General features: G+C 64.5%; 109 protein-coding genes, 1 tRNA gene and 1 pseudogene (2 of these 111 cut by a window edge). 42 read left to right on the forward strand and 69 right to left on the reverse strand.

Going from position 1 to position 112908, the window contains the following annotated elements:
* Nucleotides 1–963 (reverse strand): IS3 family transposase gene (locus KVP70_RS16295; protein ID WP_416053865.1). Its coding sequence is split into 2 segments (ribosomal slippage): nt 1–535 and nt 538–963, totalling 1476 coding nucleotides; it reaches 515 nt to the left of the window's first position; the frame shifts between segments, so codons are not numbered across the junction.
* A 93-nt stretch (nt 964–1056) separates the two neighbouring features.
* On the opposite strand from KVP70_RS16295, the gene KVP70_RS16305 reads away from it, so the two are divergent.
* On the forward strand, nt 1057–1749 hold the full coding sequence (locus KVP70_RS16305) for an IS6 family transposase (protein ID WP_217943270.1): 693 nt from the start codon (nt 1057–1059) through the stop codon (nt 1747–1749).
* 197 nt (nt 1750–1946) lie between these two features.
* Here KVP70_RS16305 and KVP70_RS16310 read toward each other — a convergent pair whose 3' ends face one another.
* Nucleotides 1947–2759: a LysR substrate-binding domain-containing protein gene (locus KVP70_RS16310; RefSeq protein WP_416053866.1), complete on the reverse strand. Its 813-nt coding sequence runs from the start codon at nt 2757–2759 to the stop codon at nt 1947–1949.
* A gap of 106 nt (nt 2760–2865) precedes the next feature.
* Between KVP70_RS16310 and KVP70_RS16315 the strand changes: the two are divergent.
* Nucleotides 2866–3060 (forward strand): annotated as a pseudogene (locus tag KVP70_RS16315) (transposase domain-containing protein); the annotation flags it as partial.
* Here KVP70_RS16315 and KVP70_RS16320 read toward each other — a convergent pair.
* Complete coding sequence (locus tag KVP70_RS16320) at nt 3047–3334, reverse strand: helix-turn-helix domain-containing protein (protein ID WP_217943272.1); 288 nt, start codon at nt 3332–3334, stop codon at nt 3047–3049. The pseudogene KVP70_RS16315 and the gene KVP70_RS16320 overlap by 14 nt on opposite strands.
* Before the next feature lie 94 nt (nt 3335–3428).
* On the reverse strand, nt 3429–4514 hold the full coding sequence (locus tag KVP70_RS16325) for an IS630 family transposase (protein ID WP_217943273.1): 1086 nt from the start codon (nt 4512–4514) through the stop codon (nt 3429–3431).
* A 124-nt stretch (nt 4515–4638) separates the two neighbouring features.
* On the opposite strand from KVP70_RS16325, the gene KVP70_RS16330 reads away from it, so the two are divergent.
* Together KVP70_RS16330 and KVP70_RS16335 are read left to right on the forward strand one after the other, a co-directional pair.
* The gene (locus KVP70_RS16330; RefSeq protein WP_416053867.1) at nt 4639–5118 is read left to right on the forward strand and encodes a Tn3 family transposase; all 480 of its coding nucleotides are present in this window, start codon (nt 4639–4641) and stop codon (nt 5116–5118) included.
* Nucleotides 5119–5163: 45 nt separating this feature from the next.
* Entirely contained in the window at nt 5164–5487 is a 324-nt protein-coding gene (locus tag KVP70_RS16335; protein WP_217943274.1) for a hypothetical protein, read from the forward strand.
* 406 nt (nt 5488–5893) lie between these two features.
* On the opposite strand, the gene KVP70_RS35405 is transcribed toward KVP70_RS16335, so the two are convergent.
* From KVP70_RS35405 to KVP70_RS16355, 5 genes are all read right to left on the reverse strand, one after another.
* Nucleotides 5894–5956, reverse strand: a complete 63-nt coding sequence (locus KVP70_RS35405) for a hypothetical protein (RefSeq protein ID WP_369698891.1) — start codon at nt 5954–5956, stop codon at nt 5894–5896.
* Nucleotides 5943–6254, reverse strand: a complete 312-nt coding sequence (locus KVP70_RS16340) for a transglycosylase domain-containing protein (protein ID WP_217943275.1) — start codon at nt 6252–6254, stop codon at nt 5943–5945. Before KVP70_RS16340 ends, KVP70_RS35405 begins: the two co-directional genes overlap by 14 nt.
* 6 nt (nt 6255–6260) lie before the next feature.
* Nucleotides 6261–6524, reverse strand: a complete 264-nt coding sequence (locus tag KVP70_RS16345; RefSeq protein ID WP_217943276.1) for a hypothetical protein — start codon at nt 6522–6524, stop codon at nt 6261–6263.
* A gap of 116 nt (nt 6525–6640) precedes the next feature.
* The gene (locus tag KVP70_RS16350; RefSeq protein ID WP_217943277.1) at nt 6641–7498 is read right to left on the reverse strand and encodes a DUF535 family protein; all 858 of its coding nucleotides are present in this window, start codon (nt 7496–7498) and stop codon (nt 6641–6643) included.
* A 245-nt stretch (nt 7499–7743) separates the two neighbouring features.
* A complete protein-coding gene (locus KVP70_RS16355) occupies nt 7744–8268 on the reverse strand; it encodes a hypothetical protein (RefSeq protein WP_217943278.1) in 525 nt (174 codons plus the stop codon).
* 121 nt (nt 8269–8389) lie between these two features.
* Between KVP70_RS16355 and KVP70_RS16360 the strand changes: the two genes are divergently transcribed.
* Entirely contained in the window at nt 8390–8977 is a 588-nt protein-coding gene (locus KVP70_RS16360) for a hypothetical protein (RefSeq protein ID WP_217943279.1), read from the forward strand.
* Complete coding sequence (locus tag KVP70_RS16365) at nt 8974–9321, forward strand: hypothetical protein (RefSeq protein ID WP_217943280.1); 348 nt, start codon at nt 8974–8976, stop codon at nt 9319–9321. The genes KVP70_RS16360 and KVP70_RS16365 overlap by 4 nt, the downstream gene beginning before the upstream one ends.
* Before the next feature lie 76 nt (nt 9322–9397).
* On the opposite strand, the gene KVP70_RS16370 is transcribed toward KVP70_RS16365, so the two are convergent.
* Nucleotides 9398–10780 carry a tyrosine-type recombinase/integrase gene (locus KVP70_RS16370; protein ID WP_217943281.1) on the reverse strand — a complete coding sequence of 461 codons (1383 nt, stop codon included), beginning with the start codon at nt 10778–10780 and terminating at the stop codon, nt 9398–9400.
* Nucleotides 10781–10943: 163 nt separating this feature from the next.
* Nucleotides 10944–11028 (reverse strand) — tRNA-Leu (locus tag KVP70_RS16375).
* Nucleotides 11029–11134: 106 nt separating this feature from the next.
* Here KVP70_RS16375 and KVP70_RS16380 point away from each other — a divergent pair.
* The gene (locus KVP70_RS16380) at nt 11135–12787 is read left to right on the forward strand and encodes a mechanosensitive ion channel family protein (RefSeq protein WP_217943282.1); all 1653 of its coding nucleotides are present in this window, start codon (nt 11135–11137) and stop codon (nt 12785–12787) included.
* On the opposite strand, the gene KVP70_RS16385 is transcribed toward KVP70_RS16380, so the two are convergent.
* Together KVP70_RS16385 and KVP70_RS16390 are read right to left on the reverse strand one after the other, a co-directional pair.
* Nucleotides 12756–13511, reverse strand: coding sequence for a hypothetical protein (locus tag KVP70_RS16385; RefSeq protein WP_217943283.1), 756 nt, complete (start codon nt 13509–13511; stop codon nt 12756–12758). The genes KVP70_RS16380 and KVP70_RS16385 overlap by 32 nt on opposite strands.
* Nucleotides 13512–13595: 84 nt before the next feature.
* Nucleotides 13596–14855, reverse strand: coding sequence for a voltage-gated chloride channel family protein (locus KVP70_RS16390; protein ID WP_217943284.1), 1260 nt, complete (start codon nt 14853–14855; stop codon nt 13596–13598).
* Between the two features lie 86 nt (nt 14856–14941).
* Here KVP70_RS16390 and KVP70_RS16395 point away from each other — a divergent pair, with 86 nt between their 5' ends.
* Nucleotides 14942–15364, forward strand: coding sequence for a hypothetical protein (locus tag KVP70_RS16395; RefSeq protein ID WP_217943285.1), 423 nt, complete (start codon nt 14942–14944; stop codon nt 15362–15364).
* Between the two features lie 8 nt (nt 15365–15372).
* On the opposite strand, the gene KVP70_RS16400 is transcribed toward KVP70_RS16395, so the two are convergent.
* A complete protein-coding gene (locus tag KVP70_RS16400; RefSeq protein WP_020706326.1) occupies nt 15373–15612 on the reverse strand; it encodes a hypothetical protein in 240 nt (79 codons plus the stop codon).
* A 79-nt stretch (nt 15613–15691) separates the two neighbouring features.
* On the reverse strand, nt 15692–17131 hold the full coding sequence (locus tag KVP70_RS16405; RefSeq protein ID WP_217943286.1) for a M20/M25/M40 family metallo-hydrolase: 1440 nt from the start codon (nt 17129–17131) through the stop codon (nt 15692–15694).
* A gap of 137 nt (nt 17132–17268) precedes the next feature.
* On the opposite strand from KVP70_RS16405, the gene KVP70_RS16410 reads away from it, so the two are divergent.
* The 8 genes from KVP70_RS16410 to KVP70_RS16445 all read left to right on the forward strand — a co-directional run bounded on the left by KVP70_RS16410 (nt 17269) and on the right by KVP70_RS16445 (nt 26772).
* A complete protein-coding gene (locus KVP70_RS16410; RefSeq protein WP_217943287.1) occupies nt 17269–17799 on the forward strand; it encodes a GNAT family N-acetyltransferase in 531 nt (176 codons plus the stop codon).
* Between the two features lie 152 nt (nt 17800–17951).
* Nucleotides 17952–18365, forward strand: a complete 414-nt coding sequence (locus KVP70_RS16415) for a glycine zipper 2TM domain-containing protein (protein WP_416053868.1) — start codon at nt 17952–17954, stop codon at nt 18363–18365.
* 89 nt (nt 18366–18454) lie between these two features.
* Nucleotides 18455–19492, forward strand: a complete 1038-nt coding sequence (locus tag KVP70_RS16420; RefSeq protein WP_217943289.1) for a serine/threonine-protein kinase — start codon at nt 18455–18457, stop codon at nt 19490–19492.
* Nucleotides 19492–21921, forward strand: a complete 2430-nt coding sequence (locus KVP70_RS16425) for an FtsW/RodA/SpoVE family cell cycle protein (protein WP_229224864.1) — start codon at nt 19492–19494, stop codon at nt 21919–21921. Before KVP70_RS16420 ends, KVP70_RS16425 begins: the two co-directional genes overlap by 1 nt.
* A gap of 3 nt (nt 21922–21924) precedes the next feature.
* Nucleotides 21925–23496: a hypothetical protein gene (locus KVP70_RS16430; protein WP_217943290.1), complete on the forward strand. Its 1572-nt coding sequence runs from the start codon at nt 21925–21927 to the stop codon at nt 23494–23496.
* Between the two features lie 17 nt (nt 23497–23513).
* Entirely contained in the window at nt 23514–24023 is a 510-nt protein-coding gene (locus KVP70_RS16435; protein WP_217943291.1) for an SH3 domain-containing protein, read from the forward strand.
* A gap of 89 nt (nt 24024–24112) precedes the next feature.
* Complete coding sequence (locus tag KVP70_RS16440; RefSeq protein WP_217943292.1) at nt 24113–25123, forward strand: PP2C family protein-serine/threonine phosphatase; 1011 nt, start codon at nt 24113–24115, stop codon at nt 25121–25123.
* Between the two features lie 116 nt (nt 25124–25239).
* Nucleotides 25240–26772, forward strand: a complete 1533-nt coding sequence (locus tag KVP70_RS16445; protein ID WP_229224865.1) for an FHA domain-containing protein — start codon at nt 25240–25242, stop codon at nt 26770–26772.
* A 10-nt stretch (nt 26773–26782) separates the two neighbouring features.
* Here the strand turns inward: KVP70_RS16445 and KVP70_RS16450 are convergent, their stop codons facing one another.
* The 3 genes from KVP70_RS16450 to KVP70_RS16460 form a co-directional block, all read right to left on the reverse strand.
* Nucleotides 26783–27661 carry a pirin family protein gene (locus tag KVP70_RS16450; RefSeq protein WP_217943293.1) on the reverse strand — a complete coding sequence of 293 codons (879 nt, stop codon included), beginning with the start codon at nt 27659–27661 and terminating at the stop codon, nt 26783–26785.
* Nucleotides 27662–27665: 4 nt separating this feature from the next.
* Nucleotides 27666–28064: an OsmC family protein gene (locus KVP70_RS16455; RefSeq protein WP_217943294.1), complete on the reverse strand. Its 399-nt coding sequence runs from the start codon at nt 28062–28064 to the stop codon at nt 27666–27668.
* Between the two features lie 76 nt (nt 28065–28140).
* Nucleotides 28141–28428 carry a DUF1330 domain-containing protein gene (locus KVP70_RS16460; protein ID WP_217943295.1) on the reverse strand — a complete coding sequence of 96 codons (288 nt, stop codon included), beginning with the start codon at nt 28426–28428 and terminating at the stop codon, nt 28141–28143.
* A 100-nt stretch (nt 28429–28528) separates the two neighbouring features.
* On the opposite strand from KVP70_RS16460, the gene KVP70_RS16465 reads away from it, so the two are divergent.
* Nucleotides 28529–29413, forward strand: coding sequence for a LysR substrate-binding domain-containing protein (locus tag KVP70_RS16465; protein WP_217943296.1), 885 nt, complete (start codon nt 28529–28531; stop codon nt 29411–29413).
* On the opposite strand, the gene KVP70_RS16470 is transcribed toward KVP70_RS16465, so the two are convergent.
* The 8 genes from KVP70_RS16470 to KVP70_RS16505 all read right to left on the reverse strand — a co-directional run bounded on the left by KVP70_RS16470 (nt 29414) and on the right by KVP70_RS16505 (nt 42126).
* Nucleotides 29414–29758: a zinc ribbon domain-containing protein YjdM gene (locus KVP70_RS16470; RefSeq protein ID WP_217943297.1), complete on the reverse strand. Its 345-nt coding sequence runs from the start codon at nt 29756–29758 to the stop codon at nt 29414–29416.
* 54 nt (nt 29759–29812) lie between these two features.
* Entirely contained in the window at nt 29813–32122 is a 2310-nt protein-coding gene (locus KVP70_RS16475; protein ID WP_217943298.1) for an SUMF1/EgtB/PvdO family nonheme iron enzyme, read from the reverse strand.
* Between the two features lie 33 nt (nt 32123–32155).
* Nucleotides 32156–34417, reverse strand: coding sequence for a hypothetical protein (locus KVP70_RS16480; protein ID WP_217943299.1), 2262 nt, complete (start codon nt 34415–34417; stop codon nt 32156–32158).
* A gap of 100 nt (nt 34418–34517) precedes the next feature.
* A complete protein-coding gene (locus KVP70_RS16485) occupies nt 34518–35639 on the reverse strand; it encodes a hypothetical protein (RefSeq protein WP_217943300.1) in 1122 nt (373 codons plus the stop codon).
* 7 nt (nt 35640–35646) lie between these two features.
* Nucleotides 35647–36726, reverse strand: a complete 1080-nt coding sequence (locus KVP70_RS16490) for a hypothetical protein (protein ID WP_217943301.1) — start codon at nt 36724–36726, stop codon at nt 35647–35649.
* Nucleotides 36727–36729: 3 nt separating this feature from the next.
* The gene (locus KVP70_RS16495) at nt 36730–37317 is read right to left on the reverse strand and encodes a hypothetical protein (RefSeq protein WP_307730280.1); all 588 of its coding nucleotides are present in this window, start codon (nt 37315–37317) and stop codon (nt 36730–36732) included.
* An 11-nt stretch (nt 37318–37328) separates the two neighbouring features.
* Nucleotides 37329–38657 carry a hypothetical protein gene (locus tag KVP70_RS16500; protein WP_217943303.1) on the reverse strand — a complete coding sequence of 443 codons (1329 nt, stop codon included), beginning with the start codon at nt 38655–38657 and terminating at the stop codon, nt 37329–37331.
* A 100-nt stretch (nt 38658–38757) separates the two neighbouring features.
* Entirely contained in the window at nt 38758–42126 is a 3369-nt protein-coding gene (locus KVP70_RS16505; RefSeq protein ID WP_217943304.1) for a penicillin-binding transpeptidase domain-containing protein, read from the reverse strand.
* Nucleotides 42127–42339: 213 nt separating this feature from the next.
* On the opposite strand from KVP70_RS16505, the gene KVP70_RS16510 reads away from it, so the two are divergent.
* The 3 genes from KVP70_RS16510 to KVP70_RS16525 all read left to right on the forward strand — a co-directional run bounded on the left by KVP70_RS16510 (nt 42340) and on the right by KVP70_RS16525 (nt 44296).
* Nucleotides 42340–42597 carry a hypothetical protein gene (locus KVP70_RS16510; RefSeq protein WP_217943305.1) on the forward strand — a complete coding sequence of 86 codons (258 nt, stop codon included), beginning with the start codon at nt 42340–42342 and terminating at the stop codon, nt 42595–42597.
* A gap of 251 nt (nt 42598–42848) precedes the next feature.
* Entirely contained in the window at nt 42849–43598 is a 750-nt protein-coding gene (locus KVP70_RS35665) for a thrombospondin type 3 repeat-containing protein (protein WP_416053869.1), read from the forward strand.
* On the forward strand, nt 43598–44296 hold the full coding sequence (locus tag KVP70_RS16525) for a ribonuclease HI family protein (protein WP_217943306.1): 699 nt from the start codon (nt 43598–43600) through the stop codon (nt 44294–44296). Before KVP70_RS35665 ends, KVP70_RS16525 begins: the two co-directional genes overlap by 1 nt.
* On the opposite strand, the gene KVP70_RS16530 is transcribed toward KVP70_RS16525, so the two are convergent.
* From KVP70_RS16530 to KVP70_RS16540, 3 genes are all read right to left on the reverse strand, one after another.
* The gene (locus tag KVP70_RS16530; protein ID WP_217943307.1) at nt 44293–45924 is read right to left on the reverse strand and encodes a methyl-accepting chemotaxis protein; all 1632 of its coding nucleotides are present in this window, start codon (nt 45922–45924) and stop codon (nt 44293–44295) included. The two genes, KVP70_RS16525 and KVP70_RS16530, sit on opposite strands and share 4 nt — an antisense overlap.
* The gene (locus KVP70_RS16535; RefSeq protein WP_217943308.1) at nt 45924–46418 is read right to left on the reverse strand and encodes a chemotaxis protein CheW; all 495 of its coding nucleotides are present in this window, start codon (nt 46416–46418) and stop codon (nt 45924–45926) included. Before KVP70_RS16535 ends, KVP70_RS16530 begins: the two co-directional genes overlap by 1 nt.
* A gap of 94 nt (nt 46419–46512) precedes the next feature.
* Complete coding sequence (locus KVP70_RS16540; RefSeq protein ID WP_217943309.1) at nt 46513–46824, reverse strand: hypothetical protein; 312 nt, start codon at nt 46822–46824, stop codon at nt 46513–46515.
* A 157-nt stretch (nt 46825–46981) separates the two neighbouring features.
* Between KVP70_RS16540 and KVP70_RS16545 the strand changes: the two genes are divergently transcribed.
* From KVP70_RS16545 to KVP70_RS16555, 3 genes are read left to right on the forward strand one after another with little or no spacing between them, the layout of a single operon-like run.
* The gene (locus KVP70_RS16545) at nt 46982–47641 is read left to right on the forward strand and encodes an HD domain-containing protein (RefSeq protein ID WP_217943310.1); all 660 of its coding nucleotides are present in this window, start codon (nt 46982–46984) and stop codon (nt 47639–47641) included.
* Nucleotides 47642–47671: 30 nt separating this feature from the next.
* On the forward strand, nt 47672–48931 hold the full coding sequence (locus KVP70_RS16550; protein ID WP_217943311.1) for a TCR/Tet family MFS transporter: 1260 nt from the start codon (nt 47672–47674) through the stop codon (nt 48929–48931).
* Nucleotides 48928–49731 carry a substrate-binding periplasmic protein gene (locus KVP70_RS16555; RefSeq protein WP_217943312.1) on the forward strand — a complete coding sequence of 268 codons (804 nt, stop codon included), beginning with the start codon at nt 48928–48930 and terminating at the stop codon, nt 49729–49731. The genes KVP70_RS16550 and KVP70_RS16555 overlap by 4 nt, the downstream gene beginning before the upstream one ends.
* A gap of 24 nt (nt 49732–49755) precedes the next feature.
* Here KVP70_RS16555 and KVP70_RS16560 read toward each other — a convergent pair whose 3' ends face one another.
* Both KVP70_RS16560 and KVP70_RS16565 read right to left on the reverse strand, forming a co-directional pair.
* Complete coding sequence (locus KVP70_RS16560) at nt 49756–51669, reverse strand: CocE/NonD family hydrolase (protein WP_217943313.1); 1914 nt, start codon at nt 51667–51669, stop codon at nt 49756–49758.
* 56 nt (nt 51670–51725) lie between these two features.
* On the reverse strand, nt 51726–51965 hold the full coding sequence (locus tag KVP70_RS16565) for a CCDC90 family protein (RefSeq protein WP_217943314.1): 240 nt from the start codon (nt 51963–51965) through the stop codon (nt 51726–51728).
* Nucleotides 51966–52242: 277 nt separating this feature from the next.
* Here KVP70_RS16565 and trpS point away from each other — a divergent pair, with 277 nt between their 5' ends.
* From trpS to KVP70_RS16580, 3 genes are read left to right on the forward strand one after another with little or no spacing between them, the layout of a single operon-like run.
* Nucleotides 52243–53295 (forward strand): tryptophan--tRNA ligase, encoded by a 1053-nt coding sequence (trpS, locus tag KVP70_RS16570; RefSeq protein ID WP_217943315.1) that lies wholly within the window; start codon nt 52243–52245, stop codon nt 53293–53295.
* Between the two features lie 5 nt (nt 53296–53300).
* On the forward strand, nt 53301–53609 hold the full coding sequence (locus KVP70_RS16575) for a DUF1294 domain-containing protein (protein WP_217943316.1): 309 nt from the start codon (nt 53301–53303) through the stop codon (nt 53607–53609).
* Between the two features lie 11 nt (nt 53610–53620).
* Nucleotides 53621–54580, forward strand: coding sequence for a DMT family transporter (locus tag KVP70_RS16580; RefSeq protein WP_217943317.1), 960 nt, complete (start codon nt 53621–53623; stop codon nt 54578–54580).
* Nucleotides 54581–54589: 9 nt separating this feature from the next.
* Here KVP70_RS16580 and KVP70_RS16585 read toward each other — a convergent pair whose 3' ends face one another.
* The 9 genes from KVP70_RS16585 to KVP70_RS16625 form a co-directional block, all read right to left on the reverse strand.
* Nucleotides 54590–55219 carry an FMN-binding negative transcriptional regulator gene (locus KVP70_RS16585; RefSeq protein WP_217943318.1) on the reverse strand — a complete coding sequence of 210 codons (630 nt, stop codon included), beginning with the start codon at nt 55217–55219 and terminating at the stop codon, nt 54590–54592.
* Nucleotides 55220–55311: 92 nt separating this feature from the next.
* Nucleotides 55312–55926 (reverse strand): LON peptidase substrate-binding domain-containing protein, encoded by a 615-nt coding sequence (locus KVP70_RS16590; protein WP_217943319.1) that lies wholly within the window; start codon nt 55924–55926, stop codon nt 55312–55314.
* A gap of 65 nt (nt 55927–55991) precedes the next feature.
* Nucleotides 55992–57269: a metal-dependent hydrolase family protein gene (locus tag KVP70_RS16595; protein WP_217943320.1), complete on the reverse strand. Its 1278-nt coding sequence runs from the start codon at nt 57267–57269 to the stop codon at nt 55992–55994.
* A gap of 93 nt (nt 57270–57362) precedes the next feature.
* Nucleotides 57363–57653: an H-NS histone family protein gene (locus KVP70_RS16600; protein ID WP_008447725.1), complete on the reverse strand. Its 291-nt coding sequence runs from the start codon at nt 57651–57653 to the stop codon at nt 57363–57365.
* Between the two features lie 180 nt (nt 57654–57833).
* Nucleotides 57834–59003: a PepSY-associated TM helix domain-containing protein gene (locus tag KVP70_RS16605; protein WP_217943321.1), complete on the reverse strand. Its 1170-nt coding sequence runs from the start codon at nt 59001–59003 to the stop codon at nt 57834–57836.
* Nucleotides 59004–59078: 75 nt separating this feature from the next.
* Nucleotides 59079–59993 carry a LysR family transcriptional regulator gene (locus KVP70_RS16610; protein ID WP_217943322.1) on the reverse strand — a complete coding sequence of 305 codons (915 nt, stop codon included), beginning with the start codon at nt 59991–59993 and terminating at the stop codon, nt 59079–59081.
* A complete protein-coding gene (locus KVP70_RS16615; protein ID WP_217943323.1) occupies nt 59990–62329 on the reverse strand; it encodes an adenylate/guanylate cyclase domain-containing protein in 2340 nt (779 codons plus the stop codon). Before KVP70_RS16615 ends, KVP70_RS16610 begins: the two co-directional genes overlap by 4 nt.
* Complete coding sequence (locus KVP70_RS16620) at nt 62326–62646, reverse strand: hypothetical protein (RefSeq protein WP_217943324.1); 321 nt, start codon at nt 62644–62646, stop codon at nt 62326–62328. The genes KVP70_RS16615 and KVP70_RS16620 overlap by 4 nt, the downstream gene beginning before the upstream one ends.
* An 80-nt stretch (nt 62647–62726) precedes the next feature.
* Nucleotides 62727–64961 carry a TonB-dependent receptor plug domain-containing protein gene (locus KVP70_RS16625; RefSeq protein WP_217943325.1) on the reverse strand — a complete coding sequence of 745 codons (2235 nt, stop codon included), beginning with the start codon at nt 64959–64961 and terminating at the stop codon, nt 62727–62729.
* Nucleotides 64962–65116: 155 nt separating this feature from the next.
* Here KVP70_RS16625 and asd point away from each other — a divergent pair, with 155 nt between their 5' ends.
* A complete protein-coding gene (gene asd / locus KVP70_RS16630) occupies nt 65117–65965 on the forward strand; it encodes an archaetidylserine decarboxylase (RefSeq protein ID WP_217943464.1) in 849 nt (282 codons plus the stop codon).
* Nucleotides 65966–65968: 3 nt separating this feature from the next.
* On the opposite strand, the gene KVP70_RS16635 is transcribed toward asd, so the two are convergent.
* The gene (locus tag KVP70_RS16635; protein ID WP_217943326.1) at nt 65969–66880 is read right to left on the reverse strand and encodes a LysR family transcriptional regulator; all 912 of its coding nucleotides are present in this window, start codon (nt 66878–66880) and stop codon (nt 65969–65971) included.
* Between the two features lie 123 nt (nt 66881–67003).
* Between KVP70_RS16635 and KVP70_RS16640 the strand changes: the two genes are divergently transcribed.
* The 3 genes from KVP70_RS16640 (at nt 67004) to KVP70_RS16650 (ending at nt 69044) form a co-directional block, all read left to right on the forward strand.
* Nucleotides 67004–67603 (forward strand): FMN-dependent NADH-azoreductase, encoded by a 600-nt coding sequence (locus KVP70_RS16640; protein WP_217943327.1) that lies wholly within the window; start codon nt 67004–67006, stop codon nt 67601–67603.
* 28 nt (nt 67604–67631) lie between these two features.
* On the forward strand, nt 67632–68501 hold the full coding sequence (locus tag KVP70_RS16645; RefSeq protein WP_217943328.1) for a pirin family protein: 870 nt from the start codon (nt 67632–67634) through the stop codon (nt 68499–68501).
* Between the two features lie 78 nt (nt 68502–68579).
* Nucleotides 68580–69044: a hypothetical protein gene (locus KVP70_RS16650; protein ID WP_217943329.1), complete on the forward strand. Its 465-nt coding sequence runs from the start codon at nt 68580–68582 to the stop codon at nt 69042–69044.
* A 415-nt stretch (nt 69045–69459) separates the two neighbouring features.
* Here KVP70_RS16650 and KVP70_RS16655 read toward each other — a convergent pair whose 3' ends face one another.
* The 5 genes from KVP70_RS16655 to KVP70_RS16675 form a co-directional block, all read right to left on the reverse strand.
* On the reverse strand, nt 69460–70215 hold the full coding sequence (locus KVP70_RS16655) for a hypothetical protein (protein ID WP_217943330.1): 756 nt from the start codon (nt 70213–70215) through the stop codon (nt 69460–69462).
* A 191-nt stretch (nt 70216–70406) separates the two neighbouring features.
* Complete coding sequence (locus KVP70_RS16660; protein WP_217943331.1) at nt 70407–72410, reverse strand: LpxL/LpxP family acyltransferase; 2004 nt, start codon at nt 72408–72410, stop codon at nt 70407–70409.
* Nucleotides 72411–73008: 598 nt separating this feature from the next.
* Nucleotides 73009–74166, reverse strand: coding sequence for an acyltransferase family protein (locus tag KVP70_RS16665; protein WP_217943332.1), 1158 nt, complete (start codon nt 74164–74166; stop codon nt 73009–73011).
* A gap of 17 nt (nt 74167–74183) precedes the next feature.
* Complete coding sequence (locus KVP70_RS16670) at nt 74184–74474, reverse strand: hypothetical protein (RefSeq protein WP_217943333.1); 291 nt, start codon at nt 74472–74474, stop codon at nt 74184–74186.
* A complete protein-coding gene (locus KVP70_RS16675) occupies nt 74474–75112 on the reverse strand; it encodes a DUF1906 domain-containing protein (RefSeq protein WP_217943334.1) in 639 nt (212 codons plus the stop codon). The genes KVP70_RS16670 and KVP70_RS16675 overlap by 1 nt, the downstream gene beginning before the upstream one ends.
* Before the next feature lie 171 nt (nt 75113–75283).
* On the opposite strand from KVP70_RS16675, the gene KVP70_RS16680 reads away from it, so the two are divergent.
* From KVP70_RS16680 to KVP70_RS16690, 3 genes are all read left to right on the forward strand, one after another.
* A complete protein-coding gene (locus KVP70_RS16680; RefSeq protein WP_217943335.1) occupies nt 75284–78562 on the forward strand; it encodes an nSTAND1 domain-containing NTPase in 3279 nt (1092 codons plus the stop codon).
* Nucleotides 78559–78927: a DP-EP family protein gene (locus KVP70_RS16685; RefSeq protein WP_217943336.1), complete on the forward strand. Its 369-nt coding sequence runs from the start codon at nt 78559–78561 to the stop codon at nt 78925–78927. The genes KVP70_RS16680 and KVP70_RS16685 overlap by 4 nt, the downstream gene beginning before the upstream one ends.
* A 76-nt stretch (nt 78928–79003) precedes the next feature.
* A complete protein-coding gene (locus tag KVP70_RS16690; protein ID WP_217943337.1) occupies nt 79004–79963 on the forward strand; it encodes a M14 family metallopeptidase in 960 nt (319 codons plus the stop codon).
* On the opposite strand, the gene sugE is transcribed toward KVP70_RS16690, so the two are convergent.
* Nucleotides 79964–80281, reverse strand: coding sequence for a quaternary ammonium compound efflux SMR transporter SugE (sugE, locus tag KVP70_RS16695; RefSeq protein ID WP_217943338.1), 318 nt, complete (start codon nt 80279–80281; stop codon nt 79964–79966).
* A 115-nt stretch (nt 80282–80396) separates the two neighbouring features.
* Between sugE and KVP70_RS16700 the strand changes: the two genes are divergently transcribed.
* Nucleotides 80397–80756, forward strand: coding sequence for a DUF1304 domain-containing protein (locus tag KVP70_RS16700; RefSeq protein WP_020706272.1), 360 nt, complete (start codon nt 80397–80399; stop codon nt 80754–80756).
* Here KVP70_RS16700 and KVP70_RS16705 read toward each other — a convergent pair.
* Entirely contained in the window at nt 80753–81799 is a 1047-nt protein-coding gene (locus KVP70_RS16705; protein ID WP_217943339.1) for a hypothetical protein, read from the reverse strand. The two genes, KVP70_RS16700 and KVP70_RS16705, sit on opposite strands and share 4 nt — an antisense overlap.
* Nucleotides 81800–81927: 128 nt before the next feature.
* On the opposite strand from KVP70_RS16705, the gene KVP70_RS16710 reads away from it, so the two are divergent.
* Nucleotides 81928–82224: an ArsR/SmtB family transcription factor gene (locus KVP70_RS16710; protein ID WP_217943340.1), complete on the forward strand. Its 297-nt coding sequence runs from the start codon at nt 81928–81930 to the stop codon at nt 82222–82224.
* 10 nt (nt 82225–82234) lie between these two features.
* Nucleotides 82235–83290, forward strand: a complete 1056-nt coding sequence (locus tag KVP70_RS16715) for an alkene reductase (RefSeq protein WP_217943341.1) — start codon at nt 82235–82237, stop codon at nt 83288–83290.
* A 96-nt stretch (nt 83291–83386) separates the two neighbouring features.
* On the opposite strand, the gene KVP70_RS16720 is transcribed toward KVP70_RS16715, so the two are convergent.
* The 7 genes from KVP70_RS16720 to KVP70_RS16750 all read right to left on the reverse strand — a co-directional run bounded on the left by KVP70_RS16720 (nt 83387) and on the right by KVP70_RS16750 (nt 90466).
* A complete protein-coding gene (locus tag KVP70_RS16720) occupies nt 83387–84340 on the reverse strand; it encodes an MBL fold metallo-hydrolase (protein WP_217943342.1) in 954 nt (317 codons plus the stop codon).
* A gap of 69 nt (nt 84341–84409) precedes the next feature.
* Nucleotides 84410–85456, reverse strand: coding sequence for an acetate kinase (locus tag KVP70_RS16725; protein WP_217943343.1), 1047 nt, complete (start codon nt 85454–85456; stop codon nt 84410–84412).
* Nucleotides 85457–85477: 21 nt separating this feature from the next.
* Entirely contained in the window at nt 85478–85969 is a 492-nt protein-coding gene (locus KVP70_RS16730; RefSeq protein WP_217943344.1) for a hypothetical protein, read from the reverse strand.
* Between the two features lie 12 nt (nt 85970–85981).
* On the reverse strand, nt 85982–86659 hold the full coding sequence (locus KVP70_RS16735) for a C39 family peptidase (RefSeq protein ID WP_217943345.1): 678 nt from the start codon (nt 86657–86659) through the stop codon (nt 85982–85984).
* The gene (locus tag KVP70_RS16740) at nt 86656–87054 is read right to left on the reverse strand and encodes a hypothetical protein (protein WP_217943346.1); all 399 of its coding nucleotides are present in this window, start codon (nt 87052–87054) and stop codon (nt 86656–86658) included. Before KVP70_RS16740 ends, KVP70_RS16735 begins: the two co-directional genes overlap by 4 nt.
* Before the next feature lie 64 nt (nt 87055–87118).
* Complete coding sequence (locus tag KVP70_RS16745) at nt 87119–88843, reverse strand: hypothetical protein (protein WP_217943347.1); 1725 nt, start codon at nt 88841–88843, stop codon at nt 87119–87121.
* A 249-nt stretch (nt 88844–89092) separates the two neighbouring features.
* Nucleotides 89093–90466 carry a sigma-54 dependent transcriptional regulator gene (locus KVP70_RS16750; RefSeq protein WP_217943348.1) on the reverse strand — a complete coding sequence of 458 codons (1374 nt, stop codon included), beginning with the start codon at nt 90464–90466 and terminating at the stop codon, nt 89093–89095.
* A gap of 172 nt (nt 90467–90638) precedes the next feature.
* On the opposite strand from KVP70_RS16750, the gene KVP70_RS16755 reads away from it, so the two are divergent.
* Nucleotides 90639–91259 carry a 1-acyl-sn-glycerol-3-phosphate acyltransferase gene (locus KVP70_RS16755; RefSeq protein ID WP_217943349.1) on the forward strand — a complete coding sequence of 207 codons (621 nt, stop codon included), beginning with the start codon at nt 90639–90641 and terminating at the stop codon, nt 91257–91259.
* A 2-nt stretch (nt 91260–91261) separates the two neighbouring features.
* Here KVP70_RS16755 and KVP70_RS16760 read toward each other — a convergent pair whose 3' ends face one another.
* The 8 genes from KVP70_RS16760 to KVP70_RS16795 are packed head-to-tail and all read right to left on the reverse strand — an operon-like array spanning nt 91262 to nt 96881.
* Nucleotides 91262–91819 carry a HupE/UreJ family protein gene (locus KVP70_RS16760; protein ID WP_217943350.1) on the reverse strand — a complete coding sequence of 186 codons (558 nt, stop codon included), beginning with the start codon at nt 91817–91819 and terminating at the stop codon, nt 91262–91264.
* Nucleotides 91816–92460, reverse strand: a complete 645-nt coding sequence (ureG, locus tag KVP70_RS16765; RefSeq protein ID WP_229224868.1) for an urease accessory protein UreG — start codon at nt 92458–92460, stop codon at nt 91816–91818. The genes KVP70_RS16760 and ureG overlap by 4 nt, the downstream gene beginning before the upstream one ends.
* Before the next feature lie 13 nt (nt 92461–92473).
* A complete protein-coding gene (locus KVP70_RS16770; RefSeq protein ID WP_217943466.1) occupies nt 92474–93154 on the reverse strand; it encodes an urease accessory protein UreF in 681 nt (226 codons plus the stop codon).
* Nucleotides 93154–93654, reverse strand: a complete 501-nt coding sequence (gene ureE, locus KVP70_RS16775; protein WP_217943351.1) for an urease accessory protein UreE — start codon at nt 93652–93654, stop codon at nt 93154–93156. The genes KVP70_RS16770 and ureE overlap by 1 nt, the downstream gene beginning before the upstream one ends.
* Nucleotides 93655–93660: 6 nt before the next feature.
* Nucleotides 93661–95361, reverse strand: a complete 1701-nt coding sequence (gene ureC / locus KVP70_RS16780) for an urease subunit alpha (RefSeq protein WP_217943352.1) — start codon at nt 95359–95361, stop codon at nt 93661–93663.
* 1 nt (nt 95362) lies between these two features.
* Nucleotides 95363–95689 (reverse strand): urease subunit beta, encoded by a 327-nt coding sequence (locus KVP70_RS16785; RefSeq protein WP_217943353.1) that lies wholly within the window; start codon nt 95687–95689, stop codon nt 95363–95365.
* Between the two features lie 11 nt (nt 95690–95700).
* On the reverse strand, nt 95701–96003 hold the full coding sequence (locus tag KVP70_RS16790; RefSeq protein ID WP_117010090.1) for an urease subunit gamma: 303 nt from the start codon (nt 96001–96003) through the stop codon (nt 95701–95703).
* Nucleotides 96004–96023: 20 nt separating this feature from the next.
* On the reverse strand, nt 96024–96881 hold the full coding sequence (locus tag KVP70_RS16795; protein ID WP_217943354.1) for an urease accessory protein UreD: 858 nt from the start codon (nt 96879–96881) through the stop codon (nt 96024–96026).
* 137 nt (nt 96882–97018) lie between these two features.
* On the opposite strand from KVP70_RS16795, the gene KVP70_RS16800 reads away from it, so the two are divergent.
* Together KVP70_RS16800 and KVP70_RS16805 are read left to right on the forward strand one after the other, a co-directional pair.
* Nucleotides 97019–97249, forward strand: a complete 231-nt coding sequence (locus KVP70_RS16800) for a hypothetical protein (protein ID WP_229224869.1) — start codon at nt 97019–97021, stop codon at nt 97247–97249.
* Between the two features lie 102 nt (nt 97250–97351).
* Nucleotides 97352–98248 (forward strand): NAD-dependent epimerase/dehydratase family protein, encoded by an 897-nt coding sequence (locus KVP70_RS16805; protein ID WP_217943355.1) that lies wholly within the window; start codon nt 97352–97354, stop codon nt 98246–98248.
* Nucleotides 98249–98251: 3 nt separating this feature from the next.
* Here the strand turns inward: KVP70_RS16805 and KVP70_RS16810 are convergent, their stop codons facing one another.
* Nucleotides 98252–99625, reverse strand: a complete 1374-nt coding sequence (locus KVP70_RS16810) for a DUF945 family protein (protein WP_217943356.1) — start codon at nt 99623–99625, stop codon at nt 98252–98254.
* A gap of 326 nt (nt 99626–99951) precedes the next feature.
* Between KVP70_RS16810 and KVP70_RS16815 the strand changes: the two genes are divergently transcribed.
* The gene (locus KVP70_RS16815; RefSeq protein WP_217943357.1) at nt 99952–101274 is read left to right on the forward strand and encodes a reverse transcriptase family protein; all 1323 of its coding nucleotides are present in this window, start codon (nt 99952–99954) and stop codon (nt 101272–101274) included.
* Between the two features lie 2 nt (nt 101275–101276).
* Here KVP70_RS16815 and KVP70_RS16820 read toward each other — a convergent pair whose 3' ends face one another.
* From KVP70_RS16820 to KVP70_RS16835, 4 genes are all read right to left on the reverse strand, one after another.
* Nucleotides 101277–103064, reverse strand: coding sequence for a DUF885 domain-containing protein (locus KVP70_RS16820; protein ID WP_217943358.1), 1788 nt, complete (start codon nt 103062–103064; stop codon nt 101277–101279).
* A 22-nt stretch (nt 103065–103086) separates the two neighbouring features.
* Nucleotides 103087–105291, reverse strand: coding sequence for a two-component system response regulator (locus tag KVP70_RS16825; RefSeq protein WP_217943359.1), 2205 nt, complete (start codon nt 105289–105291; stop codon nt 103087–103089).
* A 56-nt stretch (nt 105292–105347) separates the two neighbouring features.
* The gene (locus KVP70_RS16830; protein WP_262311765.1) at nt 105348–107882 is read right to left on the reverse strand and encodes an ATP-binding protein; all 2535 of its coding nucleotides are present in this window, start codon (nt 107880–107882) and stop codon (nt 105348–105350) included.
* 184 nt (nt 107883–108066) lie between these two features.
* Entirely contained in the window at nt 108067–109713 is a 1647-nt protein-coding gene (locus KVP70_RS16835) for a SulP family inorganic anion transporter (protein ID WP_217943361.1), read from the reverse strand.
* Nucleotides 109714–109996: 283 nt separating this feature from the next.
* Between KVP70_RS16835 and KVP70_RS16840 the strand changes: the two genes are divergently transcribed.
* Nucleotides 109997–111292: a porin gene (locus KVP70_RS16840; protein WP_229224870.1), complete on the forward strand. Its 1296-nt coding sequence runs from the start codon at nt 109997–109999 to the stop codon at nt 111290–111292.
* Between the two features lie 29 nt (nt 111293–111321).
* Here the strand turns inward: KVP70_RS16840 and KVP70_RS16845 are convergent, their stop codons facing one another.
* Nucleotides 111322–111894, reverse strand: a complete 573-nt coding sequence (locus KVP70_RS16845) for a TetR/AcrR family transcriptional regulator (RefSeq protein WP_217943362.1) — start codon at nt 111892–111894, stop codon at nt 111322–111324.
* A gap of 90 nt (nt 111895–111984) precedes the next feature.
* On the opposite strand from KVP70_RS16845, the gene KVP70_RS16850 reads away from it, so the two are divergent.
* A protein-coding gene (locus KVP70_RS16850) for a thiolase family protein (protein ID WP_217943363.1) crosses the window boundary here: on the forward strand, nt 111985–112908 show its 5' portion. 225 nt of this gene lie beyond the right edge of the window; 924 of the gene's 1149 nt are visible here — the first part of the coding sequence; its start codon is at nt 111985–111987; its stop codon lies off the right edge, out of view.

The raw sequence follows: 112908 nt of genomic DNA on the forward strand, positions 1-112908 counted from the left end.
CCACCATCCAGCCGACGACGTAGCGGCTAAAGATATCGAGGATGACATACAGATGAAAACAGGTTCCTCTGACCGGCCCCTTCAACTTCGTGATGTCCCAGCTCCAGACTTGATTGGGCACCACGGCCAGCAGTTCGGGTTTGGCGTACTCAGGATGGCGCAACTGGTTGCGGCGCTCACGCACTGCGGCACAGCTTTGCAGCAGGCGGTACATGGTTCGCACCGATGCCACGTAACGCCCCTCATCGAGCAACTGGGCGTGAATGGCCGCCGGCGCGCCGTTGGCGAAGCGCGGGCTGTTGAGCACGTCGAGCACGACGCGGCGCTCCAGTTCCGACAACGCCAGCGGCGGACGCCTGACCGGTGCACCGCAGGTCGGAACCGGCAACAGACAGACTTGGCGCGCGGCGCGGTCGCGATACAGGGCGCTGCGCGGCAGGCGCAAGGCCTGGCAGGCGGCAACCACTCCGACTTGGTCGGCCAAGCTGTTGGCGGCGCTGATCACTTCGGCTCGCTCGGTGTGTCGCTGGTGCTCAGGCCCAGCAGAGTGGAAAGTTTTTTTTGGACGTCGATGATCAGATCGGCCTTGATCAACTTGGCGCGCAGGCGTTCGACTTCTTTTTCCAGTTCCAGAACCCGGCGATCCTGGGCTGCGGCGGGATCGGCTTTCGGTCCGCGCTTGCGCTCCAGCGCGCCGGCTTCGCCGCCGAGCTGACGCTGTTTGCGCCAAGTCGCCAGATGCGACGAATAGATGCCTTCACGACGCAGTAAAGCACCGATCTCGCCGGGTGCCACGCAAGCGTCGGCGGCCGCCAGAATGCGCAATTTCTCAGCCTTGGAAAAGGCACGCCGCTTGGCGGTGGGGACAACCTCGGGATTGGGACGTTGCGCTGCGGAGGGCAGCGCGTCGATGACGTCCTGGGGAGCTGCTGAAGTACTAATTTGATGCTTTCGGTTGTGCATGTTGGGGACCTACCGCTGTACTTTAAATTAATCGGGTAGGTGTCTCAAGTTATATTGGCACAGGGGGGACGCCCGAACACTGGACGAATCGACATGCTCAATTTCAAAGGGATGCGTTTCCCGATCGATGTGATCCTGGTCTGCATTCGCTGGTACGTGGCTTACCCACTGAGCTACCGGCACCTGGAAGAGATCATGGAGAAGCGCGGCGTGTCGGTCGACCATTCGTCGATCAACCGGTGGGCGATTCGCTTCTTGCCGCTGATTGAGAAATTGTCCCGCAAGCACAAACGCCCGGTCGGCGGTAGCTGGCGCATGGACGAAACCTACATCAAGGTCAAAGGCGTCTGGAAATATCTTTACCGTGCCGTCGACAAGCAGGGAAAGACCATCGATTTTCTTCTGACCGCCAAGCGGGACATGGCCGCCGCGAAACGCTTCTTCGACAAGGCCATGCGCGAGAACGGTGTTCCCAACAAGGTCGCCATGGACAAGAGCTGCGCCAACAAGGCGGCCATCGATGCGGTCAACGCCGACCGGGACGTGCCGATCGTGGTGCGCCAAGTCAAATACCTCAACAACATCGTCGAGCAGGACCACCGCGCCATCAAGCGGGTGACCAGGCCAATGCTCAACTTCAAATCGTTCCGCGGCGCCGGCTGCGTGCTCGCCGGCGTCGAGCTCATGCACATGATCCGCAAGGGCCAGTTCACGATCGATGGTGCCGATGCGACGTCGTTCGCCGACCAATTTTATGCGCTGGCAGCACAGGTCCGTCCAGTTTGAGGCACCCCAGTTCCTTTCTTGGAAAATTCCGGCTTCGGATCACCAACGCGACACAACCAATGGCATTACATTTCCTTACCGGGACCGCTGCCCCGCTGCGAAGACATCCAGTACCGCTGCCACGCGGGTCACAGCACCGGCCCGGGAAAGCTTACAAAACTTAACAAAAAACATCGAGATCATCATTCACTACCAGCCTACGCCGTGCTTGGGCCAAACGCGGCAACGGCGAACTCGATAAAACTGCGCAGCTTGGGCGTCATCTGCCGGTCCGGCGCATACAGCAGGTGCAGCGGGCGGCTCGGTGGGTGATATTTGGGCAGTACCCTGACCAGCCGCCCCGCAGCGATTTCCGGCTCGACCAACTCGGCCGGTTGCAACAGAACGCCCATGCCGGACCGCGCCGCAATCAGCAACGCCTCACCGTTGTCGATCATCAGCCGCCCGGTCACCGGTACTGTCAACAGCCCACCTGGCCCGTCGAATGTCCAGTGGGTGCGGAGTTCAGTATACGAAAAGCTCAGGCATTCATGGTGCGCCAGATCCATCGGTGTATGGATCGGCGGATTGGCCCGGAGATAAGCAGGCGCGGCGCACAGGACCAGCCGGTACGGTGCGAGGCGGCGTGCAATCACGCCGCTATCGGACAACTCACCGACCCGGAATATCACATCCACGCCTGCCGTCAACGCATCGACGTAACGGTTCGCCAACGAGACCTCTACCTGCACCTCCTGATAGACCGCCATGTATTCGGCCAGGCGGGGCATCAACGCGTGGATGCCGAAGCTGACCGGGGCGTTGATCCGCAAACGGCCGCTGGGTTTGGCCTGGCTTTCCGCCGCCAATGCCTCTGCGGACTCTACCTCAGCCAGTATGATCTTTACCTTCTCATAATATCCGGCCCCGATCTCGGTCAGGTGCTGCCGGCGGGTAGTACGGTTCAGCAGCCGCACCCCCAGATGTTGCTCCAGCATCTGTACATGCTTGCCGACGAGCTGTAGCGACATGCGGAATGTTTCGGCGGCGGCGGAAAAAGACCCCAACTCCACCGCCGGGCGAGTTCGCATAAAACTGCCGTTTGCATTATTCTTGTTATGTGCAGCTGTACATAACAAGAAGAACTGGCTGTTCACCGGTTCGGAGCGGGCCGGCCGCCGCGCCGCCGCTATTCAGAGCCTGTTCGCCACCGCCAAGCTGAACGGACTCGATCCGCTGCGCTGGCTGTCCAGCGTACTGGAACGTCTCCCGACGTGCCCCAACAGTCAACTCGATACGCTGCTGCCATTTCCCAACTCTATCCCGCGCTGAACAGGCTGTACAGGTGGGCGCGCTGGATGCTTACCGGCAGATCACGCTCGATGCCCGACAGGCGTAACGCAGCATAGCGTGCGCGCCATCGCGTTGGCTGGCTGCGATCCACGCCAAGTTCCGCTGCGATGTCCTTATTCGCCATTGCGTCGACAGCCAACAGCACGATACGTGCGCGAAGGGCCAATCTGACGCTCGTCAGGCCTGAACGGACCAGCGCTTCAAGCGCCGCTCGCTCTTCCGTGGTTAAAATAATTTCAGTAGCGATGCACATGCATATCCTCCTGTTCGATACAAAAGGATAGCGCCTTACTCGTGGGTTTACAATATGCGGACTCAAGAATGCAACACTACACTAGTGTAGTGCGTCAAACGGATTGAAGCTTATTAAGCTTGGCACGCGCGCGCGTGACTTTGGCCCAAATGTCGGTCGCTTTCGCGGTCCATATATACGGTTTCGGTGCCATATTATGCTTTGCAATGAACTGTCCAATCGAGTCGGTCAGGTCTGGGACTGACTTGAACGTCGCGCGTCGCAACTGCGTCTCCGACAGATCCCGGAAGAACCGTTCGACCATATTGAGCCAGGACGCACTGGTCGGCGTGAAGTGCATGTGGAAGCGCGGATGCTTTGCCAGCCACGCTTTCACATTGGGGTGCTTGTGGGTTGCGTAGTTGTCAGCAATCAGATGGATCTCCTTGCCCTTAGGAGTACTACGATCAATTTGTCGCAGGAAGCGCAACCATTCCTGATGGCGATGCTTGGTTTGGCACTGACCGATGACACTGCCGTCGAGTGTACTCATCGCCGCGAACAAGGTCGTCACGCCGTTGCGTTTATAGTCATGGGTCATCGTTTGGCAACGCCCCTTCTTGAGCGGCAATCCCGGCTGCGTACGGTCCAGTGCCTGAATCTGGGACTTCTCGTCACAGCAAAAAACTAAAGCGCTTTCCGGCGGGTTCAGATACAGCCCAACAATGTCCTCAAGCTTCTCCGTGAAGTGCTTGTCGTTCGACACCTTGAACGTCGATACCCGATGCGGCTTGAGGCCATGGGTGTGCCAAATGCGCCGAATGCTCGCTTCGCTGATGCCCACCGCAGCTGCCATTGTTCGGGTGCTCCAGTGCGTTGCATTGGCCGGCGTTTGCTGGGTTGTCATTTTCACGATCGCCTTGACCTTGCGCTCGGAAATCTGCGGCTTGCGTCCTGGCCGCGTTCCATCCTGTTCAATTCCCGAAAGGCCATCTTCGATGTAGCGACCACGCCAACGTGCCACAGTCGCGCGCAAGACGCCCAACTCGGCGCTAATCTCCTTGTCCGTCGCGCCATCTGCAGCGCGTAGAATCATCTTCGACCGTTCGGCCACCCGAACCGGGGTCGTTCTTCCAGACGCTCGCGTTTCCAGCTCCCCGCGCTGCGCTTCGGTCAACTCAACTTTCATCGCTACCCGCATGATTTTTCCCTCCTTGCGACAGAATACACGCGGATATATTATAAGTCTTGTTATTTGTGACGCACTACACTAGCATCGTCGATCAAACACGGCACCGTGACGGCCTCCCTTATGCTGCGTAAGCTTGGCAGCTATCCGCGCCAGAACGGCCTCGCGATCGCGCTGCGCGAGCCCCCGCATCGAGCGGTCGCTCTTCATCCTCGACTGGCTGCAACACGTGGAACTACGTCGACGCAGCCAGGCTGGACTAACAGCTTCTTTCACGTTAAACAAAGGGGAGGCGCGCAATGCGCTGGCCAGGGCGGTCTTCATCCACCGGCTCGGCGAAATCCGGGACCGTAGCTTTGAGCAGCAACGCTACCGTGCCAGTGGTCTGAACCTGGTGACGGCCGCCATCGTACTATGGAATACCGTCTATCTGGAGCGGGCTACGCAGGCCTTCGCTTGCGCACATCTGGCAAGCTGCTCGATAAAAGCCTGTTGCCATTCCTGTCGCCGTTGGCGATGGGAACACATCAACCTGACCGGCGACTACGTCTGGCGGCAAAATCGGAAACTTGACGACGGACAGATGCGTCCGTTACGTGATCCTAAAAATGACTGAAAGCCCTTAGCGCCCGATTTTTTCCAAATTCTGTGTGCTTCCCTAGTGTTGCGCGAGAAATCGAAGCCGCCGGCGACGGCGAGGATCTCGCCGCTCCGCGCGTCCAGCGAAATCAGTGCGTGCGCCCGCGACCGCCGGCAACTGGCCCAACATCCAGCGCCGCTGCCCGGCTTGGGCGACCCGCACCACGGAACCGGGCACGATGGCGCGCTGGCCACCTGGCAACCTGGCAACCTGGCCCAACTGGTGGCGATGCGCGAGTCAATCTGCCCGATGCGTATCGTGACGCCGTCGCGCAGCGCCGCGTCGATTTGCCGGGGGCCGACCGCGCTGACGACGGCGGCTCGCCATTCGCCGCTGTCCGAATAGGGCGCGAGCAGCGTGCTGGCCCGCGCCGGCAGGCCGTCCGCGGCAGCGCCAGCGTCGCCTCCGGCCCGCGGTAGCCGTGCCGGCCCTGCGCGGCCAACAGACCGTTGCGCAGCGACTGATGGGCCGCCCGTTGCAACACCATGCGTAGCGTGGTGGTCACGTCCAGTCCAGCGGTATACGCCGTGTCGGGATAACCGAGCAACACCAACTGGCGCGCCGCCTCGACGGCGTAGGCGGCCTCGCGCACGCCGGGCGGCTGCGCAGCACCAGTCGCTCTGCGGCGGCCTGTGTATAGACCGGCCGCGTGATGTAGCCCAGCGCCAGCATGCGCTGAAAAATATACTGCTGGCGCTGGCGCGCGCGCGGCGGGTTGCTCACCGGGGTTGTAGGCCGAGGGCGCTTTGGGCTAGCCGGCCAGCATCGCCGCCTCGGCCACGCTGAGCTGCGTCAACGGCTTATCGAAGTAGATCCCGGCCGCGGCCGCGAAACCATACGCGCTCTCCCCCCAGATATACCTGGTTCATGTACAGCTCCAGCAGCTTATCCTTGCTGTAGCGCTGTTCCAGCTTGTACGACAAGAGAATCCCGGTGAGCTTGCGCCGCCAGGTCTTATCGCGCTTCAAGTAAAAGCCGCGCGCGACCTGCATCGTGATCGTGCTGGCCCCTTGGCCGTGGTTGCCGCCGACGACATCGCTCAGCGCGGCGCGCAGCAGGCCGGGCAAGTCGACCAGACCGTGCTGGTAGAAACGGCTGTCCTTGATGGACAACAAGGCCTACCACACCGCCAGCGGCACCAATTCCCGACGCTCGGCATCGTACTCGCCCAGCAATACACCGTCAGCGGAAAAGATGCCCAGAGGCTGCGCCGGACGATAGTGTGCCAGACTATCGACGGCGGGCAGACCGAGCCAGGTCTGCTGAACCCAGTATGCCAGCGCCAGCGCCGCCGCTAGGCCCAGACCCAAGGTCAGGCCCAGTCCGAATTTGAGGGTGCGGACCAGCCGCGATCTGCGCTGGTTCCGCGCTTGCCGTGTCATGTTCGTGGTTCCGTATTACCCAGGCATCGAGACGAACAGATAAATGATGAAATCGTTGCCCATGCCCGAAGCTGGGCGTCGGTACGAGGCAGCGCCGCCCGCCTTCTCAGACCAGCTTAGCTCAGGACCGGAACCGCCCCGGGAAGGATGGCGCTAATGACGCTGGCGGCAATACCGGCCAGCAGTTCGTGGCGTTTGCGCGTCTCCGAGCGCTTCTTTGAAGCGATCTGCTCCATGATAGGCGGCAACAGCGGCTCGCAGGCGAGCATATAGTCGCCGTCGTCGCGCGCTTGCGCGCCCATTTCCTGCCAAAAGGCGTCATAGTCAGCATGCACACGGCCTTGGCGGATTTGCTTGGGCACGACGCGGTTCTCGTTTCCAACAAGCAGCATCTGGGTACAACCAGAGGAATGGCCGAGTTGTTGCACCAAGCGCAGCAGCAGGTTTTTCGGGCGCAGACCATGCAGGTCACGCGTGGCTTCTCGCGCCAACGCCAGGCCGGCGCCGCTTTTTGCGCCCTGCAGGCAGCCAATGCCGATACTGGCTTGACGGTCCTCAAACAGGAAGGAGAATGCCACTGACTGTATCAGCGCCGATCCACAGCGTAGTTGCAGTACCAGCTCGCCCTCGCGCTCCATCGGCACGATGGCGCGCAGATCGACGTGGTAACGGACGCCGGACTTGCCGTTGAACCCGGCCAGCCCCACCGGACCCAGCGTAGCCCGTGCCACGGTGCCCGCCAAGCCGTGCGTTACCACGAAACGGTAATGCTCCGCCAAGGCGGTCAAGCCTTGGCGGCGGCTCAGGCGCATGCTCAGGTAGGGACGGTAGATCTTGTGCAGCAGACGCGGCTGCAGGTGCGCCAGCTCGCGTAGCGCGCCATGCGAATTGAGCAGGGCCAGCCAGCTGCGCGTGAGCAACGGATGAGCCAGCGCCCGCGCGTGCAGCTTGACGGCCGCCCAAGCTCTGGACAACTGCGGTTTCCGCTCTAGTCCAGCGCGGAGAGTAATAGTTTTCATCATATATGGTGGGTCATAAGGATCATGCGGAAGGCAACCGTGGCCGTCACTGTGGGGCCATGTCGGCCGCATCGCTGGCGCCCGGCGCTGAAATAGGACCAAGTAACTGCCTGGTCGCGCGCGGGTCGCGGGTCGCGCAAGACCGACCGGTGCCGGCATTCCCTGCCGGTTTGCCGATCGCCAGCTTTCCCGAGCGCCCCTTATTTACGCTGTACAATAAATTTCTGGCCCGCCTCCGCGTTGGCCATCATCTTCTCGTCGATAACTTTCAATTCCCGCTGCAAAGACTGGAACAAAGACGCCGATTCCTCGCCCTGCCTTGGCGCCATATCGCAGGCCTGGCGCAGGTGGGATTGGATCTCCTTCAGCGCCTCCATGCGAACCACAATGTCCCGCAAGCTGCCCGTTTGCGGAATCGCCGCAGCCCCAGGCGGTAACGGACGTTGCGTGCTAGCCGCTACGCCGGCAGGCCCGGCGTCCCGTTGCACGCCCAGCTTTTGCGCCAGCCCCGACGGCTTGAACGGCACTGGTGGCGCAACGGGACGCGGTGTCTTTTGCTGCGCAATCAATTTCCCGCCCGCGTCATGGTTGGCGACCATCTGCTGGTCAATGGCTTGCACCAGCCGCTCCAAAGACCGAAAAACAGGCGCGAATTCCTTGCCCGAGTGTCGCGCCACATCGCTGGCTTTCTGCACAGGGCTGCGGATCCCCGTCAGGCGCTCCATGCTATCGACAATTTTCCGCAGGTGTTCCGTTGGCGCGGTCGATGCGGCCCTCGGTGGCCGGGCCGGCACGGCGGGCGGTGACGACCGTTGCGTGCTTGCCGCTACGCCACCACGAGCGACTTTGTATAAGACTGCACTGGCTATTCGGGCCCATCTTGAGATGAACGAAGCTACTGCCATCGCCAACGGTCGTCTGCAAACAGCCCAAACTGGCTGGGAGCAGGAACGTGGCGAATTAGAGGTGTTCCGCGACCAGCTCGCAGCCGCCTTCGACACCCAAGCCGGCGAACTGGCGGCGGCCTACCAAGCCAGCAGCGCATTGCGCACAGAAATCGATGCACAAAAGGAGCAGCTTGCTGCGCTGGCACAGCGCGTCAACGACGCCGAAACTAGCGCCGCCAACGCTGGTGCGGCGCTGGCGCATGCCCAGACACAATTTCGGGAACTGCACGAATCGCTGCGACTGGCTCAGTTGGCACAACAGCAGTTGGCGCAGCAGCTGCAAGACCAGCATACCGCTGCCACAGAAGCGGCCGAACGCAACCTTGGCGAACAAACTCGGTACGCAGAACAGTTGGGCCAGGCACGGCAAGAGGCGGCAGGACTGCGCGCCCAGTTGGCCACTACCCTTCCCTCCCCAAACGGCCTCCTGACTTCCGAAGCCGATGCAAAACGCGATCCAGGCCCACGAAAGGCAACCCGGCCATGAACGCATACTTCCTACATCTGGCGTCCCCCGGGAGCGATGGCGCCGCCGCTGTCATTGCCGGCGACAATGACGCACTGCTACGCTTGCGCGCAGCCATCGATACCGCGCTGTCCGGCGGTGCTGGCGCGGCGCAGTTCTATTCATCGGATGGCGAGAGCTACGGCATGGTGCTGATGCGCGAGCCGGACATGGGGAATGCTTGCACGACCTATAGAAATGAGGAAGCGCCACAACGTTCGTTGCGCGAGACCCATCAGCTAGACCAACTGGAAAATTTCGCGCTGGCCCTGCGCTTGTTGCGACATAGCGGTCCCGTTGAAGGCAATCCCGTCCCTCAGCCATAAATGGCATGGCAGGAAAAGCAGCGCCATCGTTTGACGTTGCCGCAGGAAAGCAGTAGATTGCCTATTTCCAGAGACTTCATAGCATGCTATCTACTGAGACACTTGCCCTTGGCAGTATCGTCATTGCCGTGACCGCAGTCGCCATAACCGTGTGGCAAGCGGTGATCGCACGCAAGCACAGCCGCCTGAGTGTTCGTCCACATCTGATCTGGAATATCGATCGGAATTCGACGGGGGTGGCGCCAGCCTGGTGCTCAGCATCCTCAATTGCGGCCTTGGCCCGGCCATCATTCGCGATCGCTTCATTCGCATCGCTGGACAACGCTCCAACCTGCAACCCGTTGATCTGCTTCGCCAGTTGATCACCTCCGGCATCTACGGCTTGGATGTGCCCCCCCCCTGCTGAGGGGACATGGACTGCCCGGCGTCGACAGTGCGATACTACCGGGCACGACACACCTGATCGCCACGTTTGAATTACGAGGTATGACCGAATCGTCTCTGCAGACTCGTCACTCTTTGCACGAGCACAGCGCAAAGCCGGATTTCGCCGCTGCGCAGTATAACGCCAGTAGCCGGACAGGGGGTCGTGGAATTTCAGATCTTCGATCTGGCATCGCTCCTTCGCCTTACGGAACAAGGCGTCCAGGCGCGCAGCGCTGATGCCGAACAGCATGTCACCTGGGGGCATCAACGCGATCAGATCCAGCGCACGGCTGGACAAAGGCACGTCACGCTTGGTGCCGTTTTTAGTGCGCGGAAGATGGGCCACACGCCCCTTGATGTCGCTCCGCTTCAAGCCGCATATCTCGCCGGCGCGCATAGCCGTCTCGATCGCGAACAAAAACGCCACCGCGACGGCGCCGCTCTTTGTGCTCACCGGAGCTTCGTCGAATCCCAGTGCCACACACAAACGATCTATTTCGTCTTGGCTGATACGCCGATCACGTGGCGCCGAGCCTTTGGGTCTGCGTACGTCAGTGGTCGGACTTTTTGCGATCCACTTCCACTCACGGCGCGCAGTCGTGAACACGTGCGACAGGAGATTGAGTTCCCGGATGACGGAGGCGCCGAGGACCTTGTCTTCGAAGTTCGCAGCGGCCGTGCCGCGGAGTCGAAGATCACGCCACTGGCCAAGGATATCTGAAGACACGTCAGCCAAACGCAAACTACCGAGACGTCGGCCGGCGACTACATGATCCGCGATGGCCGCAAGCCGATGCCGCTCCATGCGATGTCCGCGCTTATGCACTGACACCTCGCGCAGGTAGCGGTTGAAGGCGTCGTCCAATGTTTTTGATTCCCCAGGCCCTGCATTCACACCACTTCGAATCTCGGTCTCGCGCGCAGCGGCCCATGCCACCGCTTCGGCTTTGGTCGAAAACGTCTTGGTGTCCCGCGTGCCCCGCACCGCTACCGAAGCATGCCAGCCCTTACCGGATTTGCTGTAGCTGGCCATAGCTGCTGAGTTGTGTAAAACGTGTGTAAATTTTGTGTAAAGCGTAGCAGAAAACAGAGGTCTTAAGCGCCCGTTTGTGTGATTTCCCACAAACAAAAAACGCCATAAACCCCTGATTTACAAGGCTTTATGGCGTTTTATGATCTTTATCAAAAAAGTGGACTGGTGCTCCGAGCCGGAATCGAACCGGCACGCCTTGCGGCGGGAGATTTTAAGTCTCCAGTGTCTACCAATTTCACCATCGGAGCGAAACAGCCCGCAATTATGCCACGAACCCGGCATAACTGCCATACCGGCAACTGTCAAATCCGATAACATGGCATCATTGCCAATATCTACGTCCCAAGGATAGCCATGACCGTTTTACGCCGCCTGCTTGTTGCGATGCTGTTGATGATGCTCCACTGCTTCGCAACCGCTGCCGACACCTTCCCCGCCCCCCAATCCGGCGCGCCATCAGCCCCGCCAGCCCCAGCCAAACTGGTCTTCGCCAACCGCACCATCTTCGTGTTCCGCTCCGTGCTGACCGGCTACCCGCCGGAGGAACGCGCCGAGGGCGCGCGCAAGCGCCTGGACGCCGCGCTCGCCCGCAATGGCGCGCAGCAGCCAGGCATCCGCCCGATCACCGAAGGCACGCAAGTGATGCTGGACGGCGCCCTGCTGTTCCTGGTCACGCCCGCCGACATCAACCCGCTGGCTGGTGACACCACCGACAGCGTCGCCAACGAAAGCGCGGCAACCCTCGGCAAGGCCCTGCTGGAACGCCGCGAGCAAGCCAGCCCGCGCTACCTGCTCATCGCAGCGGCCCTGTGCGCAGCTGCCACGCTTGCATACGCCCTGATTCTGCACGGCCTGCGCCAGATGCACCGCTGGGTGGGCAAACGCTCGACCCAGGCCATCAGCCGCCGCCTCGGCCAAGTCAAACTCAAGAACGTACGCATCCTCGACGCCGAACACTACGTAGCCTTCATGCGCCAGCTGGTCAACCTGTTGATCTGGGGCCTGCGCCTGATGGCGACCTATCTGTGGCTGGCCTTCGTGATGGGCAAAATCCCCTACTCGCGCAGCTGGGGCGAACGCCTGCAAGACTATCTGATCGACGTCGCCACCAGCGTCGCCCAGGGCATCATCGAAGCACTGCCTGGCCTGGTGCTGGTGGCCGTCATCGCCGCCATCGCGCGGCTGGTGATGCTGACCGCCGCCTCGGTATTCCAGCGAGTGGAATCCGGCGAGTTGCAAATCGCCTGGCTCGATCGCGACACCGCCACGCCCACGCGCCGCATCCTGAACGTGGTGATCTGGTTGTTCGCGCTGGCGATGGCCTACCCGTACCTGCCCGGCGCGCACACTGCGGCGTTCCAGGGCGTGTCGGTGCTGGTGGGTTTGATGGTGTCGATCGGCGCCTCCAGCATCGTCGGCCAAGGCGCCAGCGGCTTGATCCTGATGTACGCGCGCTCGCTGCGCAAAGGCGAATACGTGCGCATCGGCGAGTCGGAAGGCACGGTGGTCGAATTGGGCATGTTCGAAACGCGCTTGCGCACCGGCCTGGGTGAGGAGATCACCATGCCCAACGCCTGGGTGCTGTCCAACACCACCAAGAACTACTCGCGCGCGCACGCCGGCACCGGCTTTGTGCTCGACACCACCGTCACCATCGGCTACGACACGCCGTGGCGCCAGGTGCACGCGATGCTGGAGCTGGCGGCCGCCAGGATCGAGGACATCGCCGCCACGCCCAAGCCCTACGTGATGCAGATCGGGCTGTCGGATTTTTATCCGGAGTACCGGCTGGTGGCTTACGCGACAGTGGAAACGCCGCGCCGCCGCGCCGAGGTCCTGAACCAGCTGCACCAGCAAATCATCGACGTCTTCAATGAATACGGCGTGGCGATCACATCGCCGCACTTCACCCAGGAGCCGGCCACACCGCACGTGATCCCTAAAGAGAACTGGCATCCGGCGCCGGCCGTCGCGCCTATCGACCTGGCGCGGGACCAGCAGCAGTAGGCGTCACCGCAAGCGGCTTGTCGAGCTGATAGTAGGCGGCCACGCGCTGCTTGGACTCGATCCAGGCCTGGTCCCATTTTGCGCGGTCCAGCTCCGGCAGCCGCTTACATTGACTGTGGTCTTGCAGGCAAAGCATGCGCTCCAGGCCATAGTAGGCTGGCCAATGGCGATCGTAATTTTGCGTCTCGCGGAATCTGTCAGCCGCAGCGAACGCGCGAGCCAGTGCCTGACGGGCCTCGGCCGGATGTTCCTCCAGATATTTGACCGCGCGTGCGCTGCCCTTCGGCCCGGCCACAGCCAACGGCAACTTGAAGAACCCCTCGTTGTTGACGATCTCCGCGCGGCCCGATTCGGACGCATAGCGCAACACGTCGTACCAACCCATCACTTGTTCGGCCACGATAACCAGAAAGGTCTTTTCCACGTCCTGCAATGGCAGGTATGCGACGCCCAGTATCTCCAGCGTCTCCATCGGCGTGTATCGGAAAGGAGCGCTTTCATAGTCACTCAGGATTTTGTCGAGTGCGGGCGGCGCAGCCGGATCGCTGCGCGTAAAGCCCTGCACCACCGCGTTGAATTTGCGCCGCCGCACTTGCCAAGCCGGCGGTTCGCTGGTTGACAACACCAGCGATTGCGGCGCCGGCCCCGGTGGCGTCGGCGTGATCGCGGGAACATCTGCCTGGGCCTGCGCCGTCCATGCCACCGCGACCATCAGGCATGCCATTACTCTCTTCATCTGCCGCCCCCAAAAAGCGGCAACTATACCCTGCGACAGGTGCCTCAAAATGCGCGGTTTCTCACACAGGATCTAGGCCGGCGGCTCGCGGTCGCGCGCCACCGGCGGCAGGCGGTGCTTGAGAGTGCCGACCTTCTGCGCGCGGTAGATGCCGGTATGGCCGGAGAACAGATACGCCACCACGCACGCCAGCGCCGCGTAAGGCCCGATCTGCGGACCGAATAATTCGATCGCCATGATGGTCGACGCCAGCGGCGTGTTGGCCGCGCCGGCGAACACCGCGACGAAGCCTATCCCTGCCAGCATGGCGAACGGCAGATGCAGCAGTGGCGCCAGCGTATTGCCCAGCGTCGCGCCGATGAAGAACAGCGGCGTCACCTCCCCGCCCTTGAAGCCGCTGCCCAGCGAGGCCACGGTGAACGCGAACTTGCCAAAAAAATCCCAGGGCGCCAGCGGCTGCTGGAACGCTTCGACCATCACCGGAATACCGAGGCCGATATAGCGCGTGCCGACCACCCACACCGCCAGCGCCACCAACGCGCCGCCGATCAGTGGACGCAACGGCGCATACGCCACATGGCGCTTCATGAAGGTCGAAGCGGCGTGCGTGGACTTGGCGAACAACATGCCGGTCAAGCCGAACACGATGCCGGCAACCAGCACGGCGGCCATGCTCCAGAAGCCGATCGCCACGACGCCACTCATCGCGTAGTGAGTGTGATGCACGCCCCAGGCCATGCCCACTTGGTCGGCGACGATGGCCGCCACCATGCAGGGGAAGATGGCGTCGTAGCGCAGGCGGCCGATGGCCAGCACTTCCAGTCCGAAGATGGCGCCGGCCAGCGGCGTCCCGAACACGGACGCGAAACCGGCGCTGATGCCGGCCATGAGCAGGATGCGCCGCTCGGCGTGACGCAGGCGGAACACGTGGGTGAGCTGGTCGGCCAGCGTCCCGCCCATCTGCACGGCCGTGCCTTCGCGGCCGACCGAGGCGCCGAACAAGTGCGAGATCACGGTGCCGATCAACACCAGCGGCGCCATGCGCAGCGGTACGACTTTCTTGGGATCGTGAATTTCGTCGATCAGCAGGTTGTTGCCTGCTTCGACGCTGCTGCCCAGTTTAAGGTACACCCAGCCGACCGCGAAGCCGGCCAGCGGCAGCAGCCAAATGATCCAGGCGTGCGCTTCGCGCCAGGCGGTGGCATGGTCCAGCGCGAACAGGAAGAAGGCGGAGGCGGTCCCGCTGAGCAGCGCGATCAGGCCCGCGATGAAGGTCCATTTGCCGATATATGGCAACAGGGCGATTTGTTCTGGGTAGCGGCGTGATTTCATCTGACTTGCATACTAGCAAATTCATCAGATGGCGGCAATCAGGCTAATGCGGTGAACCAAATCCAAACCCAATAGGTCTAACAAAGATGGAAGAGCGCATCGCAAAACTTGAGGCCATATCCGACAGCACCGTTGCGACGGTCGCTGCGCTGAGGACTGACATGAACGATCGATTCAAGCTTGTCGATGCACAATTAGCCGAGCTGCGCCGGCAAAAAGTCGAGACCGAAATCATCCTGGGCCGACTCGATGCCCAAGCAATTCAACTCGCCGATCTTCGACAGTACATAGAACACCGTTTTGCCGTTAGCCGGGAAGAAACGAATCTGCGCTTCAATCAAGTCGAATTGCGTCTCAAAGACCTGGAGAGACAAATGGATGAGCAAGCCTACCAGCTCAAAGAATTCCGGTCGGAATTCCGCTACATCACTCGCTGGATCATGGGCACCCAATTCACCGTCGTCTTATTCCTGCTGGGGCTGGCCGCAAAGATGTTTTACCCGTCCTGAACGCCGCCTCAGGCCAGCCTGACCAGCGGATTGGCGATGATGTTGTCGATCTGGCGGATCGCCTCATCGCAGGCGGCGGCGATGGCTTCGTCTTCGGTGTCGCGCATGAACTGCATGGTGGCGCCCTCGAACACCTCCACCCCATCGGCGCCGGCGCGCGCGATGTCGCAGCTGGCGGTCCAGCGGCGGTCGGTGGTTGGCAACGCGGTCGGCACGATCTCCCAGCCCTTGTAATGCATCTTGTCCATGACGCTCTCCTCGATAAGCAAACAGACTATCACGAAGCGCCAGGCGCGCCGCGCACGGATGCGCTGCGCGCCTGCCTCATCAGTCCTCGCTGTCCTGGTGCGCGGTGCGGCCGATCGGCTGCTCCATATTCGCCAGGAACCAGCTCAGCGAGGTCATCACCGCCACATGGCGCTTCAATTCCAGCGGGCTGACCTTGTCCAGCGTGTCGGCCGGCGTGTGGTGGTAGTTGAAGTAGGCCGACGAATCGACCATCGGCTCGAACACCGGCACGCCGGCGCGCTCCATCGGGCTGGTATCGGCCGCGCCGGCGATGTCGTGGCGTTCGAACTGGCCGGCGCCGATCGGCGCCAGCGCATCCTTCAGCGGCGCGAAGTACTTCACCATCGGCGGCGTCACGCTGCCGATAAAGCCGAACGGACGGCCACCGCCGCTGTCCGACTCGATGGCGGCGAAGTGCTTATCCAGCTTGTCCTTGTTCGCATCGAAGTAAGCCTTGCCGCCACGGGTGCCGTTTTCCTCGTTCATCCACGCGATCACGCGGATGGTGCGGCGCGGATGCAGGTTCAGCTTCTTCAGCGTCTCGATCACGCCCATGGCGCCGGCCACGCCGGTGCCATCGTCGTGGGCGCCGGTGCCCAGGTCCCAGGAATCGAGGTGGCCGGAGACGATCACCACTTCATCGGCCTTGTCGCTGCCCGGCCAGTCGGCGATGACGTTGAAGCTGTCGGCGTCCGGCAGGTTTTGCGGGGTCAGCGTCAGGTGCATCTTGACCGGGCCACGCGCCAGCAGGCGGTCCAGCAGCAGCACGTCCTCGGTGGTGATGGCGGCGGCGGGAATGCGCGCGCCGTCGACCAGGCCGGTCACGCCGGTGTGCGGAATGCGGAAGTTGGCGCCGCCGACCGAGCGCACCAGCGCCGCCGCCGCACCCAGTTCCGCCGCCATCTTGGGACCGACGTAGCGGAAGCCCGCGCCCGGACCATAAGCCGCGCCAGCGTGGCCGCGATCGGCCAGCTCCTGGTCGAACGGTACGTCCACCAGCACGATGCTGCCCTTCACCTGGGCCGCCTTGGCTTTCAACTCATCCAGGCTGCGCACCACCAGCACCGGCGCGGTCAGGCCGGCGGCGGGCGTGGCGCCGGAACCGCCCAGCGCCGTCAGCACAATCTTCTGCGTGATACCGGCCGGACGGCCGTTGTAGTCGACCAGTTCCGCCGTCTCCGCGCCGCGCACCCAGTGCGGCACCTTGACCGGTTGCAGCGTCACCTTGGCGCCCAGCTTGCGCATGGCGGCCGCCACCTGCTCCACCGCCGCTGCAGCACCCGCGGAACCGGACAGGCGCGGCCCGACCAGATCGGTCAGGTCGGCCAGGCGCTCGTAGGCCCAGTCGCTCTTCATCGCGCTGTCGCGGATCTGGGCCAGGGTGGCCGGATCGTTGGCTGGAGCGGCGATGGCGCCAACGCTCAACAAGCAGCTGGCAAGGACGGTCAGGGACAACGGGGACTTGAAGACGGATTTCATGCTTTTCCTATGGACGTTGGATGGTGAGTTGCAAGAACGATCTAAACGATAACCTATCGTGGAGATCTTGTCATCAATGTTGATTTGTTATGGCCATTGCACTACCATGAACCTTCAACCATGCGAAGAAAGCGTCTATGCTCAAGGGTTCACTCTGCACCGTGCGCCACCTGCTGACCGCCGACCTGAACACCTTCATCGCGCTGGTCAACGACCTGCCGTCGCGCGGCGACCACTTCTCCGCCCACTTCAAGTCGCCGGAGACGATGCGCAAGGAGTTCATGCAGAACGGTTTCGTCAGCGACGACAGCGAGCTGTTTGTCATCGAGGACAGCCTGCACCACATCGTCGGCGTCATCACGCACTTCAAAAGCCGCACGCCGATCACGCGCGAAATTGGCTACCGCCTGTTCGACCCCAAGCTGGCCGGACGCGGTTACGTGACCGAAGCATGCCGCATGCTGGTCGATTACCTGTTCAAGGTCCACCAGTACCACCGGCTCGAGCTGCTGACGGCGCCGGAGAACGTGGCCTCGATCCGCGTGGCGCAAAAATGCGGCTTCAGTGCTGAAGGCACGCTGCGCCAGAGCTTTTTCATCAATGGCCGCTACCAGGATGTGCAGGTTTTCAGCCTGCTGCGCCCCGAATGGGAGGCGCTCCGGGGATAAATGTAACAAGCCATTACCGGAGTGGCCGGTTTGTAAGCATGTGTATAAGACGTGGTGTATTCGCTCTCAGGCTATATAGTGGAGTCACTGGCCAACGTATCATTCCGATCCGGGCCACGGCAAGGGGAAATACCATGTTGAGCAAAAAATTTATGGGTGTAGCGTTACTGGCCGCAGCAGCAGTATCGTCGTCGGCCTACGCAGGCGACCGTGATTTCAACACGGTAGCCGGTGCTGTGGTAGGCGCCGCCATCGGCCACAACGCCGGTGGCCGCGATGGCGCCATCGTCGGCGGCCTGGTTGGCGCGGCAGTGGGCAACAGCATCAACACCGGTGACCGCTACTACGATCGCGGCCGCGGTGACCGCTACGTGGAGACCCGTGTGTACACGCAGCCCGCCCCGGTCTACTACGAGCCGGCCCCGATCTACTATGAACCGGCGCCACGCTACTACGCCCCGCCGCCGCGCGTGGTGTACGTTGAACCGGCCCGTCCTTACTACCGCGAGTATCGCGAAGAGCGCTGGGAACATCACCACCATCATCGCGATCGCTGGGACCGTTAAACTCCCAGGCATCATCGAGGCCCTTCGGGGCCTTTTTTTTTCGTCTTCCCCCCGCTAGCCGAGCGTAACGGCGCGGGCCGAGGGAAATCATGACGACAACAGACGCAATCATCGCTTTGGAACTGGGCCACTACCGGCTGCGCGAGCAGATCGGCGGATCGGCCTACGGCATCATCTGGCGCGCCAGCGGGCCGCCGGCCACGCGCGATGTCGCCATCAAATTGATCAACCGCGAGCAGATGGCGCGCGCCCTGCCCGCCCAGCGCGACCGCTGGATCGCCAGCGCAAACAACGAAATCGGCTTCCTGCAATCGCTGGAGCCATGGGACGAACGCCACATCGTGCGGCTGCTCGACAGCGGCTGGCACGAAGGCTTGCCGGTGCTGGCGCTGGAGCTGATGGCGACAGACCTGGGCAAGCACATGATCGCGCTGAAGGGTCGTGGCGAGGCGGTCCCGCTGCCACGGATACTCAGTTGGATAGGCCAGATCAATCAGGCACTGGCCAAGGTGCACCAATACGGTTGGCGCTACCTGGACCTGAAGCCGGCCAACGTGCTGCTGGATCGGGACCTGGGCACCGTCAAGCTGGCCGATTTCGGCACCAACCGCCAGTTGGGCAGTCTGCAAGTTCACTCGTATGCCGGCACCGCCAATTGGCAGGCGCCGGAACAGTTCTTCCCGGCCGACGGCGGCGGCTACGCCACCGGCCCGCGCAGCGACTACTTCTCGCTGGGCGCGATGTTCTACTTCCTGGTCACCGGCGGCCTGCCGCTGCGCTTTTGCAGCGATTGCGGACAGGCCTACCGCGAGCACCACACCGCCGGCGCCGACCTGCTGCGCAGCTTGAATGGCGGCGCGATTCCGGCCGCGCTGCACGGCGAGGAAGAGGCGCGCTTCGCCACGGCGATTCCCGCGCCGATGCGCGACACGGCACTGGAGCTGCTACGCACGCTGCTCCATCTCGATCCGGCGCAACGTCCGCGCCACGCGATCCAGATCAGCCGCATGCTGCACGCGATCCAGGGTGTCAAGCCACAGCGCGGAATGTTCGATCCCGCAGACCCCGTCCACAGCATGAATCGGCCAACCGCCGACAACCACTGGCACCACATTCAGGGGGCATAATGACTATCTCGCTGCGCCGGTCCTTCACCGCGCCCCGCGCCTCCTTCGCACGACCAAGCATCGGCGACCTGGGCGCCGTGATCGCGCGCGCAGCCGCCAGGAATACCGGCTTGGCCCTCACGCTGGCGATGTTGACCGTCTTGTGCGGCTTGCAGGCGCTGGCCTTGTTGCGCGCACCAGCCGCATGGCTGCCAAGCGCCATCACAGTCAAACTGGCGCCGGGCGAAACGATCACGCTGGGCCAGCACGAATTGGCGGCGCCGCAGTCGGACCGCAACCACCTGTCCCTGCGCCGCGATGCGCAGGACGGCTGGACGCTGCGCAATCTGAGCGCGACGCGTCAAGTGATACTGCTGCGCGACGGCAGCGAACAGCGCATGGGCAGCATCACGCTGCTGGCCGGCCAGCGCTTTCAGATCGACGGCGCGCTGTTCGATGTGCGCGGCGCAGATTCCGGCAGCATCACCTTCGCCCGCGATGGTCACGAATGGCGCTACGACGGCGCGGTGTTGTATCGCGACGGTCATCAGCAAGCCAATTGCCCCGAGTCGCACCTGGCCTCCAGGCTGCTGTCGCTGTGGAATCGCGCCATGCCTGGCCTGCTGACAATTTCGCGTCCGCTGTCCTTCGGCGGCAATCTGTATTGCGACAATCGTCTGGGACTGGCTCAAGTGACTCCCGGCGCGGCGCAAATCGCGCGCGGCAACGGCGGGCTCCAGCTCTCGGCCGGCAACCCTGATGGCGACCGCGCGGCGGTGCTGGTCCACAGCGCAGGCTTGCAGACCGATTTGCGCAAACAGGAAGCATCGCTGGAAGGCGTGAAGGCGATGGTGGTCGGCCATACGCGCTTCCAGCTGAACGCTGACGGCGACCAACTCACGCTGTACCCCAGCCGCCACGTCACCCTGTTCAACGCGCCGGACCTGAAACTGCCGGATCACGTCACCTGGCAATGGCAGCAACGCGCGCTGTGGGATGGCGGCCAGTCAAAGGCCATCTGGGCCGTGCTGGCAGTCTGCCTGGCTTGCATGGCTGCCAGCCTCGCACTGTCGGCGCGCCGGCCTGGCCGCGCTCACAGTGTCCCCATGCTGCTGGCCGCAAGCGGTGTGCTGATCTGCGGCGTCATCGCATTGGTCGCCCAGCGCGCGGGCTTTGCGCCTAGCGCCGCCAGTTCGATGCTGCTTGCCGCCTGCGCGCTGCTGCTGTGGCTCGCGCTGCCCGGCCGCCTCACGCTGCTGACCGCTGCGGGGGTGGTGCTGCTGGCCGCCGGCCTGCTGTCGCAACTGGAGCTGGGCCTGGGCGCACCCGAATCGTCCTGGCTGCGCTATTACCAGAAGAGTGCCGCCATGCTGGCGATAGGCGCCGGCCTTGGCGGCCTGCTGCGCCTGTGGGCACAGCGCCAGGCAACGCGCGGCGCGCATCTTCAACAGCGCAGCATCGAATGGCTGCTCGCGCTGTTCGCCGCCGTGGCGCTGGCTGCGCTGGCCGCGCAAGTGCTGTGGGGCGACGAACAAGGCGTCTTCGATTTGCAGCCGGTGGAGCTGGCAAAACTCGCACTCACCGCCCTCACCGCCCACTGCCTGGCGCTGCGCTTCAACTGGCACGCCGGCCCGCAAGGGCTGTCCGAGCACGGCGCCCGCTGGCTACAACTGATCGCGCCCGCGCTGCTGTTCCTGGCGCTGCTGGGCCTTTCGCTGGTGCAGGTCGACGACTTCTCTCCGCTGATCCTGCTGCTGATCTGGAGCGCCGTCATGGCCTTTGCCTACGCACTGGCCACGCGCAACCGCAAGCTGGCCGGCGCGCTGGTCGCGTTGACGCTGACGGCCGCCGCCGCCATCGTCTACCTGCGCTGCGTCGGCACGGACGACCTGATACGCTGGGGCTTCTACGCCGACCGCTTCCTGGTCTGGCTCAATCCCGCCGAACATCCGCACACCGGCCAACAGCTGCTGCTGGGCGCGCGCGCCATCAGCGACGGCGGCTGGCTGGGCGCCGACCACTGGCTCGGCCTGCGCTCGCTCGGCATGGCGGCCGGCGGCGCGGTGCAGATACCCGCCGTGCAGGACGATTTCGCCGCGTCCTTCTTCCTCAACCGCCACGGCCTGGCCGGCGGCCTGCTGCTGTGGGTGGCGCAAGCCGCTTTAGTGGCCGGTATCGCTTTCACCGCAGCGCGCGCCTATCAGGCCGGCGCCGTGGCGCGCGACTTCCGCCACGCCTGGTCCGGCCGCTTCCGCTACTTCGCGCTGTGCGGCGGCGGCGCCTTCGTGCTGGGCCACTTCCTGCTGTCCTGGGGCACCAACCTGGCCATCTTCCCCATCATGGGCCAGCCCATGAGTTTTCTCTCGGCCGGCGGCAGCCACCTGCTGTTTTTCCTTTGCCCCCTGCTAGCGTTTAGTGCCATCAGCGCGCAATCTTTAGAAGGAGAATGAATCATGCCGATCTATGTACAACACGAAGTCCTGGGCCGCATCCCCGACGTCTTCAACGCCGAAGCGATCTGGCAGGCGCCCGGCCTTGCGCTGTTCTCGCGCCGCCCGCTGCTGCGCGACCTGCTCGAACGCAGCCCGCGTGAGCACAAGGGCCGCGCCGCCACGCGCTGCTTCTCCCATGTGACGCTGATGCTGCCGCAAGAAGAAGTCGACGACGACTACCACCTGACCCGTGGCGCCCGCGCGCGCGACCTGGCGCAGACGCTGACGGCGCTGCACCAGAAGGACTTCGGCGACCTGCTGGGCGGCGACCAGGTGCGCTACGACGTGATCGGCACTTCGCAGCTGGCGCCGGGCGAGATCGAGGTCAAGTTCGGGCACGCGGTGTATCTGCCAGCGGCGGACGAGAAGATCCTCTACAACGTCAGCGTCTCACGCGACAGCGCGATCTGGCATCCGGTCTGCCCGATCTACCCCAACCAGCGCCTGGCGCTGATCGGCGGCGAAGGCGGCGAAGCGAGCTTCATCGCCAGCGGCTGGCCGTTCAGTTCCGACGGCGCCATCCTCATCATCAACGACGGCCCGGATGCGCCGCCCGTGGTGCAGATGCGGCCCAAGGACGCCTTCGAATGCCGTTTCGATCCGCGCAGCGGCTACTACACCATCAAATCCCTGCGCGAAGCACCGGGCGGCAGCCCGCGCCTGATGCTCAAGATCGGCCGCACCGGCGCCGCCGCGCCGCGTCCCCAGGCTAGTGCGGCCGTCGACACCATCAGCATCACCCCGGTGGCGGCGACCGTCGCCGGCAAGCCGGCGGTCTGGCAAAGCCGCGCCAACGGCGGCGCCGCGCCCGAGCTGACGGCGATCCCGGTCAGCCACAAGCCGGCCAACAACGCCGGCGAAAGCGACGCCACCTACGCGCCGATCTCGCAGCAGCGCGTCAGCCTGGTGGCGCTGGCGATGCCGCGCCTGAGCCGCTACCGCGACACCGGTGCGCAAGCGATGGAGCTGCCATTCAACCACGCGCTGGCCTTGTCCACTGGCGGCCCTGCGGCCATCAGCTTCGTGGTCGACGCCTCCGATGAACTGTACGCCTGCACCGCCGAAGGCCGCCAGCGCATCACCGCGCCGGCCACCTTCACGCCGGTCGATACGCAGGCGATCCGCGTGCTGGCGGCCGCGCCGCAGATGGCGGACCGCTACCGCGCCATGATCTGCCTGGTGCAACCGGTCGGCGCCTCCGTGGCGAGCGGCGCGCGCTTCAGCTTTGGCCGCAACTCGCCGATGCTGGCGGCGCTGCGCCTGCTCGATTCGCCGCGCTTCCTCAAGCGCGCCAACGGCGCCAACACCGCCAGCGCCGACCGCATCGGCCTGTCGCGCGACGCCTTCAGCTTCGAGGCGACGGCGCAGGGCTACAAGATCGGCCGCCTCAGCGCCTCGCAGGCCCTGTACCACCTGGACGACAAGCTGGAATTCGTCGCCAGCATCGGCGACGCCAACACCGACGCGCCCTACCTGCTGCCCAATGGCCATCACCTGGTAGCGGGCCATTATGTGCTGCGCTTTGACGCCTGAGAACCCGGGGAGCTTGCATGGAAACGGCTAAACTCTACGCTGCGGGCGCCTTCGCGGCGGGCGCCTTCGCGGCGGGGCTGGTGATCACGCTGTTCCTGGCCGCCTACCTGACGCCGCGCCAGTGGTGGCGCCGCCCGAACGCGCGCGCGCTGCTCATCATGATGGTCGGCGCCTGGGGCTTCGGCAGCCTGATACTGTACGCGGTGCACGGCCGTCAGACCGGGAACGACGTCACCGTCGCCGCCACACCGGACCGCAACACGGAAGCGCGCGCGCTGACGGCGGCCGTGGCGACACGAGAGGCCGCGGCCCTGATAGCAGGCCGACCGTTCGCCGTCCACCGCGACTTGAACCTGCGCGCCGCAGCCGGCGTGCACTCGGCCCGCCTGGTCACCGTGCCTGCCGGCGCCAGCGTCACGCCGACCGGCGCGCGCAACGGCGACTGGTGGCAGATCAAGGCCAGCGTCGCCGGCCGCGAGAACACCGGCTGGGTCAACAGCCTGTGGCTGCGCCGGAGCGGCGAATGAGGCCCGCGCATTCAGGCACCCCATCCCACGCCGGCATTTTTTCAGCTAAGCTGTGGCCTTTCGCCTCCCGCGCCACGGCGCCCGCCCCGATGACACGTATCACCGACCTGCAGGACTTCGGCCCCGGCCTGGACATCGCCGCCCGCAGCAGCGCCAGCATCAGCAAGCTGCAAGTACCGGAGAACCAGGACAACCTGCTGATCATCGACGCCAGCGGCCACGCCGTCTTCCTGCGCGACCAGTCCCCGCACAGCATCACGCTGCCCGACTGGCCACGCGGGCACGTGCGGCTGGCGGTGTTGGACGGCATGGGCGGCCATGGCAACGGCCGCGAAGCCGCCGAAGCCGTGGCCACCGGCCTGCTGCTGATCCCCGCCTGCACCACGCAGGAACAACTCGGCGCCCGCCTCGACGCCCTGCATGCCCGTTTGCAAGAGCAGTTCCGCAGCGCCGGCGACGACGACAGCTTCCGCCGCCCCGGCACCACGCTGACGCTGCTCGAGATACCGCCCGGCGCCGCGCCGATGCTGTACCACGTCGGCGATTCGCGCCTCTACGAAGTCACCGCCGACGGCGCCCGCCCGCTGACGGTGGACCACGTGCCCGCCACCTCGTTCGCCATGCACGGCCTGCTGGGCGAGCGGGAATGGTGGCAGCAGGTCCACGGCGAACACCGCGCCCAGATCGCGCAGGCCTACATCCTCGGCAACGCTTTCGCCAATCCACAGGTGCTCGACGACGGCCTGATGGCGCTGAGCGCGGCCAACCTGCCGCCCTTCCTGCACCAGCTGGCCGACCGCCGCCTGCTGACCGTGCGCACGGACGCTACCTATCTGCTAGCCACCGACGGCTTCTGGTCCTGCGGCCGGCCGCTGCAATGGACCGCGCGCTGGCCGGCGTTGCTGGCCCGGCCGGGCCACTCGGTCGGCGCCGCGCTCGACGCCCTGTTCAACGACTATGCCAACCACCCGCCGCCCGAACTCCACATCGACAACCTCAGCGCCATCGTGCTGCGTTTCGCCCCGCCGCGCGAACCCGCGCTCGGCGAAAACGTTGACGAAACGGCACTCCCGCACGCATCAATTCCTTCACATTTTTGACAACTGGCGGCGCATGTGTTGCGCCGTCGGATTGAATGCCCTTGAGATCGCCACATTGGTTGCCAAGCAGAGTGTAAACCGCATAAACTGACGGGTATCCCATCGGTCGGTTCACCATGAAAAAATGCAGTAATGCCCAGCACCCGCATTGCACCTACTGGGTCATGCCAGGAGCGCAAGCTTGCGAAGGCGGCCACGCCCAAGCAGAGCCCTCCAGCTTCGACCTGCTGAGTGCCGTGCGCAGCACCCGTTCCGGCGCCCCCGGCACGATGCTCGATGCCGCCCCTGCCGAAACCGCCCACGCCCCAAGCACCTACGCCCGCCCCCTGCAACGCGCCCAGTCCGAGCGCCCGCAGCTGCACATCAGCGGCTTCGACCCGCGCGCCGCCGGCGGCCGCCAGACCCTGAAGATGGAGTTGCGCGGCATGCCGGAAGCCTGCGCGCCGCAGCTGACGCTGCAAGTGCAGTCCGACCTGATCCCCAACGGCGCCGCGTGCCAGCAGTTCGTGCGCGCCACCAACGGCGAATGGCGTCCCGTGTTTGTCGAGTTCTCCTCGCGCGGCAAGGAGCACGGCCAGTACCAGATCAGCATCGAGCTGCTGAGCCAACACGCCGAACTGGCGTCGCGCAAATGGGTGTGCACCTTCGTCATCCTGGTGCCGCGCCTGGACGCCACGCTGACCGAAATCCACCGCATCTTCCTCAGCACCCACAAGAACGTGCGCGTGATGGCGGACGACGCCTCCATCGCCCGCGTCAGCGCGCAGGGCGGCGACAGCCTCGATATCGATGTCACCGCGCGCAACGCCGGCATCGCCCACCTGGACCTGAACGCACCGGCCGGCAAGGTCGACCTGGGCTTCACGACCATCGCCTGGGACGAGGACCTGATCGAGATCGACATGCCGCTGGCGACCGCCATGCATCCGCATCCAAGCCGCGCCGCCTGCCTGGTCAACGCCGCGCCGGAAGCCGGCGCGCAGCGCCAGATCCGCCTGTTCGCGATGGAAGAATGCGTGCTGGGACGCTTTGAACTGGTCGATCCGGAGTCGCATCTGCTGTTGACCCACTACGGCGCCGACGGCCAGGACACCAACGGCCTCACGCGCCGCCTGTCCGGGCGCCATGCGGTGATACGCCGCTGCGGCCAGGGTTTTGAAATCGAAGACGTGTCGCGCTACGGCCTGCTGCTCGATGGCGTCTGGCCCGGCAAGCACAAGCCGACCGCGCTGCGGCTGGGCATGCGCATTGAACTCAGCGCCAGCATCAAGGGCATCGTGGTGTTGTCGGTGTCGGCCATCATGCCGCACGGCGTGATCCTGCACCGTATCGACCAGGGCGCCAACGCCGAATGCTTCTACCTGCTGATGCCGGAAACGCATCCCGGCTATCCGGTCAAGGCGTTTGCCGCCGCGCCGCATGCGGCCGCGCTGCCGCTGCTGCTGCACCGCGACGGCGGCTTCTGGCACCTGGACCAGCTGACCGGCAAGGAAACCGCGCTGGCCCCCACCGTGCCGCTCGATAAACTGAGCCGCATCGCCCGCCACAACCGCTTTGCCAGCGATCCGTATCCGGAACACTGGATCATCCGCACCGGCGCCACCGACCTGTATAGCACCGTGGCGGCCAACGCCATGTCGACCGCCTGAGCTGAAGCGCTTACGCCGGCTTCTTCGCCGGCAGCGGAATGAACTCGGTTTCGCCCGGCACTTTGTCGAAGCGCTGCGCTTCCCAATCCTCGCTGGCCTGGACGATGCGCTCCTTGCGCGACGAGACGAAATTCCACGACATGTAGCGGTGGCCATCGAGCGCCTCGCCACCGATCACCACGAACTGCGCATCCGCATCCGCCTTGATCAGCTGCGCCGTCGTCGTATCGAGCAGCGCCATCGTGTGCAGCGCCAGCGGCGCGCCGTCGATCTGCAATTCGCCGGTGATCGGATAGATCGCCGCTTCCGCCGGCAGGCCGCTCAGCGCCAGCTCGTGGCCGGCCTTCAAGGTCACGTCCAAATACAGCGTCTGGCTGTAGGTCTTCACCGGCGAGGTCTGGCCGAAGGCCGAACCGACCAGCACGCGCACGCGGGCGCCATCGACCTCAAATTCAGGAATGTCGCCGGACGGCGTGTGGCAGAAGCCCGGCTCATCCTCCTCATGCGCGACCGGCAGCGCGGCCCACAGCTGCAGGCCGTGCGTGCGGTGCGGCTTGCCAACCAAGTCCTTGGGCGTGCGCTCGGAGTGGACGATGCCGCGGCCGGACGTCATCCAGTTGATCGCACCGGGTTCGATGCGCTGCACGCTGCCAATGCTGTCGCGATGGTCCATCGCGCCTTCAAACAGATAGGTCACGGTGGCCAGGCCGATATGCGGATGCGGACGCACGTCATGGTCGGCATCGAGCGGCACGTCGACCGGTCCGAAATGGTCGAAGAAGATGAACGGTCCCACCGCCTGCTTGATCGCGGACGGCAAATAGCGGCGCACGACAAAGCCGCCGCCGAGGTCTTTCTCGTGGCCCTTGAGCAGAGTCGAAATCGTCATGATCTTACCCCAGCACCGTGGTGACTTCGGTGGTCACGGACGTCATCAGTTTGTGGATCGGGCATTTCTGCGCGGCGGCCAGCAATTCGCTGCGCTGGGTCTCGGTCAGGTTGCCAGTCAGGTGCAGCGTGGCGGCCAGGCGGTAGGTGCCCTGGCGTTCTTCGCTGGCGTCGCGCTCCATGCTCACTTCCACATGCTCCAGCGGGATGTTCTTGCGCTTGGCGTACCACACCACGGTCAGCGCCTTGCATGCGCTCAGCGCCGCGTCGTACAGGTCGTGGGGCGAAGGGCCGGCATCGCTGCCGCCCTCATCCACCGATCCGTCCGTGGACAGGATATGGTTGCGCACATGGACGATGTGGCGCATTGGCAGCGACTGGTCGCGCAGTACTTTGATAGTCATACGATGGTCCTTGAAAACGGCATTATCAAAACCGTCACTCTACACCGTTTGACCTGGTTGCGCCTCTCCTAAACGTTCAGAGGCCGCTCAGCAGCACCAGCGAAAAATCGGCGCCGCTTTGGCGCAGCTTTTTCAACGGCGCGTGTTCAGGATCGTTGTACCAGGCCTGCGCATGCTCCATCGACGGGAATTCAACAATGATCTGCGTTTCCGGCAACTGCGGCGCGCCCTCCAGCACCACTGGCGCCACTTTCGCCAGCGCCTTGCCGCCATGTTTTTGCGCCAGCGCGGGCATGCGGGCGCTGTACTCGGCCACCCAGTCCGAGTTGCGTAAGGTGAGATATCCGATTGCGTAGGCTGCCATGATGAACTCCTTGCTGTTGAATGAGGCTCCATTATTATTCGAAGTCATCGCAGCATAAATGAGCTAGAATTTCATAGACTCGTAACTAAAACTTCCGAATATGAGCGATAAACTCCGCAGCATGCAGGTCTTCGTGGCCGCCGCCACCGCGCGCAGCTTCGCCGCCGCTGCGCAGACCCTGGACATGTCGCCGGTCATGGTCGGCAAACATGTGCAGGCGCTGGAGCAGGAACTGGGCGCGCGCTTGATCGAGCGCACAACGCGCAGGCAAGCGCTGACCGAAATCGGCGCGGTCTACCTGGAGCGCTGCCGCGACGTGCTGGCCAGTGTGGAAGCGGCCGACAGCGTGGCCGAGCACCTGCGCGCGGAACCGCAGGGCAGCCTGCGCGTCTCCGCGCCCGCCACGTATGGCGAACATCGGCTCATGCCCGTCATCGGCGCTTATGCCGCGCTGTACCCGCAGGTGAAAATAGATCTGCTACTGACCAACCGCGTGATCGACATGGCCGAGGAAGGCGTCGACGTCGCGATCCGCTCCGGCACGCTGGTCGACAGTGGCTTGATCGCACGGCCTTTACGGCCGGGCCGCGTGCTGCTCGCCGCCAGCCCGGAGTACCTGAAGCGGCGCGGCACGCCACGCCATCCGTCGGACCTGGAAAAGCATGACTGCCTGGTGTTTTCCGACTGGCGCCCGCACGCGGCGTGGCGCTTCCGCAAGGGAGAGGAACAGATCGAGGTGCCGGTGCGCAGTTCCTTCGTCAGCAATACGGGTACGTCGCTGGTCTCTGGTGCGATTGCGGGGATGGGGATCGCGATGCAGGCGGACCTGCTGCTGGAGCCGGCGCTGGCGGCGGGCAAACTGGTACGGCTGCTGCCGAAGTGGGAACTGCCGTCGCGGCCCATGCACATACTGCGCCGGCCGGAAGCGCGCCCCAGCGCCAAAGTCCGCAGCTTCGTCGACTTTGCGCTGGAGCGGCTGGGGTGATTACACGACTTTTTTAACGAACTCGGTTTTCAGGCTCATGGCGCCGAAGCCGTCGATCTTGCAATCGATATCGTGGTCGCTGTCGACCAGGCGAATATTCTTGACCTTGGTGCCTACTTTGACGGTGCCGCCACCGCCCTTCAATTTCAAATCCTTGATCACGGTCACAGTATCGCCATCCTGCAGGATGTTACCGACGGAGTCGCGATACACCTTGGCGCCTTCTTCGGCGGCTTCGGCAGCGGTGGCGCTCCACTCGTGGGCGCATTCCGGGCAGACCAGCTGGGCGCCGTCTTCGTAGGTGAATTCGGAATTACATTTTGGGCAGGGTGGCAAAGCGCTCATGGTACGGTCCTGGTGTTTTGAAGAAGGCAGCATTATACCAGTTCTTACCTGAAGTTAGACCAATTTTCGCGCCACCCGGAAGCCGACGATATCGTTGGCCAGCACCGCCGAAAAGCCGTTGCGCACCGACGAGCGCAGATAGCGCGGGTTATACAGCCACGAGCCGCCACGCAACACGCGCCGCACCTGGTCGCCGCTCTCTTCCCATGCGCTGCCGTCGACCGGAGCGCCGGCGTAGTTATCGTGCACCACGTCCTGGGTCCATTCCCACACGTTGCCGTGCATGTCGAACAGGCCCCACGGGTTGGGCTGGAACGTGCCGGCCTTGTTGGTCCCCTGCAGATACGCGCCGCGCGGGCTGCCGTTGTAGGTGTAGTGGCCGTCGTAGTTGGCCTGCTCGGTGGTGATGGCGTCGCCGAAGCTGAAGGCGGTCTTGGTGCCGGCGCGGCAGGCGTATTCCCACTCCGCCTCGCTCGGCAGGCGGTAGGTCTGACCGGTCTTCTCCGACAGCCAGCGCAGATACAGCTGCGCGTCGACCCAGCTGACGCCCACCACGGGGTGCTCGTCGGTCTGCGCGAAGCCGGGAGCGCGCCAGTCGGTATCCGATTGCGATTCCCAGCCGGTGGCGCGCACGAACTGCCGCCACTGTCCAACCGTGACCGGCGAGCGCCCCATCGCGAACGAATGCTCGATGCCGACCCAGTGCTGCGGCGTTTCGCGCTCCAACCAGTTTTTCTGCGCGCCGGCCTTGATCGCCGCCGCCTGTTCATGCTCGTGTGAGCCCATCTGGAAACGGCCGGTAGGGATCAGCACCAGATCGGGGCCGACGCCGGTGCCGTCGATAAAGCGGTCGCGCAGCACGCCGTTGGCGTCGGCGACCGGGCTGCCTGCCGTCGGCATCAGCGCTGCCAGTTCGGCGGCGTTGCGTTCGGCCTGCTGCTTGCGGTGGCGCTCCTGCTCGGAGCGATACGCCGCCTCGGCCTTCAGTTGCGCCGCTTTGCGTTGCTGCTCCTCGCGTTCCTCGCGCGCCTGCTTGGCGTCGGCGTCGCGGCGCGCCTGCAACTGCTCGCGCAAGGCCTGCTTGCGGGCCAGCGCTGCGGCTTCCGCCTCGGCGCGCTGCTTGGCCTCCAGCGCGCGGCGTTGCTGGTCCAGCTTCACTTTTTCTGCGGCCGCTGCCTGGGCTTGCGCCTGGCGCCGGGCGGCCAGTTCCGCCGCCATCGCCTGCCGTTTCAGTTCGGCGGCGCGCGCCTGTTCCGCCTGCGCCGCCTTGGCCTCGGCATGCGCCGTTTGCTCGGACTGGCGCTGCTGTTCACGCTCCTGCATCTGGCGTGCCTGGGCGGCCAACTCTTCCTCGCTCGGACCGTCGGCGCGACGCAGCTCCACCAGCAGCTCGCTGACCGAAGCTGGACGGCGTTCCTGCGCATAGGCGAAGCCGTTCTGCAGCACCTTCCACTGCGCCGGATTGAGGCCCTGCGCCGGCGATGGATGGAAATCGGCCGGCCGCATGTCGTCGAACGGCATGCGGCCTTCCAGCAGCTGGTAGATCATCACGGCGACGGCGTAGACATCCAGCTTGGGCGAAGGCTGGCGTTGATGCGTGCCCGCCTCCGGCGCGCGGTAGCCGACGGTGCCGGCATTGGGCGTCTGCAAACCGAGGCTGCTGCCGGCGCTGCGCGCGCGCGAGGCGATGCCGAAGTCCAGCAGCTTGATCTCGCCGCGCTGGGTCAGGAACACGTTGCCGGGCTTGATGTCGCGGTGCACCAGCTTGTGCTTGTCCCAGGCGTATTGCAGGGCGTCACCCACAGGCGCCAGCAGGCGGTAGATGGCTTCCAGCGGCAACGGGCCTTGCGCCGCCAGATAGGCGTCGAGGTCCTGTCCTTCCAGGTATTCCATGATGATGAAATAGCTGGAGGTGGCCGGGTCCTGCGCCCATTCATAGACGCGGACGATGTTTTCATGCGCCAGCTTGCGCGCCTGCGTCGCTTCCTCGATCAGCAACTTGGCGTGGGTGGCGCTCTGGGTCAGCTGCGGCGGCAGTATCTTCAGGGCCACCATGTCGCTGTGGCCCAGCTCCGCGTGGGTGGCCAGGTCGGTCGCCTGCCACACCTGGCCCATGCCGCCCATGCCGATCAGGCGTTCCAGCCGGTAGCGGCGGTTTTGCGGGCCGATCTCCTGGCTGGACATCAGTCCAAGTTCGGTGCCCTGTCGTGCCGCCGGCGGTGCGGCCGTGACGCTGCCTCCCGGCGGCGCGTATTCCGCATCCAGGATGGCGTTCTTGCGGCGGTCGAACTCCTGCAAGCTCAGTAGACCGTCATCATGTAAGGCCCGCAGTTCGCGGATCTTGTCTCTTGCTGTTTGCATCATTAAACGAAGTGTAACCGTTCCCGCGTCAAGCGTTTAAGCTAAAGGCACGCCGCACTGGGCGCAGAATTTGTCCAAAGGGTGGCCGGCCCGCGTCGGATGGCCGTTGGCGCAGTAGCGCGCCGGCGCCGGCACGGGAGCGCCGGCCTGCGCCACGCCGATGCCCAGCTGGCTCTGCGTGGTCAACGCACTGGCGCTGGCCGTGTTCTGCACGTTCAGCAGGTCGAGCTGGTGGCGGCGGTCCTTGTCCATTTCCGCGTCGCGGTGCGCGCGCTCTTCCAGCACCCGCTCATGCGCCTGCTGCGCCGCTTCGGCCGGGGTCACGCCGTGTTCGGCCGCCACCACCTGCGCCAAGGCCTGGATCTGTTCGGCCGTCATGCCACCCTGGATCTGCATCTTCATGATCTGCGTGAGCGCTTCGGCGTTCGGCGCGGCAGCGGTGGCCACCTTGCCGGTATCGCTCAATCGGCCGATGGCTTCGATGCGCGTGAGTTCATGCGCTTGCTGCGCCAGCAGCACATCGTACTCGCCCTTCCAGCGCGCGAACTTCTCGTCGCGGTCATGCTCGAGCTTTTTCAGTTCGCGCTGCCATTGCGCTTCCTGTTCCTTTTGCTTGAGTATCTGGCGCTGCTCATCCACTGCCAGCTGATCCACCATCGCCTGCTTGTTGACGGCGAGGTTCTGGCGCTGATGCACGCCGTCCGCCTCGATGGTGCGCAGCAGCTTTTCATACTGGGCCACCGAATCGGCTTGCGCGCCGGCGCGCTTGAGCTCTTCGATCTTCTGGTTGATCTCGGCCACCTGCACGGCGTTGGCGGCATCCTTGACGGCGTCATCGCGCAGCAGTTCGCGCTGGCGGGCCAGTTGCAGCTGGTCTTCCCATTCCTGCACGCGCTCGGCCTCCCTGCGGCGCGCGGCGCTGGCCAGCGTCAGGCCCTGGATGCGTTCATTGTGGCCTTCGGCCTCGATGTGCAGTTCGCGCTCTTTCTCGGCCTTCTCGCGCTGACGCAGCCCGGCCAGCTCACTGCGCCGATGCGACTCGTCCTCGATCAGCAACGCCTGCGCCATCTGGTTCTCGATGGCTTGGTGGCGCAGCTGGTGCGACAGGCGCTGCTGCGCCAACTGGCGCTGTTCGGCGGCCGTCTGCTGCAGCACTTCGAGCTCGGTGCGCATCTTGATCTGGGCCAGATGGCGCACATGCTCCCAGTCCGCCTGCTCGCCGGCGCGGTGGGATTTGTTCTTCGCCAGCTCGTGTTCCAGATCGGCCAGCACGGTGCCGGCGCCTTTGTCGACGGCGACCTTGCGGGTTTTCGATTCCATCACGCGGCTGTACAGGTCCACTTCGCGCGCGCGCAGCGCCTGCATGCGCTCGGCCTCCTTGAACGTCAGCTCGGCCTTGTTGACGCCCGCGTCCTGGCGCAATTCGGCTCGGCGCAGGTCGGAGCGCATCTTCTGCTCTTCGCGCCAGATCGCCTGCCATTCCTCTTCGTCGTAGATCTGATCCAGCTGCTTGACGTGCTCCAGCTGCACATGACGCTCGTCCGCCACCAGCCACAGGGTGCCGATGCGTTCGCGGTTGTGGTCGAACTTATCGTGCCGCAGCGCGGCCGTCTCCACGCGATCGACGGCCAACCCGTAGCCTGCCAGGCGCAGCTTCAATGCGGCTTGCAGGCGCTCGTCCAGTTGCAGACGCAGGTCGGCGTTGTGCGCCATGTCGCGCATCGAGCGGCTGCCGATGAATTCCGCCGCCACCTGATGCACCGAGGGACCCAGCAGGTCGTGCAGATGCTGGGTGCTGACGGTCCCGGGCACGGTCATGAAGTGCTGGGCGAAGGCCGGCACGTTCTCGATGCGGATGGCGACCGTGAAGCGGGCCGCCACCTTCAAGTGCTCCGCCGTTTGCAGGTCGCCGAACGCAAACTCCACCGGCAGCGCCGCGCTGCGGGTGATGAGGATTTCCGCGTTCTGGTTGCGCAGCAGGTGGTTCAGGCGGGTGAAGAAGCCTTCGATTTCGTACTCGCCCTGCGGCACCTCGGTGGCCTTGTCGGCTTGCAGGATGTAGGCGCGCGAGGTGGCCGGCACGCGCAGCGTTTTGGTGAAGATGCCGGACAAGGCGCTCACGCCGAAGTACACGGCCAGTTCGTCGTCGCCGGGTATCCAGCGGTTATCGCGCAGCACCGGCTCGCTGCGCGGCGCGCCCAAGGTCAGACCGCAGTGCTTGCAGTAGCCCGACTGGTCGTCGTTTTTGTGCTCGCAACGCGGGCATTTTACGCCGCCAAAACCAAACATTTGGAACATGTCAGACTCCTTCTTCGATTCGTCTTCCGGGCCGCCCTGCCATCTGCCGATTTTAGCAGGGCACGCCCATTTTTCATTTTGCGCACGATGCTGTGCCGTTTCAAATCATGCCGATCCGGTCGATACAGGCCAGGCTGGCGCCCTTTTGACGCAGTTCGACCGCAAACCCGGCCGACAGTTCATCCTGCCATGCCTTGGGCAGCAGCACCCGGTCGCCCGCGGCCGCTTGCATAAGTATCAATTCCAGCTTGGGCTCGCGGCCTTCGACGGTGTCGACCCGGCCGGCATGCCAGGCGCTGGAGCAGCCGGTGGCGATGATGCGGCCGCGCGGCAGGAACTCCCGCCCGCGCGCGATTCGGTCGGCCATCACCAGCGCCAGCTGGTACGACCCGCCCTGGAAGCGCGGCTGGCTGAAACGCACCACGCTGCGCCAGCGGCCCAGGCCCTTGCCGTCGAAGTGACGGGCGGCGGCCAGCGTCTGGCGCACTTCCAGTTGGGCGCTCAGGTCCAGGCCTGGCGCGGCGATGGTGTCCTCCTCTGTCGTCGCCGCCGGATGGTGGGTGGCGCCAGCGGATACGCCCTCCGCTTCGGCGCCGCTTTCGATGGCGAAGACGCTGACCTCCACCCACGCCAGGCTGTCATTGACGCCGCCGCTGTGCAGCGGAAACCAGGCGCGCACGGTGGAGACGCCGGCCGAAGGATCGGCGTGGCCGCTTAGCGCGCCAAGATGGGTAATGTGCAGCGCGCGCGTCGGGCCGTCGCTGGCCACGCCGCCGGCGATGATGTCGTCGCCGGGGCCGAACTGCGGATGGTCCAGCGGCGCAGCGGCGGATGCGGCGCCCTGGACGCGGCCGAGCTGCCAGGCGTCCGACCAGCCCTGGGCGAACTGGCGGCCGAGCTGCGCACCTTGGAACAGGCCGCGCACCATGCGGTCCGCCAGTACTGCCGCCAGCTCCCAGTCGCGGTCTGCGGCGCCGGGCGTGACGTCCATGCTGAGGACGACCTGGTCGCGGCTGTCGAGCCGTATTTCAGTATGGCGGGCAAGGCGAACCACTTCCTGCATCCGCTCGGCGATGGCCGGAGCGCCGGCGACGCTGCATTTGACGTCGGCGCGGTTGGCGCGCGGGCGGCGGCTGGCGGTGATCGTCAGCACGCGGCCGTCGGCCAGTATGCTGCGGCATTCGGCGTTGGTCGGCACGGTGGCGGCGGATATCGTGGTCATAGCGTGGTCATAGCGATGGTTCCGTGCGGGGCGCATGCGGGGCGCGGCGGAAGGCCAGGCCGGTTTCCAGATTGGCGCAGATGCGGTCAGCCTCCTCCAATAGCGCCGGCCATTGCGCGTGGTCGGCGCGCTGGAAGCGGGCCAGCAGCGCCCAGGCTTCGTCCAGCGCTTGCGCGGCGACCAGGGTCTGGCCGGTGCGGCGGACCTGTTCCGCATACGCCAATGGCTGGTCCGGTGCGGCCCAGGCCAGCGACGGCATGGTGTTGACGTTCAGCGCGGCCATGCCGAGTCTTAACAACAGGGTCTGGTGCTGCTGGAAGATCAACGAGTCCTCCGGCAAAACGAGCAGGCGCAGGTCGCGGCTCAGTGCCGGAAGTTCAAGGAACAGGCGGCGCAGGCCGAATGCATCCTGCCAGGCGACCGGCGCTGTGACGGCGGAAGAAGCCATGGCGACGGGCGGCGGCGCCGGCGGCGTATCGGCAGCAGCTACAGTGGCAGCTACGGCGACAGCTTCGGCGGCGCGGGCCTTCAATACGGCGGCGTAGTCGACCTGGTCGCCCAAGTCGACCGGCACGCAGTCGTCCACCGTGACGCCGAAGCGTGTGTACAACAGCTGATTGAGGCCGGCGCGGAAGACGTGCCACTCGTCCAACGTGGTGCACGGCGGCAGGTCCAGTGCGCCCTGCGCCAGTTCCGCCTGCAGCGCCGCTTGCGCTGATGCGCGGAACAGCTCCAGCTCCAGCCGCTCCGCCATCTCGCTATACAAATACAAATCGAAGCGCTGCTGCGTCACGCGCGGATTGGCGACATCGACGACAAAGCGTAGCCGCAGCCCCCATTCCGGCGCCGCCGCGAACGGCGCCAGGTGCACCGTGTACGGCCCAGGATGAAAGCACAGCGCCAACTCACCCGCCTCGCAAGCTACCTTGCCCGCAGCCGCGCGGCGCGCATGGCCGCCGGCGTTGAAGACCACGACGGTGCTATGCGCCGGCGCAAAGTCCCCCGCATCGAGCCTCAGCGCGATCAGGTTGACTCCCAGTCCGTCGGTGTCGACGGCTGGCTTGCGGCGCCGGCTAAATATGCCCATGGTCTAAGGCGCCACCGGTTCGACGGCGAAACCTGCACCGTACATCTGGAAGTGATGTGCCGGCGCGGTGGCGAAAGGCCAGCCGCATTCGTATTCGCCATCCGCGTCCAGGCGGCCTTGCAGGACGATCGCTCCGCCGCCGTCGATCACGCGCACCATCACACGCTCGCGCAGCAGGCGCGCGGCAAACGGCGCCTCCGCCGACAGGCTCAGGATCACTTGCCAGCCCTCGCCTGCCGGCAGGAAGTGCAGCGTCCAGCAGCTGTCGTCGGTGACCAGCGATTCCAGCATCGCGGCGCTGGCGGCCGCGCGCAACATGCCGCTGCTGCCGCCCCACACCGGATCATTCGCGGCCTGCCGTACCTGCGACTGCGCAGCCGCGTGCCGCGCCAGCGACAAGTGACGGAAGCGCCGCAGCGTCAGCGGCGACGCCGACAAGGCCTGGCGTTCGCTCGGCGTCAGCGCACGGCTGCCGTCCAGCGCCGCCAGCAGCGTGGCGTCGGCCAGCATCAGGCGGTCGCCCGGCACGGCGCGCGCCAGCAGCGCGCGCTCTCGCAGCCGTGCGTCTTGCTCTTCTTGTGCTGATTTCAACTCGTTCTCCTTCATTTCGCCGATGCGGCGGTGACCGCGTGCAGCTTGTCGATCGCTTCGTTACGCCGCTTGCGCAGCGTCGGCATCGAAATCTGGTCCAGCGCCGCCAACTGCTGCAGGGTCGGCAACTCGCCGGTGGCAGGGTCCAGCCAGGCGTCGGGATAGGTATCGTCGGCGGCGCCCAGCAGTTTCTGGTACACGGCGAGGCGGATCGGCAGCGACTCGCCGCTTAAAACGCGCAAGGCCCAGCTGCCGGCTTGCTGCGCCGCCCGCGCCAATTCCAGATAGCGGGGGGGCAGGGAAAGCGTGCCCGCCAACGCCTGTTCGGCGGCCAGGTCGTGCGCCTTGAATTCGTCCGGAGGCCCGGCGCCGTCGTCGCCGCCCTCCTCCGCCGCATCGTCCCCCAGGCCGGAGTCTTCCTCGGCCACCGGCTCGGGCAGAATGCGATCGTCGTCCTTCGCCTCGTTTTGTTCGGCCTCACCCAGCACGCGCCAGTAGTCTTCCAGCCACAGCGCCGCTTCGCCGGCGTCGCCCTGCCAGTCGTCGGCGCGGTCCATATTGGCCGACAGCTCCTCATAGTCGCCGATTTCCGCCAGCATCGCGGCGATTTTCTCCGGGCTGTTTTTCAGGCTGGCGAATCGCTTGGATTTGGTGTGCAGCGGTCCCGGCGAGCCGGCGTAGCGCTCCTGCGACGCGCTCCAGCGGATGATCCACTCGGCCTTGCAGCCGCCGATGGACTTCATCTGCCGCACTTCGATCGGGCTGCCGTCCAGCGGGCGTCCCAGTATCTCGCCCACCTGCGCCGCATGCTGCCGCCAGTCCGCGAACAGGCCGGCGATCTCGCGGTAGGCGGTATCGAGCATGCGATAGGTGTAGATTTTGTTGGGCGAACAGTCGCGCCCCGTGGTGACGATGTAGTTGTCGGCGTCGACCTTGTCGCGCAGGCCGGCATACATATCGTTGACCTTCTTGCGCATCACGCCTTCGGCGGCGGCATCGAGCCAGAAGGCGCCGCTGCGGCCATGTTCGGCGGCGACGGCGGCGACGAACGCCAGCCAGAACGCAGGCTGCGCCTGCAACTCAAACATCAGGCTAAGCGACAGTTCATAGACGCTGTCGCCGTAGCTGTTGCCCTCGGCCTCGGCGCGCGCCGAACGGGCGCCCGCGCGCAGTGCTGCGGCGACCGCATCGGTATAGCTGTCGAGCAGCGTTGCGTGCCGCCCGTGGTCGAGCAGCTGGTGCATCTCAAGCCGGCGGAACGCCTGCAACGAGCAGTGTCCCAACAGCTTGCGCACTTGTTCCCAGCCGTGCTCCTGATACCGGGTTCCTGGCAAGCGCATACAGTCCTGTCAATAAGAGAAAAACGAAAATGAGCGCGCTATGGCGGACGCCTCGAAATCATGCCACAAAAGCCGCGATTTCATTATCCCGTTTACAAGCCTATTTCCCCTTCTGTTCGCGGTTCTGGGCCGCCAGCGTGGACAGCACCGCAGCCAGCACCGGCGCCGCATGCTCGCCGCCGGTGGCGTTGGAGTGGCTGACGAAGGCCGCCATCGCCAGCCGGTGCGTCTGGCCGGGCAAAGTGCCCGGTTCCAGCCAGCCGATGAACCAGACGGTGGCCGTGTCGTCGCCGGTGGGCGCGGTGCCGGTTTTGCCGTACAGGCCGGGACGCACGCCGGCCAGCGCGGCGGCGCCAAACGCACCGGCGCCGGTGCCGACATCGACCACGCCTTTCATGCCGGCCCGGATGCGGTCGAGGCGGATGCCGACCGGCTTCATCTCCGGCACGGTGCTGTCGGCGCCGCCCAGTGAAAGCAGCATGCGCGGCGCCACCACCTTGCCCTGCCCGACCGCCGCGGCGGCCAGCGCCATTTGCAGCGGCGTGACCTGCATGCGCAAGCCGATCGCCATCTGGCGCAGCTCGTGGCGGGTGTGCACAGGATCGATATGCGCCGGCGTCGCTTGCAACGCATCCCAGCTGCGCCAGTTGAAATCGGCCGGCAGCAGGCCGCCGTCCAGGCGCAGCGTTTGCTCGAAGCCCAGCCGGTGCGCGGCGGCGACGATGGGGCGCACCGCATCGAGCGCGTTGGCGTCCAGCGCCTGCAGGTCGGGGGCGCCGCCGTCGGCGCGGCCGAACAGGCTACGGTCGCTCAATTCGCTGGACCAGGCGAACCAGGTATTGAGGCTGTAGGTCAGCGCCTGCGCCAGTCCCAGGCGGCCTTCCTGCGCACGGCGGTCCAGGCTTTGCTCGTGGTAGTTGGTGATGTGGGCCAGGCGCGGATTGAGCGGGTAGCTGGCGGCGTCGGTCTGGAAGCCGAAGCCGCGCTGCTGCGCCAGGCGGTTGATGGCGGGCAGCGGCATGCCGGCCAGCAGCGCGTCGATCTGCGGATCGTTCTGCGCGGCCAGCTCCAGGCCCAGCGCGCTGATCACCTTGAACGTCGAGCCGGGACTTTGGTGGGCGCCGCCGTCGTGCTGCAGGGCCGGCAGGCGCAGCGGGCTGCGCGCGGGGCTGGTGCGGTCGAAGTCGCGCACCTCGGCCCAGTTGGCGGCGCCGACTTCGCCCGCGCCGGCGCCGGCGGCGGCCAGCACGTCCCCGGTTTCGGTATCGAGGATGACCAGGCCGGCGTGGCGGCCTTCCGCCGCTGCCTGGCCGCCGCTGCAGGTCTTGCCGTCCCAGCGGCCGCGATGCATGCCGATGCAGTCCAACACGCGCTGGCTCAGGGCCTGCAGGGGCAGGTCCAGCGTGAGCCGCGCGCCGACCGCCGCGCCGGATGCGCGCGAGACCGTGGCGGCCGATACCGGCAGGCGGGCCAGCATACCGGCCACGCTGTTGGCCTGGTCGCCGCTCACGCCCAGCAGCGGCGCGAGACCGGCCTCGATGGCGGGCTGCGTCGGCGCGCCGTCGGCCCAGAGCAGCGTGCCGTTGCGGTCTTCCAGCTGCACCGGCGACGGCGCGGCCGGCCGTGGCAGGCCGGGAGCGGCGTCTCCAGCCACTGGCGACAGCGCCTGCCATACCAGGCGGCCGCCGGCGACGCGCAGGTGGCGGTATTTTTGATCTTCCGGCGCGCTGAAATCGAGCGGTTGCGCCGTCAGCTGCACGTTGTGCGCGCCCGCTTGCAAGGTCAGCGTGAGCTGCTGGACATCCGTGCCACCGGCACAGGCGCGGCCGGTGCAGGCGGGCGCCAGCTGCGCGCTGGCGCCGACGGTACCGGTGACACGGCCTGCCAGCAGTACCTGCATCACTTCACCGCCAACCGCGGCGCGCGGCAGTGCGAGGTTGAGCCGCACGACAGGGCGAGCGCCCTGTCCTTCAACGGCCTGCGGCCAGCGCGCCACGCGGGTCCACGGCTGCCATCCCTGCGGCAGCGATGCGAACAGGCGCGAAGCGGCGACCGGCATCTGGCTGGTGGTGGCCACCATCGCCGGCGCGCTGCCGGACGCGGAGTCGCCGCCGGTGCTGGCGCTCCAGTCCAGCACCATGCCCGCCGGCGCCTTGACGCGCCAGGCCAGCAGGCGACGTTCGCTGTTGTAGATGTCGATCTGCTGGCGGACGTAGGCGCCGTCGGCCTGGTAGTACAGGCGCTTGAACAGTTTGTGCGTGGCGGCGCCGGGTTGGACCTGCTTCCAGTTGTTCAATTCGGCGGCCCGTTCGGCGGCGCCTGCGGCCTGCCATTGCGGCAGGTCGCGCGGCGCCAGTTCGATGGTGCCGGCGGCGTTCAACCGCAACAGGCCCCGGTCTTGCAGCTCGTTGAACAGCGACTGGTCCTCCAGCGCCACTGGCGCGGCGGCCGGCACTTGATACGCGCCCGGCGCAAGGCTGGTGCTGACCGCCCTGCCGCGCGCGGGAAAGGCGACCACCAGCGCGCTGGCCGGCACGCTGGCGTCAGCCGCGTCGCGCGGCGCCAGTCGATACATCTGGACCACCAGTTCACCGGCCCGCGGACACATGGCGTTGGCGCGCCGTTCGATGCGCAGCGCCGAGGCGGGGCCCCACAACAGCCAGCCCTGCTGGCGCAGCGCCACCTGGCCGCTGGCGCCCTGCTCGACCTGGCCGAAACTGGCGTCGCTGATCCAGCGCGCGCCGGCCTGCGCGCTGCGCCAGCTCAGTTGCAACGGCTCGCTGAGCGGATCGGTGAAATCCGCGCGGGCAGTGCCTTCGATCTGGATTTCCGGGACCGCGCCGGCGCCGGCGCCGGCGCCGGCGCTGCTGTCGGCCACCAGCAGTACGTTGCGCAGCGAGATCTGGACGTTCGATTCTTCATTGCGCTTGACCCAGCGCTTGACGTCGTCAAAGCGGTAGCCGAGCCGCAGCGGCAGCAGGCGCGCGTCGGTGGGGCTGCGCATCTGGCTGCACAGGTCCACGCGCACCGCCGGAGCGGCTTGCATGCCGGACGCCACCAACAAGGCGCCGCCGGGTTGGATGCTGGTGCTCAGGCCCGCCTGCACGGGCACGGTGAAGGCGGCACCGGGCAGCACGGATTGATAGGCATAGGCGGCGCGCACGCTGTTGACTGCCTGCGGCGTGCTGACCGTCGCGGCGGCCAGGTGGCGCGCATGGCCGGCGATCAGCGCGCCGCCGCCCGCCACCACACACACGCCGACAACCGCGATCCACATGGCGCGCTGCCGCCCGAGCGCCTGCGCGCCATCCGCCGCCCCGCTTGCCACCGACTTGGCCCCGGTGCGCGCCGTCGGCACCAGCCGCATCGATGGTCGGCCGCGCGCGCCGGCGCGCAGGTTGGCCTGCCGGCGCCGCGCGCGGCGGCGCTCGGCCCAGGCTTGCAGGATGGTGGTGATGAATCGCGGCATAAGCCCCTCGCGCTGGTGGACGGTATCTGCCCAGCCTTAGCGGAGGGACGGCGAAAACGCGCAGTCCGTGGTCGAAAAGCTATCGCCTGGTCGCGCCTATCTGCATTTCGGGACGCAAAAAGCGCGGCTCGTCGCAATCCCGTGGCGGCTGGACGGGCCTTTGCATAAAGTGAGCACATCGAAACACACTTTTAACCACCGAAAGGAAGCAAAATGAACGTCCTGAAAAACTTCGAAGCCCTGTTTGTCGTGACCCTGGGCCTGGCCTGCGCCGCCAACTACGTACTCGACGACACCACCGCAGCCCCGGCACCGGTCCAAGCCAGCTACAACGCGCCGGCCGCCGCCAAGGACATGCAGGTGATCGTCGTCAGCGCCAAACGCCTGACCGCCGAACAGAAAAAACAGTCGCTGATCGACGAGAGCAAATCCGTGCTGGCCGCAGACACCACCGCAGCGAGCAAAATTTGAAGGCCCGTAATCCCTTCGCCTGTACGCGCCACCGAAACGCCGCGTAACAGGCGAAGCCTTTAGCGGACTCGCTCCGTTCCCTCCTTATCCGTCAACACCCTCCCCGCCGTAGTCCCTTCCGTGCGCCACCGCACACACCACCACAGCTTTGTGTCAGATGTAAAAAGTTGCATCATCGGGAGTCATCCCTGGCGCTGCTTGCTATAGTTCGTTCAAGCGTTGCACCAAAACGCGCAAACGGAGAACACATCATGATCAAACGCTCGCACACCATTTACGCTGCCGCCATGCTCGCGTTGAGCGCAGCAGCATTCGCTCCAGCCATCGCGTCCGCGCAAGTCGGCGTCAGCGTCGTGATCGGCAATGCGCCGCCGCCTCCGCGTTTTGAAAGCCTGCCGGCGCCGCGCCACGGCTATGTCTGGGCGCCCGGCTATTGGAACTGGGACGGCTATCGCCACGTGTGGCTGGCCGGCCGCTGGGAACAGGAACGCAGCGGCGCGCAGTATCGCCGCGCCGAATGGATACGCGACGGCGGCAACTGGCGCCTCGATCCGGGCGGCTGGGTCACCGTCGGCACGGCCCCGGTGCAGGTTGACTATGTGACCGTTGCGCCGCCGCCGCCACGCTATGAAAGGCTTCCGCCGCCGCGTTATGGCTACATCTGGGCGCCGGGCTACTGGGATTGGCGCGGCCACCGCCATGAATGGATAGGCGGCAGCTGGGTCGCCGAGCGTCCGGGCTACATCTATGCCCAACCGCGCTGGGTGGAACGCGATGGCCGCTGGCTGCGCGAGGAAGCGCGCTGGGATCGCGGTCCGAACGGCGACCGCGATCATGACGGCATCCCGAACCGCTACGACCGTCACGACAACCGCAACTACGGTCACGGCCGCGGCGACAAGGACCACGACGGTGTACCGAACCGCTACGACCACGATCGCGATGGCGACGGCGTACCGAACCGCCAGGACCGTCATCCAGACAACCCGCGCCGCGATTGATGAACGACGCTGATTTCGAAGTATTGGCCACGGCCGCCTACAAGGGCGAGCGCGTGGCCGCTCGTCGTCTGGCGGCGCGTTCACAGGTGAGCGAGGCGCAGGCCTTGCATCAGGTGCTGACGCAGGTGGCGGGCGTGCGGGGTTTGGCGCCGCTGCTGGCCGAACGCGGGGCCTTGCGCCTGCGCGACCACGAACTGCGCTCGGCAAAGTTGGCGGAGAAGGCGCGGCAATTGGAACAGCGCGCGGCGCGCATGCGCCCGGCCACCGATGGCTGGCGTGGATGGTTCGACGGTTCGGCGCATCCCAATCCGGGACAGATCGGCATCGGCGCGCTGCTGTGCGGGCCGGACGGCGAGCGGGTGGAAATCAGCCGCCGCGCCGGATATGGCAACAGCGGCGAGGCGGAATACCTGGCGCTGACGGCCTTGCTGGAGGCGGCCGTCAGCCTGGGCGCGGCCGGGCTGGTGGTGCATGGCGACAGCCAGGTGGTGGTCAACGATGTGAATCTGAGTGCGCAGGCGGTGGCCGCCGGCCGTGGCGCCAAGGGACTGGAAGAACATCGCCAGCGCGTGCTGGAGTTGATGGCGCCGCTGGGAGCGGTGAACCTGCGCTGGGTGCCGCGCCACCGCAACGGCGACGCGGACCGCCTGTCGCAACAGGCGATCGACAGATCGCCCGGCGACAGTAGCGATAATTAAGCGCGGCTGGTCAGGCGCAGTGCCGGGCGCGCTGCGGACGCGCGCGCAGCCGTGCCGCGCGGACGCGAGGACGACGCCGAACCATCCACCTTGAACACGCTGACCGCCTGCGCCAGCGCCGCCGCCTGCTGCTGCATCGATTCCGCCGCGGCGGCGGCCTGTTCGACCAGTGCCGCGTTCTGCTGCGTCACGCCATCCATCGCGCCGATGGCCTGATACACCTCGTTGATGCCGGCGCTCTGCTCGGTGCTGGCCGCCGTGATCTCGGTGATGATGTCGCTGACCCGATGCACGCTGCTGACAATTTCATCCATCGTCAGGCCGGCGTCGGCCACCAGCTTGCTGCCCTGGTTGACCTTGTCGACCGAATCGCCGATCAGCGTCTTGATTTCCTTGGCCGCCGACGCCGAGCGCTGCGCCAGGTTGCGCACCTCCGTCGCCACGACCGCGAAACCGCGTCCCTGTTCGCCGGCGCGCGCCGCTTCCACGGCGGCGTTCAGCGCCAGGATATTGGTCTGGAAGGCGATGCCGTCGATGACCGCGATGATGTCGACGATCTTGCGCGAGGACTGGTTGATCGAATCCATCGTGTCCACCACCTGCGACACCACCATGCCGCCCTTGACCGCCACCTGCGCCGCCGATGCCGCCAGCTGGTTGGCCTGGCGCGCGTTGTCGGCGTTGTGCTTGACGGTCGACGTCAGTTCTTCCATCGACGATGCGGTTTCCTCCAGCGCGCCGGCCTGCTGCTCGGTGCGGCGCGACAGGTCCTGGTTGCCCGCCGCGATCTCGCTCGACGAGGTGGTGATATGGTCGGTGCCGCTGCGTACCTCGGTGACGATGCCCAGCAGACTGGCGTTCATCTCCTTCAACGCCGACAACAGCTGGCCGGTTTCATCGCGGGCGCTGTCGTCGATATGGCCGGTCAGGTCGCCGCCGGCGACGCGGCGCGCAGCCGTCACCGCCACTTGCAACGGACCGGTGATGCCGGTGGTCAGCAGCCACGAACTGACGGCGCCGAAGGCCAGCACCAGCACCGCCAGCAGGTACAGCAGATTGCGGCTGCTGGCCGCCACCTCGTCGATATGGACGGCGGTGGCGTCGATTTTCGCGCGCTGCATTTTCAGCAGTTCCTGCATCAGCGCCTGGTAGCTGGTGGAACCGGGACGGAACACGTTGGCGAAGACCTTCTCGGCTTCTTCCAGTTCGCCGGCGCCTTTGAGCTTGGCCACCTGGTCGCGCGACGACAGGTAGATCTTGCGCTGTTCGCCGATGCGGCCGAACAATTCCTTCTCGTCGGCGTCGACGATCAGGGCTTCCACCTTCTTTTGGTATTCCGCCGAGATGGCCGACGAGGCCTTCGATTCTTCGGCGAAGAAGGCGCCCAGCGACGGATCGCTGCTGCGGGCGATGGCGGTGGTGCGGCGGATAGCGCTATCAATCTTGCTTGACCAGTCGGAGATCATGCGCTCCTTGGCCAGCGGCACCTGCATCATCTCGCGCGTGGCCGTGGCCACGCCCTGCAGGCGCCAGACGCTGATCGCGGTGATCAGCATGGCGAACGCCAGGATGATGCCAAAGCCCAGCGCCAGGCGCTTGCCGATGTTGATATTGGCCAGCATCGTCATCACGCCGCCAGCGCGGTGGTTTCGACCAGACCCATATCGGCGCTGGACATCAGCTTGTCGATATCGATCAGGATCAGCATGCGCTCGTCGAGCGTGCCCAGGCCGACGATGTGGTCGGTGTTGATGGCCGAGCCGATTTCCGGCGCCGGCTTGACTTGTTCCGGCATCAGCGTGGTGACGTCGGAGACGCGGTCCACCACCATGCCGACCACACGGTGGCCGATGTTGAGGATGATGACGACGGTGAACTGGTCGTACGACGGCGTGCCCAGGTTGAACTTGATGCGCATGTCGACGATCGGCACGATCAGGCCGCGCAGATTGACCACGCCCTTGACGAAATCGGGGGCGTTGGCGATGCGGGTCGGGGTTTCGTAGCTGCGGATCTCGGCGACTTTTTGGATGTCAATGCCGTACTCTTCCTGGCCCAGGGTGAAGGCCAAATACTCGCCGGCGGGGGTCGTTGCGTGCAGTTCGCTTACATTACCAGACATGGGGGTTTCCTTCATTGCTAAAGTGACTGGCAGCAATGTTACCTTAAGTCAAGTAAAGACGCAGCAAATAAATGCATCAAGGAAACAAATAAGCCTAGCGCAACTTCCACCTGGGTTTTTCCACCAGTTGGGAGGCCGGCGCGGGCAAGGCGCGCAGCACGGTGATGGCGACGGCGCGCGGATTCGGCGCCTGGGGTTCCGGCTTGGCGGGCTCGGCATCCGCGGCGGCGCGCCGGGCCGACCACGAGGTGGCGCTGGCGGCCGCGTTCGGGCGCGCGCCGGCCGGGCGGAAGTCCTCCCCCTTGAGCTGGAAATGGGGCGCCACGGTCGGCGTGTCGTCCAGCGCCAGCGCGCCGCCGCAGACCAGGGCCAACAAGATTGGTGCAAGCGCCAGGAAGTTACGCATCAAAGTGCCTGTCATTATCAAATATAATTGTATTTTATACAATCTCGTCGTACTTGGCAAGCAAACAATTATTGATCGCCGCCCGCATACCCTGCACAAGGGCTGAATCAGGCTGTATGATCTGAAAAACTAACGCCGAAGACAACACGGGAGAAGAATGAACAGCTTGCTCAACAGCTGGCACCCGCGCCTGGTCCGCCTGGCCAGTGCCGCCGCCGGAGTCGATGGAGCGCACGATAGCAACCACCTGCACCGGGTCTGGCGCAACGCCACCCTGCTGCTGGACGATTATCCCGAGGCCGACGCGCTGGTCGTGCTGGCCGGCTGTTATCTGCACGACCTGGTCAACCTGCCCAAGAACGATCCCGAACGCCACCTGGCCTCGCGCAAGGCGGCGCTGCTGGCCAGCCGCCAGCTGGCCGAACTCGATTTCCCGCCCAATAAACTGGGCGCCGTCGCGCATGCGATCGAGAGCCACAGTTTTTCCGCCGCCATCCGCGCCGAGACCATCGAAGCCAAGATCGTGCAGGACGCCGACCGCCTCGACGCGCTCGGCGCGGTCGGCCTGGCGCGGCTGTTCTACACGGCCGGCCGCATGGGCACCGCGCTGGCGCACGCCGACGATCCGATGGCGCTGCACCGCGAGCTTGATGAAAAAGCCTATGCGCTCGACCATATCGACACCAAGCTGGCCACCCTGCCCGGCAAGATGCAGACGGCCGCCGGCCGGCGCCTGGCGCAAAGCCGCCTCAACGAGCTGACCGCCTTCCGCGACAGCTTCATCGCCGAGTGGGCATCGAGCCCGACGGCGCCCTGACCTCGCCCTGACTCACTGCTTGCCGACCACATGACGCCACCCGATTCCGCCACCACCGCCCTGCCGGCCGCCGCGCCGGCGGCCAACCTGAACTTCATCCTGATCTGCGTGTTCATCGATATGCTGGGCATCGGCCTGATCGTGCCGGTGCTGCCGATGCTGATCGGCGAGTTTGCCGGCTCGCGCGAAAACCAGACCCACTGGTTCGGCATCATGAGCGCGGTGTTCGGCCTGATGCAGTTCATCTTCATGCCGATGCTGGGCGCCGTCAGCGACCGTATCGGCCGCCGGCCGGTGCTGCTGTATTCGATGGCCGGCATGTGCATCAACTTCCTGTCGACGGCGTGGGCGCCCAACCTGGCCTGCCTGTTCATCGGCCGCGTGGTGGGCGGCATGTCGTCGGCCAGCATGTCGGTCGCTTCGGCCTACGCGTCCGACGTGTCGACGCCGGACAACCGCGCCAAGAGCTTCGGCAAGGTCGGCGCCGCGTTCGGCCTGGGCTTCATCTGCGGCCCCATGCTCGGCGGCCTGCTGGGCAACGTCAACCTGCACCTGCCGTTCTATGTGGCGGGCGCGCTGTCGGCCGCCAATTTCGTCTACGGCTATTTCGTGGTGCCGGAATCGCTGCCGGCGGAGCGCCGTTCGGCCTTCAGCCTGACCAAGATCAATCCCCTGTCGGCCCTGTTCAAGCTGGCGCGCCGCACCGACATCCGCGGCCTGGTGGTGACCTTCGCGCTGGTCACCGGCGCGCAGATGATGCTGCAAACGACCTGGGTGCTGTACACCAACTTCCGCTTCGACTGGACGCCGGGGCAGAACGGCGCGGCGATGTTCTGCGTCGGCCTGATGGCGGCCGTGGTGCAGGCCGGCCTGCTGGGCATCCTGATCAAGCGCTTCGGCGAAGTGCGCCTGTCGTTGCTGGGCATGTGCTCGGGCGGCCTGACCTACCTGCTGTACGGCCTGGCCACGCAGGGCTGGATGATGTATGTGCTCATCATCTGCAACGTGCTGTCGTTCGCGGTCGGTCCCGCGCTGCAGGGCATCATCTCGAAATCCACGCCGCCCAACGAACAGGGGGAATTGATGGGCTCTTTGCAATCGATCTCCAGCCTGGGCGTGATCTTCATGCCGCTGCTGGGCACCGCCATCCTGGCGGAAGTGGGCCACCTGCCGGCCAACGACTGGCGCATCGGCAGCACCTTCTACCTGTGCGCGGTGATGCAGGCGCTGGCCATCCTGGTGGCACAGCGCTTCTTCCGCCAGCACCACATGCAGGCCGCCAAACCATGAGCGGGCGCAGCTTCGCCATGCTGCTGGCGGCCGGCGCGATGCAGGCCGGCGCCGCCGCCGAGTGCTCGCGCGATATCGCCGTGCCGGTGTCGGCCAGCGGCGCCAGCGTCCAGGTCGAGGGGGCGAACATCGGCGGCATCTATCCGGACCTGTTGCGCGCCATGGGCGCAAAAAACGGCTGCAATTTCGTCTTCACGCTGGTGCCGCGCGCGCGCCAGGTGGCCATGTACAAGGACGGCAAGGCGGACCTGCTGGTGCCGGCGTCGCGCACGCCGTCGCGCGACCTGCTCGGCACCTTCGTGCCGATGATAGGCCATCGCGCCATGCTGATCTCCGTGGCGGGCCAACGGGCACCGATCACCAGCGCGAAAAACCTGCTGGAGCGGCGCGAGCTGCGCGTGGCGGTGGTGCGCGGCTTCGACTATGGGGAGCAATATACGGCGCTGGTCAACGAGCTGGCCAAACAGGGCCGCTTGTTCACCGAGGTCGATGTGGTGGCGGTGGCGCGCCTGCTCAACGCCGGCTCGGCCGACGTCACCATCATGGGGCCGACCTTGATGGCCGGCGCGATCCGGCGCGACCAGCGCGTCAACGGCATGCAGGAAAAGCTGCGCATGGAGCCCATACCGGAATTGCCATGGCACGAGAGCGGCGCCTACGTGTCGCGCGCGCTCAAGCCGCAAGACCAGCGGGTGCTGGTCGACATGCTGGAAAAGATAGGCAGGTCGAACCAGGTGATGGACGGCTACCGCAGCTATTTCCACTCGGACGTGCTGACCGACAGCGTCCGCCCCCGCTAGGCTAAACGGTTTATTCCGTTTAGTTTATTTCCCCTCCACCACCGGCAGTTCCAAGGCGCTGCTCTCGGCGCCGGCGTGGTAGACGCGCAGCGTCGCCTTCCTGTAGTCGGCCGGCTTGGCGTAGAAGATGTTCGGCACGTAGGTCTGCGGGTTGCGGTCGTACAGCGGGAACCAGCTGGACTGGATCTGCACCATCACCCGGTGGCCCGGCAGGAACACATGGTTGGCGTTCGGCAGCGCGAAGCGGTATTTCTCCACCGCGCCCGGCGTGACCGGCGACGGCTGCTCGAAGCTGTTGCGGTAGCGACCGCGGAAGATGTCCATCGCGATGCCCAACTGGTAGCCGCCCAGCTCCGGCTGCGACGGCACCTCGTCCGGGTAGACGTCGATCAGCTTGACCACCCAGTCGGTGTCGGTGCCGGTGGTCGAGGCGTACAGGTTGACCATGGCGGCACCGGCGATCTGCAGGCGCGCCTTGAGCGGCTCGCTGACGTAGCTCAGCACATCGGTGCGGTCGGAGACGCCGCGCTGGTCGCTGACCAGCCACGGACGCCACACGTTGGCGTCGCTCATGTGCACCGGGCGCGGCACGAACGGCACCGGCTTGGCCGGGTCGGACACGTATTCGTCGTAGCCGGCGTCCTGTTGCGGCGCGTCGAAGTCGAGCTTGAAGTCCGGTTTCAGGTAGATCGGCTTGAGCGGCGCCGGGCAGCCGGCCTCGCAGGCCAGCGGCCAGCGCGGCAAACGCTGCCAGCGATTGACACCAGTCTGGTAGAACAGCACCGGCGGCGTGTCGGCGGCCGGCGCGCCGTCCTTCAGGTATTGGTCGAGGAAAGGCTGCATCACGTCGCGGCGGAATTCCAGCGCGGTGTCGCCGGTGAACTTGAACGCGCCCAGGCTGGAACCCTCGTAATTGACGCCGCTGTGGCGCCACGGCCCCACCACCAGGAAGTTCTTGTTGTTGGCCGTGTCCTGCGGTTCCACCGCCGAGTAGAAGGCGTAGGCGCCGTAGATGTCTTCCTGGTCCCAGTAGCCGACCACGGTCATGGTCGGCACCTTCATCTGGCGCTTGGCCAGGATCTTGTCCAGCGCCTGCTGCTGCCAGTAGCCGTCGTAGGCGGGATGCTCGAACAGCTTGCGGGTGAAGTTGAGTTGATCCAGGCCGAACTGCTTGGCGTAATCGGCCGTGGAGCCGCCGCGCAGCGCGCCTTCGTAGTCGTCGTAGACGCCGGTGGCCAGCGTCTTGCCGCTGCCCTTGGCGGCGGTCTGGCCGGCGATGTAGCTCAGGTTGGGCAGGCGGAAGGCTCCGTTGTGGAACCAGTCGTCGCCGCGCCAGCCGTCGACCATGGGGCTCATCGGCACCGCGACCTTGAGCGCCGGGTGCGGATCGACCAGCGCCATCAGCACCGTGAAGCCTTCGTAGGACGAGCCTATCATGCCGACGTTGCCGTTGCTTTCGGGGGTGTTCTTGACCAGCCAGTCGATGGTGTCCCAGGCGTCGGTGGAGTGGTCGGTGCGGGTGTTGTTGAGCGCGCCCTTGACCGGGCGGGTCATCACGTACTCGCCTTCGGAGCCGTATTTGCCGCGCACGTCCTGGTAGACGCGGATGTAACCGTTCTCCATCATCACTTCGTCGCCCTGGCCGACGGTGGCCAGCACGCTGGGGCTGACGTTGCGCTGGGCGCGGCCGCTGGCGTTGTAGGGGGTGCGGCTGAGCACCATCGGCGCGCGCGCGGCGCCCTTGGGGATGACCAGCACGGTGTGCAGCTTGACGCCGTCGCGCATCGGGATCATCACCTCGCGCTTGACGTAGTCGGCGTTGGGGACGGCGGTGTCGAACTTGGCGGGGATGTCGGGCGCCATCGGCGGCGTGGACGTTTGCGCCGTTGCGGCGTTGACCATCAGGGTGGAAAGCACTGCAACTGCAAGGTCACGCATATCGGCTCCGGTAAGGGGTATTGCTCAGGATCGGCAATACTACCTTATCGTTTAGATTAATGCATGAGCTTGAAGAGCACGGCGGTCAGCCCGGTTTGCACGACAATCACGCCGACCATCCACTGTATCAACTCAGACTTAAGCTGGGCCAGGCGCATGTCGAGAAAGTTTTTAGTCACCAGTTGGCTGTCGATCAGCTGAACCATCGCCGAAGCCATTGCCTTGGCCTGCTTCTCGGGCATGCCACCTTCAATCAAGGTATCCATAAACATCACAGTATCGAAGATATCAGGCATTTTAGTCTCCTTTGGATTGGACCGCGAGTAATCAATCTAGTTCCGATTTCCCCGTCGTGCCTTGCTGCGCCTCACACCTTGACAGACCGCCGCTGAGCTGCAACCATACGCGCATGAAATTTTTTACTACACTTCACGCCTGCCTGATTTGGCGCCGCTCCTAGCGCGCGGCCACTGTCTACCCATAGTGATGTGATATTTTTATCAACGCCGCCCTTTTCTGGTGGCGTTTTTTATATTCGTCGCGCCGGACCGGGGCAACGTAAAGGAACCCCTGATGAGCCTGACCGAACAAGCCGAAGTAATCGCCACCGCGCCAACCGCGTCCAAAGGCCCGACCGTGATCCTGACCGGCGACCGCCCGACCGGCCCGCTGCACCTCGGCCACTTCGTCGGCAGCCTGCGCAACCGCGTGGCCTATCAGCACGAATACAAGCAGTTCATCATGCTGGCCGACGCCCAGGCCCTGACCGACAATATGGACGACACCAACAAGGTGCACCGCAACGTGGTCGAAGTGGCGCTGGACTACCTGGCGGTCGGCATCGACCCGGCCAAGTCGACCATCCTGATCCAGTCGCAGATCCCTGAACTGGCCGAGCTGACCTTCTACTACCTGAACCTGGTGACCGTGGCGCGCCTGGAGCGCAACCCGACCGTCAAGACCGAGATCGCGCTGCGCGGCTTCGAGCGCGACATCCCGGCCGGCTTCCTGACCTACCCGGCCTCGCAGGCGGCCGACATCTCGGCGTTCAAGGCTTCCATCGTGCCGGTCGGCGAGGACCAGATCCCGATGATCGAGCAGACCAATGAAATCGTGCGCCGCTTCAACCGCCTGGTCAACCAGGACATCCTGGTCGAGTGCAAGGCGCTGGTGCCGGAAATCGGCCGCCTGCCGGGCACCGACGGCAAGGCCAAGATGAGCAAATCGCTGGGCAACACGATCAATCTGGGCGCCACCGCGGCCGAGATCACCGCCGCCGTGAAAAAGGTGTATACCGATCCGCTGCACCTGCGCGTGGAAGATCCTGGCCACCTGGAGGGCAACGTCGCCTTCATCTACCTGGACGCCTTCGATCCCGAGCAGGACAAGCTGGCCGAAATGAAGGCGCATTACGTGCGCGGCGGCCTGGGCGACTCGATCGTCAAGAAGCGCCTGGAAGTGGTGCTGCAGGAGATGCTGGCGCCGATCCGCGCCCGCCGCGAGGCGCTGGCGCAGGACAAGGGCTACATCATGCAGATGCTGAAGGAAGGCACGATGCACGCGCGCGAAGTGGCCGCCCGCACCGCCGACGAAGTCAAGGCCGCCCTCGGCCTGAGCTACTTCTGAACCCGGTGACGCCGGACGCCCTGCCCTCGCAGCTTGCGCTGCTGTGGCTGGCGGCGGTGTACGGCGTCGCCAGCACCATCTGCTTCATCGCCTACGCGACCGACAAGTCGGCCGCCGTCAAGGGCCGCCAGCGCACGCCGGAAAGCACGCTGCTGCTGTGGGGCCTGGCCTGCGGCTGGCCCGGCGGCCTGCTGGCGCAGCGCTGGCTGCGCCACAAGACGGTCAAGACTTCATTCCAGATCGCCTACTGGTGCAGCGTGGCGCTGAACCTGTCCGCGCTGGCCGCCGTGTGGTGGCTGTGCACAACCTACTGAGGAGTTCGACCATGTGGCACGGCGTGTTGTGCGGTTTGCTGGCGGGCGCCATGTGGGGCATGGTGTTCATCGTGCCGGAATTGCTGACGGCGTTCACGCCGCTGGAGATGGCCTGCGGGCGCTACATCGCCTACGGCCTGATCGCCGGCGCCCTGATGGCGCGCCGCCTGCCGGCGCTGCTGCGCCGCCTCGACCGGGGCGATGTGATCGCGATGATCAAACATGCGCTGGCCGGCAACATCGTCTACTACATGCTGCTTGCGCTGGGCGTCAAGTTCGCCGGCGTGGCGGCCACTTCGCTGATCATCGGCGTGCTGCCGATTTCGGTCACGCTGGTCGGCCAGAAGGACCACGGCTCGGTGCCGCTCAGGCAGCTGATGCTGCCGCTGCTGCTGGTGGCGGCCGGCATCGCCTGCATCAATATCGACGTCTTCACCCATGACACCGGCAACGGCGCGCCGCTGGCCGACAAGCTCCTCGGCGTGCTGTGCGCGGCCGGCGCGCTGCTGTGCTGGACCTGGTATTCGGTGGACAATGTGCGCTACCTGAAGCGCAATCCGCATTTCAGCAGCGGCGAGTGGTCGGCCCTGTACGGCCTGTCGAGCGGCCTGATCGCGCTGGCGATCGCGCTGGCGGGGCTGGCGCTGTTCCATGCCGAGGTGACCGGCGCCGGCGCCGTGGCCAGCGGCCGCGATCGGACGCTGTTCTGGATCGTCAATGCGCTGCTGGCCCTGGGCGCGTCGGTGATCGGCAACCACCTGTGGAATATCGCCAGCCGCAAGGTGCCGCTGACCTTGTCCGGCCAGCTGATCCTGTTCGAAACCCTGTTCGCGCTGATGTATGGCTGCATCTACAAGCAGCAGCTGCCGCGCGCTCTGGAGATCGCCGCCATGCTGCTACTGGTGGCCGGCGTGACGTGGTCGATGCGCGTGCATGCGCTGGACGACGCCAGCGAGGCGCACGCCGGCTAGCCCGGTCGCTTATTCCGGCTTGAGGCGTTGCGCCACCAGCTCGGCCATTGCGGCGTCCTGCAAGCCGGCCACCACGCCGCGCTGGTCGGCGCCGCTGCGGTTCTGGCTGACCTTCCATTTGCCCACCAGGCTGTCGATCGGGATCTCGATGCCGATGATGGCCTTCATCGTCGCGGCCATGAAGTCGATGGGCGCGTCGTCCAGTTCCCACGGCTGCGGCAGGCCGTTTTCGTGCTTGTTGGTCAGGTGGTCCAGCAGGCGGCGCAGCCAGAACGGATCGTCCACCACCTTGGCCACGCCACGCGCCTGCACCATCGCGTAGTTCCAGGTCGGCACCACCTTGTGCGTGGTGCGCTTGGTTTCATACCAGCTCGGGCTGATGTAGGCTTCCGGCCCCTGGAACACCACCAGGCATTGCGCCCCCGCTTCCAGCCTTTGCCACAACGGATTGGCGCGCGCCACGTGGGCGCGCAGCACGCCCAGGCCGCTGCTACCTTCGCCGGGGTACAGCATGAAGGGAATCAGGTCGGCGCTGACGCCGTCGGCATCGACGACGATCAGCGTGGCCAAGGGATAGGCGTGCATCAGGCCATGGCGGACTTCAAGGCGGTCTTCGGCAAAAGCGGGTTGCAGGTACATGGCTGGGCGGGCGGCGTGAATGATGGAGCCAGTGTAGCAGCGGCGCCGACGGGCCGACAGAGCCAGCGCGGCGCGCGCGCGTGGAGCCAGGCCTAGTCGAGCAGGCCGTTCTCGCTCAGCACGTCCTGGATCAGCTCCAGGCGCAGCACCGGATTCTCCTGCAACAGCAGGCGCTGCTTCTCTTCCACGTCCAGCCGCAGCAGCTCGCACCAGCGGTTCGCGACCCAGCCGGCTTCGTCCAGCCGGTACGGCGGCGACAGCGGCATGTTGGCGGTGGAGATCTGCTTCTTTTGCAGCGAGCGTATCAGGGAGCCCAGCGCGTTGGCGACGTCCTGCTGCTCGCTGGGAATCGGCACCACCATGTCTTCGGCGACTTCCTCGACCTCGGCCATCCACAAGCCATGCTTGAGCTGCTCGGCGGATTTGATCTGGAAGCGCGTGGTGCCGATGCAGGAGATCTGCAGCAGACCCGGCAAGGGCGCGGTCCAATCGATGATGCGCGCCATGGTGCCGGCGTCGGACAGGGTTTCGTGCTGGTCGGGCACGCGGGTTTCGCTGCCGTCCAGCAGCGGAACGACGCCGAATTCTTCGCCGCGGGCGATGCAGCGCTTGACCAGATCCAGGTAGCGCACTTCAAACACCTGCAAGGGCAAATGCCCGTCCGGAAACAGGATGGTATTGAGCGGAAAAAGAGGAATTGATGACATTCCGCCATCATCGCATGAAATGGCCGCGTCCGTCCTAGACAGACAGCACTAACCTTACGACTTCCTTAAGGTCGGCGGAAAATCTGGCCGCCTTTCATCACAAAAGCAACGCTGCGCAGCGCCGTGATGTCCTGGGTCGGGTCGCCCTGCACCGCCACCAGATCGGCCAGATAGCCGACGCGGACCTGGCCCAGCGAGGCGCCACGCTCCAGCACCGCCGCGTTGACCACGGTGGCCGCCTGCAGCGCCTCGGTCGGCGTCATCCCCAGCTTGACCATCCACTCCAGCTCGCGCGCGTTGTCGCCGTGCGCGAACACGCCGACGTCGCTGCCGTTGCCGATGACCACGCCCAGCTTGCGCGCCAGCTGGAAGGCGCGCGCGGCGGCTTGCATGGACGGCGTCGGCGGCCCGCCGCGCTGGTATTTCTGGAAGTATTCGCTGGTTGCCTCGGGCGCCGTCAAGGTCGGGAAATAAGCGACGTGGCGCTCGGCCATCAGGCGGAAGGTGGCCTCGCTGCCGCCGTAGCCGTGCTCGATGCTGTCGACGCCGGCCAGCGTGGCGCGGCGCATGCCTTCGTCTGTGCTTGCATGCGCGGCAACCTTGCGGCCCGATTCGTGGGCGGCGGCCACCAGCGCATTGAGTTCAGCCTGCGCGAAGGTGGCGTGGGCGCCGCCGTCGGCGCCGGTGCGGTAGTCGGCGTAGACCTTGATCCAGTCGGCGCCGCGCGCGCCCTGCTCGCACACCACGCGCGTGACCTCGTCGACGCCGCTCGCTTCCTGCGCGCCCGTGGGCAAATCCACATCCGCACGGTAGCCACGCGGTGACGGGCCGTAGCTGCCGGTGGCGACGATCGCGCGGGTGGCGATGAATAAACGCGGACCGGGAATAACTCCATCCTCTATCGCTTTTTTAATCGCCACGTCGGCGTACAAGGCGCCTTCGGTGCCCAGATCGCGCAGCGTGGTAAAGCCGGCTTGTAATGTGGCGGCGGCGTGGCGCCCGGCCAGCAAGGTGCGGTATTCCACCGACTCCTTTAAGACCTGGTCGTCCCACGAGGCTTCGTTATATGGATGCAGCAGCACATGGGAATGCAGATCCATTAATCCCGGGATCAGCGTGGCGCCGGGCAGGCGGATACGCTCGGCGCCGGCCGGGACATTCATTTTTTCGCTGGGACCGAGCGCGGCGATCTTGCCCTGCACGATAAGCACCGACCAATTGTCGTGCGCGCGGCCCTCGCCGGTCCAGACACGGTCCGGGCTTAATAAGCTGTCGGCGGCGTGCGCAGCGGGAGTAAGGATGGAAATTAAGACGGAGAATAATACTGCGGCACGGCGCATCATGGATCGCGTCCCAAAAGAGAAAAGCCGGGGCCGGGGTTTATAAAAAATATAAACCCGCACACCCCGGCCTTGCAGCGAGCTTGCCGACTAAGCTTACTTAATCAGATACTGCTCTTTGTCCTTGCCTTCCAGCCATTTCGGAGCGCGGCCACGGCCGGTCCAGGTCTGGCCGGTGGCATCGTCACGGTACTTGGTCGGCACTGGTGCACGGGTTTTGACCGTCTTCACCTTGGCTACGCCGCCCAGATCCGCCACGGTCAGGCCGTATTCACGCATGATGGCCGTGACTTTCTCTTTGGCCTGCGCGATTTCATTTTTACGGGCGCTTTCGGCCAAGTTTTCCAGTTCGGCGATCTTTGCTTTGTATTCCTGGTAAGTCGTCATCTTATTTCCTTCTTATCGGCGGGTTAGATACTAAAAAAAACCACTGGTGACAATGTGTGAGAATTGATTAGCGCAATTTACCATAACTTTGCGCTGATTCTCCAGAGATATATGTGACAAATACCAATATAGCGATAAAAACGAATAATTTCCACCACTGTTGTTCAAACGAAGCGCGTATCAGACGTTTTTACGACGGCGGCGCAATACCCAGGTGGAAAGGCCCGTTATAAAGAATAAGGCAGGCAGCAAACCGGCAATCACCATAAGCCAGCGGCCTATGGCGCCGCCGAATTGGCCTGAATGCAGCGGGAATAAAGACGCCAGGAAGCGGTCGCCGCCGGTGCCGGCCAGGGGATTAACTGTTTCAATCACGGCGCCGCTGCGGATATCGATCAACAGGCGCAAGGTGCCGGTGCGCTGCCAGTCGTCGGCGCGGCGCAGGCGAACCTGATACAGGCCGCGATCGGGCAAGCGTTGCAGCGCCAGCAGCACGGCGCCGTCGCTCAGGTGCTGTTCGGCGATGGCCCTGGCGTCGTTCCAGGAGATCGTGGCTACGCCTTTTTGCACGGCCGGCATGGCGATGCCGCGATGGGCGGCGCTGACCGGCGTCAGCTGCCCCACCAGCGCCCGCCCCAGCTCCGGCAAGCCGTTGTAGAAACCGGTGGCGGCGACCACCAGCATCAGCACGATCGCCAGCAGGCCCGCCGAGCGGTGCAGGTCGAAATGGCTGCGATAGGCGTTCTGGCGCCAGTTGACGCGCAAGGCCCGCTTCCAGCCCGGGGTGGAATTCGGGGTCGGCCAGGCCAGCAGCAGGCCGGCGATCAGCAAGGCCACCCAGGCCAGCGCCAGCCAGCCCAGCGCGGCGCGGCCGGTCTTGCCTTGCAACAGGCTGTCGTGCCAGCGCAGCAAGGTCGGCACCAGATGCGCGGCGTCAAGGCCGACTTCTTCGCGGTCGCGGCTGCCCAGCAAGGCGCCACTGCACGAGTCCAGCATGGCCTCGTTGTCGGCCACGCCGGGCGATTTGAAATACAGGCCGTAGCTGGCGCCGGCATGGCTGGGCAGATACACCGAGCTGACCCTGGCCTGCGGCCACACGCGCTGCAAGCTGGCGACCACGCCCGCCACATCCAGCGGCGCGACGCAGGGCACGGCGTTGTGCATCAGCCTGGGATTGAGCTCGGCGTCGAGCTCGTGATGGAACACCAGCAAGCTGCCGCTCAGGCCGGCCAACACCAACACCAGGCCCAGCGTCAGCCCCAGCCAGCGATGCAGCCACAACACGCCCGGACGGATGGTCTGGCGCAGGCTGCGCGGCGGTCGATGAGCTGGGTGGTGGGCGGTGGACATTGGACTCGGCATCAAAAGAGGACGCCGATTATACTAAAAGTTTCATGGCAGATGCGAACAATTCTCAATTACAGCTCATTCGCACAAGGGCCGGTGCACGATGCCATCCTTGACGACCGTGCGGATCAGGTTGGCCAGGCGGCAGGTCGCGGGGCCGGCCACCTCCGGGTTGGCGACGATCAGCGACAGCGACAGCTTGCGGCGCTGCCCCACCCGCAGCGGCAGCGGCTTGAGCAAGCCCTGCTCCAGCTGGGTCTGTATCTTGTGCTCGGGCAGCCAGCCGAAGCCCAGGCCGCTGCAGATCATCTCCAGCCGCGTGTGCGGGCTGGTGACGCTCCAGCGCTGGTTGCTGCTGAGCCAGCCATGGTCGCGCGGGTTCAGGGTGCCGGAATCGCGCACCACGATGTGCAGGTTGCGGCTCAGGTCGTCCACTTCCAGCTCGCGGCCCAGCGCGTGCAGCGGGTGGCAGGGATGGGCTACGGCGACGAATTCGATATCCATCAGCACATCGCCCAGGAAACCGGGCGGCACCCGGCTGACGATGGCGATGTCGACCCGCTTTTCCAGCAGCGCATCCTCGGAGCCGGACAGCACGGTCTCCTCCAGGTTGACGCGGGTGTGCCGGGCCCACGGCTCGAAAGCGCGCAGCACCTGCACCAGCAGCTCGACCGGGAACAGGCTGTCGACCGCGATGCCGACCTGCGGCTCCCAGCCTTCGGCCAGGCTGGTGGCCAGCTGCTCCAGCTGGAAGGCGTCGCCCAGCAGCTCGCGCGCCTTGGCCAGCAGGGCTTCGCCGTTTTTCGTCAGGCGCGCGCGGCGGCCGTCGATTTCCAGCAGCTCCACGCCCAGCTGCTCCTGCAACTTGGCCACCATGTAGCTGACCGACGACTGGCTGCGGTGCAGCGCCTCGGCCGCCTGCGCGTAGCCGCCGCATTCCACGATCGCCTGCAAGACCTGCCATTGTTCCAGCGTGCTGCGGGGTATCTTCACTTCGATTCCATGACAAAGGTGCCGTCCCAATCGTCGGGCGGCGGCGTGGCGGCCATGTGGGCGCAGCGCTCGATGTACAGCGCGGCCACCTTGTCGTGCGGATTGAGCGCCAGCACTTCGTCGAACAGCTTGCCGGCGGCGGCCCAGTGGCGCTTGCGGTAGCTTTGCACGCCGTTGCGGAACAGGCCCATGGCCTCGACCAGGCTGGGGTAGCTGTCCTCGGTGTGGAAGTCCATCACCTCGTAGATCGAGACCGGCTGGGTCTTGCCCTTGACCACCACGATGTCGACTTCGCGCAGGCGGTAGGTGCCGCGCAGCGCGCGGTAGGTGAACTCGCTGATGAGGATGTGCGCGCCGTACTGCTTGCAGGCCGATTCCAGCCGCGCCGCCAGGTTCACGCCGTCGCCGATGATGGTGTAGTCCATGCGCTTCTTGGAGCCGATGTTGCCGGACACGACCTGGTCGGTGTTGAGGCCGATGCCGATCTCCACCGGCGGCTTGCCCTCGCGCGCGCGCAGCTGGTTCCAGGCGCTGAGCTCGTTCATCATGGCGATGGCGGTGCGCAGCGCGCGGTCGGCGTCGTCGTCGTGGCCGACCGGGATGCCGAAGGCGGCCATGATGGCGTCGCCGATGAACTTGTCGAGCATGCCCTCTTCACGCTGGATGCAGTCGACCATCATGGTGAAGTATTCGTTGAGCAAGGTGACCGTGCCCTGCGCGCCCAGCTGCTCGGTGATGGTGGTGAAGCTGCGGATGTCCGAGAACAGCACCGTGGCGTGCACGTTTTTACCGCCCAGCATTTCAGCGCCGTTGGCCACCATCTGGTCGGCGATGCCGGGGTCCATATAGCGCGACATGGTCGAGCGCAAGCGCTTCTCGCTGGAGATATCTTCGAGCATCAGCATCCAGCCGATGCGCTTCTTCTCCATCGACAGCAGCGGCTGCACGCTGAAGTTGACCGACAGCGTGGCGTCGTCCAGCACCAGCTCGGCGTCCATCAGGTGTTTGGCCGTTTGTTTTTCCTCGACGTGGCGCAGCTTGTCCATCACCCAGCTGTTGGCGGCGCCGAAGAAATCCGCCGCCGAGCGGCCGACGATGCCGTCCGTCGCGGTGCGCAGGATGCGCAGGCCGGCGGCGTTGCAGGTGACGATTTTTTCCTGGCTGTCGAGCGTGATGACGCCGTTCGACATCGACTCCAGCATGGCTTCGTTGTAGTTCTTGATCTGCTGGACGTCGGCGAACAGCTTGGCGTTTTCCAGCGCGATCGAGATTTGCGCGGTGAAGGCGCGCAAGCGCGATTCGTCCTCGTGGGTGAACGGGCCGCCGCGCTTGTTGAGCACTTGCGTGACGCCGATGATCTTGCCGGCCTTGTTGACGATCGGTACGCACAGGATCGAGCGCGTGAAGTAGCCGGTGCGCTTGTCGAACGCCGGATTGAAACGCAGGTCGGCATACGCATACGGGATGTTGATGGTCTTGCCCGTCGTGAAGACGGCGCCGGCGATGCCGGCCGTGTTGGGCAGGCGGATTTGCAGCGACTCCAGCCCCTGCCCCACTTCCGACCACAGCTCGCCGGTCTTCTCGTCGTTGAGGAACAGGGTCGAGCGCTCGGCGTTGAGCAGGCGCGTGGCCTCGCCCATCACTTTTTGCAGCAGCGAGCCGAGCTTGATATCGGCCGTGACCTCGGACACCACGTCGATGAATTCCATCTCCTGGCGGCGGATCTTCTTCATGCTTTCGAGGAAGCGCGCGCTTTGCAGCGCCAGCGTGCCCTGCGTGGTCAGCGCCTCCAGCAGTTGCAGGTCGGCGCGGGTGAACTTGCCGCGCCGCTTGTTGAGCGTCTGCGACACGCCGATGATCTCGCCCTTGAAGGTCTTGATCGGCACGCACAGGATGTTGCGGGTGACGAAGCCGGTCTGCTCGTCGATGGAGCGGTTGAAGCGCGGATCGGCGTAGGCGTCGGCGATGCTGACCGCCTCGCCGGTGGTGAACACGTGGCCGGCGATGCCGGTGTGGTTGAGGAAGCGGATCTCGCGCTGGATATTGCCCTGCGCGACGCGCGAGAACAGCTCGCCGGTTTCGGCGTCGTTGAGGAACAGCGTGCCGCGCTCGGCATCGAGTTCCTCGGTGGTGACGTCGATCAGCGCGGTCAGGATTTCGTCCAGCGTATCGTAGGCGGCCATGCGGCGCGACACTTCCAGCAGCAGCTCGACCTGGCGCAGCCGCTTGCGCTGGGCGCCGGCCACCGCCTGCGCCGAAGCGGCCTCGCTCTTGACGGGCGGCTTGGCCGGCACGCTGCGGATCGCGGGCTTCGAATTGGAGACGGGATCTCTCATGCGCGCGCCTCCAGCGTGTCGCGCAGCGCGCGTATGGTGTCGTGCAGCTGGGCGATTTCGGCGTGGCGCACGGTGTTGGCCTGTTGCAGCGCGTCGAGCTTTTCCTGCGTCAGCCGCTCCAGGCTGGTGCGCAGGGCGGCGACGGTGTCGCGCAATTGGCTGATCTCGCTGTGGGCGAAGGACAAGGCGTCCTGCACCGCATGCTGGCGCTCGTTGTGGGACAGTTCCAACTCCGAGCGCAGCACGACCACGGTGCGCTGCAAGTCGCGCACCTCGGCCAGCGCCAGACGCAGGCTGTCGTCGTCGGGCTGGATCATCTCGGTAACTTTAGGCTTTTTCAGGGGAGGCCCGCTGCAAGAAGTACACTGCAGCATCATATCACCTCAGAAACGTGCCTTCAAAAGCGCTTTTCGATGGTGACGCGCAATTGGGTTTCGCCGCTGGCCACCGTCATGCGGTTCTGCGTGCCGCTGGCGTCGCTGTACAGGCTTTCCGTGACGTAGTCCTGCCCCAGCAGGTTGGAAACGGCGACCCGCAGATTGTTCTGGGTGTCGATTTTCCACAACGCATACACGTCCAGGTCGCGCCGCACGCTGGTGTAGCCGCCCTGGGTGCCGCTCAGGCGGGCCAGGCCGCCGTTGCGGAAGCTGTAGCTGCCGCCGGTGCTGAGCATGCCGCTCGGGCTCTTGTAGTCGACGCCCAGGGTGGCGCTGAGCGGGGTCTGCTGGTCGAGGCGGTTGTCGGGGCCGGGCACGCTTTCTACGCGCGACCAGTTGCGGCTGACGCTGGCGCGCAGATCCAGCGCCGGCGCGTGCTCGACCAGCGCGCGCAGCGGGAACTTGGCTTCCAGCTCGACGCCGCGGGTTTCGGCGCGGCCGTCGTTGATCGAGGTCGAGACCCAGCGCTGGTCTTCATACAGCAAGCCCTGGTGGGTGTAGTTGTCGATGCGGCGCATCGAGGCGCTGGCGCTCAGCAGGCCGCCCTCGCCCCAGTAATGCTCGAACGAGGCGTCCAGGCCCAGCGCCAGTTCCGGCTTCAGGTGCGGATTGCCGCGGCGGTCGGGCTCGGTCGGGCTGTTGTTGGTCGAGGTGAACTTGCGCGGAATCAGGCTGGCCGTCGACGGCGCCTTGTAGGTGCGGGTCAGCGCCACGCGCAACTGGTCCTTCTTGTTGGGGAATTTGAACAGCGTCTGCATCAGCGGGCTGAACACGCTGGAGTGCTGCCGCACGGCATCGAACGTATTGCCGTCGCTGCGGGTGTCCAGGCCTTCCCAGCGCAGGCCGGTGTAGAGCGACCATTGCGGCGTCAGGTTCCACTCGTCCTGGCCGTACAGCGCCAGCCGCGTGACCTTGGCCGAGAAGCCCTCGTCGCTGTTGTCCGGCGTCAGGCCGCCCGGCAGCACCGCTTCGCGCTGGTTGCGCGTGTCGTCGCGCTGGGTGATGCCGGCGTCCCAGCCCATCGCCAGCGCGTGCTCGGCCGGGGCCTCGCCCTTGCCGTCGGCCGGCGCCGCGACCAAGGTCAGCGGCCGCGAATACTTGCCCTGGGTGCTGAAGCCCTGCTCGCTGCTGGTCGAAACCACGGTGCGCGCCAAGGTCGCCGGCAAGCCGTTGTTGCCGCCGAATTGCAGGGAATCGGCGGTGTTGCGGTTGTCGCTGACGGCGACTTTCATGTCCAGCTTGGCGCCCTCTGCCAGCTTGTGGACCCAGTTCAGGTCGCTGCGGCCGAAGCCGTTGTGGCTGCTGAAGGTGCTGTCGACGCGGTCGTAGTCCGGGCCTTTGCCGAGCGTGGTGGTCGTGCGGCTATGGCTGTTGCTGACGAACTGGTTCAGGTTGACGAAGGTTTGCGAGGTCAGCGTATCGCCGTTGTCCAGCGTCCAGTTGATGCGCGGCGACAGGTTCATGCCGTCGGCACGGCCCTGGTCGTGCCAGGTGGCGGCGCGATCCAGGTTGGGGATGCCGGCGGCGTCGGTACCGGTGTCGAACGACGGCGTCACGCGGTTGTACATATAGCGCCAGGCGTTGCCGCCGAACGAGTAGGAGGTTTTGCCGAGCTTGTCCGACATCTGCAGGCTGACCGACGGCGAGCTGAACTTGCTGCCCTTGCCCTCGCTGAATTTGACTTCGCGCTGGGCCGCCTTCAGCGCCTTCTTCAGCACGATGTTGATGGTGCCGGCGATCGACTGCGTGCTGAACTCGGCGCTGGCGGCGCGCAGCACCTCGATGCGCTCGATCACGTCGGGCGCCAGGCTGTCGATGGCGAAACCGGCCGGAGCGCGCTCGCCATTGATCAGGATCTGGGTGTAGCCGTTGCCCAGGCCGCGCATGCGGATCTCGCCGCCGCTGCGGCCGGCAGCGCCGCTGACGGTGATGCCGGGCACGCGCTTGAGCACGTCGTTGACCGAGGTGTCGCCGTATTTCTGGATTTCCTCGCTGGTGATGACGGTCTTGCTAGCGGTATCATCGCGGCGCGCGTCGTAGCTGGCGGCGGCGCCCTTGATCTCCACTTTCTGCAGGGGGGCGGCTTCGGCCGGCTTGGCAGGCGCCTCGGCCTCGGCATGGGCGGCGCCGGCGGCGAGGTAAATGGACAGTACAGCGGCAGCGATCTGCGTCAGGCGAAATGGGCGGGCAGGCATGGTTCTTAAGGGCAAGTGGTCGGACAAGTGGCGAGCTTGCATTATGCCTTGATTAATCCGAAATGTTCAGCATTTAACAAGACGCCCGGATTGTTTAGTACGAATTCCTAAACCCCGGCGCTATAATGCGCGATCGTTTATTGTATGGATACCCTATCGTGTCTCGCCTCGCTGTCCTGCCACACTACCTGCTTCCCAAGGGAGCGTTGACCAATTTTGCCGGCCGCGTGGCTGGCGCCAAGGGCGGCAGCAAGACCACCTGGCTGATCCGCTGGTTCGTCGGCAAGTACAACGTCAACATGGCCGAGGCGCTCGATCCGGACATTAGCCATTACGCCAGCTTCAACGAATTCTTCACGCGCGCGCTGCGTCCCGACGCCCGCCCGATCGCCGACGCCGACTTCATCTGCCCGATCGACGGCCGCATCAGCCAGTTCGGCGACATCAAGGAAGACCAGATCTTCCAGGCCAAGGGCCACAATTTCAGCACCACCGCGCTGGTCGGCGGCGACGCCGAGCTGGCCGCCAAGTTCCACAACGGCAGCTTCGCCAACCTCTACCTGAGCCCGCGCGACTACCACCGCATCCACATGCCTTGCGACGGCAAGCTGACCCGCATGATCTACGTGCCGGGCGAGCTGTTCTCGGTCAGCCCGGCCGCCGCGCGCGGCATCCCCGGCCTGTTCGCCCGCAACGAGCGCGTGGTGTGCGTGTTCGACACCGCCCACGGTCCGTTCGTGATGACCCTGGTCGGCGCCACCATCGTCGGCAGCATGGCCACCGTGTGGCATGGCGTGGTCAATCCGCCGCGCATGCCGCATGTGTGCGAATGGCAGTACGACGACCAGGACATCGTGCTGAAAAAAGGCGAGGAACTGGGCCGCTTCCTGCTGGGATCGACCGTCGTCATGCTGTTCCCCAAGGATGTACTGAGCTTCAATCCCGCCTGGCAACCGGCCGGCGCCGTCCAGCTGGGCCAGACGATGGCCCAGCTGAAGAAGTAAGCGCTACACCCCGCCCTGCCCGCTTTCGTCGAAGGCGGCCTGCAGCATGTCGAGGAATACCCTGGTCTTGGCCGGCATCAGCCGGCGGCCGGGGAACACCGCCCACCCGGTAACGACCGGGAACGACCACTCCGGCAACACCCTCACCAACGTCCCCGTCTGCACATGCTCGCGCGCGATCAGCTCGGTCGAGGCGGCGATGCCCACGCCCGTGGTCGCCATGCGCACCAGCAGTTCCGGCGAGTTGGCCAGCAGCCGCGCCGGCAACTCGCGCTCCCATTCCGTCTTGCCGCGCAAGAGCTTCCAGCGTATCAGCCCGTTCACCCGGGGTGGCAGGCTGAGCAGGTCGTGCTTGAACAGGTCGTCGGGGTGTTCGGGCAGACCACGCAGCGAGGTGTAGAGCGGCGAGGCATACAGCGCGATCTTGCTCAGCGTGACGCGGCGCGCGGCCAGCGAGGCATCGTCCGGCAGGTTGCCCATGCGGATGGCCAGGTCGAAGTTTTCCGCCACCAGGTCGACCCGGCGCGGCGACAGATCCAGCTCCAGCGCGATGGCCGGGTACTGGTGCATGAAGCGCGTCATCATCGCGCCCATCGCGACGTTGGCGAAGTCGGCCGGCATCGAGATCCGCAGCAGGCCGCTGGGCGCGCCCTGGCGGTGCTGCGCGAGGGCTCCGGCCTGCTCGGTTTCGTCGGCCACGCGGCGCGCGTGCTCCAGCAGGCTGGCGCCGAATTCGGTCAGCACCAGCTTGCGCGTGGTGCGCTGGAGCAGACGCTCGCCCAGATGCGCCTCCAGCAGCGAAATCCGGCGCGACACGGTCGATTTGGGTAACTGCACCCGCTGTGCCGCCAGGCTGAAGCTGCCGCATTCGACGATGCGGGCGAATAACAGCAGGTCGCCAGGGTCGATTTCCACGCATTTTCTCCTTCGTTGTTCCATCAGTGGATTAATGTTATCCATTTTAGCGTCTTCCGAAACGAATATGAAACGATTAAAGTAACTACATCGCAGCACAAACCAGACAACAGGAGCAACACCATGAACATCTTGCAAATCAACTCCAGCGCCCGCAGCACCGGTTCCGAATCGACCCGCCTGGCCGACGCCATCGTCGCCAAGGTCCGCGCCGCCAATCCAGCCGCAACGCTGCTGCGCCGCGACCTGGCGGCCGATCCGCATCCGGTGATCGACGAGCCGACCCTGCAAGCCCTGTTCACCCCGGCCGACCAGCGCACCGAAGCCCAGGCCGCCCGCGTGGCGCTGGACGACGCGCTGATCGCCCAGGTGCAAGCTGCCGACGTGATCGTCATCGGTGCGCCGACCTACAACTTCGGCATCACCGCGCAGCTGAAAAGCTGGTTCGACGCGATTGCCCGCGCCGGTGTGACCTTCAAGTACGGCCCGACCGGCCCGGTCGGCCTGTTGACCGGCAAGAAGGTGTACGTGGCGCTGTCGCGTGGCGGCATGCACCGCGACGGCCCAACCGACACGCAGCTGGCGCACATCAAGATGTTCCTGAACTTCGTGGGCCTGACCGATGTGCAATATGTCTTCGCCGAAGGCCTGGGCATGGGTCCTGAAGCGGTGGCCAAGGCGCAAGCGCAGGCAGAGGCAGAAATCAACGCAGTACTGGTGTAACGCAAACAACAAACCAAGGAGCAAAGTCATGACCGATCAAGTAAACACCCCTCGCAGCGTAGAGCGCGTTATCAGCGGCCAGGCCGTGATGGACGGCGCAGGCGTCAAGATCAATCGCGTCCTGACCCAGCCCTTGCAGCGCCGGCTGGACCCGTTCCTGATGCTGGATAATTTCGGCAGCGACCAGGCCAACGACTACATCGCCGGCTTCCCCAGCCATCCGCACCGCGGCTTTGAAACCGTGACCTACATGCTGGAAGGCCGCATGCGTCACAAGGACAGCGCCGGCAACGAAGGCTTGCTGACCAACGGCGGCGTGCAATGGATGACTGCGGGCCGTGGCGTGATCCACTCGGAGATGCCGGAGCAGGAAGAAGGCGTGATGGAAGGCTTCCAGCTGTGGCTGAACCTGCCCGCCAAGGACAAGATGCAGGCGCCGTGGTATCGCGATTTCAATGGCGCCGACGTGCCGGCCTTCACCACGGCCGAAGGCGTGGCGGTCAAAGTGATCGCCGGCAGCAGCCACGGCGTGGCCGGCGCGGTGCAGCGCGCGGTGACGGAGCCGATTTATCTCGACATCCACGTGCCGGCCGGCGCCAGCTTCAGCCAGGCGCTGCCGGAAGGTCACAACGCATTTATCTTCACCTATCGCGGTGAGGTGACTGTCGGCGACAAGGCGGTGGCGTCGGGCCGGATGGCGATCCTGGCGAATACCGCAGGCGCCGATGGCGTGACGCTGCAGGCGACGGAGGACAGCCGTCTGATCCTGGTGGCCGGCCAGCCGCTGAACGAGCCGATCGCGCAGTACGGCCCGTTCGTGATGAACACGCAGGCCGAGATCTTCGCCGCTGTTGAAGATTTCCGCGCCGGCAAGCTGGGCGAGGAAGCCCACGCTTAAAGTTGCAACAGCCGCCGGACAGACATGCTGCCCGGCGGCTGCCCCCATGAGTGTCCCGTCTCGGGATAAAATGCCGGCATGATGCCCACTATCCTCAAATGGCTGCGTTACCTGAGCCACGTTCTCGGCTTTGAGACAGCCGATTCCTTCCCGCCCGGCCATCCGTATGAACGGACGCGCTGGAATGGCGCCTATTTCGACATCGCCTCCGACGTCAAGCCAGACCAGATCGAGAGTCGCCTGTGCGAGGCGATCGGCAATACGCCGCTGGTGTTCGGCTACATCACCAATCCGACGCCGCGCATGCAGCGGGCGCTGCTGGCGATGCTGGAGGAACGCATGCGCAACAACCGCGGCCGCGCCAGCGAACTGGCGGCACTGCTGGTGGCCGCCTACGACAGCCCGCACATCACCGAAGTGGTCCCCGGCCTGCGCGCCGCCATCGCCGCCACCCGTCACGAGGACATGGGCGAGCGCGCGCGCAGCGTCATGGTTTTCCTGGGGTCGATGCAGTCGCCGTTCGACGTGATCGAGTTGAATTAAGACACCTCTAAAAACCCGCCACCCGCTGGCCTAAGCAGGTAACATTCCGGCGTTCCCGACGCCAAAACGATCTGGCTGTTCCGTGACCAGGCGGGTGTGGGCAATCAGATTGCCTAGCAGGTTCAGCAGCAATTGCACAGCACGGCCACATGACGCGCTGCGGACAGATTGTCGACGCGCCGCTGACACAGGCTCCGGTTCAACGCGACAAGCGTGAGGAAGCCGACACGGGCAAAGACGGCACCATGCCGCTGAGCCGGACATGTTCATTCATGCCGCGCCCTATTACCGGTACCGTCGCCCCTGCCGATATGGCCACGAAATTCGTTATGGACGGATTGCCTATAACCTCACATCGTCTAAGAAGGGTTATTAGAGGTGGATTTGAGCGATAAACGACACGTGGTGAGTAGCACTAATACTTAGCCCACTTGCCTGCACTCGACGGGCACGATATCGCACCCGGTCCTTTACTGACGCCATTAGGCGAACTCACCGGACCGCTCATATAACACGTCGTCTTGCCCCTGATCGTTGTACTGTAATAAATTATTCCCTCGGGTGATACAAAGCGGCGATCTACTTCATCATCCCTCGAAACGTGAGCGCTCGAAAAGTCGTCTGAAAGTCTGTCGAAGCGGGATTTTGTAACCGGTAACGAAACAGCGATACCTGAACGCATCCCCCGGTCAATCTTGCCTGCATTCTTTCTTGCCCACTCAATCCTTTCCGCCGATGTAACAGATAAACCAAATTGTGAGTCAGACTCGACTATAACTTCTGACGGATTCGCTGCGAATGAATGCACAGCTCCGTTGTCGGCCACCGACTGAGGGGGCAGAACGCCAGCTGCCTCCGGCTCACTTCGCGGCGAACGTCCAAGTGAGACACCAGCCGTGCGCAATTGCTTGCTAGATAGGGATTGCTTGATATCTTGGCGAGGCCGTTCAGCAACTTTTTTTTGCCGCAGCGCGCGATGGTACACGGCGTTAAAGAAAAAGACGGAAGACGAACTGGTACGCGGAGAGGTCCTCTGAACATTATAATGATTCAAGAAGAAAAACCATACGATGATATGCAAAACGACAACACAAGAGAAAATCAAAGCAGCTTGATACTCTATCCAAAGCTTCTTTAAAAATAATAGCATTTCAAAAAAATATATTTTCAAACAAGCATTCCCCAACGCATTCGCATATAATTAAAAAACCACCAATTAATTATCATCCAGATTTTTTATCTTACCCGGTCGGCCACGATATCGCACATCCCATGCAACAACATCATTTTTATGCTGACACGGACTAGATCTAGATCTCTAAATATTTTTCTTCCCGACTAAGTTTCCACAACAAACCAATTCTAATTAGAAGCAACCATGCCATTGCTTACTTGATAATAAAATTTCCACCAACAATGCCAATCCCCGGGAGATTTTCTAACCCACTTCTCAACGGATGTAAATACTTCCTGCATGACATGAGCGTCATCCGGCAATTCTAAATTTGATTTCTTTAATTTCAAATCATCACCGACGTAAATTCGAACTCCAAGATTCCCCGAAAACTCGCTCACCACCGGAATCACGCGCGCATTATATTTTTTATTAAAATATGCTATTCCTGGCATGACACTAATATCCTTCCCCAAAAAACTTACTGACGTATTATGGGCGGAATTAAACACGTCGGGCAATATCACGACTATGTCGCCATTCTTTAAGGCTCGCGCCGCAGCCACCATGCCTCTTTTATTATTATAAATTACTGACAGGTCAGGGAAATATCTCTTATAAAAAGGTTCAAAGAATGCATTATCTGGTTCCTTTTCCGGATCAGCATAGAAAAAGTGTAGCTTTCGCTCGTTCCCAGCTGCATCCATTAGCATCAATGCGCCTGTGACGAACGAGCCAAAATGCGGTGCCGCTATGATGGCAGCACCAGGCGTAGAAAAGACGGACACTAGATTTTCTTTGGACATGATTTCGTGGGTACGGCGTACCAGATTCATTCCTGTATGGGTATCCAGGGTCGAAAGCAACGTTATCCATGCTCGTTCACGATACTTCCCAACAACAGCTTGCATGGGCACCCATGTCGCTTTAGGTAGTTTAGGGACCACCAAATTTACTCCAGCAGCAACATTCGCCATGAAATTCCTATGTTTACTTGAAAAGTAAAAAAAGGGCGCGAATAGTCTGATCGTTAAAATACATAACAATTGCTTCAATATAAATGCGATATTTTTTACTTTTACTACAAAACCAGCACCAACCAACCAAATAATGCAACGCCATGCAGAGAGAACCATGGGAACTGTCGATAAAACCATTATTACCAGAAACATATACTGAGCGGCCAAGTCAAATGACATTACATTGGGCCACCGTTCAGCAATAATCATGACAATCGAGCTTATTCCTTTTATAAAGTGCGCACCTATCCATGTGCACAAAAAAACCACCCCTAGGAAGTAGCTCATTAATCCAACTAAAGATAATACATCATCGCGTTCCAAGTTTCGCGATAATACTTTCTCCCGCAGCTCGCTGGATCTAATTTCCATCCACTGGGAAAGGTTATCCTTTCCCAAAAAATCAGCCAAGGCCCAATAACCATCGAACTTAAAATAAGGCAGCGCGGAGCTTAATGCTAAAAGAACAGAAATTTGCACAGCGCCCACCAGCGCCGGATTAGACTCAACAAACTGGGACAATAGCGCAGCGTAGATTAATTGAAAATAGATTCCACCCAGATCTACAACTATCTTCTGACGTCGACCGGCCGTCCATATATCAGAAACATCGGTATAGAATGAAGGAAATACTCCTTGAAAGCCGAATCCTATCAGCCCCGGACGTACTTTTGCGGAATAGCATGCTGCCGCATGCCCTAACTCATGAAATATAATTCCCAGCAAAATAAAGGCAGCAGTTTCAACTGTCCCAGATTCCGCCATAGAAAAGTCTTGATGGAATTTAATTAAAAAATACCCAACCAAAAATATTAGCGGAATGGCCAGGAACGGGTGCAATAATGGCGACAGAAAACCGGCAAACAGGTTTAGAATACGCCCTTTGATGATTGGAAGCGAAAAAGTAAATTTAGTTCTTTGGGTTGAAGTCAAGAAAAAGTCGTCAGGAAAATCATCCAACGCTTGATTTATTTCTTCCTCAGTTACCGAATAACCAATTTTACTAGACAATGCCGAAGCTAATAAATTCGCATCTGAATTTGGGCTGGATATGATTAACCTCAACAAAACCGCAGCATTTTCTGAAACAGAGAAATACTTTTCGGAAATTGTTACTATGTTTTTTCCTTCAGGCGTCAGAACAACCCGTAAATCAGAAAGAATTTTTTTCATTGCCCACCGCTATGACGAATACTATATTCTAATTAGTAATAAAGGTGCCGATTTCCCGGCACCTTTATTTTCAATTCGACAGATTTACCAGAAGGCGATTTTCACCTGCCGACGAAGCTCATTTTTAGAATGGCCAAGAGATGGAGCAGCTAACTGGGCACGGGCTATCTTGCATATTTCCGCACGTATCTTCGCGAGCATATGCACTTGTCGCGGACATCGCCCCAACTACGGCGATAGCGCCAGCCAGCGCGCTTTGTTGCTCAAAACGACTTTCCAGTTTTACTGCCTCTACTTTGAAACCCATCTGATTTTTCATTTTAGTCCCATTGAAGTTATAAGTACGTCGTAACAATCACGACATTTCGATTATATATACGGAAAAAAATAACACAAAAGGAAATGTTAGGGAATGAGAAATATTCATGGAGCTGGGACTTTTTTGTTGCTTAGTGGATATTTGTGATATTTTGACACTTAAATGTGAGGTAGACTGAAAGAGCACACTGGATCGCACAAAAACCCGGATCGATAGCCGATCTCAACGACGTCAGAAATCGGGCGGAGGCGGGCCCTTCAATCGCTGACGACCATCAACTTAAGCTGCGGCGCCAGCCGGAATGACCGGCCGGGCGAAATTGCCCGGAATATAGCGGTCGCGCAGCTTCATGAACGGCGTCTCCACCAGCAGGTACAACAGCCAGCCCGCCAGCAGGCTAGCCGCGCTCATCAATACGATGGTCTGCCAGCTGTTCGGCCCCCAGCCCTCGGCTTGAAGCGGCGCGCGCAGCAGCACGCACAGCGTCTTGTGCGTCAGGTAGATCGCGTACGACCACAGCGCGATGCTGGCCGCGCCCGGAACCCGCAGCCTTTGTAGCAGCGAGCCGGGACTCAAGGCCGCAATCAACAACAGCGTAAAACTCAGGCCCAGCATCGGATAGCCGATCACCGTCATCGAATAGCTGTAATGGTCTTCGATGAACAGCGACCAGGTCAGCGCCAACAGTGCAGCACCGGCCGCCAGCGCCCAGTTGCCGCGCGAAGTGAGCCGCGCCCAGGCGCCGGCATGATGGTTCTTCAGCAGCGCCAGCGCGACACCCGCCACCAGTTCATCGAAGCGGCACAGCGACGAGTAATAGATCAAGGTGTAGTAATGGAATCCGCCCTGCTCCGGCCCGACATACTCGGTCCACAGATGGCTGCGAATCGCCATGCCGGCCAACAGCGTGCCGACCACCGCCAGCCAGGCCAGCACCAGCGGCTTGCGGCACGCAGCGATTGCTAGCGCTACTGCCGGCAGCAGGAAATAAAACTGCTCCTCGACGCACAGCGACCATGCGTGCGAGAAAGCCGTGCCCGGCATCAGCTGGATATTCTGGGTAAATGTCAGGAACTTCCACAGCGGCGGCAGCACGCTGGTGCCGCGGAAAGCCGGCCACAAGGCGTACAGCGCCAGCACAAAGTAAAAATTCGGCAAAGTACGCAGCAGGCGGCGCGCGTAAAAGCGCGCTAGCGAAAACCGCTCGCCGTCCTCGGACTGCCGTGAGCGGCGCATACCGCCCAGGATCTGGTTGCCGATCAAATAGCCGCTGAGCGCAAAAAACAGGTCGACACCGGTCCAGCCGATCTCGCCGAACCAGCCAAAAGTCGGGCTACCACTGACAAACAGCATGTAATGGTTGGCAAACACCAACACGATGGCCAGCGCACGCAAGGTATCGAGGCCGGAATTTCGGCCCTGGAAAGATGGATTCATCCGCGCATCTTAACAAATCAGGGCGAAATCACCATATTGAGCACCTTGTCGGCCACGCTCAGTACCGCCGTGCTGCCGGCCGCGATCGCGATGTTATGGCCGTGGCCGGAGTAGTAATCGATGGTGCCAAGCCGGATGCTGTCGATCGCCGCACTAACGCCGTTGCTGATGGTGTAGGCCGACAACAGCATGTCCGGCGCCGTCACGAACTTCAGCACCACATCCTGTCCCGTATTGTTAAGAAAAATCGTCTTGGACGGCTTGACCGTCTTCAGCGTGACGGCTTCGGTGAACAATATGGTCTGCATCACAACACCCTGAACAGGCCTGCCGGATAGCCGTCGTTGGTGCGCGTCAGGTCGACGCTGATGTGTTTTCCGTCATCGACCGGCAGGCTGGCGGCCGCCAGTTGCTTGAGGTTGAAGCCGACATAGTCGCGCGAGCCATGGTAGTCCGGCGATGGCGACAACCAGCTCAACGCCGCCAGCCCCCTGAGCAACATCGCCTCACAGCAGGCGCCCGAGCCATAGACGCCGACCTGATATTTTGGCTCGCCCGGCCCGGCCGCGCGGAACGCCTGGTTGATGCCTTCGAAATACGCGCTGACCGGGCCGCCGATGGCCTCCACCGACGGATTGAAATCCACGGCAAAGTAAATCGCCGAGCCGGACGGCTGCGTGATGACCTGCTGCGCCATCAAATAGGCGGCGGCGCCGTCGGCGCAACCTTGCGCCCGGCTGAAATAGTTCAGGTGGTCGCCGCCGGCCTGCCACAGCGCGCCGATCTGGATGCTGGCGTCGGTCAGCGAACGCGCCTCGGCCAGCGACAGGCTCTTGCCCGCCTGGTGGCTGTAATAACGGATCGCGAAATCAATCCCCTGCTGTTTGATGGCAATAGCGTGCTGCGTCAATTCAAACGGCGCTTTCAGGCCAGTCAGAACAATCATGACTTCTCCAGTAGATGGGGGCTGTGGTTTCCCCCTGTTAATGTTAGTATTTGCAAAAGATGTAGATATGAAACAACTGTAGTCATTCCATCCAAATTTGGCCTTCCGAAAACCTTCCGAAGCTCAAATCATTGATTACAAAGCCTTTATTACTGAACAAAGAAGGTCCGTGTGAACCACAAAAGCTTTCGTTTCGGGCAGTGGCGGGTCGATCCCGCCACCAATACACTCAGTTGCGGCGACCTGAACCGCCAACTGGAGCCACGCGCCATGGATGTTTTGTTGCATCTGTGCAAACATCCGCATGTGGTGGTCTCCGCCGAAACCTTGCTTGATGCGTGCTGGGGCGACGTCTCTCCCAGCGACAATGCGATCCACAAAATCATCACCCAGCTGCGCCGGGCGTTGGACGATTCGGCGGTCGAGCCGCGCTATATCGAAACCATCCGCAAGCGCGGCTATCGCCTGCTGGCCGAACTGAGCTACGACGACGACGTCAGCAACGGCAGCTGGCTGCACGCCTCGCCGTTCCGCGGCCTGGAAGCGTTCGAGGAGCAGCACGCCGCGATCTTCTTCGGCCGCAAGCTCGGCGTCGACCAACTGGTGCAGGTGGTGGTCAGCCAGGTGCAGGCCGCCTGCGCGATGGTGCTGGTGCTGGGGCCGTCCGGCGCCGGCAAGACCTCGCTGGTGCAGGCCGGCCTGATCCCGGCGCTGAAGGCCGGCGCCGCGCCGGCCGAGTCCGGCCTGGCGATCGCCAGCCATCTGCAACTGGACTGCGCCGACATGGGCCAGTGCGGCCTGCTCGACACCTTGGCCAGCGTGCTGCTCGACGCCGAGCTGGACGGCCGCCTGCTGTTTGAAAACACCAGCGCCGCGACGCTGGCCCAGCGCATGGCGCAAGACCTGCCGGGACTGATCGCCCAGCTGCAAGCGCAGCTGCCATCGATCCGGCTGATGCTGTTCATCGACCGCTTCGAAGCCATCTTCCGCCTGCCGCATATCGGCGAGCAGGAGCGGACGAACTTTATCCACGTGCTCGACCAGCTGGCGCGTGCCGGCTGCATCCTGCTCGTGCTGGCCTGCCGCAACGACTTCTACCCTCACCTGACGGCCTACCCGGCGCTGATGAGCATGAAGCTGCGCGGCGGCCACTTCGACCTGGCACCGCCCGGCGCGGCCGACATCGCCCAGATCATCCGCCACCCGGTGCAAGTGGCGCAGCTGCGCTACACGGTCGACGCAGCCAGCGGCGAAGCGCTGGACCAGGTGCTGATCGACGCCGCCAAGGCCGGCCCGGACACGCTGCCGCTGCTGCAATACTGCCTGCAAGAGCTGTACCGGCTGCGCAGTCCCGATGGCGAGTTGAGCCACGCCAGCTTCCACGCGCTGGGCGGGCTGGAAGGCGCGATCGGCGCGCGCGCGGAGCAAGTCATCTCGGCGCTGGGCAGCGCGCAGATCGCCGCGCTGCCGCATGTGCTGTCGCAACTGGTGCTGGTGGCCGAGGATGAATCCACGGTCACCTCGCGCCGCGTGCCGTGGTCGGCACTGCGCGACGAGGCCGATCACGGACTGGTGCAGGCGCTGGTCGATGCGCACTTGTTTGTCAGCGATCTGCACGGCGGTGCGCCGGCGTTCGGCATCGCTCACGAGGCGCTGCTGCGGCGCTGGCCGCGCGTGGTCGCGTGGATCGAGGAACATCGCCTGACGTTGCAAGTGCGCAGTCGCATCAACGCGCAGGCGCGGCGCTGGCAGGACAGCGGACGCGCACGCGACATGCTGCTGCCCTCCGGCACCCAGACCAATCAGGCCAGGCAATTGGTGAAAGCCGACGGATTTATTCTGACGCCGCAAGAGCATGGCTTCATTGTGGCGTCGCTGCAAAGCGAGCGGCGTGGTGAGCGGCTGCGTCTGATTGTCATGGTCACGTTGATCGGGCTGACCGTGCTGGCCGGAGGACTTGGCTTGATGGCCCGTCAAGCCCAATCCCTGGCGGAACTGCATCGCACCGAAGCAGAAGACTTGATGGGCTATATGCTCGGCGAGTTCGTTGACAAATTGCGTCCGCTGGGTAAGCTGGACTTACTCGACAGTGTCAGCAATCGCGCGCTCAGCTATCTTTCAGACAAAAGCAAGGCCAACAATAGCGAAGCGGCGCTGACTCAGCGTGCCAAGTCACTGCAACTGATTTCCGAGGTCAAAATCTCCCGCGCCGACCCGATCGGCGCCAACACGGCATTGCTGGGGGCGCGCGACATCCTCCATCAACAACTGCGAGCGAGGCCAGCCGACACCGTCCTGCTCAAAAGCCTGGGTGAAAATGCATTCTGGTTAGGGCAAATACATTTCGACAGTAAAGAGTGGAGTAAAGCACAGCAATACTTCGATGAGTATCGTGAGTACAGCGACCACCTGGCGGCGACAGCGCCCGACAATCCAGACAGTTGGATCGAGCAGTCCTACGCACATAACAGTCTGGGCACGTTGGCGCTGCAACGAAGCGACGTCCAGCGAGCGGCAAAGGAATTCACGATTTCGGTGGCGTTAAAAACCCGCGCACGAGAAAAGTCGCCAAGCGACAAGGCGCTGTCCGCCGACCTGGCGGACAGCCTGTCATGGCTGGCGAGCTCCCAACTTCAATTGGGTCAACTGAACAAGGCAGAGTCGCTGTATGCACGGGAACTTGCACTGTTACAAGCGCTACGCGACGCCAACCCTGGCGACAAGCTATGGCTGAAAACGCTGGCCTCGGCATGGCTACATCAAGCTGAGGTGAAACTGGCGGTCGGCGACATCGCAGCCACTCGCGCTGACCTGAGCAGTGCCCAAGAGTTACTAAGGACCTTGGTCGCAGCGGATCCGAGCAATCGTACATGGCAGCGAGATCAGCATATCGCCGAATTGAAAACCTTTGACGTGACGGGCAAGGACATGCCACCATCGCAAGCGTTTGCGCTGTTGGAAAAACTTCATGACCAGCTGATGGAACTAAGCCGCCTGGAACCTAAAAAAGTGAATTTACAAATGCTGACGGCCATCGCCAGCCAACGTCGGGCCTCACTGGAACTGCGCTACGGAAAAGCCGAACAAGCTGCCCTGACGTTGGAACCGGCACTGGAGCGCTTGCAAGCGATTTATGCGAGCGCTCCTGCAGATCAGGTGCTACGCAACAATCTGCTCGACAGCCTGCTGCTGAAGGCCGACATCGAATTTGCACGGCAAGACGACGCGGCTGCGCGTCTCCACTGCAACCTCGCAAGGGACATTGTGGCACCACTGATCCAACACAGCACCGACTTCCATCTCTTGGTGCCCTGGGTCAAGTCTCACGCCTGCCTCAACGCACATAGTGAAGTCGCGTCGGCCAAGAAACAGCTTGAAGCTATCGGCTACCGGGATCCGTTTTACCTGCAGTACCTTTCCAACCACCCACCCAAGAAAGCAACATCATGACTACGCTAGTACCGCCTATCACTTTTCAAAACATCATGGTCTGGGTTAAGCCGCGCGCCGGCGTGCCAAATAAATATGACGTCGTCACTGAGCCGGCGGCACCGCAGATCCTCAATGCCGATACTGTCATCAATTATCAGATCGTCGGCACCGATGGCTACCCGATCGTGTTCAAGGGGATGTCGGTCAAGCCGGAGCACAATGGACAACTGAGCAAAGAAGTCGTCAGCGTCGACGGCCGCCTGTTGACGTTTAGCGATCTGAACACGATCAAGATGACTTTAAACATCACTCTAAAATTCCAGGACAAGGAAGGCATCGAGTTTTCACACGATCCGCAAATCCACAACGACCCTCAAAGCTAATCCATCGACACAGTGGCCTCCGGCAGCGGGACAATGGACCACTGCTGGTCTTGTAACGGTCCAGACGGAGCGCAGCATGCCTCACAACGGAAAATTCCAGTTCCAGTCACATACCTATAGCGGCCAGCTCACCGGCACGCGGCTGATCGTCACCGGCGCCGTGCACGGCAACGAGACCTGCGGCACCCAGGCCATCACGCGCGTGATGCAGCAACTCGACAGCGGCGAGCTGACGATACGCAACGGCAGCGTCACCTTCGTCCCGGTTGCCAATCCGCTGGCCTACGCCAAGGGCGAACGTTCCGGCGAGCGCAACCTGAACCGCAACCTGTTCCCCAACCCGAATCCGCAAGACTTCGAAGACCGCGTGGCCAACTGGCTGTGCCCGCTGTTGGCGCAGCATGATGTGCTGCTCGACCTGCACTCGTTCAACGCCGCCAGCGAACCGTTCGCCATGGTCGGCCCACGCAACAACGACGGTCCGCTGGAGCCGTTCCAGCACGAACAGCAGGAGCGCGCGCTGGCGCGCCGGCTCGGCGTGCGGCGCTTTGTCGATGGCTGGCTGCGCACCTACGGCGCCGGCGTGCAGCGCCGCCTGCGCGACGATAGCCAGCTGGAAACCGTGCTGCGCTACGGCATGGGCACCACCGAATACATGCGCAGCACCGGCGGCTACGCGCTGACGCTCGAATGCGGCCAGCATGCCGATCCGCAAGCACCCGAGGTCGGCTATCGCGCCATCGTCAACACCCTCGCCTTCCTCGGCCTGATCGATGCGCCGTCGCCGCCGCCGATCGCCGACGAGGCGATGGAGGCGCTCAGCATGGTCGCGGTCTACGACAAGCAGCATGCCGACGACCGCTTCAGCAGCGCCTGGTCCAGCTTCGATCCGGTGCGGCAGGGCGAACAGATCGGCACGCGCGCCGACGGCACAGCGGTGCTGGCCGAGTTCGACGGCCGTATCCTGTTCCCCGACGCCGCGGCCGGCGCCAACAGCGAATGGTATTACCTCACGCGCGCCAATCCCGGCTTCTGATCAGACGGTCGACAGCTTCAGGCCGACGATGCCGCCGATGATCATGGCGATGCAGCCCACGCGCAGCGCGCTGGCCGGCTCGTTGAGTACGACGATGCCAAAGATCACGGTGCCGACGGTGCCGATGCCGGTCCAGATGGCGTAGGCGGTGCCCAGCGGCAGCGTGCGCAGCGCCAGGCCCAGCAAGGCGACGCTGCCGGCCATCGCGGCCAGCGTCAATGCCGTCGGCAGCGGCTTGCTGAAGCCGTCGGTGTATTTGAGTCCGACCGCCCACGCCACTTCCAGCAGGCCGGCCAGGATGAGGATTATCCAGGTCATCGAGTGTCTCCAAAATTGCCGGAAACTATAGCATTGGCAGCCAAACCCTGCTGGTGTCTTCCCGCCGCGTCCGCCACAGGCCATAATGCTTCATCAATAACAAGGAGGAGCATCCATGCAATTACTGGCGCAGATCGTCACCGGCCTGGTGGCGCTGATACATGTCTACATCGTGCTGTTGGAAACGGTGCTGTTTCAATCGCGCGGCCGCCGCGTGTTCGGACTGACGCAGGAGAAGGCCGACATCGTGCAGCCGGCCATGTCCAACCAGGGTTGCTACAACGGCTTCCTGGTGGCGGCGCTGGTGGTCGGCTTTGTGCATCCGAATCCGGCCATCGCCTCGGCCTTCACGGTGTTCGGCCTGGCTTGCGTGGCGGTGGCCGGTGTATGGGGCGGCGTCACGGTCAAGCGCTCGATCCTGCTGATCCAGACCTTGCCTGCGCTGATCGCGCTGGCCCTGCACTTCGCCGGCTAACTGCCGGCGGGCTTGGCGCCGTTCAGGCTCGGCAAGGCCATGGTCTCGACCACCACCGGCGCCGGCTCGGTGGCCGGCTTGGCGCCGCTGCCGCGCAGGGCCAGCAGCCAGCCGATGCCGTCGAACCAGAACGGCGCGCCCAGCGACGAGGCGAAGGCCGTGATGATCCAGCCCATCAGCGCGAACGCCAGCGCCGCCATGAAGGCGCCCACGCCTTGGCCGCAGGCCGCTGCAAAGCGCGGCGACGGCCAGCCTATCGGCAGCGCCTGCACCGTTTGCCAGTCTTTTTTCGCTTCGACCATCTGGCTCATTGGCGTGGCCGCTGGTGCGGCCGCGACCGGCTTCATGCGGCCGGCCGCGATGGCGTCCGCGCCCTGCTGCGCCAGCGTTGCCGCCGCCGCGTTGTCGCTCCACAGGCGCTGGCTCAATTGCAGCGCATCGATGTTCATCGCGCCCGCATAAAACAGGCCGACGCAAAACAGCACCAGCTGCGAACGCCGCTTGTACCAGCCGGTGATGCGGTCCATCACCGTGTCGTACCAGATGCGCACCGCGCTTTCCAGCGCGGCCAGGTCGTCCGGTCCCTCGCCCATCAGCGCCAGCAAGGTGCGGCTCAAACCCTCATTGCCCACGTTGGCCAGCAACAGCGCCGCCGTTTGTCCCTTGCCGTATTTGGCCGTCAGGGTCGACACAAAGGCCCGCGCGAAAATCGCCGACGGGATGTAGGACGGCATGCGGCCCTGCTGCGCCAGCCCGGTGATCAAGGGATGCGTCATCACGGCGGCCGACAGCGAATGCGGTCCCAGCTTGGCCAGGTTGAAGCCGCCGTCCAGACGCAGGAAGCGCCTGATCGACGGCATGGCGCCGCGCAGGCGCGACTTGCCGGCCGGCTCGTGCAACATGGTCAGCACGCCGTCCAGCAGCACCTTGGCGCGGGTCTGGAACAGCGAGGCGATCGCTTCGCGGGTGGCGCTGCACAGCAGGCTCACGGCCAGGAAAGTATAGGACAGCCCGATGGCCACATCCAGGTAATGACTCGACATACGGCCCTCATTAAACTTCGAACAATGTTCCCATAACATAAATGATTTTTTGGCCGCCAGCACGTTTTTCTTTTATATCGTAAGATGCCGATATTGAAATCGGAAAAAGACGATCCATATATCGTTACATGCAAATGGACATAGACGCTATCCACAAAGCCCTCGCCAGCCCGATGCGGCGCCAGATCCTGGCGTGGCTGAAGCAGCCGGAGGTGTATTTCTCAGAGCAGCAGCATCCGCTGAGCCTGGGGGTGTGCGCCGGCCTCATCGACCGGCGTTGTGCATTGTCGCAATCGACGGTGTCGGCGCATCTGGCCACCCTGCTCAAGGCGGGCCTGATCACGTCGCACCGCGTGGGGCAATGGAATTATTTTAAACGCGACGAAGCGACCATCCAGGCCTTCATCGACCAAATGACTTTATAGGAAACTCATCATGGCAAATCTTTTCGACCCGCTCACCATCGGCGACCTCACCCTGAAAAACCGCATCGTCATGGCGCCGCTGACCCGCGCCCGCGCCGTCGGCGGCGCCCGCGTGCCGAACGCGCTGATGGCCAAGTACTACGTGCAGCGCGCCAGCGCCGGCCTGATCCTGAGCGAGGCGACCGCCGTCACGCCGCAGGGCGTGGGCTACGCCGACACGCCGGGCCTGTGGTCGGACGAGCAGGTCGAGGGCTGGAAATTGGTGACCGAGGCCGTGCACCAAGCCGGCGGCGTGATCTTCGCCCAGTTGTGGCATGTGGGCCGCGTGTCGGACCCGAGCTTCCTGAACGGCGACGCGCCGGTGTCGGCCAGCGCCATCGCCGCCGACGGCCACGTCAGCCTGCTGCGTCCGCAGCGTGCCTATCCGGTGCCGCGCGCGCTCGATACCGAAGAGCTGGCCGGCATCGTCGCGGCCTACAAGCTGGGCGCGGAGAACGCCAAGAAGGCCGGCTTTGACGGCGTGGAAATCCACGGCGCCAACGGCTACCTGCTGGACCAGTTCCTGCAAGACAAAACCAACCAGCGCAGCGACAACTACGGCGGTTCGATCGAGAACCGCGCGCGCCTGATGCTGGAAGTGACCGACGCCTGCATCGCCGTCTGGGGCGCCGGCCGCGTCGGCATGCACCTGGCGCCGCGCCGCGACGCGCACGATATGGGCGATTCCAATCCGGCCGCCACCTTCGGCTATGTGGCGCGCGAGCTGGGCAAGCGCAAGATCGCCTTCATCTGCGCGCGCGAAGCCGTGGGCGAGGACAGCCTGGGACCGTTGTTGAAGAAGGAATTCGGTGGCGTCTACATCGCCAATGAAAAGATGGACAAGCAGACCGCGCTGCAAGTGCTGGACGCCGGCACCGCCGATGCCATCGCCTTCGGCAAGGCCTTCATCGCCAACCCGGACCTGCCGCGCCGCCTGCAGCTGGACGCCCCGCTGAACGAGTGGAAGGCCGAAACCTTCTACGCCCCGGCGGAAGAAGGCTACACCGACTACCCGGCGCTGGCGTAACACCGCGAGGGTCAGGTCTGACAATCGGACACGGACTCAACTTTAGCGCCTTTGCTACGGTTGAACTCGTGTCCGAATGTCAGACTTGACCCTCTTTTAGCGCGGCAGCGCGTAGTTGACGGGCACGAAGTCGTAGCCCTTGCCGTTGGTCCGCACATGGCCCAGCGCGGGGAACGACAGGTGCGACGCGCCGATCAGGTAGCCGCCCTTGGCCGCCGCCGCGAACGCTTCCTTGCGCTCGGCGATGGCCACCTTGCTGTCGCTGTCGAAATTGACGCCGACGCCAGGATTTTCAAACTGCACCGCCTGCACGTGCAGCAAATCCCCCAGCAACACCAGCTTCTGCCCCGCACTCTCGACCACGTAGGTGATGTGGCCCGGCGTGTGTCCGCCGTTGAAATACGATTTGATGCCCGGCACCAGCTCGCTGTTGGCGACGATGGGCTGGAACTTGCCGGCCTTGACGTAGGGATTGAGCGACATCATCGCGCCCTGGAAGTCTTCCTTCTCTTCGCCGGTCGCCTTGTCCAGGTTGCTCTGGTTCAGATAGTAGTCCGCATCGAGCTTGCCGGCCCGTACCACCGCGTTCGGGAACACCCGCTGTTCGTTGGCCACCAGTCCGCCGACGTGGTCGCCGTGCATGTGGCTGATGTAGATCTCGTCCACCTGCTCCGGCTTGTAACCCGAGGCCTTGAAGTTGGCCAGCAACTTGCCGGCCGTCGGGCCGAACAGGCTGGCGGCGCCGGCGTCGATCAGCACCAGCTTGCTGCCGGTGTTGATCAGGAAGGCGTTGACCGAGGTTTCCACCGGACTCTTCAGGAACGACCTGGCCAGCGCCGCATTGGTCTTGGCCGGCGCCTGCTTGAGCAGCTGGTCGACCGGCAGGTCGATGCTGCCGTCGTTGAGCACGGTGACCTCGAACTCGCCCAGCGTGGTCCGGTAAAAGCCGGGCGCCTGGAACTTGGCCATCGGCGCGGCGGCCTGCGCCATCGAACAGGCGGCGGCCACCGCCAGCACGGCGGCGGATCGGGTCAAGGTGGTCGTGATCATGGCGTCCCTGTCATGTTGTCTATCAAGAGACGCTACGATACCGCAAAATCAACTTTGTTGCTAACGCGCCTAGAAGGTCATCGGCATGCGGAACGATAGTTGCACATCCGGCGTGTCGCGCGTCAACCCGGCGCCCACCGAGACGTTGATGGTGCGCTTGTCGCTGAGCCGCAACGACAAGCCCATCAGCAACGTGCCCAGCTGGGTGCGCACCGAACCCGGCACCGGCACGCCGTTCTGCCGCGTGCGCGCGATCGAGCTGTGGTCGTAGCCAAAGCTGATCAGCGCCTTGTCGTTCAGCGCCAGGCCGACGCCGAAATTAAAGCCCACCACGTCGCCCGGCGCCACCGTGCCCAGCGGCTCCCAGTCACCGTTCAAGACCTTGCGGTTGACGTTGCTGCGCTTGAAGTTGTACAGGTAGCTGACGCTGCCGAACAGGATGGCCGGATCGCTGGCGTACAGCCATGTCAGGCTGGGCTGCACCGCGTAAAAGCCCGAGCCGGTCGGCAGGTCCAGCGGCAGGCCGGTGCCGGTGGCGTTGGGGCCCACGCAGCGCTTGCTGCAATCGGTGATCACGCTGAAGGGGTCGGTGCCGGTGCGCGATTTGACGCGCAGGCCGGCCACATAGTACGGGCGGTCCGGCGCGCCCTGGTTGAGCTGGTAGCGCAGCGCCAGCTCGGCGTCGCCCACGCCCTTGCCGCTGGTCTCGAACACATGGTCGACGCCGGTGCCGGTGAAAATCTCGCGGCTGACGGTGGAGTCGGAACGGTAGACATAGGGCAGCTTCAACTCCAGCTCGGCACGATTGCTCAGGCCGTAGCGCAGGCTGACCGCGCCGGTCAAGGTATTGCGCTTGACCTCGCGCACATCGACCAGGCCGATCAGCAAGGCTGGAATGATGGTGTAGCCGACCAGCACCACCCGGTTGCTCGACGAATAGCCGAACTGCATCGACGGCTCCAGCACCAGCTTGCCGCGCGGCGTCAACACGCCGGGCTGCTCGAACAAGGGCGCCACCGCCGGCGGCTGCGCCGCGCCGTCCTGCCCCTGCGCCGCCGCGCACGCCGCCAACGCCCACAGCGCCAGCGCGCCGCCCTGCCATCTTGCACCTCGCATCGCTGCCCTCCTGAGTTGTGTTCATTTCGGTCCCACCGCACCGCTCAGGGCATCGCGCAACAGGGTTTCAAAGTTGACGGCCTTGAGCAGCGCCAGATTGCTGACGCTGGTGCTGATGGTGGTCTGGCTGCGGATGGCCTGGTCGTTGATGCTGTTCTGGATCAGCAAGGCGCCCAGTCCCGCCGTGGCCGGCAACGGATCGAGCGCGTTGCCGGCGCCGTTCTGCACCACCACATGGGCCAGCGCCTCGCTGGCCATCTGTGCCTCCACAGCGCTCAACTTTGTCACATCGGCGATCGCAAAACGACTATTCGCTACAACACTGCCATTGATCGAAACCAAACGTTCGACACCTAGCGAGACCACCAGCCCGTTGCCCAGGTCGTAGCCGCCGCGCGTCTGTTCCAGCCGCGCATCATCGACGGCGGTCCAGCCGTCGGTCGGGTCCGGCAAGTCGCTGGCGTGTGCCGCCGCCCCGCAGGCCAGCAGCACGCTCAGGATGGTAGTGCGCATGCGCGCCTCCGCTCAGTAATTGCCGCTGCCGTTCTTGGGCAGGGTGACGTCGGTCAGACTGGCGCGGTTGATGCCCTCGCCCAGCGGCGCGCGCGGCGCCACGCGCCACTCCGACGCCTGGTTGAAGTGCGGCTTGCCCGGCCAGTTATGTATCACGAACAGCAACTGGTCTTGCCAGAGCGCCTCGAAATCGGCGCGCCGCACGGCCCGCGTGCCGCCGGCCGGGTCGCCCAGCAGCACCCGGCCCTGGTCCATGCCCTTGATGACGACGAAATGTTCATAACCGTTTTCACGGATGCGCACGATGGCCGGAAATGCCGCCTCGGCCAGCTTGTGCAGCGGTTGCTGGTAGCCGTCGGCGATAAAGCCCAGCGTGGCCAGGTAGCGCTTCATGTCCAGCAGCGAAAAGCCTTCGCGCTGGATCTTCTGCTGGTCGCCGTGCGCGTACATGGCGTCGAACACCTGGCGTTCGCTGACGGGCGTGTCGTAGTGGTAGCTGAGCAGCGTCGCCACCGCCGCCGAGCCGCAGCTGAAATCGAATTGCTGGCGCACGGTGGAGCGGAAGCGCGCCTCCTTCAGGCTGGTGACGCGCAGCGCATAGCTGCCGCCGCCGACGCCGGGCAAGTCCGCCGCGCCGGCCTGGCCGCACGCGATGGCGGCCAGTACGATGATGCATGCTGGTGTTTTCATTTCATCTGGATGTTGATGATGGTGGCGTTCTGGATCAGCACATTGGTGCCGGAGTTCTGTATCGCCACCGGCAAGCCGGAAGCGTTGCTGAACGAGCCGCTGCTGATGGCGTTGGCGCCGGTGGTGACATTGACCGCCGTGTTGCCGTTGACGGCACCGTTCAATTGCATATCGTTGTTGACCGCATCGGCGCCCGCGCGCTTGCCGGCCAGCTTGGCGGCCGGCACCGACGTAGCGTCAAAGCCGGCGGGATCGGCCGCCGTGATGACGATGGCGTCCGGCAGCAACGCCGGCCGCGATTGCGCAACCGGCTCGGCCAGCGCTGCGATCACCGGCGCCGCCGCCTGCCCGGCCAGCGCCAGCGCGGTACAAAAACTGATGACTGGTATCTGCATACCCTACTCCCTGTAGATGGCGGGATGCGCGCGCCTTGCCGCCGCGCCCGCATCCCGCCCGCCGTTACTTGCCGACCGCCAGGTTGGCCTGGACGTTGACGCTCTGCTGCACCAGTGACGAGATGCCGCTGTTCTGCGCCGTGACCATGATGCCGGCCGCCGACTGGCCGACATTGCTCATGGTGTTGGACATATTGAACGTCCCCGCATTGACCGAGACGTCGCCACCGGCGCCGCCCGCGGCACCCGAGCCGGCGCCACCGGTCGCCGCGCCGGCGGTGATGGTGCCGCCACCGCCGCCGGCGCCGCCGGTGTTGCCGCCGCCACCCGCACCGCCGGCGCCGCCGGCGCCGCCGGTCGAACTACCGTTGGTGGGATTGCCGTTGCTGGCCGTGCCGCCGGTGGCCGCGCCGCCGGCCGCGCCATTGCCGCCGGTGTTGCTGGCCGCGCCGCTGTTGCCGCCGTTGCCGCCGGCCGCACCTGCGCCGCCCGCCGCACCGGTGCTGGTGGCCGCGCCACCGGCGCCGCCCGTGCCGCCGCCGCCGGTGGTGGCGCTCGCTCCGGCGCCGCCGGTTTGCGTCACGCCCGCGCCCGCGCCGCCCGCGCCGCTGGTGGCGGCGCCGCCCGCCGCGCCATTGCCGGCCGTGTTGCTGCCGCCGGTGCCGGACGCGCCAGCCCCGCTGGCGCCGCCCGCCGCACCGGCGCCCCCTGCGCCGCCGGTGGCGGTGCCGGTGCTGCTGGTGGCATTGCCCGAGGTGCCGGCCCCGCCCGTGCCTGCGCCGCTGCTGCCGGTGGAGGTCTGGCTGGGCGGCGGCGTGGCCGTGGTTTCGGTCCCGCTCGGCACGCCAGTGTTGTTGGCCGACGACGCCGACCCGGTGCTGGCGCCGCCGCCGGTGCCGGTGGTATGGGCCGCGCCCGAACCGCTGCCGGCCGTACCGCCCGCGGCGCCGGCGCCGCCCGCACCCGTCAAGCCGCCGGCGCCGCCGGTGGCATTGCCGGCGTTGCCGGTATTGCCGCCGTTGCCGCCATTGCTGCCGGTGGCCGCGCCGCTCAGGCCGCCGTTGCCGCCGGTCGAACCGCCATTGCTGCCGCCGGCGCCGCCCGTCGCCGCGCCGCTGGCGCCGCCGAGGCCGCCGGCACCGCCCGTCGCAGCCTCGCCGCGTCCGCCTGCGCCACCGGCGCCACCGGCGCCACCCGCACCACCGGCGCCGCTGGTCGCAGCACTGGCCGCGCCACCCGCACCGCCGGCGCCGCCGCTGACGGCGCCCACCGAGGGCGCGCTATTGGTGGCGCTACCGTTCGTGGCGTTGCCGCCCAAGCCACCTGCCGCGCCATTGCCGCCGGCGCTGTTTCCGCCCAGGCCGCCGGTGCCCGCCGCCGCCCCGCCCGTGGCTGCACCGCCCGTGCCGGCGCCGCCGGCGCCGCCAGTGCTGCCGGCGCTGTTGCTGGCGTTGTTGCCGATGTCATGCACGGTATTGTTGCTGACGGTGCCGGTCAGGGTGCTGGTGGCGGTGGCCGACGATTGGTTGTACGCGTTGGTGAGCGCGGAGCTGGCCGTGGCGCCGTTATTGGCCGCCGCGGCGCCGATCTGGGTGGCGGTCGCGCCGCCGGTGCTGTTGTTATTGTTGTTCTTGTTGCTGCTGTCCTGGACCGCCAAAGCGTTGTCGTTCGCATGCGCTCCGGCGCCCGATTGCGTGGTCGCCGTCGTCGGTGGCGTGGTGGTTTGCGCAAACGCTGCACTTGCGCCAAACGCCAGCGCGATGGCCGCGCTGATCATAGTTTTCTTCATAGCTGCTCCCTACCTAACAGGTTGTACGGTTGATCGAATGGATGCCAGGGGACCGATCTCCCAGCCCTCCCCTCTTTCGCAAACTTGATGCCAGCACCGGCGCCACGCGCGCAAACTGTTGAATTCACGGGACAATTCAACGCCACTGCCGACAAACTGCCTACGCTGGCGCGCACTGTCCGGCGCTACGCGTCACACCGATGTGACAACGCGGCGGCAGCGCCGGACCGCGCGCCCCAGCACCAGATCCTATTTCGGCGGCGGCGCGGCGGTGTAACAACCATGAGACGGCGCCACCATGCCGTGCTTGGCCAGCAGGCGATACAGCGTCATGCGCGAGACGCCGAGATCGCGCGCCGCCAGCGTGATGTTGCGGCCGGCCCGTTGCAGGCTGGCGTCGATGGCGTCGCGCTCGGCGCGGATGCGGGCGTCGTCCAGCGGCGCGGCGACGTGCGGCGCCGGCGCCGCGCTCAGGCCGAGGTCGTGCGGCTGGATCAGCCGTCCCTCGGCCATCACCATCGCCCGCCGCACGCGGTTGAGCAGCTCGCGCACATTGCCCGGCCAGTCGTGGTCGCGGATCGCCTGCGCCGCGCGCACGCTGAAGCCCTTGACGCGCGGCGCCCGCTCGCTGGCATAGGTGTGGAAAAACTGTTCGGCCAGCGGCAGCAGATCCTCGCGCCGCTCGCGCAGCGGCGGCACATCCAGCGCCAGCACGTTGAGCCGGTAGTACAGATCCTCGCGGAAGGCGCCGCGCGCCACCGCCTGCGCCAGGTTGACGTGCGAGGCGGCGATCACCCGCACATCGACCGCGATGCTGCGGGTGGAACCCAGGCGGTAGATGGTCTTCTCCTGCAGGAAGCGCAGCAGGTTGGCCTGCAGCTCCATCGGCAGGTCGCCGATCTCGTCGAGAAAAATGGAGCCGCCCTGGGCCGTCTCGATCAGCCCGCGCTTCTCGCGCGCCGCGCCGGTAAAGGCGCCGCGCTCGTAGCCGAACAGTTCGGACTGGATCAGCGCGGCGGGGATGGCGCCGCAATTGATGGGGACGAATGGGCCGTCGCGCCGCGGCGAATGCGCGTGCACGGCCTGCGCCGCGAGCTCCTTGCCGCTGCCGCTTTCGCCCGCGATCAGCACCGGCGCGCTGGCGCCCGCCACCTTGACGATCTGCCGCCGCAGCCTGGCGATGGCGGCCGATTGCCCCGTCAGCGCAGGCTCCGGCTGGGCGGCGCGGCACCCCGGCTGCGGATGGCGCAGCGCGGCCAGGCCGTGCGCGTGGCCCAGCGTGTGCCGCAGCCGCTGGGCATCCAGCGGCCAGGTGTGAAAGTCGCCGCAGTGATCGTGCACCAGCTGGCGCCAGGCCGGCGATTCCAGCGCCGGCGCGTGCAGCACCGCCACCCAGTGCACATCCCAATGTTCATGCAGGAAGCCATCCATCGCGGCGCACGACTGCTCGTCATGCGCCTCCACCAGCAACACGCCCACCTGCATGTGACGCGCCTGCAACTGGCGGCGCGCTTCGGCCAGCGTCACCGCACTGTATACTTCCCATCCCTCTACTGCGGCGTTGAGCGGGTCCGGTAAGGCGGGACTCCCGAGTGCCAGGCAGAGTATGGTTTTTTTCGTCATCACCGTTGGACGGCAAGGCGTGGGAAAGGTTCAATCTTTCAATTTCAGCAAGCACAAGTAGCTTGCCGCGCCCCCGGCGTCCGGATAGAATGCCTGCGCGGTTTTTTTGACGAGGGATATGCCAGCCTGTCAATAGTGAAAATAAGTTAAAAATAACGACGGGATCAAGTATATGAGCGATTTTCAACTGAAGCCGGCGGACCTGCCGAGCTGGGGCCAGCGCACGGCCTTGCGCATGCTGGGCCTGTTCGGCTGGCGCATGCTGTTTTGCCCGCTGCCCGGCCCGCGCGGCATCTGCGTGATCTATCCCCATACGTCCAACTGGGATTTCATGATCGGCCTGTTCGGCAAGTGGGCACTGAACCTGCCGTTCCGCTGGCTGGCCAAGGATTCCCTGTTCAAGTTGCCGGTGCTGGGCAAATGGTTCCGCGCGATGGGCGGCGAGCCGGTCGAACGCGGCACGCCGAGCGGCACCATCAAACTGCAGGCGCAGCGCATGAACGCGGCCGACTGGTACTGGGTCGGCATCACGCCGGAAGGCACGCGCGGCCATCGCCCCAACTGGAAGAGCGGCTTCTACCATCTGGCGCTGGAGGCCAAGGTGCCGCTGGTGCTGGTGTATATCGATTATCCGAACAAGACGCTGGGCCTGGTCGACCATGTGGTCCTGACCGGCGACCAGGAGTCCGACATGGCCGCCATCCGCGCCGGCTTCGACGGCCACCAGGGCCTGTATCCCGCCAACGCGGCGCCCATCGTGCTGCAGGAACGCCGCACCGAAACGCGCGACTAGTCTTAAGCCGTCGCCACCAGCATCACGCCGGTGGCGGCGATCGCGGCGCCGGCAAGCTTCAGCGCCAGCGCCGGGCTGACGCGGCCCAGCATCCTTCCCCCGTAGACCAGCAGCGCGCTGGCCGCCAGCAAGCCCATGGTGCTGGCCGCCTCCGGCAGTTCATGGCCGTGCGCGTTGCCGTGCAGGAGCGCGAAGGCGCCGACCATCAAACCGCCCAGCGCCGCCGGCAAGCGCGCCGCCACCGCGATCAGCATGCCCATCAAGGCCACCGTCAACGCGATGCCGGTTTCCAGTCCGGGTATCGCCAGGCCGGCCACGCCGGTCAGCACGCCGAACAGCATCATGCCGAGGAAGGTCGCCGGCAACCACCGAGCGTTGGCCTGGCGCGCGCTCCAGATCCCCACCGCCAGCATCGCCAGCAGGTGATCGAGACCGGTGAACGGATGGACGAAACCGTCGAAGAAGCCGTGCGCGTGCGCGCCACCCGTTTGCGGGTGGGCCGCTGCTGCCGCGCAGGCCAGTGCCAGCACGGCTGCCGCCGCGATGCGTTGGTTCTTCATTGGAGTTCCTTTGCAAAGTGTGGGGATTGACCGAGCAAGCCTTGCTCGCGGATGAAATCGATGACGGCGGCCACGCCGTCGCCGCTGCGCAGATTGGTGAACACGAACGGCCGCGCACCGCGCTGCTGCCTGGCGTCGCGCGCCATCACATCAAGGTCGGCGCCGACGTGCGGCGCCAGGTCGGTCTTGTTGATGATCAGCAGATCGGAACGGGTGATGCCGGGGCCGCCCTTGCGCGGGATCTTCTCGCCGCCCGCCACATCGATCACATAGATGGTCAGGTCCGACAGCTCCGGACTGAAGGTGGCGGCCAGGTTGTCGCCGCCCGATTCAACCAGTATCAGATCAAGATTCGGAAAGTCGGCCTGCATGCGGGCGATGGCTTCGAGGTTGATCGACGCGTCCTCGCGGATCGCCGTGTGCGGACAGCCTCCGGTCTCCACGCCCATCAGGCGCTCGGCCGGCAGCGCGCCGGCGCGCAGCAGGATCTCCATGTCTTCCTTGGTGTAGATGTCGTTGGTGATGACGGCCATGTCGAAATGATCGCGCATGCCTTTGCACAGCATCTCGCACAAGGCGGTCTTGCCGGAGCCGACCGGGCCGCCGATGCCGACGCGCAGGGGGGTCGAAGTTGGTGTCATGATGGTTCTCTCTTTAAGATCGGTATAAACGGCTGTACTGCACTTCGTGCTGCATCGACAGCAGCGACAGGCCGGGCGCCCAGTTGCTCATGTCGTCGTCGGCGACGGTTTGCGCGTGGCGCGCGGCCGCTTCGATGTCGGCCCGCAGCGACAGCAAGATGCGCTGCCCCGCCACCTGCCCCAGCGGCACGGATTTGACGCACACCAGCACCTGGTTCTCGGCCCACGCGAACAGCATCGCCAGCAGTGCGGCGTCGTGCGGGATGTCGAGCGCGGCGACGGCGCAGGCGAAGGCGGTCGGCAACGCGACTTCCGCCTGGCCTTGCAGCTGCGCCAGCATCCCGGCGTCGACGAAGCCCAGTTCCGCCACCAGCTTGGTCAGCGAATAGCCCATCTGGATGGTCTCGGCGCGGAACTCGGCGCTGTCGCGCGAGGCGATGAAACGTTCGCTCCATTCCGATACGGCCTGCCAGTCGCGCCGCGACCAGGCCTGCATCAGACGCCAGCACACCGGCGCCTCCCACTGCGCCACCACTTCGTGCAGATGGCGCAGTATCCAGGCGCGCGCGGTGTCGGCGTTGTGGACGATGCCCGTTTCCAGCGCCGCCTCCAGCCCCTGCGAATAGCTGTACGCGCCGATCGGCAGCGCCGGACTGGCGAATTGCAGAAGATTGAGCAGCGCCGAGGCTTGCATCATGCCGGATCGCCGGGCCGGTGGATCTTCTGGCGCAGCGGGATCGGCGCCAGCGGACCTTCGTGGTGGTGTCCGTGGCCGCCGCCATACGCGCCGGACTCCGGCTCGAACGCGGCCTTCTCCTCCGCCACCGTCGCGCCCAGCCCGGCCAGCATCTCCTTCAGCACCGCGTCCGCGCGGATGCGCAGGTAGCCATCGCCGACCTGCGCCTGCGTGTGGCGGTTCCCCAGGTGGAAAGCGCAGCGCAGCAAAGTGTGCGCGTCGGCGCAGGTGATTTTGTAGGTCGGCTCCAGCGCGGCCACCACCTTGATCACGCGCTTGTCCTCGCCGGTCAGCAGGTCGCCGTCGCGCAGCACGGTGCCGCGTACCGTGAACACGGCGACGTCCTCGCCGGTATCGAGCGTGGCCCGCAAGCGGCACTTCTCGCGCAGTTCATAAGGCAGCACCAGCTGCGCGGCGATGATGTCGGCGCTCGGAATTTTAGTGTGCAGTGTCAGCATGGTTGCTCAGAATAAGAAGTAGCGCTGCGCCATCGGCAGCGTAGCCGCGGCTTCGCAGACCAGCAACTCGCCATCGGCGCGCACTTCATAGGTTTCGGGATCGACACTCATCTTCGGCGTGGCGCCGTTGTGGATCATGTCGGACTTGCGCAGCGCGCGCATATTCCTGGCGACGATCAGCGTCTTGTTCAACTTGAGCTGGTCGCCGATGCCGGCGTCAAACGCCGCCTGCGAAACAAAGGTGAACGACTTCTTCAAGCCGCCGCCGAAGGCGCCGAACATCATCCGGTAGTGCACCGGCTGCGGCGTCGGGATCGAGGCGTTGGGATCGCCCATCTGCGCGGCGGCGATCATGCCGCCCTTCAGAATCGTCTGCGGCTTGACGCCGAAGAAGGCCGGCTTCCACAGCACCAGATCGGCGATCTTGCCCACCTCCAGCGAGCCCACGGCATGCGCGATGCCATGCGTGATGGCCGGGTTGATCGTGTACTTGGCGATGTAGCGCTTGACGCGGAAGTTATCGTTGCGCGAGGAATCCGGCGCCAGCGGCCCGCGCTGCACCTTCATCTTGTGCGCGGTCTGCCAGGTGCGCATCACCACTTCGCCGACCCGGCCCATGGCCTGCGAATCGGACGACATCATCGAGATCGCGCCGATGTCGTGCAGGATGTCCTCGGCCGCGATGGTCTCGCGGCGGATGCGCGATTCGGCGAAGGCCACGTCCTCGGCGATGGCGGCGTCGAGGTGATGGCACACCATCAGCATGTCCAGGTGTTCGTCGAGCGTGTTGACGGTGAACGGGCGGGTCGGATTGGTCGACGACGGCAGCACGTTCGATTCGCCCACCGCCGCGATGATGTCCGGCGCATGGCCGCCGCCCGCGCCTTCGGTGTGGAAGGTGTGGATGGTGCGGTCCTTGAACGCGGCCAGCGTGTCGGCCAGGTAGCCGCCTTCGTTGAGGGTATCGCTGTGGATGGCGACCTGCACGTCCATGCGGTCGGCCACGGACAGGCAGTTGTCGATGGCGGCCGGCGTGCTGCCCCAGTCCTCGTGCAGCTTCAGGCCGATGGCGCCGGCGCGCACCTGCTCCTCCAGCGGCTCCGGCAGCGACACATTGCCCTTGCCCAGAAAGCCCAGGTTCATCGGGAAGGCGTCGGCCGCGCCCAGCATCGCGTGCAGGTGCCACGGCCCCGGCGTGCAGGTGGTGGCCGAGGTGCCGGCCGAGGGCCCGGTGCCGCCGCCTATCATGGTGGTCACGCCGCTCATCAGCGCCTCTTCGATCTGCTGCGGGCAGATGAAGTGGATGTGCGTGTCGACCCCACCGGCGGTGACGATCATGCCTTCGCCGGCGATGATCTCGGTGGCGCCGCCGATGGCCATCGTCACATTCGGCTGGATGTCCGGATTACCGGCCTTGCCGATGGCGGCGATCATGCCGCTTTTCAGGCCGATGTCGGCCTTGACGATGCCCCAGTGGTCGACGATCACCGCGTTGGTGATCACCGTGTCCATCACCTCGGCGGCCACGCGCTGCGACTGGCCCATGCCGTCGCGGATCACTTTGCCGCCGCCAAATTTGACTTCTTCGCCGTAGGTGGCGTAATCGTGTTCGATTTCGATAAACAGTTCGGTGTCAGCCAGGCGGATGCGGTCCCCCTTGGTGGGGCCGAACATTTCCGAGTAGGCGCGGCGCGAGATTGTAGCCATGTCAGCCCTTCGGTGGATTGGGATCGAGCTTGCCCATGACTTTGCCATTGAAGCCGTAGACCTTTTGATCGCCGCCCAGCTTCACCAGTTCCACCGTGCGCTGCTGGCCCGGTTCGAAGCGCACGGCGGTGCCGGCGGCGATATTCAGGCGCATGCCGTAGGCCTGCCAGCGCTCGAACTTGAGCACCGTGTTGACTTCAAAAAAATGGAAATGTGAGCCAACCTGCACCGGCCGGTCGCCCTGGTTGGTCACCACCACGGTCGCGGTGGCGCGGCCTTCATTGAGGCCGATCTCGCCCTCTTCGAGTATGTATTCGCCTGGGATCATGATGACCTCCTTTAGGGGATGGGGTTGTGGACGGTCACCAGCTTGCTCCCGTCTGGGAACGTGGCTTCGACCTGGATGTCGGGGATCATTTCGGGTATGCCTTCCATCACGTCCGCGCGGGTCAGAATGCGGGTACCATCGGACATCAGCTGCGCCACGGTCTTGCCGTCGCGCGCACCTTCCATGATGGCGCAGGTGATCAGCGCCACCGCTTCCGGATAGTTCAGCTTCAGGCCGCGCGCGAGGCGGCGTTCCGCCACGATGCCGGCGGTGAAAATCAGCAGCTTGTCTTTTTCTCTTGGTGTCAGGTCCATGGTGTTTCTCAGGTTTACCTTCAGGTTTGCCAGATGCGCGGCGTAACGGCCGCGCGGTCCAGCAGGTACGGGCGCAAGCGGCGCCAGACGGTGAGCATCAGGCGGCGCGCGGTTTCGCTGTCGTCGCCCAGGTGGCGCGCGACCAGCACGCCCTTGGTTTGGGTGACGCCGAATACGTGCTCGCCATCGCCAGAAATGTCAGCGCGGATCTCGGACAGCACGGCGGCGTTGAGCGGCTTGCCGGCGGCGATCAGCGTGGCGCAGACGGTCTTGCCGTTCAGCGCCAGCGGACTGTCGAGCCGACCGCCCAGCATCGCGCCCTGCTCCCACCAGATCAGCCGACCGTCGCGGCGGATGCTGCTGCGCTGGGTGACGGTGCCGGTGTTGAAGGTTTCGCCGGAGCCGCGCCGGCCCATGCACAGGATCTCGCAGCCGATGTAGGTGGCGCCGGCGGCCAGGTCGACGTGCTGCTCCAGCACCACGTTAGCGGTATCAAAAAAGATGGTTTCTTGTGGCAGCCATTCGAGTGCGGCGCCCGCGCCCACGCTCAGGCGCACGCTCTGGCGCGACACCTTGCCATTGGCCTTGTACCACTTGGCGGCGCCTGGCGTGGTGAGGAAGGCATGCGCCTGCGCGCCGACGCCCACTTCGATCGATAACTGGTCACCTCCCACCACGCCGCCCGGTGGATGGACCACGATGGCGTGGCACACCCTGGCGTCTTCCGGGTACAGCGCCTTCTGCACGCGCAGCGGGCCGTAGTGGCGATTGTCGAACAGCCGCGTGGTGCCGCCGTCGTCGGCAAAGCCGAGGGCGAGGCTGGCCCGCCATGCACTGTGGCTAGCGGCGAGTTCTCTGGATGCGGTGGTATCGGGCATGCCTGACGTAATGCAAGCGTCATGCCAGCTGAATCACGCGCTATATCCGCCGTAAGGACATTTTTCGCACCAAAGCGCGTCTTCTGCACCGCGATGGTGCAACCGGCTCCAGTAGCGAGCGTGGCAACCAGACCGGTTTGCTGCTGCGCGACAAGCAAGGCTACATCCCGGTCGGTGCGTCCACCGTTAGCATCACGCTGAGCATGGCCCGCGAAGCCGGCTCCTACAACGACGGCTACGCCGACAACCTGTCCTTCGCCGTGGCCGCCGCGCCAGTGCCGGATGCGGACACCTACGCCATGCTGCTGGATGGACTGGCCCTGCTGGGCGTGGTCGCCAAGCGCAAGCAGCGCAAGGTTCAAGCTTAATATTTGACCAAGAATCAAGAGTGCTTTGCGTCGCGCGGGCTGTTTGCGCGCGGCGTTCATCCTCATACTGTGTGCTTCTCGAACTAATTGAGTGAGCAAAGTATGAAAGTATTCGTCACCGGCGCAGCAGGCTTCATCGGCGGTTCGATCGCGGCGGGCCTGGTCCGCGCAGGCCATCAGGTAACAGGTCTGGTGCGCAAGCCGGAACAGCTGGAGGAGCTGGCCAAAATCGGCGTGACCGGCGTGGTCGGCACCTTGAACGACCGCGATCTGCTGATCGCCCAGGCGCAGGCGGCCGACGCCGTCATCAACGCCGCCAGCAGCGACAACCGCGCCGCCGTCGTCGCCTTTATCGACGCGCTGGCCGGCTCCGGCAAGGTATTCCTGCACACCAGCGGTTCCAGCATCGTCGGCGACGCCTCCGGCGGCGAAGGCACGGAACGCATCTACTTCGAAGACCAACTCCCCGCCCCCACCGCCGACAAGGCCGCCCGCGTCGCCATCGACGACCTGGTGCTGGCCGCCGCCGGCAAGGGCGTGCGCTCGGCGGTGCTGTGCAATACGCTGATCTACGGTCACGGCGCGCTGCCGCGCGACAGCGTGCAGCTGCCACGCCTGCTCAAGCAGGCCCGCAAGAGCGGCATCGTGCGCCATGTGGGACGCGGTCTGAATATCTGGTCCAACGTCCACATCGACGACGTGGTCGACCTGTATCTGCTGGCGTTAGAGAAGACCGAAGCGGGCGCGTTCTACTTCGTCGAAAGCGGCGAGGCTTCGTTCCGCGACATGAGCACTGCAATCGCCCGCGCGCTGCACCTGGGCGCGCCGCAGGACTGGCAGCTGGAGCTGGCCAAGGAAGAATGGGGCTACGAAATGGCCTCGTATGGCCTGGGCTCCAACAGCCGCGTGCGCGGCCAACGGGCGCGCACGCAACTGGGCTGGCAGCCGCATCGCCCGCCAGTGCTGGACTGGATCGCGGGCGACATGCTGCGCGCTTAAGCCTTACTGCTGGACAGGGGCCGCTGCCGGAGTAGCGGCAGGCTGCAGCTGCCTGCGTTGATAGACCTGCACCAGATCACCATCCGGCATACCTGGCAGCGCCACCACCTTGCCGTTGAAGGTCAGCTTGCCGCCCTTGATCTCGATGGTCGAACGCAGTTCGCCCTTCTCCATCACGGCAAAGCCCTCGTTCACCAGTTTGCCGATGACCAGGCCGGCGATGTTCTTGGCGCTCACATCGATCTGCCCGGCGACGTCGGGCGTCGTAGGGTCCACCTGCTTGGCCGCCATCATGCGCGAAACGTCGTTCACCATGGCGACTGGCAGGCGCACCTCGAAACGGGCGATCAACTTCTTGATCAGTTCTATCGGCGCGCTGAAATCGGCGTCCACCACTTTATCGAAATCGACGCGACCTTTGATCGAGGCCGTGTTGCCGTGATAGCTGGCGCTGATATCGTCGATCACTACGCTGGCGCCGGCCGCCAGTGCGTTCTTGCCGAACGTCTTCATGGTCGTCAACACCACCTCGGCCTGGGCATCCGGCGCCAGGCCGCTGCCATGCGCATGCCTCAAATCGCGATCCAGATCGGCCATCGCTTGTGCGGGCATGTTCACCATGCGCACGCCAAGGTTGACGCGCTCGACGCGGTCATCGCCAAAAACGATATTCTTGATCGACACGCCGGAAGACAGGTCGACCAGCTTGCCGTGCAGCGTGGTGCTGGCGCCGGTGGCGAAACCTTCGACGCGGAAGATTTCCTTGGCTCCCGCCGTGCCAGGCGTGACGGCGCGCATCACCACGGAGCCGGTCTTGAGTCCGCCCGCGCCGTACCAAAGGCCGTTCTTCGCGCGCGTGTGCTTGAAGTCCATGCTGGATTTTTCAATCGTGCAGCTGACCGTGGCGCCGACGATGGACAACAAAGGCCAGGTCCCGCTGGTATCGACCACGGTTCCGCCTTTGCTGACGACACTCTTGACGTCAAGGTCGGCCCACGAAAACGCCGTGGCGTTTTCATCGAGGTAGCCGTGCGCCTTCATTTTCGCCGCATAGGTGACTTGGCCCTTCGGGCCGTTGATGCGCTGGACCGGGAACGGCCGTTCGGTGCCGAAGATGTCTTTCAGCTTGAGCCGCATCGCCGGCGAGAACTCAAACTTCGAATAGATTTCCAACTGCTTCGCCATGTCGTGCTGCTGGCCCATCGCATCGGTCAACTCATGGGCTGCTTCAGCGATGGTCGTGATGAAGGAGGATTTGACCGGCGCGGCCGGCGCTGGCGACACGGCCTGGGAAGGCGGTGCCTGCTCGACGGCGTGGATGGACGTATGCGCCAGCAAGGCGCCGGCGATGGCTACTGCGAGTATCGATTTTTTCAACGTGCTGCCTGAAGAAGGTGGTTATTGTAGGGCCGCGATTCTACACACCCGCCGTCGTGCGGAAATACACGCATTGTCACGCTCGAATTACCGATCGGTTAGCTTGCATCCACTGTTGATTTTTAATTAAAACTCCGTTACCGTGTGGGCGGGGCGGGTCCTTCAAGCCGGCCTGTCTTTGCCGCGTGCAGGGACAGCCTCTACGGGGCTACCCCGTGGGATTTTAAATGTTCAGCACTTCGCCGCATGAGCCGCATTGCGCTACCACGCAAGATAGCTCACGCATCACGAGACTCGTTGAAGGCTCTCCGCCCCTTTCACTACGCATGCATATCGAAAAACTTACCGTGTTGGCGCTGGCCGATACGATGCTGGCATCGGACGCCAATCAGGACAGCCTGATCGCGGCATGCGGCCGCGTTTTCAATATGTCGCCGCTCTGGGCGCCCAGGATTTGCGCAGCGCTCATCGAACGGACGGGCGACAACTTCCATTATTTTAGCCGGCACGAGATTGCCCACATTTTCCTGCAACTCATCGAGAACGACGAGGACATCACGGAATTACCGGAAGTCCGGCGCTATTGCACCGAGCCGCCTATCCGACCGCCGCAGGCCGCATGGATCGCCGCGCTCGCGCTGCCGCAACTGCCCTCGGTCGGCGCCCTGGCAGCCCGGCTGGATGAACCGGTCGGCGCGCTCGCCTGGTTCGCCGACCAATGGCGTCTGGCGGGCGACCAGCAATCGCGCCTGCAGCACTACCACTACCGATGGGTGCCAAAACGCAGCGGCGGCCTGCGCCTGATCGAGATTCCCAAGGCGCGCCTGCGCGTCGTGCAGCAAAAGATACTGCGCCACCTGCTCGATCGGCTGCCGCCGCACCCCGCCGCCCACGGCTTCCGGCGCGGACATTCCTGCGTCACCCACGCGGCGCTGCATACCGGCCGGCCTGCCGTCGTCCGCATGGATCTGAAGGATTTTTTCCCGAGCATACAACTCGCGCGCATCCATGCGCTGTTCGAAAAACTGGACTACCCGCCGGCAGTGGCCGGAACACTGGCACGCATTTGCGTGAACCGCGCACCGCAAGGCGTTTTTAAAGAAGCCGGTTCGCTCCCATGGGCCGAGCGCCAGGCCTTGAGGTCACCCCACCTGCCGCAAGGCTCCCCCTGCTCGCCCGCGCTGGCCAATCTGTGCGCCTACCGTCTCGACATGCGGCTGGAAGCGCTGGCGCAATCGCTGGGCGCGACGTACAGCCGCTACGCAGATGACCTGGCATTTTCCGGCGATCGCGATTTTGCGCGCGCCGCGGAACGCTTCCATATCCAGGTTGCCGCGATTGCGTTTGAGGAGGGCTTCCGCATCAACACCCGCAAGACGCGCCTGATGCGCGAAGGAACCCGCCAGCAGTTGACCGGCGTTGTGGTCAACGCCCATCCCAACATCGCCCGCGACGAATACGACAAGTTGAAAGCCATGCTGACGAACTGCGTGCGGCACGGCCCTGCGTCCCAGAACCGCGATCACCATCCGGACTTCCGCGCCCACCTGGCAGGCAGGATTTCGCACGTAAAGATGGTCAACGCGAATCGCGCAGTCAAACTGCAACGGCTGCTGGAAGCCGTTGCATGGGCAAGCGAGGATCGATAAACCTAGTCCTGGTTTGGATAGGGGCTCTTGCCGCCTTCGGCGATGAACAGGTCGATGCGCGCCTCCAGCACCGGCAGCGGCACGGAGCCCAGTTGCAGCACCGTGTCGTGGAAGGCGCGGACGTCGAACTTGGCGCCCAGCGCCGCCTCGGCCTTCTTGCGCGCGTTGATGATGCTCATCTCGCCCAGGTAGTAGGACAGCGCCTGGCCCGGCCACGAAATGTAGCGGTCCACTTCCGTCTCGATCTCGTGGTCGGACAGCGCGGTGTTGTCGTGCAGGTAGTCCTGCGCCTGCTTGCGGGTCCAGCCCTTGCTGTGGATGCCCGTGTCGACCACCAGCCGCGACGCGCGCCAGGCCTGGTAGCTCAACATGCCGAACACCTCATACGGCGTTTCGTACATGCCCATCTCCACGCCCAGCCGCTCCGAGTACAGCGCCCAGCCCTCGCCATACGCCGAGATATAGGCGTTGCGGAACGGCGGACGGCCCTTCTGCTCCATCGCCACCGGCATCTGGAAGGCGTGGCCCGGCGCCGATTCGTGCAGCGTCAGCGCCGGCATCGAGTACAGCGCGCGCGCCGGCAGGTTGTAGGTGTTGACCAGGTAGACGCCCGGACCGCCGCGGCCCGAGGTGTAGAACGGCGCCTGGTCGTCCGGCACCGGGATCACGGCGAAGCGGCGGCGCGGCAGGTAGCCGAAGTACTGGCCGACCTTGGCGTCGAACTTCTTGGCCACCCAGGCGGAGCGCATCAGCAGCTCTTCCGGCGTCTTGGCGTAGAAGCGCGCATCGGTGCGCAGGAACTGCAGGAAAGCCGGCAGGTCGCCTTCAAAGCCGGTCTGCTTGATCACGTCGTGCATCTCGGCGCGGATCTTGGCCATTTCGCTCAGGCCGATCTTGTGGATCTGGTCCGCGCTCATCGTGGTGGTGGTGAACTCGACGATCTTCGACTGGTAGTAAGCCTTACCGTCCGGCAGGCTCTCGGCCGCCAGCGCCTCGCGCGCCTTCGGCACATACTCTTCGCGCATGAACTTGAGCAGCTTGGCATACGCCGGCAGCACGTAGGCCTGGATCGCCTTCACGCCCTCGGCGCGCAGCGCTTCCTGCTGCGCCGCCGGCATGGTGGCCGGCATGGTCTTGAACGGCAGGTAGAACACCGTGTCCTGCGGCGTCTTGGCGTCGGTGACGGAGGTGATCGACGCATCGCGGCCGATCAGCGTGACCTTGGGCGGCGTGAAGCCGCGCGCCAGGCCGGCGCGCATATTGTCCATCTCTTCGTTGAAGTAGCGCGGCGTCTCGGCCAGCTGCTTCAGATAGTCGTGGAACTGCTTTTCATTGGTCAACGGCTTGCGCGCGCCGGACGCCATGTTGGACCAGAAGGCCGAATCGGCGTTGAGCGGCTTCTCGTATTCGCGGAACACCTGGCCGGCGATCAGCGCGGCGATCTGCGTCTTGTAGACCTGGTAGTTGATGCGCTCCGGCGCCGACAGCTTGTCCTGCGAGATGCCGTCCAGTTTCTTCATCACGGCCTGCCAATACGCCAGGCGCTTGGCCTGGGTGGCGGCGTCGATGCGCGGCAGCGACGCGGAGACGCCGTTGTCGTCGTCTTCTTCCTCTTCCTGTTTCTGGCTGATACGCCACTTCCACTCCTGGGTGTAGATGGCTTTGAACTGCGCGTCGGCGGGGCCGGGCTTGATGGCCGGCGCCGGATCGGCATGAGCGGCTGCGGTGACGGTGACTGCGGCTAACAGCATGCATGCGCCGGCAATGGCGGCGCTGAACTTCTTTTCCATAACACTCCAGGGGAAGGGTTGATTACATGTCCAACAAGTTACGGTGTTCGCGCAGCAGCGCGGTGAAGGCTTCCGCGCTGACGGGACGGCTGAAGAAGTAGCCCTGCATCTCGTCGCAACCGCGTTCGGTCAGGAACTGCACCTGCTCGCGCGTTTCCACACCCTCGGCGATCACGCGCATGTTCAGGTTGTGCGCCAGCGAGATCACCGACAGCGCAATGGCGGCGTCGTTGGCGTTGGTGGTCACGTCATCGACGAAGGATTTGTCGATCTTCAGCACATCGATCGGGAAGCGTTTCAGATAGCTCAAGCTGGAATAGCCGGTGCCGAAGTCGTCCAGCGAAACGCTGACGCCGATGTCCTTTAGGCGGCGCAGCGCCGCCACCGCCTTGTCCGGATCGCCCATCACCGTGCCCTCGGTGATTTCCAGGCCCAGGTACGCTGGCGCGACGCCGAATTTGCGCAGCGTGCTTTCAACATACGGCACCGTGGCGTCGTTGGCGAACTGGCCGGCCGCCAGGTTGACCGACACCTTGATGTCGCCCAGCCCCTGGTCGTGCCACACCTTGATCTGCGCGCACACGCTCTCCAGCACCCATTCGCCGATTGAGTTCACCAGCCCGTATTCCTCGGCCAGCGGGATGAAGCGGTTCGGCGGCACCTTGCCCAGCACCGCGTTATCCCAACGCAGCAGCGCTTCCGCGCCCAGCATGGCGCCGGTCTTCAAACACATTTGCGGCTGGTAGTGCACCTCGAATTCGTCGCGCGCGATGGCGCCGCGCAGCTGGCCCTGGATCGCCAGCTTGTCGCGGATCTCGGCGTCCATGCGCTCGGTGAAGAAGGCGTAGTTGTCGCGGCCGATCTCCTTGGCGCGGAACAGCGCCGTGTCGCCGTTGCGCACCAGCTCATCGAAGCTGTCGCCGTCGGTCAGGCTGACGGCGATGCCGATGCTGGAGGTGACGGTGATCTGCTGGCCGTCGATCATCAGCTCCTTGCGCAGGCCGCCCAGGATCTTCTGCGCCAGCGCCATCGTCGCGCCCAGCGCGGCGTCGTCCGGCACGATGATCTGGAACTCGTCGCCGCCCTGGCGGGTGACGATGTCGCCCTCGCGCACGGTCTCGGTCAGGAACTTCGACACCACCTGCAGCGCCTTGTCGCCGACGTCGTGGCCGTAGGAGTCGTTGATGCTCTTGAAGCGGTCCAGGTCCAGGCACATGACGGCCACGCAGCGGTGCTCGCGCTTGGCCGCGGCCAGCGTCTGCTCGAAGCGCTGGCGCGCCAGCAGGCGGTTCGGCAGGCCGGTCAGGGCGTCGTGATTGGACAGGAAATCGATCAGGTGCTGCTCGGCCTTGCGCTCGGTCAGGTCCATGAACACCGCCACGTGGTTGATCACGTGGCCCTGCTCGTCCTTGACCACCGAGGCGCTCAGCAGGCCCGGATAGGTGTCGCCGTTCTTGCGGCGCGCCAGGATCTCGCCCGACCAGTGGCCGGTCTTGGCGATCGACTGCGCCATCAGCTCGAAGGACTTGGCGTCCGGCTCGCCGGCGTGCAGCAGCGCCACGCTCTGCCCCACCACCTCTTCCGCGCTGTAGCCGGAGATCTGGGTGAAGGCGGGATTGGTGGCGACGATGCGCGCATCGCCGTCGGTGACGACGATGGCGTCCTGGGTCGCCTCGAACACCTGGCTGGAGAGGCGCATGAATTCTTCGTTGGCGCGGCGCTGCTCGACTTCCTTTTCCAGCGACGCGGCCAGCGCGGCCAGCTCGGTGGTGCGCTCGATCACGCGCTCCTCCAGCAAGGCGCGTTCGGCCGCCAGCGCCTGCTGGGCGCGGCCCAGCCGCACGTGGGCGTCGGTGCGGGCCAGGATTTCCTCGGCCTGGAACGGCTTGGCGATGAAGTCGACCGCGCCCAGCGCGAAGCCGCGCACCTTGTCGTCGGTGTCATGCTGGGCCGACAGGAAGATCACCGGCACCTGGCACAGTTCCGGCGACGCTTTCAGGCGGCGGCACACCTCGAAGCCGTCGATGCCGGGCATGCGCACGTCGAGCAGGATCAGCTCCGGCGGGCGTGACTGCGCGGTCCACAGGGCCAGTTCGCCGTTGGGCGCCTGGCGCACGTAGTAGCCCGCTTCCGTCAGCAGGTCGCTCAGCAGTTTGAGCGAGGCCGGCGTGTCCTCCACGATCAGCACTTCGCCCTTGGTGTGTTGTTCCGACAAATCCCGATGCATGTAATGCTCTTTCGCCTGGTTTGCTGCCATATTTGACTGCCACTATGATATACCCGTCAGGCTTGTGCTTCCAGCTCATTCCCCGCCTCGTCCAGCAATCCGCACAATTGCGGGTACTGATGCAGCCGTATCATGTGCTCGATGCGTTCGACCACCTCTCCCAATTCCTCCGGCAGGGGCGCCAGCAACAGCGCCACGCGCGCCAGGTTCAGCTCTTGCAAGGCGGTTTTCAGCTGGTGGCGCAGCGCCGGCTCCAGCAGGCCCAGGTCGTCGCGCGACAGCGGCGGCGGCAACGGCAGGCGCGCGCTGTGGTGGCGGCGCTGGAACTGCACGCCCAGCTGCTGCTCCAGCACCGCATACAGCTGGTCCTGTTCCACCGGCTTGCGCATGAATTCATCGGCGCCAGCGCCCAGCGCCTCTTCCCGCTCCTCGGCAAAGGCGGACGCGGTCAGCACCACCACCTTCGGCTGCGGGCCGGCGGCGTTGGCGCGGATCTGGCGCGTCGCGCTCAAGCCGTCCAGCGCCGGCATGCGCCAGTCCATGAACACCAGGTCCGGGCGCCAGACATCGACCATCGCCAGCGCCTGGGCGCCATCGCCCACCACCGCCACGTCGAAGCCCAGCGGCTTGAGCAGGTTCTCCAGCAGCGCGCAGCCGTCGGCGTTGTCGTCGGCCACCAGGATGCGGCGGCCGCGCTGCGGCGCCGCCAGCGCCGTCACTTCATCGTCTTCACCGTCGAGCGGCACGCCGTCGGCCACCTGCACCGGGATGGCGAAACGGAAGGTGGCGCCGGCGCCGGGGGTCGATTGGACCGTCAGCTCGCCGCCCATCAGCTGCACGAATTCGCGCGAAATGGTCAGGCCCAGGCCCGTGCCTTCCTGCGCGCCCGGCCCCTCTGCCTGGATGAAGGGTTCGAAAATGCGCGCCTGGTCGGCTGGCGAAATGCCGGGACCGTTGTCGATGACGGCAAATTCCAGCTCGCAGCGGCCGCCATTGAGGATGTTGCGCATGTCGCCGCGCACCCGCAGCGTGACCTTGCCCTGCCCCGTGAACTTGACCGCGTTCGACATCAGGTTGAGCAACACCTGGCGCAGCTTGGTGCCGTCCACGCGGGCGCCGGCGGGCAGGCCGGCGGCGTCCAGTTCCAGCTCGACGCCGGTCTGGCCGGCGCGCATGCTGACCATGTCCATCACTTCCTGCAGCATGTCGTCCAGGCCCACCACCTCGGTCTGCAGCACGGCGCGGCCGGCCTCGATCTTGGACAGCTCCAGGATGTCGTTGATCAGCGTGAGCAGGTGCTGGCCGGAGCGGTGGATGATGGCCAGATTGCGCTTCTCTTCCGGCAGCATGTTCTTGGAGTCCGCCATCAGGCGCGAGAAGCCGATCACGGAATTGAGCGGCGTGCGCAGCTCGTGGCTCATATTGGCCAGGAAGATGCTCTTGGCCTGATTGGCGGCCTGCGCCTGCAGCACCGCGACCGACAGCGCGTTGGTGCGCTCGGCCACCAGGTCTTCCAGGTGGATGCGGTGGCGGCGCAGTTCCTGCTCGGCCACGCGGCTGGCGGTGACGTCGTAGTTGACGCCGACCATGCGCGCCGGCTGGCCGTCGGCGTCGCGGAAGATCATGGCGTCGCCCTTGATATGGTGCACCGAGCCGTCGGCCCAGACCACGCGGAACTCGACGTCGAACTCGGCCCGGCCTTCCAGCGCCTGGCGCAGCAGCGCCTCGGTGGGGATGGCGTCGTCCGGATGCATCATGCTGCGCCACAGTTCGAACGGCCGCGCCACCTTGCGGCCCTCGACGCCGTGCAGGCGGTACATCTGCTCGTCCCACACCACTTCGTCGCTGGGGATGTTCCAGTCCCAGATGCCGATCGCCGCCGCGCTGCTGGCGATCTGCAGCCGCTCCTCGCTGGCGTGCATGGCGACAAAGCGGCTGTCCATCAGGCGCACCATCTCGCGGATCGAGCCGTTCAGGGTTTTCAGCTCGCCGAAGAACCAGTCGCTGGGCGGCAAGGCGCCCGGATTCTGGCCGGCCTTGACGTTGGCGGCGTAGCGCTCGATGGTGGTCAGCGGCTTGAGGATCAGCTGCCACAGCAGCAGGTACAGGCTCAGCACCAGCGTCACGTCCAGCACGAAGATCATGCCGCCGATGGTGTACAGGCGCTGGCGCAGCTGCTCGATCAGGCCGGCCGGTGAGGCGTACACGGTGATGACGCCGATGTTCTGACCGCCGGCGACGATGGCGCGCCGTTCCGACAGCAGCTCGGGATTGTCCGGCATGCTGTTGGTGGCGATCAGTTGCGCCTGGTCGTTGCGGGTGATGATGAAGGGATGGTTGCTGGCCACCGGCGCGACCGCGCTGGCGTACAGGTCGCGGTTGCTCAAGCCGCTCTTCATGATGGTGACGATCTGGGTCTCGTCGAAGTTCCAGGCCGGCAGCGCCACGGCGGCGGCCAGTTCCTCGGCGCTGTTGGCCAGCGTCTTGTGCAGCTGCTCCCAGCGTTGGGCGCGCTCCACCTGGTAGAAGTACAGCGCAAACGTGGTCAATACCAGCGTCACCACGGCAGTCAGCGTGACGCTGACGAACACGGCAATTGATACTCTTCCTGCACGGCGAGCAAGTCGGTCCAACATCGGAAAACCATTCTTTGAGGTTAGTCTGCGCTTGGAACTTTACATCTTCGCCTTAAATCATAGGAGCAAACCGACCTGAAGTCCATGCATTTTATTGCCCAAAAGGATTTAATTACAGGAACAGCAAGTTTTTACACATTCAAGCAACATCCTTGACGGTATGTAAATGGTCGCAGGCGATGGCCGTGCTCAGGAACAGCTGTCCGTTCAGCTCGCGTAGCAGCGCGCTGTTGCGCAGGCGGTCCAGCACCGGCCCCTTCACTTCGGCCAGGTGCAGGCCGATGGCGCGCCGTTTCAGCCCCTGGTTCAGCTCCGACAGCGCGTACAGCGCGGTGGTGTCGATCGAGCTGACCGCCGTCATCACCAGCACCAGGTGGCGCGCGCTGGCGTGGGTGGACAGCTCGCACTCGATGCGCTCGACCACCGCTTCCATATTGCCAAAGAACAGATTGGCGTCGATGCGCAGCATCAGCAGCTCCGGCTGGGTTTCGGCCGGATAGCGTTCGATATTGCGGAAATGTTCGGTGCCGGCGATGCGGCCCAGCACCGCGATGTGCGGCCGGCTGGCGCGCCAGATCAGGGTGCCCATCGACAGTGCCACGCCGATCACCACGCCCGCCTCCACGCCCAGCACCAGCACGCCCAGACAGGTCGCGCCCCAGGCCAGCACGTCGCCGCGGTCGTACTGCCAGGCGGTGCGCACGATGTCCAGTTCCAGCAGGCCGAGCACGGCGACGATGATGGTCGCGGCCAGCACCGGCAGTGGCAGCAGCGCCAGCCAGCCGGTGGGCGCCAGCAGCGCGCAAGCCAGCAGCGTGGCGGTGATCAGGCTGGCCAGCGGCGTGTTGGCGCCGGCGGCGAAATTGACGGCGGAGCGCGACAGGCTTCCGGTGACGGGGAAGCCGCCGGTCAGCGCGCTGGCGACGTTGGCCGCGCCCAGGCCGATCAGCTCATGGTTGCTGACCAGCTTCTCGCTGCGCTTGAGCGCCAGCGACTGCGCCGCCGACATCGACATCAGGAAGATGATAAAACCGATCAGCATGCCCGGTTGCAGCAGCGGCTTCCAGTGCGCGCTGGAGCTGGCCAGGTTCAAATGCGGCAGGCCGCCGGGGATGGCGCCGGTGGTGCGCACGCCCATATCGGCCAGGCCGGTGGTGGCCATCAGCACGATGCCGGCCAATACCACCACCATCGGCGCCAGCTTGGCGGCGATATCGGCCACCGCCGGGTGCATGCCGCAGCGCTTCAGCAGGCCGGCCAGGTACTGCTTGGACAGCACCAGCAACAACAGCGCCCCCACGCCCATCACGGCGCTCGGCATGTGCACCTGCGGCAGTTCGGCGCCGAGCAGGGTATGCAGCTGGTCGTAGGCGATCACCAGCGCCGAGCCGACGGTAAAGCCGCTCATCACGGGACGGGAAAAGAAGTTGGCCAGGAAGCCCATGCGCAGCACGCCGCACAGCAGCAGCGCCGCGCCGGAGATCAGCGCCAGCTGCGCCGCCAGCACCGCGGCCAGCGAGGAGCCGGCCGGCGCCAGCGGGCCGATGACGGTGGCCGTCATCAGCGAGATGATGGCCATCGGCCCCACTGACTGCGTCATGCTGCTGCCGAACAGCGCGTAGATAATCGGCGGCAGGATGCTGGCGTAAATCCCGACCACCGGCGGCAGGCCCGCCACCAGTGCGTAGGCGGTGCCCTGCGGGATCATCATCATCGCCACCACCAGGCCGGCGGAAATGTCGCCGGCCAGCAGTTCGCGCCGGTAGTTCTTCAACCAATGCAGCATGTGTTCGTCCACGAAACCAGAAATACCGCCAGTCTACGTCATCGGACACAGTGCGGCCCAGCCTTAGACGTTTTTTATTCTTTCATATACGAAAATCGCATAAGACCAAGCACAGTCACGATCGCAAAACGCGCTTGTGTCTCTTTTGCAACTCCAAATTTCTCGCCACGCGCGGCGTTCTGTACAAGTGCCGACAGCACTGGCATATTGAGGAAACGTTCTAAATAGCACGAACGTTCGATCTTAAAGATAAAGTACAAAAACAAACAACAATTGGAGACTTATGAAAACAAAATTACTAGCCGGTATGATCGCGGCATGTTGCGCCGCCCCCGCCCTGGCCCAGTCATCCGTCGTGATCTACGGGATCGCCGACGCCGGCTTAATGTACGTCAACAACGGCGGCAACGACGCCCGGACCAAAGTGGTCAGCGGCATCGCCGACGGCTCCCGGCTGGGATTCAAGGGTACGGAAGACTTGGGAGGCGGCTACAAGGCCGTCTTCAACCTCGAGATGCGCGTCCAGCTCGACAATGGCAGCAATCAGGCGGGCAATTTGTCCAGCAACCAGGGTTACGCCCTGACCAAGGGCTTGAACTTCCCCGTACCGGCCGCCGCCGGCGGCGCAGCCACCGCGGCCAAATTGCTGGCTGGCGTGCGCAGCGCGCTACAGCCCGCGGTCAACGTCAACCTCAACGGCGCCATCTTCGACCGCACGTCGATGGTGGGCCTGGTGACGCCGGTCGGCGCCGTCCTGCTTGGACGGATGTACACGCCCGACTACGAAGTGCTGGCCAACGCCGACGTGTTCGAAACCGGCACAGCCGGCGGCTGGGGCGGCATCGTCGGCGGCAGCGGCGGCTTGCTGACTGCGGGCGTGGCGATCCGTTCCGACAAATCGCTACAATACCGGGTGCAATCGCCGAACGGCGTCAGTGCCGCGCTGATGTACGGCACCGAGAACTCGGGCTACATCGGCATGGACAAGCGCTCCTGGGGCGCCAACCTGTTCTATCGGGCGAAGGGGCTGGATCTCGGCCTCGGCTACAACCATGGCACCGATCAACTCGGCAATCCCGGCCTGATCACCACCACGCTGGGCGGTTCCTACAAGCTCGGCGACTGGAAGCTGTTCGCCGGTTACCACCAGCAGCGCAACGAAAACTCGGTGATCATCCTGTACGCCGACGCCGCCCTGGCCCCCACCTTCGCCGCCTTCGGCCCGGCCCTCGGTCCGGTGCTGTCGGGCGAACTGCACCGCACGCTCGCACGCACCTTCTTCCTTGACGCCGTCAGCACCCAGATCGGCCTCCACTACCAGCGCGGCGCCGGGCGGATCATGGCTTCGGTGGCGCGCCAGCACGACAGGACCGCGTCCGGCAGCGAAGCCACCCAGTTCGCACTGGGCTACGACCACAACCTGTCCAAGCGCACCGATTTGTACCTGGTGGCGGCCTACATCAGGAATCAGGGCGATGGTCAGTACGCGATCGGCGCCGCCAGCGCCTCGGGCGGATTTACCTCCAAGCCGGGCGAGGCCAGCAAAGGCATCCAGGTCGGCATGCGCCACCGCTTCTGACGCGGCGGCCCTGGCGACGTGGGGTCAAGCTAGGTTCCTGCAGGCAGCGATTGCTGCACTGCCTGCAGGATTTCCGCAGACAGCTGTTCGTCGTCGACGGCGCGCGCCAGCACGATGGCGCCGACCATCGAGGCATAAGTGGCCAGTGCCTGCCTGCGCCGCGCCGCCGGATCGGCGCCCGGCATCAGCTGTTCCAGCACCGCCATCTGCCCGCTTGCGCCTTCGGTCAGCGCGTGGCGCGCCTTGGGCCCGAGGCGTGCGATGTCGGCGCCCAGCGCGGTGACCGAGCAGCCTTTTTCCGGATGCTCGCAATGCTGCCGGGTCAGGTAGCCGTCGCTGATTTTCTCCAGCGCCGTGTCGCGCCCCTCGGCCAGATAGCCTTCCCAGCGCTGCACCGATTTTTTCAGCGCATGCGCGGCGGCTTCGGCCAGCAAGTCTTCCTTGGAGGCGAAATGGCCGTAGAAGCCGCCGTGCGTCAGGCCGGCACTCTTCATCAGATCGGCCACGCCGATGCCGTCGTAGCCTTTTTCGCGGAACAGCCGCGCCGCTGTTTCAACGATGCGCTCGCGGTTGAGCGCTACCTGTTCCCTGCTGACTTTCATGGCGATCTCCTTCATGACATCCCTATTGACATCATACATGACGAGCGTAATATATCAATCATTACGATCATCATTAAAAGGAGTTCCACCATGAAAGCAGTGATTAGCGCCTATGCCCGCTCCCCCTTCCACTTCTCCCGCAAGGGCAAGCTGGCCGAAGTCCGTCCCGACGAGCTGGGGGCCCAGGTCGTGCGGGGCCTGATGCAGCGCACCGGCCTGGACCCCAAATTATTGGACGACGTGATCCTCGGCTGCGCCTACCCGGAATCCTCGCAGGGCAACAACCTGGCGCGCATCGTCTCGCTGCTGGCCGGTTTTCCGCACGAGGTGCCGGGCATGACGATCAACCGCTTCTGCGGCTCGTCGATGTCGGCCATCCACATCGCCGCCGCGCAGATCGAGGCCGGCCTGGGCGAGGCTTACCTGTGCGTCGGCGTCGAATCGATGACGATGGTGCCGCAGGGCGGCTACAACTTCTCACCCAACCCGCGGCTGCTGGCGGAAACCGACGCCTACATCAGCATGGGCGACACCGCAGAAAACGTCGCCCGCAAATACGAGGTGTCGCGCGCCGACCAGGAACTGCTGGCCTTCCAGTCGCACCAGAAGGCGGCCAGCGCCCGCGCCGCCGGTCTGTTGAAGGATGAAATCGTGCCGGTCACCACCGCCGCCGGCGAGGTGGTGGCCGAAGACGGCTGCATCCGCCCCGCCACCACGGTCGAAGCGCTGGCCGCGTTGAAGCCGGTGTTCGATCCCGAGCATGGCGTGGTCACGGCGGGCACCTCGTCGCCGCTGACCGACGGCGCTTCGGCGGTGCTGGTCACCAGCGAGGAATTCGCCCGCAAGCACGGCCTGACGCCCAGCGCGCGCATTGTCTCGATGGCTGCGGTGGGCTGCGATCCGTCGCTGATGGGCATCGGTCCGATTCCGGCGACGCGCAAGGCGCTGAAGCTGGCCGGCCTGCAAGCGAGCGACATCGATGTGGCGGAGATCAACGAGGCCTTCGCCTCGCAG

Source organism: Duganella violaceipulchra (assembly GCF_019166075.1).
GTDB classification, from domain to species: Bacteria; Pseudomonadota; Gammaproteobacteria; order Burkholderiales; family Burkholderiaceae_D; genus Rugamonas; species Rugamonas violaceipulchra.

Excerpts from the sequence above, each read along its gene's own strand:
- KVP70_RS16305 (WP_217943270.1), top strand. The coding sequence starts at position 1,057 with ATGCTCAATTTCAAAGGGATGCGTTTCCCGATCGATGTGATCCTGGTC.
- KVP70_RS16310 (WP_416053866.1), bottom strand. The coding sequence starts at position 2,759 with ATGTCGCTACAGCTCGTCGGCAAGCATGTACAGATGCTGGAGCAACAT.
- KVP70_RS16320 (WP_217943272.1), bottom strand. The coding sequence starts at position 3,334 with ATGTGCATCGCTACTGAAATTATTTTAACCACGGAAGAGCGAGCGGCG.
- KVP70_RS16325 (WP_217943273.1), bottom strand. The coding sequence starts at position 4,514 with ATGCGGGTAGCGATGAAAGTTGAGTTGACCGAAGCGCAGCGCGGGGAG.
- KVP70_RS16345 (WP_217943276.1), bottom strand. The coding sequence starts at position 6,524 with ATGACACGGCAAGCGCGGAACCAGCGCAGATCGCGGCTGGTCCGCACC.
- KVP70_RS16355 (WP_217943278.1), bottom strand. The coding sequence starts at position 8,268 with ATGGAGCGCCTGACGGGGATCCGCAGCCCTGTGCAGAAAGCCAGCGAT.
- KVP70_RS16365 (WP_217943280.1), top strand. The coding sequence starts at position 8,974 with ATGAACGCATACTTCCTACATCTGGCGTCCCCCGGGAGCGATGGCGCC.
- KVP70_RS16370 (WP_217943281.1), bottom strand. The coding sequence starts at position 10,780 with ATGGCCAGCTACAGCAAATCCGGTAAGGGCTGGCATGCTTCGGTAGCG.
- KVP70_RS16380 (WP_217943282.1), top strand. The coding sequence starts at position 11,135 with ATGACCGTTTTACGCCGCCTGCTTGTTGCGATGCTGTTGATGATGCTC.
- KVP70_RS16385 (WP_217943283.1), bottom strand. The coding sequence starts at position 13,511 with ATGGCATGCCTGATGGTCGCGGTGGCATGGACGGCGCAGGCCCAGGCA.
- KVP70_RS16390 (WP_217943284.1), bottom strand. The coding sequence starts at position 14,855 with ATGAAATCACGCCGCTACCCAGAACAAATCGCCCTGTTGCCATATATC.
- KVP70_RS16395 (WP_217943285.1), top strand. The coding sequence starts at position 14,942 with ATGGAAGAGCGCATCGCAAAACTTGAGGCCATATCCGACAGCACCGTT.
- KVP70_RS16400 (WP_020706326.1), bottom strand. The coding sequence starts at position 15,612 with ATGGACAAGATGCATTACAAGGGCTGGGAGATCGTGCCGACCGCGTTG.
- KVP70_RS16405 (WP_217943286.1), bottom strand. The coding sequence starts at position 17,131 with ATGAAATCCGTCTTCAAGTCCCCGTTGTCCCTGACCGTCCTTGCCAGC.
- KVP70_RS16410 (WP_217943287.1), top strand. The coding sequence starts at position 17,269 with ATGCTCAAGGGTTCACTCTGCACCGTGCGCCACCTGCTGACCGCCGAC.
- KVP70_RS16415 (WP_416053868.1), top strand. The coding sequence starts at position 17,952 with ATGGGTGTAGCGTTACTGGCCGCAGCAGCAGTATCGTCGTCGGCCTAC.
- KVP70_RS16420 (WP_217943289.1), top strand. The coding sequence starts at position 18,455 with ATGACGACAACAGACGCAATCATCGCTTTGGAACTGGGCCACTACCGG.
- KVP70_RS16425 (WP_229224864.1), top strand. The coding sequence starts at position 19,492 with ATGACTATCTCGCTGCGCCGGTCCTTCACCGCGCCCCGCGCCTCCTTC.
- KVP70_RS16430 (WP_217943290.1), top strand. The coding sequence starts at position 21,925 with ATGCCGATCTATGTACAACACGAAGTCCTGGGCCGCATCCCCGACGTC.
- KVP70_RS16435 (WP_217943291.1), top strand. The coding sequence starts at position 23,514 with ATGGAAACGGCTAAACTCTACGCTGCGGGCGCCTTCGCGGCGGGCGCC.
- KVP70_RS16440 (WP_217943292.1), top strand. The coding sequence starts at position 24,113 with ATGACACGTATCACCGACCTGCAGGACTTCGGCCCCGGCCTGGACATC.
- KVP70_RS16445 (WP_229224865.1), top strand. The coding sequence starts at position 25,240 with ATGAAAAAATGCAGTAATGCCCAGCACCCGCATTGCACCTACTGGGTC.
- KVP70_RS16450 (WP_217943293.1), bottom strand. The coding sequence starts at position 27,661 with ATGACGATTTCGACTCTGCTCAAGGGCCACGAGAAAGACCTCGGCGGC.
- KVP70_RS16455 (WP_217943294.1), bottom strand. The coding sequence starts at position 28,064 with ATGACTATCAAAGTACTGCGCGACCAGTCGCTGCCAATGCGCCACATC.
- KVP70_RS16460 (WP_217943295.1), bottom strand. The coding sequence starts at position 28,428 with ATGGCAGCCTACGCAATCGGATATCTCACCTTACGCAACTCGGACTGG.
- KVP70_RS16465 (WP_217943296.1), top strand. The coding sequence starts at position 28,529 with ATGAGCGATAAACTCCGCAGCATGCAGGTCTTCGTGGCCGCCGCCACC.
- KVP70_RS16470 (WP_217943297.1), bottom strand. The coding sequence starts at position 29,758 with ATGAGCGCTTTGCCACCCTGCCCAAAATGTAATTCCGAATTCACCTAC.
- KVP70_RS16475 (WP_217943298.1), bottom strand. The coding sequence starts at position 32,122 with ATGATGCAAACAGCAAGAGACAAGATCCGCGAACTGCGGGCCTTACAT.
- KVP70_RS16480 (WP_217943299.1), bottom strand. The coding sequence starts at position 34,417 with ATGTTCCAAATGTTTGGTTTTGGCGGCGTAAAATGCCCGCGTTGCGAG.
- KVP70_RS16485 (WP_217943300.1), bottom strand. The coding sequence starts at position 35,639 with ATGACCACGATATCCGCCGCCACCGTGCCGACCAACGCCGAATGCCGC.
- KVP70_RS16490 (WP_217943301.1), bottom strand. The coding sequence starts at position 36,726 with ATGGGCATATTTAGCCGGCGCCGCAAGCCAGCCGTCGACACCGACGGA.
- KVP70_RS16500 (WP_217943303.1), bottom strand. The coding sequence starts at position 38,657 with ATGCGCTTGCCAGGAACCCGGTATCAGGAGCACGGCTGGGAACAAGTG.
- KVP70_RS16505 (WP_217943304.1), bottom strand. The coding sequence starts at position 42,126 with ATGCCGCGATTCATCACCACCATCCTGCAAGCCTGGGCCGAGCGCCGC.
- KVP70_RS16510 (WP_217943305.1), top strand. The coding sequence starts at position 42,340 with ATGAACGTCCTGAAAAACTTCGAAGCCCTGTTTGTCGTGACCCTGGGC.
- KVP70_RS35665 (WP_416053869.1), top strand. The coding sequence starts at position 42,849 with ATGATCAAACGCTCGCACACCATTTACGCTGCCGCCATGCTCGCGTTG.
- KVP70_RS16525 (WP_217943306.1), top strand. The coding sequence starts at position 43,598 with ATGAACGACGCTGATTTCGAAGTATTGGCCACGGCCGCCTACAAGGGC.
- KVP70_RS16530 (WP_217943307.1), bottom strand. The coding sequence starts at position 45,924 with ATGACGATGCTGGCCAATATCAACATCGGCAAGCGCCTGGCGCTGGGC.
- KVP70_RS16535 (WP_217943308.1), bottom strand. The coding sequence starts at position 46,418 with ATGTCTGGTAATGTAAGCGAACTGCACGCAACGACCCCCGCCGGCGAG.
- KVP70_RS16540 (WP_217943309.1), bottom strand. The coding sequence starts at position 46,824 with ATGCGTAACTTCCTGGCGCTTGCACCAATCTTGTTGGCCCTGGTCTGC.
- KVP70_RS16545 (WP_217943310.1), top strand. The coding sequence starts at position 46,982 with ATGAACAGCTTGCTCAACAGCTGGCACCCGCGCCTGGTCCGCCTGGCC.
- KVP70_RS16550 (WP_217943311.1), top strand. The coding sequence starts at position 47,672 with ATGACGCCACCCGATTCCGCCACCACCGCCCTGCCGGCCGCCGCGCCG.
- KVP70_RS16555 (WP_217943312.1), top strand. The coding sequence starts at position 48,928 with ATGAGCGGGCGCAGCTTCGCCATGCTGCTGGCGGCCGGCGCGATGCAG.
- KVP70_RS16560 (WP_217943313.1), bottom strand. The coding sequence starts at position 51,669 with ATGCGTGACCTTGCAGTTGCAGTGCTTTCCACCCTGATGGTCAACGCC.
- KVP70_RS16565 (WP_217943314.1), bottom strand. The coding sequence starts at position 51,965 with ATGCCTGATATCTTCGATACTGTGATGTTTATGGATACCTTGATTGAA.
- trpS (WP_217943315.1), top strand. The coding sequence starts at position 52,243 with ATGAGCCTGACCGAACAAGCCGAAGTAATCGCCACCGCGCCAACCGCG.
- KVP70_RS16580 (WP_217943317.1), top strand. The coding sequence starts at position 53,621 with ATGTGGCACGGCGTGTTGTGCGGTTTGCTGGCGGGCGCCATGTGGGGC.
- KVP70_RS16585 (WP_217943318.1), bottom strand. The coding sequence starts at position 55,219 with ATGTACCTGCAACCCGCTTTTGCCGAAGACCGCCTTGAAGTCCGCCAT.
- KVP70_RS16590 (WP_217943319.1), bottom strand. The coding sequence starts at position 55,926 with ATGTCATCAATTCCTCTTTTTCCGCTCAATACCATCCTGTTTCCGGAC.
- KVP70_RS16595 (WP_217943320.1), bottom strand. The coding sequence starts at position 57,269 with ATGATGCGCCGTGCCGCAGTATTATTCTCCGTCTTAATTTCCATCCTT.
- KVP70_RS16600 (WP_008447725.1), bottom strand. The coding sequence starts at position 57,653 with ATGACGACTTACCAGGAATACAAAGCAAAGATCGCCGAACTGGAAAAC.
- KVP70_RS16605 (WP_217943321.1), bottom strand. The coding sequence starts at position 59,003 with ATGTCCACCGCCCACCACCCAGCTCATCGACCGCCGCGCAGCCTGCGC.
- KVP70_RS16615 (WP_217943323.1), bottom strand. The coding sequence starts at position 62,329 with ATGAGAGATCCCGTCTCCAATTCGAAGCCCGCGATCCGCAGCGTGCCG.
- KVP70_RS16620 (WP_217943324.1), bottom strand. The coding sequence starts at position 62,646 with ATGATCCAGCCCGACGACGACAGCCTGCGTCTGGCGCTGGCCGAGGTG.
- KVP70_RS16625 (WP_217943325.1), bottom strand. The coding sequence starts at position 64,961 with ATGCCTGCCCGCCCATTTCGCCTGACGCAGATCGCTGCCGCTGTACTG.
- KVP70_RS16640 (WP_217943327.1), top strand. The coding sequence starts at position 67,004 with ATGAACATCTTGCAAATCAACTCCAGCGCCCGCAGCACCGGTTCCGAA.
- KVP70_RS16645 (WP_217943328.1), top strand. The coding sequence starts at position 67,632 with ATGACCGATCAAGTAAACACCCCTCGCAGCGTAGAGCGCGTTATCAGC.
- KVP70_RS16650 (WP_217943329.1), top strand. The coding sequence starts at position 68,580 with ATGATGCCCACTATCCTCAAATGGCTGCGTTACCTGAGCCACGTTCTC.
- KVP70_RS16660 (WP_217943331.1), bottom strand. The coding sequence starts at position 72,410 with ATGAAAAAAATTCTTTCTGATTTACGGGTTGTTCTGACGCCTGAAGGA.
- KVP70_RS16665 (WP_217943332.1), bottom strand. The coding sequence starts at position 74,166 with ATGAATCCATCTTTCCAGGGCCGAAATTCCGGCCTCGATACCTTGCGT.
- KVP70_RS16670 (WP_217943333.1), bottom strand. The coding sequence starts at position 74,474 with ATGCAGACCATATTGTTCACCGAAGCCGTCACGCTGAAGACGGTCAAG.
- KVP70_RS16675 (WP_217943334.1), bottom strand. The coding sequence starts at position 75,112 with ATGATTGTTCTGACTGGCCTGAAAGCGCCGTTTGAATTGACGCAGCAC.
- KVP70_RS16685 (WP_217943336.1), top strand. The coding sequence starts at position 78,559 with ATGACTACGCTAGTACCGCCTATCACTTTTCAAAACATCATGGTCTGG.
- KVP70_RS16690 (WP_217943337.1), top strand. The coding sequence starts at position 79,004 with ATGCCTCACAACGGAAAATTCCAGTTCCAGTCACATACCTATAGCGGC.
- sugE (WP_217943338.1), bottom strand. The coding sequence starts at position 80,281 with ATGACCTGGATAATCCTCATCCTGGCCGGCCTGCTGGAAGTGGCGTGG.
- KVP70_RS16700 (WP_020706272.1), top strand. The coding sequence starts at position 80,397 with ATGCAATTACTGGCGCAGATCGTCACCGGCCTGGTGGCGCTGATACAT.
- KVP70_RS16705 (WP_217943339.1), bottom strand. The coding sequence starts at position 81,799 with ATGTCGAGTCATTACCTGGATGTGGCCATCGGGCTGTCCTATACTTTC.
- KVP70_RS16710 (WP_217943340.1), top strand. The coding sequence starts at position 81,928 with ATGCAAATGGACATAGACGCTATCCACAAAGCCCTCGCCAGCCCGATG.
- KVP70_RS16715 (WP_217943341.1), top strand. The coding sequence starts at position 82,235 with ATGGCAAATCTTTTCGACCCGCTCACCATCGGCGACCTCACCCTGAAA.
- KVP70_RS16720 (WP_217943342.1), bottom strand. The coding sequence starts at position 84,340 with ATGATCACGACCACCTTGACCCGATCCGCCGCCGTGCTGGCGGTGGCC.
- KVP70_RS16725 (WP_217943343.1), bottom strand. The coding sequence starts at position 85,456 with ATGCGAGGTGCAAGATGGCAGGGCGGCGCGCTGGCGCTGTGGGCGTTG.
- KVP70_RS16730 (WP_217943344.1), bottom strand. The coding sequence starts at position 85,969 with ATGCGCACTACCATCCTGAGCGTGCTGCTGGCCTGCGGGGCGGCGGCA.
- KVP70_RS16735 (WP_217943345.1), bottom strand. The coding sequence starts at position 86,659 with ATGAAAACACCAGCATGCATCATCGTACTGGCCGCCATCGCGTGCGGC.
- KVP70_RS16740 (WP_217943346.1), bottom strand. The coding sequence starts at position 87,054 with ATGCAGATACCAGTCATCAGTTTTTGTACCGCGCTGGCGCTGGCCGGG.
- KVP70_RS16745 (WP_217943347.1), bottom strand. The coding sequence starts at position 88,843 with ATGAAGAAAACTATGATCAGCGCGGCCATCGCGCTGGCGTTTGGCGCA.
- KVP70_RS16750 (WP_217943348.1), bottom strand. The coding sequence starts at position 90,466 with ATGACGAAAAAAACCATACTCTGCCTGGCACTCGGGAGTCCCGCCTTA.
- KVP70_RS16755 (WP_217943349.1), top strand. The coding sequence starts at position 90,639 with ATGAGCGATTTTCAACTGAAGCCGGCGGACCTGCCGAGCTGGGGCCAG.
- KVP70_RS16760 (WP_217943350.1), bottom strand. The coding sequence starts at position 91,819 with ATGAAGAACCAACGCATCGCGGCGGCAGCCGTGCTGGCACTGGCCTGC.
- ureG (WP_229224868.1), bottom strand. The coding sequence starts at position 92,460 with ATGACACCAACTTCGACCCCCCTGCGCGTCGGCATCGGCGGCCCGGTC.
- KVP70_RS16770 (WP_217943466.1), bottom strand. The coding sequence starts at position 93,154 with ATGCAAGCCTCGGCGCTGCTCAATCTTCTGCAATTCGCCAGTCCGGCG.
- ureE (WP_217943351.1), bottom strand. The coding sequence starts at position 93,654 with ATGCTGACACTGCACACTAAAATTCCGAGCGCCGACATCATCGCCGCG.
- ureC (WP_217943352.1), bottom strand. The coding sequence starts at position 95,361 with ATGGCTACAATCTCGCGCCGCGCCTACTCGGAAATGTTCGGCCCCACC.
- KVP70_RS16785 (WP_217943353.1), bottom strand. The coding sequence starts at position 95,689 with ATGATCCCAGGCGAATACATACTCGAAGAGGGCGAGATCGGCCTCAAT.
- KVP70_RS16790 (WP_117010090.1), bottom strand. The coding sequence starts at position 96,003 with ATGGACCTGACACCAAGAGAAAAAGACAAGCTGCTGATTTTCACCGCC.
- KVP70_RS16795 (WP_217943354.1), bottom strand. The coding sequence starts at position 96,881 with ATGCCCGATACCACCGCATCCAGAGAACTCGCCGCTAGCCACAGTGCA.
- KVP70_RS16805 (WP_217943355.1), top strand. The coding sequence starts at position 97,352 with ATGAAAGTATTCGTCACCGGCGCAGCAGGCTTCATCGGCGGTTCGATC.
- KVP70_RS16815 (WP_217943357.1), top strand. The coding sequence starts at position 99,952 with ATGCATATCGAAAAACTTACCGTGTTGGCGCTGGCCGATACGATGCTG.
- KVP70_RS16820 (WP_217943358.1), bottom strand. The coding sequence starts at position 103,064 with ATGGAAAAGAAGTTCAGCGCCGCCATTGCCGGCGCATGCATGCTGTTA.
- KVP70_RS16825 (WP_217943359.1), bottom strand. The coding sequence starts at position 105,291 with ATGCATCGGGATTTGTCGGAACAACACACCAAGGGCGAAGTGCTGATC.
- KVP70_RS16835 (WP_217943361.1), bottom strand. The coding sequence starts at position 109,713 with ATGCTGCATTGGTTGAAGAACTACCGGCGCGAACTGCTGGCCGGCGAC.
- KVP70_RS16840 (WP_229224870.1), top strand. The coding sequence starts at position 109,997 with ATGAAAACAAAATTACTAGCCGGTATGATCGCGGCATGTTGCGCCGCC.
- KVP70_RS16845 (WP_217943362.1), bottom strand. The coding sequence starts at position 111,894 with ATGAAAGTCAGCAGGGAACAGGTAGCGCTCAACCGCGAGCGCATCGTT.